Origin of the sequence: Nonomuraea sp. NPDC050680 (assembly GCF_040654555.1) — a bacterium.
Taxonomy (GTDB): domain Bacteria; phylum Actinomycetota; class Actinomycetes; order Streptosporangiales; family Streptosporangiaceae; genus Nonomuraea.
Genome location: NZ_JBFAIF010000002.1, coordinates 979,958 through 1,070,003, shown reverse-complemented (window position 1 = coordinate 1,070,003; position 90,046 = coordinate 979,958). Strand labels below are relative to the sequence as shown.

Below are 90,046 nucleotides of genomic sequence, written 5' to 3'. Positions count from 1 at the left end.
ATTTTTGTTTTTCGCCCGCCCGCCGGCCCGCCCGCGCCCGCCCCGCCCGCCCCCACGGCTCGTCGTCCCACCCGCCCGGTCTGTACGGCACGCAGCCCGTACAGACCGGGGCGGCCACGCAGGCCGCCGATCCCCACGGCTCCAGTATCGGGTATCCCCGCCCGTCACGCCTGTTACCGCGCTGCCCTTTTGTGGCGCTTGCTACCGGATCGGTGACCGATGTGCCCGGTTGCCGCTGAGGGCGGTCAGGTGCGGCCGCGGTGGGCGGCGACGCGTTCGCGGGTGGCGCAGCGGGTGCTGCAGCAGCGCCGCGGGCTGCCGCCCCCCAGGTCCAGGTACGGCCGGCGGCAGGTGATGGAGGCGCACAGCCCGCCCGGCACGCGCTGGTGATCGGCCAGCAGGACGGCCAGCGCCAGGGCCGACGAGGCCAGGAACCACTCCCCCCACGGCGCGTAGTCGTCGCCGTCCACGTGCAGGTGCCACGGAGTCGTGGCCCCGTGGTTCGTCAGGCGGGGCGCCCACGCGGCCGTCGCCAGAAGATCGTTCAGCCGGGCGGCCGCCACGTCGGGGCCGGCCGCGGCGAAGACGGTGACCAGCCGCTCCGCCGCCGCCCGCATCGCCGCCAGGTCGGCCTCGCCCAGGTCCAGGTCGCCGGTTTCGCCGTGGTCGCGCAGCACGCGCGCGACCGACTCCGCCGACGGCTCCTCGTGCAGCAGCGCGACGCACAGGTCCACGGCTCGAGCCGCCATCGCTTTGGTCGAGTGAACCGCCACGCCAGCAGCGTATGCCCGAAGACACGGAAACGGCGGGGCTCCCCCAGCCCCGCCGTACCGCGTCGAACCTGACGAGAGCTCAGCCGCCGCAGGCCGCGAAGACGTAGCTGTCCTTCAGGAGCGAGTAGTGATCCCGGACCTTGACGGCCCCGGAGTCGGTGTCGATCTGGACGATCGTCATCTTGTTCGCCTTGCCGTCGGGGTACTGCACGAGGTGCAGCGTGACCTGCCGCTCGCCGGTCCAGTCGATCATGTGGAGGTCGCCGGCCGGCAGCTTGACCTTCCGCTTGGCGATGACCTGGTCGTTCTGCATGTCGTACAGGACGAGCCGGGACTTGGCGCCGCCCATGACGACGTTCGCGGTCGTCCGGCCGTCGGCCGCCAGGGCCGACGGGGAGTTCGAGGCGACGATCTGCGGCGGCGTGACCCGGTACAGCTGCTCGCCGGACTCGCCGTAGGCGATCAGGTCCGTGACGGACTCGTCGGCGGAGACCTCGGTCAGCAGTTCGCCGCCGTCGGCGCTGAAGCCGAGCAGCGTCTGGTGGCCGGGCGTCGAGCCGAGCAGGGCGCCGGTGGCCGTGTCGAAGATCCGCGTCTTCACCGCCTTGTTGGTGGCGAAGACGGCCGCGAGCCGGCCGCCGTCGTCGGAGAGCTGGAACGTCACGTCGTACTGGGCCACGCGTGGCAGCGCGTCCTTGGCGAAGAGCTTCACCCCGCCCCCCATGGTCCGTACGGCCAGCCGCCCGGACTTGGTGAAGTACGCGACGCGCCGGCCATTACCGCTGACGGCGATGGGCGCGACCTGGGTGTGCGAGGACTTGCCGTTCGCTTCGCGGGCGATGGTCTCGGCGTCGGGCAGGGAGCCCTTCTCCCCGCTGTGCATCATCAGCCGCCACTCGCCGCACGGCCGCTGCTCGCCCTTGACCGTGCAGCCCTTGACCGAGGCGTAGCGGATGCCGTCGTGGTGGTCGTGTGGCATGGCCTGGGCGGCCTGAGGTGCGGTCACCAGGGCGGCCAGCCCTGCCGCGATCGCCACGGCGATCCTGATCTTCATGGTCGTCACTCCCCTGCCACTCTGAAGGCGTACCTGGTCTTGCTGATCGAGTACTTGTCCGTCTGCGTGGCGGCGCCGCTCTTCGTGTCGACGGTGAACTCCCGTACCACCGCCGTCGAGCCTTCGTCACCTGTCTGCACGAGCACCGTGAGCCGCCCGTCCGCGCTCCACCGGGCGAGGTACGGCGTCTGCGCCGGCTTCAGCGCCAGATCCACGCCCGCGGAGAGGTCCCCGGTCTCCAGGTCGTAGATCCGCAGCCGAGGGGCCTTCTTGGCCTCCTCGTCACCGGCGATGATCACCGCGACGGTCTTGCCGTCCGCGGCCAGCGCGGTGATGGCGGAGTTCGCCACGACCTGCGACGGCGTGCGCTTGATCGAGGTGCCGTCGGCCCGGTACGCGATCAGCGCGGAGGTGTTGTCGCTCCTGAAGCGCTGGGCCAGTACCTCGCCCCCGTCGCCGCTGAAGCCGCTCATCGAGTCCTTGGCGGGCAGCTCGACGATCTTGCCGGTAGCGATCGTGACCACCTTGGCGGGGACGCGCTCCTTGTCGTCGGTGGAGTCGACCAGCAGCTTTTCCCCCTGGGGCGACAGGTACAGGCTGAGCGGGCTCGTCCCGTACCGCTTGGGCACCAAGGACGCCGCCAGCACCTTGACCGGTCCGCCCGCCGCCTGCCGTACGACGATGCGGTGGTCGCGGGCCCGCTCGTAGGCGATCACGCGGCCGTCGCCGCTGATGGCGAACAGGCCGGGGTCGTCGAGCTTCCTGCCCTTGCCGTCGATCTCGGTGGCGGCTGCGTCCTTGACGGTGAGTTTCCCGCCGTCACGCGTGATCAGCTGCCAGTGGCCGCAGGGGTAGGTGGTGTCGTTCTTCTTGTCGGTGCAGGTCTTGATCCAGGCCGCCCGGACCTGGGAAGGGCCTGCTTGGGCGTGCGCGGCGGGGGGAGTGATCCCCAGCCCGCCGATGACCGCCGTCGCGAGGAGGGCGGCGGTCGCTGAGGTGTGCCTCATGGTGGTGTTCCCTTCACTCGTCCGGTTAGATACCGGCCGAGCGAAACGGGTTGATCACAGGTGAGACACATTCCTGTGCCCGCCCGGACAGGTGTTCAGCTCAGCGGGCGGCGGCCCGCGAAGCCCAGATCCGTGCGGTGATACCAGGCCAGTTCGCTCTCGCCCTCGATCCAGCACAGGCGTACGGACACCCCGTCGAGCACGGCGGGAAAGTCGACGAGGACCGGCGCGATCCCCTTCACCTCGATGCCCTGCCCGGTCCAGGTGCTCAGGATCTCCTCGATGCGCGCCTCGATCGCCTTCATCTCGGGGAGGCCGCCCAGCGCGGACACGCCGGCGCTCTCGCGGTCGAAGGCGATCTCGGCCAGGTCGGCGCGGGCGGCGATCAGCTCGCCGGCGGTGTCGATGACCGACGGCATGAGCGAGCGCGCCTCGTCGAGGGTGAAAGTCCTGGCCATGCCCGAACGCTATCGGGTGGGCCAGGGATCCGGCGAACGCCACCGGATGGGCGCGTAGGCGCTCGGCGCCCTCACCGGTTGGGCGCGTAGGCGCGCACGAGCAGCTGCTCGGCGTCGTCGAGGTAGGCGTCGAGGAAGGCGGCGGCCTCGTCCGGCCGGTCGGCTTCGAGGAGCTCGAGGAGCTTGCGGTTGCGGGTGACGAACGGCTCGTGGAACGCGCGCGGATTCTTCATGACGTGGAAGACGAGCCGCAGCTCGGCCAGGAGCTGGCGCATGGTCTCGTCGAGCCGGGGGCTCTGGTTGAGCGTCACCAGCGCCTGGTGGAAGCGGATGTTGGCGGTGCCCACGCCGCGCCAGTCGTCGTCGGCCGCGGCCCGCTCGGCGTCGGCCACGGCCTGCCTGATCACGGCCAGTTCCTGGCCGCTCGGGCGGCGCCGGACGGCCGCGCCCTCGATCACCCGGCGTACGCGATAAAGGTCCGCGACGTCCTGGGCCGACAGGATCCGCACGAACACGCCCCTGTTGAGCCGGTGGTCCAGCAGCCCCTCGTGGCCGAGCAGCCGGAACGCCTCGCGCAGCGTGTTGCGCGACACGCCGAGCGCGTCCGCGATGGCCTCCTCGGACAGGCGCTGACCCGGCTCGAAGAAGCCCTCGGTGACCCGGTCGCGCAGGATGTCGGCCACCCGCTCGGCAGTGCTGGTGCGGCCCAGCCTGGACCGGTCATGTTCGAGATCCGCAAGGGGGCTGTCCGCCGCGTCGTCCACAGTCAACAGGAAATCATCCAACAAACCTCTTGTCGAATTGTTCAACGATCCTTATGTTGATAAGAACTCCCTGATCGAAGGAGCGATGATGACGGGCTCCACGCGGCAGACCCGGCGGGTGATCCTCGCCAGCCTGATCGGCACCTCTCTGGAGTGGTACGACTTCTTCCTCTACACGACCGCGGCGACGCTGGTCTTCGGCAAGCTGTTCTTCCCCACCTTCGACCCGCTCAACGCGACCCTGCTGGCCCTGACGACCAACGCCGTCGCGTTCGTGGCCAGGCCGCTCGGCGGAATCGTGTTCGGCCACTTCGGCGACCGTGCCGGCCGTAAGACCGTGCTGGTCGTGACGCTGCTGGTGATGGGCGTCTCGACGTTCCTCATCGGCGTGCTGCCCGGCTACGAGAGCATCGGCGCGCTCGCGCCGGTCCTGCTGGCCGCACTCAGGTTCGTACAGGGGCTGGGCCTGGGCGGCGAGTGGGGCGGCGCGGTCATCATGTCGCTGGAGCACGGCGACGACCGCCGTCGCGGCTTCAACGCCAGCTGGCCGCAGGTGGGCGTACCCGCCGGATACGTGCTGGCCACCGGGACGCTGGCGATCCTGTCGTTCACGCTGTCGGACGCGGCGTTCCTGTCGTGGGGCTGGCGGGTGCCGTTCCTGCTGTCGGGCGTGCTCGTGCTCGTCGGGCTCTGGGTCCGGCTGAAGGTCACGGAGTCGCCGCTGTTCACGGAGCTGGCCCAGCAGGGCGCCAAGGCGAAGATGCCGCTACTGGAGGTGCTGCGTACGCACCCGCGCGCCCTGCTGTCGGCGTTCACCGCGCGCATCGGCGTGGACGTGGCCTTCTACACCTTCACCGCCTACATCCTGGTCTACCTCACCGGCCCGCTGAAGCTGGAGCGCTCGGTGGGGCTCAACGCGGTGTTGATCGGGTCCGCGCTGCAACTGGCGCTGATCCCGCTGTTCGGCGCGCTGTCGGACCGGGTCGGCAGGCGGCCCGTCTACTTCGCGGGCGTGCTCGGCGCCGCGGTCTGGGTGTTCGTCTTCTTCCCGCTGCTCGACACCAAGTCCTTCCCGCTGATCGCCCTGGCCGCGATCGTCGCGCTCGTCACCCACGCGGCGATGTACGGCCCGCAGGCCGCCTTCATCGCCGAGCTGTTCAGCACCAGGCTCCGCTACAGCGGCGCGTCCATGGGATACCAGGTCGCCGGGATCGTCGGGGGCGCGCTGGCCCCGATCATCGCGCTGAAGCTGTTCGCCACGTACGGCACCACGACGGCGGTCTCCCTCTACGTGGTGGCCGCGCTGGCCGTCACGGCCGTCGGCCTGGCCATCGCGCCGGAGACCCGCGACCGGGACATCGCCGCCGACCCCACCGACGTCCCGCAACGAGCCTGAGCGTCCTACCTTCGGCCGGAAGCCCCGGCCGTACCTCCGCAAGTCCTGCCGCGAAAGGCGCGGGCGGCGGCTGCCACCGCCGCCCGCGCGGGAGGTCTCCGTGCGCATCACCCTGTCGATCATCTTTGTACTCGCCGCGCTGCTCGCGATCCCCACCGTCATCGGGGCGATCGGCGGTCTGGAGAGCACCGAAGGCGGCGAGATCGCCGTCGTCCGCGACGGCGGCTGGTTCGACGACAACCAGGTACGCCAGGTCATCGACCCGGGCTCCGGCCTGACCTGGACGGGCATGTGGTCCTCCGTCCACCCCTATCCCGCCCAGCAGCGCTTCTACACGATCACCGCCGACGCCAAGCGGGCCACCACGCTCGGCGTGGACGTGGTGACGGTGCCGAGCAGCGACGGCGTGAACCTGGGCATCGAGGGCACCCTGTACTTCACGCTCAACCTCGACCACGACACGCTGAAGAGATTCGACGACAAGTACGGCACGCGCACGTACCGCGCCCAGAACGACGAATCGCGGGCCGCGTGGGAGGGCGACGACGGCTGGGCGGCGTTCTTCGGCCAGGCCGTCCGGCCCGTGGTGGACAACGCGCTGCGCGGGCAGCTGGGCACCATGCGCTGCGCCGAGCTCGTCCCCTCGTGCTCGCTGCTGGCGAGCACCGCGCTCAAGGACCAGAGCGGCGACGCCAAGACCCCGCCCCAGGACAGCAACACGAACATCACCAGGGTCCAGAACGCCGTCAACGCCACCCTGGCCAGGGACCTGCCCCAGACTCTGGGCGGCGAGTTCTTCACCGGCCTGCGCTTCACCCTGGCCAAGGTGACGCTGCCGGCCGAGGTGCAACAGGCCGTGGACAGGTCGCTGGCCGCCAACGCCGCCGTCTCCGAAGCCCAGGCCCGGGTCGCCCAGGCCAAGGCCGAGTCGGCCGCGAACCAGGCCCGGCAGGAAGGTTACGACAAGTGCCCGGCCTGCGCCGAGATCGACAAGCTCAAGTCGCTCCCCCAGGGCATCACCGTCTACGCCCCGGGGAACCCGCAGTCCATCGTGGTCCCGACCCGCTGAGGCGGCACGTGTCCTGTTCGCGTTGCCGGTGCCGTACCTGTGGCTGGTGGCGTCAGGCCGCGACCTTCGGTGACTCGTCGGCGCGGGGGCGGCGCCAGGAGCCCTTGAAGGCGGCGAGGGAGAGCAGGAAGACCACCTGGCCGGCCAGCGCCACCCACAGCCAGGCCCCCCATCCGCCGGCCGTCACCACCATCGGCGAGATCACCAGCAGCGCCACGATCATGACCCGGACGACCATGCCCCACAGGCCCAGCGCCGCGCCCTGGAGCCGGGGGTCGACGTCCTCGGCGTCTTCGGAGAAGTTCGCCATCCAGGGGACGTAGGCGACGCCCAGGACCAGGAACAGGACCGCGTAGACCAGCGTGACATCGCCGATCGTGGCGCCCGTGCCGATGAGGCCGATGAAGTAGGCGAGCGCCGCGATCGTCAGCACGATGCCCACGGCCGTGAACGGCTTGCGCAGGTGCAACCGGTCGGAGATCCGGCCGACCACGATGACGGCCAGCGCGTTGAGCAGGATGCCCAGGGCGACGACGCGGTTGGCCTCAGCGGTCTCCATCCCGAACGAATGGGACAGGATCGTCTGACCGAAGATCGCGAAGGTCCAGTAGAGCACCTGCCAGCCGGTGTTGCCGAGCACGTGGGCCCAGAGGTGAGGGTGCCGGAACAACTCCCGTACCTTGCCCGGATCGATCTTCTCCTCGGCGGCCACCGCCTCCTCGTGCCGCATGACCTGGGCGCGCAGGGCCGCCGACGGCTCGGCGATCTGCCAGATGACGACCGCGCACAGGATCAGCGAGACGACGCCCATGATGATCGCCTGCGACTGCCAGGCGTTCCCGAACATCGGCAGCGTGAAGCCCGCGATGAACGAGGCCAGGAACGAGGCGCCGACCGGCCCCCAGGTCCAGAACGCGAACGCCTGCGCCCGGCCCAGGCGCGGCGAGAAGTCACGGACGAGCGACGCGGTGATCGTGATCCCGGCACCCTCGATGAACAGCATCAGGCAGCGGACCACGAACAGCCCGCTGACCGAGTCGACGGTGGCGAGCAGGAAGTTGCAGGCGGCGGTGACGGTCAGCGTGGGCACCAGGATCGTGACCCGGCCCCACCGGTCGGACAGGATGCCGCCGAACGCCGCCGACAAGCCGCCCACCAGTACGGACGCGGCCGCGATCAGCCCGTAGACCTCAAGTGACATGTGCAGGTCGCGCTGCAGCAACGGCAAGATGGTGGCGATCGTCGTCTCGAAGTTGGCGATCAGACTCGCCAGCACGGCTATCGCCAGGAGCCAGACACGGCGGCGGCCGACGGGGTACACGCTCAACTCGCGGACATAGAACGGCTTCATACCCAGTCCTTAGGGGGACGGTGCGTGACTGTCGCTCTAGAACGCGTTTCTAGTTGCTGTTGAGTTTGCCGTTTTATCCGTATAAGTCAAGATTTGTGGCTATCACGATGTGATCTCGGTCACACGGCCGGCGTTGTGATTGAATCGCGGCCATTTCGCAGAACACAGGTCCCTTTATAGGCATAAACTGCGCGCCTGTGAGCCTCCCTGTACGTGAACGTTCCCCCCGGCCGGGAGGCGGTCGACACCGCCGTCCCGTGCCCACGTCCCTGCCGCCGGACGCCCCTGTCCTCGTCCTCGCGGTGCCGGGCAGCACCTCGGGCGTGGCAGCGGAGATCGCGGCCGTGGTACGCGTCGACAACCCGCAGATCGAGGTACGCCTCACCAGCGTTACCGATCTCGCCGACTCGCTCCCCTCGGGGCGCGAATCGATCGTGGTGCCGCTGCTGACCTGGGACGATCCGATCGTCTACGCCGAGATCGGCAAGGCCGTCGCGGCGGCCGGGTCGAACGCGGTCGTGACGGAGGCGCTCGGCCCGCACCCGCTGCTGGCCGAGGCGCTGCACATCAGGCTGGCCGAGCGCGGCCTGGCCAGGGCCGACCGGGTCCGGCTGCTGAACGTCTCCAGCCCCGTCGACGCCATCATCCTGGGCACGGTCGGCGGCGAGCGGGCCGTGCACGCCGTCCAGGCGACCGCGGTGCTGCTCGCCTCGCGGCTCACGCTCCCCGTGGTCGCCGCCTCTCTCGACAGCGATCCGGGCGTGCCGGTGGCGGCCGAACGGCTGCGGGCCGCCGGCGCCACGCGCCTGGCCCTCGCGCCCTGCCTGATCGGCCACGAGGCTCCGGCGGAGGTGGTCGAGCAGGCCGCCACGGCGGTCCGCGCGGGACACTCCGAGGCACTCGGCGCGCACAGCGCGATGGCCGAGCTCGTCGCGCGGGCCTACGGCAGCCAGCTCGCGACCTGACAACGCTGTCCGGGCCGCCGCGGACCAACCACGGCGGCCTGGACGTACAGCAGTGGCGCGGCCCGCTGCCGGCACGTGCTGGGGCCGCGCGACCTGAGCCGACCGGCGTGGTCGGCTCTCAAGCCTCGCGCTTGACCAGCGCCGCCGTGCTCTCGCGGACGATGAGATCCGTGGCCAGCTCCACCCGCCGGCTCTCCGGGGCCTCCCCGCGCTTCATCGCCAGGACCGTGCGCGTCGCCAGGGCGGCCATCTCCTGCAGCGGCTGGCGGACCGTGGTGAGCGGGGGCCAGGCCGACTTCGACAGGGGCAGGTCGTCGAAGCCGACGACGCTCAGATCTTCGGGTACGCGCAGGCCGCGCTGGCGGGCCGCCTCGAAGACGCCGAAGGCCATGAGGTCGCTGCCCGCGAAGATCGCCGTCGGCGGGTCGGGCAGGGAGAGCAGGGCATGGCCCTGGTCATGGCCGGACTCGACCAGGAAGGTGCCTCTGCGGATCAGTGTGGGGTCCACCTCGACGCCCGCGGTCTCCAGCGCCGCCCGGTAGCCGTCGATACGCGCCTGGCTGCACAGCATGTCGCCCGGCCCACTGATCACGCCGACTCTGCGGTGGCCAAGCTCCAGGAGGTGACGGGTGGCCGCCAGGCCGCCGTGCCAGTTGGTGGCGCCCACCGAGACCACGCCCGGCGCCGGCTCGCCCTCCGGATCGACCACCACGAACGGCAGTGAACGGGCGCTCAGCTGCGCCTGGACCCCGGTCGAGAGCTTGGAGGCCACGACGACCACGCCGTCCGTCCGCCGCGAGGCCAGCCGGTCCAGCCAGTCTCTCCCTGGACCCGCGTGGGTGTGCAGGACCGACATGACGACGCTCGCTCCCGCGTCGCGGGCCGCGGACTCGGCGCCGCGGACGATCTCCATCGCCCACGGCGACTCGATCTCGGCGAACACCAGGTCCACCAGACCTGAGGGCGTGTCGTCCTGGCTGGTGCGCCGCTGGTAGCCGTGCTCGTGCAGCAGCCGTTCGATGCGGTGGCGAGTCTCCGGGGCCACTTCGGGACGGCCGTTGATGACCTTGGACACCGTGGGGATCGAGACCCCGGCCTCCTCGGCTATCAGGGCGATCGTCACCCGCCTCTTCGCTGGCATGAGCCGGAGTCTAACCGAAACTTTCGGTCCTGAGTCGGGATCGCCTCCACGATGGCTATTGACGCATTACAGACAGGCTACTTATGCTCCGGGCAAAGAAAATATCGGGGGTTTTACGAAACTTTCAGCAGTGGAGAAGGGAACCCTATGAGGCGCAGTCTCGTACTGGTCGCCACGGCCTTACTCCTCGCCGGCTGCGGCGGTGGCGGGACCCCGGAGCCCGCGGGGAGCGGCAAGCCGGCCTCGGCCGCGAAGGTGACGCTCGAGTGGTGGCATTTGTCGACCACCGAGCCGATGAAGACACTCTGGGCGACCAGGGCCAAGGAGTTCGAGGCCGCGCATCCCAACGTCACCATGAAGCTCACCGTCCTGGAGAACGACGCCTACAAGGCCAAGATCACCACACTCACGCAGTCGGGCAAGGCGCCTGACCTGTTCGCCACGTGGGGCGGCGGCGTCCTGAAGCAACAGATCGACGCGGGTCTGGTCAAGGACATCACCGCCGACGTCGCTCCCGTCGTGGGTAACTTCACCAAGGCGTCGCTGGCGGCCTACCAGTTCGACGGCAAGACGTACGCGCTGCCGACCGACATCGGGATGGTCGGTTTCTGGTACAACAAGCAGCTCTTCGCCAAGGCGGGCATCACCGCGCCGCCCGCCACGTGGACGCAGTTCCTGGACGCCGTCAAGAAGCTGAAGGCCTCGGGGACCACCCCGATCGCGCTGGCCGGCAAGGAGAAGTGGCCCGGCCACTACTACTGGGCCTACCTGGCCATGCGCATCGGCGGGCTGCCCGCCCTGCAACAGGCCGGGGTGGACCACGACTTCACCAAGCCCGACTTCGTCGCCGCCGGCCAGCAGCTCAAGGCGCTGGCCGACCTGCAGCCGTTCCAGAAGGGCTTCCTCGGGGCCGGCTACGGCACCCCTGACGGCCAGGCGGCGACCATGTCCAACGGCAAGGCCGCGATGGAGCTGATGGGCCAATGGGCGCCGAGCGTCCAGGCGTCGTCGGGCAAGGGGCTCGGCGACAACCTGGGCTTCTTCCCCTTCCCCATGGTCGAGGGCGGCAAGGGCGCGATCACCGAGGCGTTCGGCGGCGGCGGTGGCATCGCGGTGGGCGCCGACGCGCCCGCGGAGGCGGTGGAGTTCGTGAAGTTCATGACCGAGAAGGGCAATCACACCAAGGCCGTCGAGTCCGGCGGGGTGCTTCCCGTACTGAAGGGTGAGGAGAGCGCGGTCAAGGACGCCAACCTGAAGGTGGTGGCCCAGTCGCTGGCCTCCGCCACCGGCTTCCAGCTCTTCCTCGACCAGGCCTACCCGCCCGCGGTCGGCCAGGAGGTCAACGACAGCGTGGCGCAGCTCATCGGCGGCACCAAGACGCCTCAGCAGGTCGTCGACGCCATCACGGAAGTGGCCAAGAGCGAATGACGACGCTGACCCGGGGGCCGGAGGCGCCCGCGCGCCCGGCCCCCGCCTCCCCCTCCCGGGGGCGGCGGCGCGGCTGGGTGACGATCGCGCTGTTCGTCCTGCCCGCGCTGGTGCTGTTCCTCCTGCTCGTCGTGGCGCCGATCCTCATCGCCTTCTACGCCAGCGCCTTCAAGTGGAACGGCTTCGGCGGGCTGCCGACCACCTTCATCGGGCTGGACAACTTCACCCGGTTGTTCGGCACAGAGGTCTTCCGGGACGACGTCTGGCACCTGGTGGTCCTCGTCGTCCTGACCGTCGCGGTGCAGCTGCCCATCGCGCTGGGCATCGCCATGCTGCTCAACCAGCGCATCCGCGGTCGTGCCCTGTACAGGCTGGTGTTCTTCGCGCCGTACGTGCTCTCCGAAGTGATCACCGGCGTGCTGTTCTCGCTGATCCTGTCGCCGGACGCGGGGGTGGCGAACCGGATCCTGGGGCTGGTCGGGCTGAACTCGGACTGGCTCGCCGACCCTGACACGGTCATGTTGTCGCTCTTCCTGGTCATGACGTGGAAGTACTTCGGCTTCCACATGATGATCTATCTGGCCGGACGGCAGAACATCCCCGAGGAGCTGATCGAGGCCGCCCAGATCGACGGCGGCACTCCGTGGCGGGTCTTCCGGCACGTCACGCTGCCGTTGCTGGGGCCGACGATCAGGATCAGCGTGTTCCTGTCGGTCATCTACACGATCCAGCTGTTCGACCTGGTCTGGATCCTCACCCAGGGCGGGCCCTCGCACTCCTCGGAGACGATGGCCGTCACCATGTTCGAGTTCGGGTTCAAGCGTGCCCAGGTCGGCTACGCCAGCGCGATCAGCGTGGTGATGTTCGCCCTCAGCCTCGTCTTCGCCCTCGCCTACCAGCGCTTCGTGATGCGCCGCGACCTCGAGGGCGCGACCACCAGGATGGGAGACCGCCGATGAGACGGCAGACGCTGCCCCTGCACGTGATCGCGTGGATCGTCGGCGCGTTCATCCTCATCCCGGTCGTCTACGCGCTGCTCGGCGGCTTCAAGAGCACCGCCCAGCTGTCCGTCAACCCGTTCGGCCTGCCCGACCCGTGGGTCCCGTCGAACTACACCGACGTGCTCACCGGGGGCTCGTTCTGGCGGCAGCTGTGGAACAGCACGTTCATCGCCCTGGCCTCGACCGTGCTCGTCGTCGCGCTGTCGGCGCTGGCCGCCTTCGTCTTCGCCAGGTTCGCCTTCCGCGGCAGGGAGGTGCTGTTCACGCTGTTCACGATGGGGCTGATGTTCCCGTTCGCGGTGGCGATCCTGCCGATCTTCGTGCTGCTGCGTACGTTCGGCCTGCTCGACAGCCCGCTCGGCGTGATCCTCACACAGGCCGCCTTCGGGCTGCCGCTGACGATCCTCATCCTGCGCGGCTTCTTCAGGAGCATCCCCGGCGAGATCGAGGAGGCGGCCACCATCGACGGCTGCTCGGCCTTCGGCTTCTTCTGGCGCATCCTGCTGCCGATGGCCCGGCCCGCGCTGGCCACCGTCTCCGTCCTGGCGATCGTCGGGAGCTGGAACAACTTCATGCTGCCGCTGGTCGTCTTCAGCGACGAGTCCGGATGGACGCTGCCGCTCGGCATCCAGCAGTTCCAGGGCCAGTACAGCACCGACACCGCCCGGATCCTCGCCTACCTCGTCCTGGCCATGGTGCCCGCGCTCGGGTTCTACGCCATCGCCGAACGCCACCTGATCGGTGGCCTCACCGCTGGTGCCACGAAAGGGTGAACATGCTGCAGGTGTCCGGAAGCCGGCTCGTCACCGCCGACTCCACTCCGGTACGGCTACGCGGAGTGGGACTCGGGGGCTGGCTGAACATGGAGAACTTCATCACCGGCTATCCCGCCAACGAGACGGCGATGCGCGAGGCCGTACAGGGGGTGCTGGGCGAGGATCGGGCGGAGCTGTTCTTCGAGCGGCTGCTGACCTCGTTCTTCACCGAACAGGACGCGGCGCTGCTGGCCGGCCTGGGGGTGAACTGCGTGCGCATCCCGGTCAACTACCGCCGTCTGGAGTCCGACCAGCGGCCCTTCGAGATCATCGAGCACGGCTTCCGCCACCTCGACCGGGTGGTCGACCTGCTCGGCTCGTACGGCGTGTACAGCGTCATCGGCCTGCACGCCCTGCCCGGCGCGCAGAACCAGCACTGGCACTCCGACAATCCCACCCACGTCGCCGCGTTCTGGAACCATCGCCACTTCCAGGATCGGGCCATCCACCTGTGGGAGGCCATCGCCGACCGCTACCGTGAGCATCCGTGGGTGGCCGGGTACAACCCGGTCAACGAGCCCGGCGATCCGAGCGGCAAGGTGGTCGGCCCGTTCTACGACCGGCTGGTCAAGGCGATGCGCGCCGCCGATCCGCGGCATGTGCTGTTCCTCGACGGCAACACCTACGCCACGGACTTCTCGATCTTCCGGGAGGTGTACGGGAACACGGTCTTCGTCTGCCACGACTACGCCCTGGCCGGGTTCGCGCACGGCGGGCCGTACCCCGGCTACACCCGCGGCGAGTGGTGCGACCGGAGCGAGTTGGAGCGGACCTTCCAGGAGCGGTCCCGGTTCCAGCGCGAGACGGGGACGCCGCTGTGGGTGGGTGAGTTCGGGCCCGTCTACACCGGTCGTCCCGAGATCGACGAGCAGCGCTACCGGATCCTGCGCGACCAGCTCGACATCTACGACGAGCAGGGGGCCGGCTGGTCGCTGTGGACGTACAAGGACGTGGGGCTGCAGGGGCTGGTCCACGCGGCGGGGCCGTACCTCGACAGGTTCGGGGCGTTCATCGGCAAGAAGCGGCGGCTCGGCGCGGACCGGTGGGGCTCCACCATGGAGGAGTCGGCCGACGTCCTGGCGCCGCTGCACACGCTGCTCGACACCGAGGCCCCCGGCTGGGCTCCTTATCCGTGGGGGGCGCGTTACCAGGCCGACGACCTGATCAGGCACATCCTCATCGCGCAGGCGATGCTGCCCGAGTACGCCGAGCTGTTCAGGGGGCTGTCCGACGACGACGTGGTGGAGCTGGCCGACTCCTTCGCGCTGGAGCGGTGCGTACGGCGGCAGCCACTGCTCGACCTGCTGGCCGCGAACCTGGGGGAGTAACTCGCGACGCTGTGTTCCGGCGCGGCCGTCCGGCGTGGCGTTCCGGCGCGGCCGTCCGGCGTGGCGTTCCGGCGCGGTCGTCCGGCGTGGCGTTCCGGCGCGCTGTCTTCTTCTGGCGACACGGCTGTGGCGTCACGCGGGATTGTCGGTGGCGCACCCTACGATGAGGCTCCTCACGGAGGGATACCCACATGCTGGACTCGCTGATCGTGCCCCTGTTCGTCACCACGGACCTGCCGCCGCAGGCGGACCTGGCCGAGTTCGGGGAGTTGCTGGCAGAGACGGCGCGGACGCTCGACCATGACGACGTGAGCTACGCCGCGTTCCTGGCGGGCAAGGTGTTCTGGCTCGACCGCCCGGTGCTGCCCCGGCAGCGGCCCGCGGCCGAGGGCGAGCCCAGGTTCGCGGCGCTGCTCGGCTACCTGGCCGCCTCCGGGACCGGGCACACCTCGCGCGATGTGGTGGCCGACGCGCGCCGGGCGATCGACGCCGCCGTCGCCTCCCGCTACGGCGACGTGGGGGCGGCGCCCGCCGTGTTCGCGATCCGCGACCGCGACGTGCGGGAGCGCACCCCCGATGCGGCCGTCTACGTCGGCACTCGCGACGCCGCCGCCGACCTGGTCTCCGTCACGCGCCCCTACCTCTGACCCCGTCCGACGGCAGCGGCAGCGGCCAGAGGCACGGGCACCACACGTACGGGCGCCAGACGTGCAGGCCAGACGTGCAGGCCTCAGACGTGCAGGCCTCAGACGTACGGGCGTCAGCGCGGGGTCAGTTCGACGAACGACACGCCCGGCATCGGCAGGTTGAAGTCCACCGTCACCCCACCGCCCTCGGCCGTGACCACGGCCGCCGGGGTCAGCTCGTCCAGGGTGTTGTCCGAGCGCAGCTTGTCCCACTGATGCTCCAGGGGCCAGTCGCCACCGCCCATCGCCCGCCAGACCGCCCCGATGTTGGAGTGCCACTCGTCGACGCGGTGGTGGGTGAGCGTGTAGTCCCCGTCGAGGCCCGCGACCGTTAAAGAGACCGCGCGCGACAGCTCGGGGGCCCCGTCGGCCTGCGCCTGGTTGAGGGTGCCGTTCCAGGCCAGCACCCCGACGCGCCCGTCCGCGTGCCGCGCCGCCCAGACCTCGACCCCGCCGGCGTCACCTTCGACCACGGTCGCCAGCTCGGCGTCGCCCAGGCGGGTGGCCAGGGTGAGCGCGTGGAAGCGGGGCTTGCGCAGGTTGCCGACCGTCAGCAGGCCGAAACCGCCGTGGAAGAGCCGTGGCGGCCGCCCCAGCTCCTCGAAGTGGTCCGAGGCCACCCAGTGCGACACGGCGGCCAGCCGGCCCGCCGCCGACTTCATGCCGTGCAGCAGGAACGTGGCCCCGAACGGCCCGTCCCCGATGCCGTGGAAGTGGGTCGGGGTGGGGCCCCACTCGGTCCACCAGACGGGCGTGTCCGGCCTGCCGTACCTGGCCAGGGCCGGGCGCCAGTCGAGCGGGGCGTTGCCGTAGGTGTGGGTGGAGATGAAGTCGAGCTCCGCGCCCGATTCGGCGACGTGCGCCAGCAGCTCCTCCACCCAGCCGTTGGCCGCCGAGGCGGGACCGCCGACCCGCAGCGACGGGTGCACGTTCTTCACGGCGGCGGCGCTGACGTCGTAGAGCAGGAAGTACTCCTCGGGCGTGCCGGTCCAGAAGACGGCGAGGTTGGCCTCGTTCCACACCTCGAAGGCCCAGTTCTCGATCAGCTCCTGGATCCCGTACCTGTCGACCAGGTGCTCGACCAGCGCTCTGACCAGGTCGCTCCACGCCTCGAAGTCCTTGGGCGGGGAGACGATCGCCTCGTAGCCGAACACCGTCCTGGACGGGTCGGCGGCCAGGTCGCGCGGCATGTAGCCGAGCTCGACGATCGGCCGCAGGCCGAGCGCCATGATCGTGTCGTAGACCTCGTCGACCTTGCCGAAGTCGTAGACCGCCTGGCCGTCGACCTCCTTGTAGACCCCGAGGTCGTCGCCGAAAATGGCGTGGGCGCGGACCGTCTCGACCCCGAACTCCGCGCGCACGACGCGCAGCGCCTCGGTGAGCTCCTCGCCGATGGGCCGGCCGCCCGTCTCGTCCTTGCTCAGCAGGTACGACAGGTGCTCGGAGCCGATCATGTACCGCCACGGCCGGGGCAGGTCACGGGTCACGGCGGCGGCGTCGACCCGGACGCTGACCGCCGCCGGTCCGCCCGCCAGCGGAGCCGCCGGGACCGCCTCCGAGACGGGCCCGACGGTCTCCATGGAGGCGATCGCCGCGACCGTGTACGACGCCGGGCCGTGCCCCGTGTCGACATAGCGGCACGCGGGCACGGCGGCCACGTCCACGTCGGGCTGCGACACCGCGACGCCATCCCTGCGCACCAGGTAGCCGATCGCCTCCGGCACGGGTTCCCACGTCAGCGTCACATGGCCCGCGCCGGGGACGGCGCGCAGCCCGGCCGGCGCCTGAAGGCTCAGCTCGGCGGCCGGAACCGCCTGCCCTGAGGCCTGGTGGACGCGTTCCCGCCAGTCACGGCGGGCGGCATCAGCCGTACTCATCTGGGATTCCCCGATCTGTTGGAGGGTTCAGTTGCTGGGAGGGACCTCCTGAACGGCCCACTCCTCGATTTCCATCACCGGCCGGAGTTTCGCCTCGACGCCCGCGCCGCCGAAATAACGGTGCAGGCTGCCGCCGGTGAGCACGTTGCCCAGGGCGGCCATGACCATGCCCTGGTCGAGCGCGAGGTACCACTTCGACACGACGCCCGAGCGGACCGCGACGGAGTCGTAGAAACCGCCGGGCCCGTAGGCGTCGAAGTTCTTGCGGATCTTGGCCAGGTTATCCATCGCCTGGGCCCGTGCGTACGGCAGAGCCAGGAAACTGGCGTGCGGGGTGACGACTCCCTCGCCGTAGGAGGCGGGTTCCGGCTGGGCCGGGCGGCAGCCCTCGTAGCCGGGATCGGTGCTGGTGCGCTCCTCGTCGGAGGTGTAGCCCGGGGTGTCCATGCCGAGCGGGTCCACGCCGTACTCGCGGTAGCCGCCGCGCGGGTCGTTGGACGGCGAGAAGCCCCAGTAGCCGTACTTCGCCTCGCGCAGGCCGTGCTCGATCTGCGCCTTGACGAACACCGGGTGGTTGCGGCCCCAGCTCCGGGGCGCCCACGCCGCCTCGGGCACGACCAGGTCCGGCATCAGCGCCTCGAACATCGAGCCGCCCCAGTTCGGGACGAACCGCATGCCGCGGTAGCCGTACGTGCCCTCCCAGACGTTGACCCCCAGGTACCTCTTCCACGCCCCGACCGGCTTCTGGTCCTGCCAGCCGAAGTCGCAGCCGTTGTCGGGGAAGGTCCGGTAGGGGCCGAAGTAGCTCTGGGCCGGGATCTGGCCGAGCGCGATGCCCACGTACTGGCCGATGCGGGTCTCGGCGGGCGCGCCGTAGTGGTGGCAGGTGGACCAGACCGTGGTGCCGGTGCCGGCGTAGTCGCTCTCGACCGAGCAGCCCTCCGGCTTCTCCGGCCAGAAGCCGCCGCGCAGCAGTCCGGTGCCCGCGTCGGGGCGGGCGGCCGGGTCGTAGTACGACGTGAAGTTCATGGACGTGACCAGCTTCGAGGCCCGCGCCGAGTAGCGGGGCACGGCGTTGCGGACCATCATCAGGGCCGTGGCCAGCCAGCCGTTGTCCACGCTGGAGGCGAACAGCCGCACCGGGTCGCCGTTGTCGGGCCAGGTGTGGACGAGCTGGAGGGTCGCCGGGTCGTACCAGTTGTAGTACTGGCCCGTCGGGGTGTCGCGGTCCATCCGCTCCAGCGCGTCGAGCACCTTGCCGACGCGGGCCGTGGCCTCGCCGGAGCCGATGACGCGCAGGTCGCGGGCGGCGAGCGTGCTCCACAGATAGGTGCCGATGTTGGTGGGCGAGGTGACCTTGGCCCTGGTCTTCAGGTCGCCGGTGACCTTGTCGGACGGGATGCCGGTGGCGGGGTCGACCATGGCGGCCATCGACCGCCACGTGTCCTTCGCGTACTGATATAACGTGCTGTTTCCTGTCGAAGCGCTGGCCGGGCTGGGCACGGCGGCGGCCAGCACCAGCAGGCCGGCGATCACGGCGGTCTTACGCATGGGGGTGCTCCTCAACTCGAGCTACTTGAGTCCGGACGTGGCGATGCCCTGGATGAAGAAGCGCTGCAGGAAGACGAACAGGACGAGGATCGGCGCGACCACGATCATCGCCCCGGCGATGAGCAGGTTGTAGTGAGTGCCCTCGTGGCTGTTGAGGATGTTCAGGGCCACGGGCAGCGTGTAGACGTCCTCCGACTGCGCCACCACGGCCGGCCAGAGGAAGTTGTTCCATGATCCGAGAAAGGTGATCAGGCCCAGGGTGGCCATCGCGGGCTTGCAGAGCGGCAGCACGATCCTGAAGAAGATCCGAAACTCCCCCGCCCCGTCCACCCGCGCCGCGTGGATGAGCTCGTCGGGCAGCTCCGCGATGAACTGCCGCATCATGAACACGCCCAGCGGCGTGATCAGCCCCGGCAGGATGATGCCGAGAAAGGTGTTGACCATGCCGAGCTTCGCGATCAGCACGAACTGCGGGATCATCAGCACGATCGCCGGCACCGCCATCTGCACCAGCACCAGCCCGAAGACGGCGTTCCTGCCACGAAAGCGCATCTTGGCGAACCCGTAGCCGACCATCGAGGAGAAGAGCAGGTTGCCGGCGACGATCACCAGCGCGACGAACACGCTGTTCGCGAAGGCCTGCCCGAGATGCACCCGCTGCAGCAGTTCGGTGTAGTTGTCCAGCGTGAACGTCTCGGGCCAGAACGTCGGCGGGTCGCGCCGGATCTCCGCCTCCGGCTTGAGCGAGCTGAGCCCCGCCCACAAGAACGGCCCGACGACCAGCAGCAGCCCGACGCTCAGCCCGAGGTAGGTGATCAGATTCTGCCTGCGGGTCCGCCTCACCGCGCCCTCCCGATCCTCAGCTGGAGTACGGCCAGCGCGATGATCACCGTGAACAGCACGGTCGCGGCGGCCCCCGCGTAGCCGTAGTTGCCCACGCCGAACTGCTTGAAGATGGCCAACGAGGCCGACAGCGTGGAGTTCAGCGGCCCGCCACCGGTCATGATCAGCGGCTCCTCCAGGAACTGCAGGAACCCGGTCGAGCTGTAGACGGTGCAGAACAGGATCACCGGCCGCAACTGCGGCAGCGTGACCGACCTGAACCGCTTCCACCGCCCGGCCCCGTCCACCTCCGCCGCCTCGTACAGCTCCCGAGGGATCCCCTGCAGCGCCGCGAGGAAGACCACCATGTCGAACCCGAAGCTCCGCCAGGCCGTCATCACGATGATCGACGGCAGCGCGGTGGCCTGATCCTGCAGCCAGGCGGCCCCAGGAAGGCCGGCCAGCCCCAGCAGCCGGTTGACCAGGCCCGCCTCCGGCTCCAGCAGGAACTTCCAGGCGACCGCGACACCGATGATGCTGGTGATGTGCGGCAGGTAGTAGCCGAGCCGGAAGAAGGCGGCGGGCAGCCGGGCGATGCCGGAGTTCAGCGCGACGGCGGCGGCCAGGCCGAGCCCGATGGTCAGCGGCAGCCCGGTGACCACGAAGATCGCGGTGTTCAGCGCCGCCTTGCGCATCGCCTCGTCGCCGGCCAGCCTGAGGTAGTTCTCGACGCCCACCGGGTCTACGGCCAGCGGGTCGGCGACGTCTGTGCTGCGCATGTCGGTGAAGCTCATGCCCAGCCCGGCCAGCAGCGGCCCGAGATAGAACACCACGAACATGAGCACGAACGGCAGCACGAACACCCAGCCGAGCCCGCCCCTGCGAAGCAGCGCCATCACTACAGGCCGGTGCCGACCGTGTCGGCCTGCGCCTGGATGGCCTTGGCCGTCTGCTGCGGCGTCTGCTTACCGAGCGCCAGTTTCTCCAGCTCGGTCTCGAACACCTTCGCCACCTGCTCCCAGGTCGGATACGGCGGCGGTGTCTTGGCGTCCTTGAGCTGCTCGCCGAAGACCGCGAGCTGCTTGTCCGAGGCCAGCTCCGGCTCCTGCCAGGCCGACTGGACGCTGGGCAGGGCCTTCACCGTGGTGTACCACCTGGCCTGCACCTTGGGGTCGGTGAGCCACTGGATGAACTTCCAGGAGGCGTCGCGGTTCTTGGCCTGCTTGAAGACGACCAGATCGGAGCCGCCGACGAAGCTGGTGGCCGAGACCGGGCCCTTCGGATAGGGCGCTACGTCGAACTTGTCCTTGAAGTCCGCGCCGCCGTCGTTGTTCAGCACGCCGACCATCCAGGGGCCCGAGAAGAAGCCGCCGACCTCGCCCTTGATGAAGTTCTGCGGGAAGGCGCCCTTGGCGGTGTCGTTCGGGGCCAGCTTCTCCTGGAAGAGCGAGGCGTACTGCTTGAGCGCGGTCACCGCCTCGGGGGTGTCGAAGGTGTACCTGCCGTCCTTGACGATCTCGCCGCCGGCCTGCCAGATCAGCGGCACCAGCTCCTGCCAGGAGCCCTCGGTGTAGCCCTGGTTGAAGCCCTTCTTGGCGCCGCCCTTCTCCTTCAGCGCCTTGGCGAAGGTCTTGAGCTCGGCCCACGTGGACGGCGGCTTGACGCCCGCCTTCTCGGCCTGGTCCGTGCGGTAGTACAGGACGCGGGTCTCGACGTACCACGGCACCCCGTACGCGGTGCCGTTCACGTCCACGGTCTGCCACGCTCCGGGGAAGAACGCGGCCTTGTCGATGAGGTTGCCGGGCGTGGGGTCCAGCACGCCGGTCTTGGACAGCTCACCCGCCCAGGTGGAGCCGATCATGCTGATGTCGGGGGTGGCGCTGCCCGCGATGGCCGAGGTGATCTTGTCGTGGGCGACGTCCCAGCCCATCGCCGTCACGTTCACCTTGACGCCCGGGTTGGCGGTCTCGAAGTCCTTGGCGAACGCGCCGAGCGCCTTGCCCTCCTCACCGATCCCCCAGACCGTGATCTCGCCGGCGGCCGCGCCGGTCTTGACGTCCTGCGCCTTCTCGGGCGCCTTGTCGGCACCGCGCCCGCAGCCGGTGATCAGTATCGCGAGAGTGAGCAGACCGGCGGCGGAGCGCCGGGTCGAGGGGTTCACTTGGTTTCCTCCTGGGGGTGGTGACCGCAGCTGGCGCGCAGCATCAGCTCGGTGGGCAGGACGAGATGCTTCGGGGTGTCGCGGGCGCCGGTGATCAGCTCGTCGAGCGCCCGCGCGGCGCGCGCGCCCAGCTCGCGCGTCGGCTGGCGGATGGTGGTCAGCGCCGGGCGGGCGTGGCGGGCGGCCATGATGTCGTCCCACCCGGTCACGGCCAGCTCATCGGGTACGGCCAGCCCGAGCTCCTCCGCCGCGAGCAGGGCGCCCAGCGCCACCTCGTCGTCGGAGCAGACGATCGCCTCGGGCCGTGCCGGGGCGCGCAGCAGGGCCTTGGCGGCCTGGTAGCCGCACTCGACGGTGTAGTGCTCTGTGGGCACCGCCTCGATCGCGGCGCCGAGGACGGACCTGACCCCCTGCCAGCGCTCGTCCACGTCGTCACCCGTCGCGATCGGCGCGCCGAGGAAGGCGAACCGCCGGTAGCCGTGCCCCAGCAGGTGCTCGGCCAGCGCGCGGGCGGAGGCGGTGTTTTCGCTGCGCAGCGTGTCGGCCCCGGCGAGCGGCTCGCGGGAGACGAACACGAGCGGCATCCGCATCCGGACCAGCTCGGCGACCAAGTCGTCCGGAACCGTGTGGCCGAACACCATCAGTCCGTCCACCCGCCCCGCCAGATCCTTGACGAGGTCGTGCACGCGGCTACGCCCCTTGGTGGACAGGATCACCACCGACCGGCCCAGCTCGGAGGCCACCTCCTCATAGCCGAGAAGCACCTCGGTGTAGTACGGGCCCGCGAGGTTGGGGAAGACGATGCCGTTGGCGGCGTGGCGGCCCTCGGCCAGGCTGACGCCGAGACGGCTGGGCGTGAAGCGGAGCTCCTCGACCGCCTTCAGCACCTTCTCGCGCGTCTTGGGCGCGACCGGCCCGGTGCCCCGCAGCGTACGCGACACGGTCGCGATCGACACGCCCGCGCGCCGCGCCACCTCGTAGATCGTCACGTCCATCCAGGCTGCTCCTCTTCCTGTAAGCGCTTCCACAATCAGCTGTGTAAGCGCTTACAGAAAGGCAGTCTGTCAGGCGTGTCAACATCTCGTACAGACCCCGTCCGGTAACGGTGCGGTTACGCCGATATGGGGTAGGCGGAAGGCATGCTCTATGGCAAGGAACACGTCCAGCGCTATCAGGAGACCGACGGCGCCGAGGGACACGACTGGAACAACACCACGACCCTCCTTCTCACCACCAAGGGCCGTAAGTCCGGCAAGTCGTACACGACGCCGCTCATTTACCAGAAGCACGGAGGCGTCTGCGTCGTCGTCGCCTCCAAGGGCGGCGACCCGGACCATCCGGAGTGGTACAAGAACCTGGAGGCCAATCCCGAGGTCGGGGTGCAGGTGAAGGCCGAGAAGTTCAAGGCACGTGCCCGCACGGCCACCGACGAGGAACGGCCCGAACTGTGGCGGCTGATGGCCGCCACCTGGCCCGACTACGACAACTACCAGCAGAAGACCGACCGGAAGATCCCGATCGTCGTCCTCGACCCCATCACCGGCTGACCGCTGAGACCGCCCCGGCCGGACGTCGTACGGCGGGGCGGGCGGTCCGCCTGGGACATGAGTGACAGATGATGTACCCATGAGCAGCGAACACCACTACAGCGTCACCGTCACCTGGACCGGCAATCTCGGTGAGGGCACCTCCGGCTACCGGTCCTACAGCCGCGAGCACGAGGTGGCGGCCGAGGGCAAACCCGCCGTGCCCGGCTCGGCCGACCCCGGGTTCCGCGGCGACCCGGCCCGCTGGAACCCGGAGGAGCTGCTGGTGGCGTCGCTGTCGCAGTGCCACATGCTGTGGTACCTCCACCTGTGCTCGGTCAACGGCATCGTCGTGACCTCCTACGTCGACGAGCCGGAGGGCACCATGGTCGTGGACGCCGGCAGCGGCGGCGGCCGCTTCTCCGAGGTCACCCTGCGCCCCACGGTCATGATCACCACGCCGAGCCTGCACGCCAAGGCCCTGGAGTTGCACGCCGAGGCCAACAAGCTCTGCTTCATCGCCAACTCCACGAACTTCCCGATCCACCACAAGCCGACGATCCTCGACTGCCTGAAGGGATAGTCGACCTGATGGCGAGCCGCCTGGGCGACTTACTCCGAGTGGATGCGAGATGTCAGGCCTCCTGTGCGTTCAGGGTGACCCCGAACCCCAGCGGCTAAAAGACCCAATTGGCGCCCGCGGAACGCTGTCGCTTGCCTTTTCGTTGCCCAGACATGGCTGACATCCCCTATGACAGGAAAGAACAGCTCAAGCAGATCGAGAGCGGGCTGATGCCGGGCGAGCAGATCATCGCGGTGTACGACGCCATCGGCGCCGGGACCGGGTTCCTCGGGCTGACCGATCGGCGGGTCATCGTGCAGGACAAGTCGTTCGTCGGCAAGCGCGTCGCGATCACCAGCATCCCCTACAGCAAGATCTCCGCGGTGAGCGTGGTGAGCAACAAGTCGTTCGCCGGCGGGTTCTTCTCCTCGGGCGCGATCGCCATTCACGTCGGGACGCACACCTACGAAGTCGACTTCCGCGGCGACAACAAGGCGCACCACGTACATAACGTGATCTTGCATCACATATCGCGAACCTAACCGATTCCGTAAGGGGCGCGGCGGCCCGGACTGGCCTATCCTGCGGAAATCACGGGGTCACGCGAAGGGGGCGGGCTGGGTGAGCCGAGTCGCACGCGTCTGTACGGCGGGCTGGGCGGGCCGAGTCGCACGCGTCTGTACGGCGGGCCTGACGGTGCTGGTGGTCGCCGCCTGCACCTCGACCCCACCGACGGCGACCCAGGTCCCGGGCACGGGCGCCGCCACCACCACACGTCCCGGCACGGCGACCCCGGGCACCCCTGGCACGGCGACCCCCGGCACGTCGCTCTCGCCGGTGCCGGTGCCGGTGCAAGGGGGTGGGCGGCCCGCGCTCCCCGCCACGCCCGCCGCCTGCGCCCAGCCCCCGGCGGACACCGACGACATCCGCGCCACGAAGGCCACCTCCGGCTGGCGCGTCGTGTCCACCGACGAGGGGTACGGCCAGCTGCGCGACCTCGCCGTGGGCCGCGACGGCGCCGTATGGGCCACCCACCTCACCCAGCGTTTGACGGCCGAGTCCGTGGAGACGGCCTTCGCGGGCCTGCGGCGGTGGGACGGCAAGGGGTGGAAGTCGTACCCGCTGCCGAGCGTTCAGGTGACCGCGCTCAGCGCGACCTCGGCCGCCAGCGCGTGGGTGTTCGGCCTGGCGGACGGCAGAACCGGGCTCGTCGGCGCGTTCCAGAACGACACGTGGGCGGCGCGGCGGCTCACCGGCCGGCTCGGCGACACCTTCGGCGCGGGCGGCACCGCGGCGCGCGGCGCGTGGGCGGTCAGCGGCACGTCGGCGCTGTGGTGGACCGGCTCCACCTGGCAGCACCACGACCTCCCGGCCCCGGCCGGCGCGGTGGGCGGCGGCAGCGGGAGCGGCGGCGGTTCGGGGAACAGCGGCGGCGGCAAGCGCGGCGGCGACGTGTGGACGGTCAGCGGTCCGCTGATCGACCAGGGACCGGCGGCCCGCTGGGACGGCGAGGCGTGGCAACGGGTCGGCGTGCCCGCGCTCGGCCCGCCGGCCAAGGCGGAGTCCCCGCGCGGCCGGCTCAACGACGTCGTGGTGCTCGGCCCGGCCGACGTGTGGGTGGTCGGCGGGGTGTCGTGGCTGGTGCCCGGCGAGTTCACCAAGGACAACGAGCCGCTGGAGCGCTCCCGCCCGGTCGCCCTGCACTGGGACGGCGGCCAGTGGCAGTGCCGGTGGGGCGCGCTCGGGTCGACGTTCACCCAGGCCGAGCCGGACGGCCAGGACGGGATGTGGGTGCTCGACTCGATGGGGTCGCGACTGCTGCACCTCAGCCGCGGACGCTGGACGTCGCAGGCTCTCGACGGCGTGATCGACGCCCTCGCCCAGCGCCCCGGCACGAGCCAGGTCTACGCGGCCGGCTCCTCCAACCCCGAGAAGGGCCTGACCCGCGCCGTACTTTGGCGCACCCGCTGACCTCGCCCGCTCACGGGCACCCACCCAGGCGCCCCGCTGAGCCCACTCGCCTCAAGTCAGGTCAGCGAGGTGTAGAGCTCCATGGTCCGGTGCGCGATGCGTTCCCACGAGAAGTGCTCGACGGCCCTGGCCCGCCCGGCCACCCCCATCGCCGCGGCCCGCGCCGGATCCCCCAGCAGCACGTTGACCCGCTCGGCGAAGTCGGCGGCGAACCGCTCCGGATCGTGCGGCGTCCCGTCGATCCCCTGGTCGATCGGCACCAGTAGCCCGGTCTCCCCACCGGCCACCACCTCGGGAATGCCGCCGGTCGCCGTCGCCACCACGGCCGTCTCGCAGGCCATGGCCTCCAGGTTCACGATCCCCATCGGCTCGTACACCGACGGGCACACGAACACCGACGCGTGCGTCAGCAGCTGGATCACCTCCGGCTTGGGCAGCATCTCGGAGATCCAGATCACCCCGTCGCGTTCCCGGCCGAGCTCCCGCACCAGGCTGGTCACCTCGGCCTCGATCTCCGGCGTGTCGGGCGCGCCCGCGCAGAGCACGATCTGCGCGCCGGCGTCGAAGGACCGCGCCGCGTGCAGGAGGTGGACCAGCCCCTTCTGCCGGGTGATGCGCCCGACGAAGATGACGTACGGCCGGGCCGGGTCCACACCGTGCTTCTTCAGTACGTCGTCGTTACGGTCGGGCGCGTATTGGGCGGTGTCGATGCCGTTGTGGATGACACTCACCCGCTCGTGCGGGATCTCGGGATAGGCGAGGAGTACGTCGCGCCGCATCCCCTCCGAGACCGCGATGACCGCGTCGGCGCCGGCCAGGGCGGTCCGCTCCGCCCAGGAGGAGACGGTGTAGCCGCCGCCCAGTTGCTCGGCCTTCCACGGCCGGAGCGGTTCGAGGCTGTGAGTGGTGACGACGTGCGGGATGCCGTGCAGCATCTTGGCGACGTGCCCGGCGAAGTTCGCGTACCAGGTGTGTGAGTGGACCACCCCGGCGCCTTCGCACGCGGCGGCCATCTCCAGATCCACCCCGAGCACCTGCAGGGCCGCGTTGGCTTCGGCGAGCCCGGCGGGCACCTGGTAGGCGGAGACACCCGGCTCGTCCCGCGCGGCCCCGAAGCACCGCACCCGGACCTCGGCCAGCCGCCGCAGCTGTCTGGCCAGATATTCCATGTGCACCCCGGCACCGCCGTACACATCCGGCGGGTACTCCCGGGTGAGCAGATCAACGCGCATGACACGACCTTACGATCCCCCGGGCCGTCGGGCACAGCCAGACAAGCCGTGGCGGGGGCCGGTCGGACGTCATCTTCCGGGAGTCCCAGGCACGAATCACGTTCGGCGGGCGTTTCGTCGATAGATCGGCATTTTGAGGGTAGCGTCACGGATATGAGGTCCAGGAGGGTTCTTGCGGTCGTACTGGCAGGTGGAGAGGGAAAGCGGCTCATGCCGCTCACGGCGGATCGGGCCAAACCGGCCGTGCCGTTCGGCGGGATGTATCGGCTCATCGACTTCGTGCTGTCCAACCTCGCCAACGGCGGATACCTGCAGATCGTCGTACTGACCCAGTACAAGAATCACAGTCTCGACCGCCACATCTCGCGCACGTGGCGGCTGACGGCGATGCTCGGCAACTACGTGACCCCGGTGCCCGCCCAGCAGCGGCTCGGCCCGCGGTGGTTCTCCGGCTCGGCGGACGCGCTGTTCCAGAACCTGAACCTGATCTACGACGAGATGCCCGAGCACGTGATCGTGTTCGGCGCCGACCACATCTACCGTATGGACCCGCGGCAGATGGTCGAGCAGCACGAGGACTCCGGCGCGGACGTGACGGTGGCGGCGATCCGGCAGCCGATATCGCTGGCCGACCAGTTCGGCGTCATCGAGACCGACCCTCAGGGGCGGCGGATCGTCGCCTTCCGGGAGAAGCCGAAGGACGCGGTGGGGCTCGCCGACTCCCCCGACGAGGTGTACGCCTCGATGGGCAACTACGTGTTCAAGACCCAGGCGATGATCGACGCGCTGCGGGAGGACGCCCTCGACCCCACGAGCAAGCACGACCTGGGCGGGAACATCATCCCGATGCTCGTCAAGTCCGGCGGGGCGGACGTCTACGACTTCGCGAACAACGTGGTGCCCGGTTCGAGCGAGCGCGACCGCGGCTACTGGCGCGACGTGGGCACGCTCGACGCCTACTACGAGGCGCACATGGACCTCATCTCGGCGCACCCGATCTTCAACCTCTACAACGACAAGTGGCCGATCCACACCGGCCACGACCCGCTGCCGCCGGCCAAGTTCGTGCACAACGACGGCGACCGGGTGGGCCGGGCACTCGACTCGCTCGTGTCACCGGGCGTGATCGTGTCCGGCGGCACGGCGAACAGGTCGATCCTGTCGCCCAGGGTCGTGCTGCACTCGCACTCGCTGGTCGAGGACTCGGTGCTGATGGACAACGTCAAGGTCGGCAGGGGCGCGATCGTCCGCAAGGCGATCATCGACAAGAACGTGGTCATCCCCGACGGGGCGCGGATCGGCTTCGACCTGGACTACGACCGCACCCGCTTCGCCCTGACCAGGGGTGGGATCGTGGTCATCGGCAAGAACGAGATCGTCGACCGCTGACCCTCACCTGGGCAGGCTGAGCAACCGGTCGACCAGCGTCCTGGCGTGCTCGGCCCCGCCACGCCCATCACGACGGAATTGATCAACGCTCGGGCACGCATAGTAAACAACTATTAACGTTCCGTGGCATGCCATCCTCGTCGCCGAGTGGGCGGCGAAACCGATCGTCACCAACCTGCCCGGCTACGTCCTGCGGCCCAGCGTCGTCGGCCCGGACCGGATTCCTGTGATCACCGATCCGTCCGAAGCCGTGGACTGCCTTGAACTGGCCGCGATGTCGGTCATGATGCACGGCGAGCAGAGAGCCGTGACGGAGGCCTTCATCACAGCCCTGAACAAGCTCCCCGATAATCACTCTCCGCAGTATTATGAATACGGATACCGACTAGCTTCACTCGCCGCTCGGCGCATCATGGAGGAGATCATGTCGTCTACCGCATGGCCGGTATACAGCCCCTTCGCCAAAGAGCACTTCGGCAAAGGAAAGGCCGAGGGCGAGGCCATCGCTGTGCTCAAGATACTCAAAGCGCGCGGCATCAGCGTCCCCCAAGACACCCACGACCGCATCATCCGATGCACCGACCTCGACCAAATAGAAGAGTGGATCGACCGAGCCGCCACCGCGACGACCCTCGACGAGGTCTTCGCCGCTAATACTGCTTGACGCTGTAGTCATACCGGCAGGGCAGTGGATGCTCCGACCGCACCCGCGCCCGCCCCGTCGGATTGAGCCGTTCGTGATAGTCCCACCAGAGCTCGTCCAGCGTGTCCTCCCCCTCTCGCAGGTCGTCCACCACCAGTCCCGTCTCCAGCACCCGCCCGGCCCGCCCGACATCACCCGCGTCCAGGGCCGCGCGGCACTCCAGCAGGCGGATCCGGCCGTGCCAGCGATCCTTGGGGCCGAGCTTGTCGATCAGTACCAGCGCTCCGTCCGGGCGGTCGGCGGCGAGCAGGGCGACCAGGGTCTCGATGGTGAGGGGGCGCAGCCGCGGCGACAGCGCGTGGGCCCGCTCATACAGGTCCGCGGCGCGCGACGGGGCGAGGACGGCCAGGTTGCGCAGGGCCCACGCGTTCTCGGCGCAGGCCAGCGAGCGTTCCCAGGCGGCCCGGGCGCCGTCGTGGTCGCCGTCGTGGTAGAGGTTCACGCCCAGGTGGAGCAGGGTGAACCAGGTGCCGCCCGACTCCTCGACCGACTTCTCCAGCAGCGCCCGCCACTCGGGACCGACGGTGTAGGAGGACGGCGGCAGGGCCGGGGCGGGCGTGGGGATCGAGCCCTTGCGCACCAGGGCGAGCCACGACTGCTGGTCGCGCCCGATCGTCCAGTCGGCGAACGGTGTGCCCGGCAGGTTGAGCGCCCGGCTGCGCCGCTTGGCCAGGGCCCGGCGCTCCAGCGCGCCCCAGCCGCTGCCGACGTGCAGGACCTCCACGGGCACCGCCGAGGCCAGCCCTGCGGCCCGCTCGTGCGCCGCCTGGAGCCGGTCACGGGAGATCAGCCGGTCCACGGCCGGGCCCACGTGGTCGAGCGCGTCGTGCCACGCACCGTGAGCCCGCGCGGGGTCGGCCTGGAGCAGACCGTACGCCTCGGTCCAGGACAGGGCCGAGCGCGCGGGCAGACGTACGTGCTCCAGCTGGGTGCGGGTGAGGCCCGCCTGGATCTCCAGGTACGGCCGGTCGGGGCCGGACAGCCAGTCCTGCCAGTTGCGGCCCGCCGCGCCGGTGCCCCAGCGGAAGTGCTTGCGGCCGCGCAGCAGGTCGGTGGAGACCTGCGCGAGCCCGTCGCCGTCCGCGTCGAGGGCGGCGATCCAGCGGCGTTCGCCGCGCAGCAGTTCGTAGAAGAAGTCGGCGGCCTGCTCGTTGCGGGCCGGATAGGACTGGTCGGCCTCGCGCCAGCGCGGCACCGGCACCCGGCGCAGCATCCCGTCGTAGGAGAAGTGGTACGCCTGGCGCGCGGGCGCCAGCACCCGGCTGCCCGGCGTCTGCGGCACCGCCGCGTTCGACCACCAGTAGACCGGAGCATCCACCCCCGAAGGGTTATAGATCCGGACGTGTACCAGGAGCACCGGGGACCCGGGCGGCAGGTGGACATCGAGCTGGTAGACCAGCCGCCGCATCCGTTCCCACTCGTACATCCGCAGCACCGGCACCCCGTCGGGCCCCGCCACCCGTACGGCGTGGATGGGCGCGCAGGCAAGAGCGGTGTGCCCGAACGTGCCGAGGTTCCACTCCACGCCCCCCGCGAACCACGCGTTGCGCAGCCCGAGGTTGGCCAGCTGCAGGTGGGGCGGCTTGTGCAGGAGCTCGCGCCCGGTCGGCAGGTGCACCAGCGAGCGCAGCCGCCCGCCGTACTCCAGCAGGAACTCCGCGCGCAGCAGCTCGTTCTCCAGCACCGCCGTCTTCAGCTCCCGCTCCTCCCGCTCGCGGCCGTAACCGTCCTGGAAGGTGTACGGCAGGAGCGAGTCGGCGTGCCCGTAAGCCAGTTGGGCCGCCATCTCGGCGTCGGCGGCGGCCGTCCTCAGCCCGCCACGTGGATCGGGGAGCGTGCGCAGCGGCGGCAGCGGGTTCTCCGGGCCCAGCGGGGACACGGGGAGCACGACTGTAGATGTCCGTAGCATTTGGCGAGTATTTTTCCATAAAACCGTCTGATAAGAGCTTCCGCCGGGTTTCGGGCATGATTGGACGGTGAACCGGTACGAACGCTGGAACATGCTGTTAGAGCTCGTCGCCGAGGCCGGCCGCCTGAACGTGTCGGAGACGGCGCGCAAACTCGGCGTGTCCGCGGCCACGATCAGGCGCGACTTCGACGAACTCGCCGACCAGCAGTTGCTGACCAGGACCAGGGGCGGCGTCATCGCGCACAGCGTCTCCTACGACCTGCCGCAGCGCTACAAGGTCGCCCAGCACGCGCCGGACAACCAGCGCATCGCCGCCGCGGCGGCGGCCCTGGTGCCGGTGGGGGCGACGGTCGGGCTCAACGGCGGCACCACGACGACGGAGGTGGCCAGGGTGCTGGCCAACCGCCCCGACCCGCCCTCCGGGCGCCGCGGCCCGGCGTTCACCGTGGTGACCAATGCCCTGAACATCGCCCACGAGCTGGCCGTGCGGCCGCATCTGCACGTGGTCACCACGGGCGGCTCCGCCCGCGCCGAGTCGTACGAGCTGGTGGGCCCGGTGGCGACGGGCATGCTGGCCGACGTCGCGCTCGACGTGGTGGTGCTGGGCGTCGACGCGCTCGACGTGAAGCACGGCGCCAGCGCGCATGGCGAGGGTGAGGCGGCCGTCAACCGGCTGATGGCCACGAAGGCCCGCCAGGTGATCGCGGTGGCCGACAGCTCGAAGCTGGGCCGCCGGGCGTTCGCCCTGGTCTGCCCGCTGAGCAGGATCAACGTCCTGGTGACGGACTCGGCCGCCGCGCCGGAGCTGACCGCCGGGTTCGCGGAGGCGGGCATCCGGGTCATCCGGGTCTAGGACCTGCATTTGATCGTTTCCGGTGCTCTGGCGGACCCTCACCGCTAGGCTTCCCGCTCTGCGCTTGACGCCAGGAAACGGGAAAAGTCAGGAAATGGGGGATTTGGATGTTAATCGCGCTCGGGGTGCTCGTCGCGCTGATCGTCGGCGTCGCGCTGTGGTGGAAGTTCCGCGACCCGCTCAGAGGTGAGGACTTCTACAAGTTCCACGTCGAGCGTACGTGGGCCTGGGAGCTCGTCCTCACCGAGGAGCAGGAGCGGGCGTTCATGGCGGGGCTGGAGGCCTATGACGAGGAGCGGACCGTCTTCCCGCACCGGGAGGCGGGGGCGCTGCACGTCTACAACCCGCAGATGATGGTCTCACTGTTCCTCCTCACCGAGCAGTTCGCCGCGATGGGCCCGGGGGCGCTCGCGGATCCGGCGGGCGCCGTACGGCACCTGATCGGCCGCGCCGCGGAGGCGGAGATCGACGGTGTGCTCTACCTCGACGACGAGTGGATCCAGGAGCCCGTCGACGGCCTGGACAAGTACGACTTCACCCGCGAGATGAGCATGGCCACGCACGCACAGGGCGTCGACGGGGGTGTCGGCGGCTATGGCGACGAGGACTCCGGCTACGGCATGCTCACGGTCCTCACCGAGGTGCCGGCGCATGTGCGGAGAATGTACGACGAAGCGCACAGCCACACCTCGCCCGGCGAGATCCGCAACCGCCTGGACGTCTACAAGGCGGTCATCGAGGAGCCGGAGCCCGAGTTCGTCGCGGGGCTCGAGCGCGCCGACGGCGAGCAGAGCCGCTTCACCAACACGCTGATGTACGACTACGGCCGAGTGCTCGCCGACTACCGGGAGCTTCGTCCGCGCATGCCGCACGCCCAGCCCGTGGACGTCATGTCCGCCGCCCTGGCCCGGATGCTCACCGAGCGACGCCCCGGCATCACGTGGACCCGTCCGCCGTCACAGCAGCAGCACGACCTCGCCCTGCGGCTGATCTCCACCCGGGGCTGACGCTCGGCGGGTGCGCGGCGGGTCTCAGCGCCGCCGCCGGGGGAAGCGGCCCGCGAAGACGCGTACGTCCGCCGCCTCGCCGGCCAGGTCGCTCGCCCACCTGACCGCCGTCTTCAGTGACGGTTCGCGGGCGTGGTAGGCCCGGTCGACCGACCACCACCAGGTCTTCTCCCGGCGCGGCTCGGCGGCCAGCCCGGCGGCCGCCAGCCCCGCCGGGTGACCGCCCCGCTCCCACAGCTCCGCCCACTGCCCCCGGCGCAGGTTGAGGTAGAGCAGGCTCTTCAGCTCGCGCACCACGCCGATGTCGCCTATGGCGGCGCGGGACAGGTCCAGCGCGTACAACCGCGGGCATGACAGCAGCGGCGTCAGGTCCACGGGCCGCTCTGTGCGCAGGGTCAGCGACCGCAGCGTGGCGTGGCCCGCCAACGGCGCCAGGTCGATCCCGTCCATGGCCAGGTCGAGCAGTTCCACCGGAGTGTCGCGCAGCGGGGTCAGGTCCGCGCCGGGGCAGTTGTCCACCATCACCTGCCACAGCGCCGGCGCTCCGCGCACGGGCCCGAAGTCGACCCAGGGGGCGTTGATCACCGACAGGCGCTGGATGCGCGGCTCCCAGCCCCGGATGGAGGCCGCGTCGGGACCGGCGACCGTCAGCGAGCGGGTCTTCTCGTGGGCGTGCCGGCTCGGCTCCTTCATGTCGCCGAGGTCGATCCACAACTCGCCGTGCTCGACCGCGTAGGCACCGGCCTCCAGAGCGGTGACATGCCGCCGCAGCAGGCTGGTCACGGAGTCGGCGACATAGACAGGGCCTTCGTCGTGGTGGGTGCCCATCCGGATGACCTGACCCGGCCGCCCGTCCGGGCCGGGCGCCAGGTCCACCGCCAGGAAGTCGCCGCCGGTGCTGGTGGCGAACGGGATCCAGCACGGGTGGTCCGACGCCCGTCGCATCGCCAGCGAGGGGCCCACGCCGGTGATGAGCGGCTGGTGGCTCCAGCTACGGCCGGCCGCCCACCAGCGGTTCTCCGGGCGGCTCTGTTCTTCCAGCAGTTCGAGGCCGAACCAGGGGTGCCGGTCCAGGAGGCCCTCGCCGCCGTCGCCGTCGACCAGCGAGTAGAGGGCGCGCAGGTCCTCGGGGAGCGTCACGCCGTACCGGACCCGGAGCTGGGCCTCCAGCCAGGCGCGGCGGGCTTCGGGGAGCGCGGGGGGCGGGGCGTACTTGTCCGTGCCGGGACCGCCCAGGACCCGGTCACGCTCGCGTAAGTACGCGCCGAGCAGCGCGACGGCCTCCTTCGGATCTCCCGCCGGGGCGGCATCCGGCCGGCCCCTCTGGAACTCCGCGGGCTCGGGCGGCAGCACCCCCCGATCCAGGACGTACAGGAAGCCGTGCTCGCTGTGATCCATGCGGTCCAGCGACTCGCTGACCACCGCCTCGAACCGGCCCTTGGCCTCGACCACCAACTCGATGGCGAGGTGGTCGCCACTCGCCCCGGCCAGGGCATAGATCTCGCACATCTCCGCGTGCAGGTCGATGTCATCCGCCTCGCCCGGCTCGATGCTCAGCCCGCGGTAGCCGGACCCGTCCGGACCAGTCGCGAACCCCTGCAGCTCGGCCCGCCGCCACCCCGCGGGCGCTCCGGCCGCGATCTTCTCGGCCATCGTACGGAGCACATCGGCGATCTCGGAATCACGATCATGGGTCACAGGACACACCTAACCATCGCGACGCGCCCGTTTTGTACCACGCACGATGATTACCGAGCGTATCCACTGGACACGTAGCGTCGTACAGGCTGTACAGGCTTCGGTGCTGTGGGAGGAAGGGCTCCATGCAGGGCATTGCCGGATCGCCGGCGAAGGCGTTGCGGACGCCGCGCGCCGCGGGAGCCGCCGGGATCCTCGCCGCCCTGCCGCTGGGCGGCGCCATGATCCTGGTGCGCAGCGCGGTGCCCGACCAGCCGATCGACGCGGCCGCCTATCTCGCCGACACCACCGGCCAGCACGCGCTGCGGGTGGCGCTGGTCCTGCTGCCGTTCGGAGGGATCTTCTTCCTGTGGTTCATGGGCGCCGTACGCGACTCCATCGGGGCGCGGGAGGACCGGTTCTTCGCGACCGTCTTCCTCGGCGCCGGCCTGCTGTTCGTGGCCACGCTCTTCGTCTTCGGCGCGGCGGCGGACGCCTTTCTGACCACGATCGGCACGATGCGGGACCTGTCCCAGCCCATGGCCTTCTGGCACTACGGGCGCAACCTCGCCCTGTCCCTGCTGACCGAGTACGCGCCGCGCATGGCCGCGGTGTTCACCCTGACGGCCACGACCATCATGACGCGCCTCGGCATCTTCCCCCGGTGGCTGTCGTGGCTCGGCTACCTCGTCGGGCTGGTGCTCCTCCTGGTCGTCAGCCACATCGCCTGGTCGGAGATCATCTTCCCGGTCTGGGTCCTGATCGTGGGCTGCTTCCTGATCACCGCCCATTCCCGGATGATCTCCGCAGCCCTGCCCAACAAATGACTCTTGGCGTCATGTCAGCTATGTGGCGTCGGGTAGGTCGTGGAGAGGGCGACTCGGCGGCAGGTGGCCGCCCAGCCCGACGGGGAAGTGTCGGCGAGGGAAGTGTCACTGTGCGAGTTGTCGTTGATCTCACGCGCTGTCAGGGCTACGGGCAGTGTGTCTTCCTGGCGCCGGACGTGTTCTCGATGCCCGGCCAGGAAGCGCTCATGTACGACACCGGCCCGGACGACGACCAGCGCGAGCGGGTGCTCCAGGCGGCGGCGGCCTGCCCGGTGCAGGCCATTCACCTCGACCGGATGACCACCCAGCACAGAACCATGCGGCCGGAGCTGGGCCCCTCCCCCACGGGCGACGGCGAGGCGTTCAAGCGCGACGGCCGCATCGTCATCGTCGGCGCCTCCCTGGCCGGCGGGCGGGCCGCCGGAGTGCTGCGCAGAGACGGCTTCACCGGCTCGCTGACCCTGATCGGGGACGAGCCGCACCAGCCGTACGACCGGCCACCGCTGTCCAAGCAGGTCCTGACCGGCAAGGTACCCGCCGAACGTACCCTGCTCCCCCAGCTTCGCGAGGTCGATGTCACCTGGCTGCCGGAGACCCGGGCGACCGGGCTGGACCTGTCCGCCCAGAAGGTACGGCTCGCCGACGGCGGGGAGATCGGCTTCGACAAGGTCCTGATCGCCACCGGCGCGCGGGCCCGGCCGTGGCCGAAGGAGCCGGAGGCCGCGCTCGACGGCGTGTACGTCCTGCGCACGCTCGACGAGGCCAGGCGCCTGCGGCAGCGACTGGCGGCCGGCGTCAGCAGGGTGCTGGTCATCGGGGGCGGATTCACCGGGTCGGAGGTGGCCTCGGTCTGCCACGATATGGGCCTGCCGGTGACCCTCGTCGAACACGGGCCCGTTCCGCTGCGCGGCGCGCTGGGCAACGTGATCGGCGCGGTCGCGGCGGACCTGCAGCGCGCGGCCGGTGTGGACCTGCGCTGCGAGGTCACGGTGACAGCGCTGGAAGGGGACGCGGAGGGACGGCTGCGCGGCGCCCGGCTGTCCGACGGCAGCACCGTGGAGGCCGACGTGGCGGTGGTCGCGCTCGGCGCGGTCCGCAACATCGAATGGCTGGAGGGCTCCGGGCTGGCGGCCGGGGTGTGGGGGATCGCCACCGACGCGGGCTGCCGGGCCTTCGACGTCAACGGCCTGGTCACCGACAACGTGTTCGTCGCCGGTGACGTGGCCCGCTTCCCGCATCCGGTCTACCACTACCAGTTCCTCGCGCTGGAGCATTGGGGCAACGCCGTCGCCCAAGCCGAGGTCGCGGCCCACAACATGATCAGCGACCAGGCGCATCGCTGGCCGCATCTGTCACTGCCGGTCTTCTGGTCCAACCAGTTCGGCGTCAACATCAAGTCGGTCGGCGTGCCGAGCTTCGCCGACGAGCTCGTGATCGCGCAGGGCTCGCTGGCCGAGCGCCGGTTCGTCGCCGTCTACGGCTACCGGGGCAGGATCACCGCCGCGGTCACCTTCGACCACGCGATGTGGCTGGACTTCTACCGGAACCTGATCGAGCAGGCCGCGCCGTTCCCACCTGACTTCCGCATGGTCGACCGGCGCGACGGATCACGGCCCGTGCCGGCCGAGGTGCCGGAGCGGATCAAGCCCGCCGAAGGAGCGACCGTGGTGGTGACCGGCCACGATCCGGGCGAACGCCGCGTCACGCTCGTACGACCTCAGCGGTAAGACCAACTCGAACCACGCGTCAAGGGAGGCACTTCGTGGAGCCGGCAAGCAGCTACCAGCAGATTCTCCAGTTCTCCAACCGGGCCGACCCGTATCCGCTGTACGCCGAGCTGCGCAAGACGCCTGTCGCGCGGCAGGAGGACGGCAGCTACGTCGTCAGCACCTACGAGGAGATCGTGGCGCTGCTGCACGACCCGCGGGTCAGCTCCGATCGCCGTAACCTCGCTGATCCGTCCCTCGGCGGGGGGCAGCTGCCCTCCTTCATCTCCACCGATCCGCCCGAGCACGACCGGCTCCGGCGGCTGACGATGCGTCATTTCGGGCCGCCGCATTCACCGCGCAAAGTCGACAGCCTGCGCGGCGAGCTGCTCCAGATCGTGACGGAGCTGATCGACGGCCTCGCGGACCGGACACAGGCCGACATCGTCGACGACTTCGCCTACCCGTTCCCGGTCACGGTGATCTGCCGCCTGCTCGGCGTGCCGCTGGAGGACGAACCCCGCTTCCACCAATGGGCGGACGAGCTCGTGGAGAACCTCGGCCCCGGTGAGGGCGACATGGCGGAGCGGATCAAGCGACGCCAGGCCACGCTGCTCACACTGGGCGAGTACCTGTCCGAGCTGACCGAGGCCCACCGCGCGAACCCGGGCGACGACATCCTGTCCGGGTTGATCACCGACGAGGGCCCCGACGGGACGATGTCGCAGCACGAGGTGATCGGGACCGGCGCGCTGCTGCTGATCGCCGGCCACGAGACCACGGTCAACCTCATCAGCAACGGCATGCTCACCATGCTGCGCAACCCGTGGCTGCTCGAACGGCTGCGCAAGGAGCCGGACCTGGCCATCCACACCATCGAGGAGCTGCTGCGCTACGAGCCGCCGGTGCACTTCCTGCCCAACCGGGTCGCCCTCGACGACATCCCCATCGCGGGTGTCACCATCCCCAAGGGCTCCCCCATCATCCTCGCGCTCGCCTCGGGCAGCCGCGACCCCGCGCACCTGCGCGATCCCGACCACTTCGACCCCGACCGTCCCTACATCCAGCACCTGGGCTTCGGCGGTGGCGTCCACCACTGCTTCGGCGCTCCGCTGGCGCGGCTGGAAGCCCAGACCGCGCTGCGCGAGCTCGCGCGGCGGCTGGTGAACCCGCGCCTCGTCACCGACCCGCCGCCCTACCGCCCCAGTTCCACCCTGCGGGGGCCGCGCCACCTGGAGATCCAGTACGACGGCGTCAACCCGTACAGCGAACTGCCGGCCACATAGCCCGGTCAGGAGAGCCAGGTTTCGATGGCGTGCGCCATGGACGGAGCCTGGTCCTCCAGCATCGTGAAGTGATCGCCCTTCACCTCCCGCTCGGTGTGCTCGGTGTGCCACGTGGCGCGCCAGTCCCCCGAGGGGGACGGCGACAGCGGCGTGTCCGGATGGAGGAAGAGGATGGGCGCCGCGACCTCGCCCAGCTCGCATTCGCGGAACAGCTTGTAGTAGCGGCCCATCGCCGACAGGCGCGCGTTGGTGAAGGGCCCGAACGCGTCTTCCCTGTCGAACATGCCCTCGACCATCTGCGTCCCGAGGTCGTCGATCACCTTGTCCTCGGGCATGAAGGTGTCGAGCAGGATCAGCCCGGCCGGGCGGACGCCGATGCCCTCCAGATAGGTGGCCGCGGCGTGCGCGAAGATGCCGCCGGCGCAGTAGCCGAGCAGGGCGAAGGGTCTCCCGTCCGCCGCGTTGAGAACGCTGTGCGCCCACATGCGCACCGCGGCGTCGGCCGTACCGGGGAGACTCTCCTCGGGGGCGAAGCCGAGGACGGGCAGGGCGAGCAGGTCGCGCACCCCCTGGAAGTTCGCCGCGAGGCGGGCGAACTGGGCCGCTCCCCCCAGTGCCATGGGCGTGCTGAAGCAGAACAGCGCGGGCTCGGCGGGGCCGGTCGCCAGCTTGAGCGGCGGCGGGATCTCATCGAGCTCGTCGGGCGAGTCGAAGGAGGGGCGCAGGTCGGCCACGGCCCGCAGCACGGCCAGGCCCTGGTGCGTCTTGCCGGTGCGGGCCGCCTCGCCGAACAGCGCGCTGAGGCTGTCGCCCGCGTGCGGGTCGCCGGTCCCCGTGCCGCCGAACTCCGCCGACAGGTGCCGGGCCAGGGCGGCGGGGCTGGGGTGGTCGAAGACCACGGTGGCGGGCATGCGCAGTCCGGTGGCCGCGGCGAGGCTGTTGCGCAGCTCGACCGAGGTCAGCGAGTCGAAGCCGGCTTCCAGGAAGTTCTGGTCGGGGGCGATCGAGTCGGGCCCGGAGTGACCCAGCGCCCGCGCGGCGTGCGCCCGCACCAGCTCGCGCAGCCGCTCGACCCGCTGTTCGGCCGGCAGCCCGGCCAGCTCCGCCGCCAGTGACGGGTCGTGCGCGTCCTGACCGGCCGCCGCGCCGTCGGCGGCCAGGATCTCCTGTACCTCGGGCAGCGCGCGAAGCAGCGGCCGCGGCCTGGCGAGGGTGAAGACGGAGGCGAACCGGGACCAGTCGATGTCGGCCACCACGCGGTGCGACTCGTCGTGGTCGAGGACCAGCTCCAGGGCGCTCACCGCCGCGTCGGGCTCCATGACGCGGACGCCGAGCCGGCGCAGCCGCGCGCCGACCGCCTCGTCCACCATGCCGCCGCCGCCCCAGGCGCCCCAGGCGACCGAGGTGGCCGGGAGCCCGCGGGCGCGCCGCGCGTGGGCCAGCGCGTCCAGGAAGGCGTTGGCTCCCGCGTACGCGGCCTGTCCCGCCTGGCCCCACACCGCCGAACCTGAGGAGAACAGCACGAACCGCTCCACCGGGTGGCCGAGCGACAGCTCGTCGAGAAGCACCGCGCCCGCGATCTTGCCTTCGACCGTCTCCGCGAACTCCGCGATCGTGCTCTCGGCGAGCGGCACGTCGTCACGCACGACCCCGGCCGCGTGCACGATCGCGGTCAGTGGCTGCCCGCCGGGCAGGGAGTCGAGCACGCGGCGCAGCCCGTCGCGGTCGCCGACGTCGCAGGCGGTCACGGTGACCTTGGCGCCGAGCGCCGTCAGCTCGGCCTCCAGCTCGGCGACGCCTTCTGCGGCCGGGCCGCGGCGGCTGATCAGCGCGAGGTGCTCGGCGCCGCGGGCCGCCAGCCTACGGGCGAGGTTCGCGCCGACGCCGCCGGTGCCGCCGGTGATGAGCACGGTGCCGTGCGGCCGCCAGGGGGTCTCGGGGGCCGCCTCGCCGAGCGGCGCGCGCTCCATCCGCCGGGCGAAGACGCCCGCCGCCCGTACCGCCAATTGGTCTTCGCCGTCGAGTCCGGACAGCGCGCCGCAGAGGCGGGCGACGCCACGCTCGTCCAGCACGGCGGGCACGTCGATCAGCCCGCCCCAGGTGTCGGGATGATCCAGCGCGAGGACGGTGCCGATGCCCCACACCACCGCCTGGGAGGGGGACAGGACTTCGGCCGCGCGCTCCACGGCCACCGCGCCCGAGGTGAGCGCCCACAGCGGCGCGGAGATCTCCGTGTCCGCGAGCGCCTGCACCAGCGTGACGGTCATGACCGCGCCGCGGGACAGGACCGGGTGGGCCGGGTGCGGCCGGTCGTCGAGTGCCAGCAGGGACAGCACGCCGGTGACCTGCTCGTCGGGGAGCGCGTCGCGGAGGGTACGCCCGAGCGTGGCCCGGTCGTGGTCGCGCACCTGGATCGGCACCACCTGGGCGCCCGCCTTGGCCAGCCCGTTGAGGATCGAAGCGGCCGTGGTGTCGACGCCGTCGGTGTCCGGGAGGGCGATGATCCAGGCTCCGGTCAGCGTCGCGTCGGCCGCCTCCCGTACCGGCCGCCAGGCGACCTGGTAGCGCCAGGAGTCCAGGGTCGCCGTCTGCCGCATCTGGCGTCGCCACGCCGACAACGCGGGCAGCACCTCCTCCAGGGCGGCCGGGTCCACCTCGGCGAACCGCGGTACCTCCCCTCGGTCCACCGCCTCCCAGAACCGTCCGTCGAGCGGGTCGGCGGGCGTGGTGACCGCGGGCGCGGATTCCAGCCAGTAGCGCTCCCGCTGGAAGGCGTAGGTGGGCAGGTCCACCCGGCGGGCGCCGGGGTAGAGCGCGGGCCAGTCCACGCCGACGCCGCGTACGTGCAGCTCGGCGAGCGAGGTGAGCATGCGGGCCTGCCCGCCCTGCTCACGGCGGAGCGTGCCGCTGACCACGGCGTCCCGGCCGAGGGCGTGGAGGGTCTCCTGGATGCCCATGGTGAGCACCGGGTGCGGGCTGGACTCGACGAAGACCGCGTGACCCCGCTCGACCAGCGCGTGGACGGCCGCGTCGAACCGTACGGTCTGACGCAGGTTGGCGTGCCAGTACGCGGCGTCGAGCCCGGCGGTGTCGATCCAGTCACCGGTCACCGTCGAGATCATCGGCACCTCGCCCGGCCGGGGCGTGATCGGCGCGAGGTCACGCAGCAGGCGCTCGCGCAGCTCGTCGACCTGGGCCGAGTGTGAGGCGTAGTCGACCGGTATCAGCTTGGCCCGGATCCCCTCGGCGGTGAGTTCCGCGACCAGGTCGCCGAGCGCGCCGGGCGCCCCGGAGACCACGGCCGAGCGTGCTCCGTTGATCGCGGCCAGGGAGTACTCACCCGGTCGCCGGGCAAGGCGCTCGGTCAGTTCTTCGACCGGCAGCCCGACGGAGGCCATGCCGCCGCGGCCGGCGAGCACGGCGCCGATGGCCTGGCTGCGCAGGGCGACCACGCGGGCGCCGTCCTCCAGCGACAGGCCGCCCGCCACCGTGGCGGCGGCGATCTCGCCTTGGGAGTGCCCGATCACCGCGTCGGGGCGCACGCCGTAGGAGCGCCACAGTCCGGCCAGCGCCACCATGACCGCCCAGAGCAGCGGCTGGACCACGTCCACCCGCTCCAGCGGCGGCGTGCCCGGCTCGCCGCGCAGCACCTGGGCCGGCGACCAGTCCACGAACGGCTTGAGCGCCCGCTCGCAGGCGGCGAAGTGCTCGGCGAAGGCCGGCGACTCGTCGAGCAGTTCGGTGGCCATGCCCGTCCACTGCGAGCCCTGGCCGGGGAAGACGAACACCGTCTTGCCCGGCGCTCCGGCCACCCCGCCGACCCCGGCGGGCACCTGTTCGCCCGCGGCGAGAGCGCGGACGGCCGCCAGCAGCTCCGCACGGTCCCGGCCCACTGCCACAGCGCGATGACGGTAGGCGGTACGGGTGGTGGCCAGGGAGAAGCCGATGTCGGCGGCGGACTGGCCGGGGTGGCGCTCCACGTGTGAGCCGAGCCGTTCGAGCTGGGCGCGCAGGGCGGCCGCGCTCTTGGCCGACACCGTCCACGCGACCGCACCCGCAGCCGCAGCCGCCGTCGGAGATGCGAGCTGGGCCCGGGCGGCGTCGGTCGAGGTGGGCTCAGTCGGCGCGGCATCGGTCGGAGTGGTGTCGTCTGTCAGGGCCTGTTCGAGGATCACGTGCGCGTTCGTACCGCTGACGCCGAAGGCGGACACCCCGGCGCGCCGGGGCCCGCCGCTGTCCGGCCAGTCGACGGCTTCGGTCAGCAGTCGGACGTTCCCCGCGGACCAGTCCACGTGCGACGAGGGCTCGGACACGTGCAACGTCTTGGGCAGCAGGCCCGCCCGCATGGCCAGCACCGCCTTGATCACACCGGCGACCCCGGCGGCGGACTGGGTGTGGCCGATGTTGGACTTGATCGACCCCAGCCACAGCGGCCGGTCGGCCGGGCGGTCGGCGCCGTAGGTGGCCAGCAACGCCTGCGCCTCGATCGGATCGCCCAGCGTGGTGCCGGTGCCGTGCGCCTCGACGAGGTCCACGTCGGCGGCCGCGACTCCGGCGTCGGCCAGCGCGCGGCGGATGACCCGCTGCTGGGACACCCCGTTCGGGGCGGACAGGCCGTTGCTGGCGCCGTCCTGGTTGATCGCGGAGCCGCGGACGACCGCGAGCACCGGATGACCGTTGCGGCGCGCGTCGGACAACCGCTCGAGCAGCAGCAGGCCGGCGCCCTCGCCCCATCCGGTGCCGTCGGCGTCGTCGGAGAAGGCCTTGCACCGCCCGTCGGGCGCCAGGCCACGCTGGCGGCTGAACTCCACGAAGATGTCGGGGGTGGGCATGACGGTCACCCCGCCGGCCAGCGCGAGCGTGCTCTCTCCGCTACGCAGCGACTCGCACGCCCAGTGCAGCGCCACCAGCGACGAGGAGCAGGCCGTGTCGATGGTGGCCGCGGGGCCCTTGAGCCCGAACACGTACGAGATCCGGCCCGAGATCACCGCGGTGGAGTTGCCCGTCAGCAGATGGCCCTCCGCGCCTTCCGCGGGTGCGCCGAGGCTGCCTCCGTACCCGTCGGCGAAGGCGCCGACGAAGACGCCCACCTGGCTGCCCTTCAGCGAGCGCGGGTCGATGCCGCCGCGCTCGAACGCCTCCAGCGCCACCTCCAGCATCAGGCGCTGCTGCGGGTCGGCGGCCAGCGCCTCCCGGGGCGAGATGCCGAAGAACCCGGCGTCGAAGTCGGCGGCGTCGTGCAGGAACCCGCCCTCGCGCGTGTACGTGGTGCCCGGACGGGTCAGGTCCGGATCGTACAGGGTGGACAGCTGCCAGCCCCGGTCGTCGGGGAACAGCGACACACCGTCGCGGCCGTCCGCCACGAGCTGCCAGAGCGCCTCGGGGTCGTGCACGTCCCCGGGGAACCGGCAGCTCATGGCGACCACCGCGATCGGCTCGTGTTCGCGGGCCTCGGCCTCGCGGAGCCGTTCCCTGGCCTGCTGGAGATCGGCGGTCACCCGCCGGAGGTAGTCGAGGAGCTTCTGCTCGTCCGCCACGTCACGTCACCTTCCGGAAGTTTCAGAGCCCCTTGTCGATCAACGCGAACAGCTCGTCGGCGCTCGCCGACTCCACGGTCTGGCCGGTGTCCGCCTGTTCGCCGCGCCATTGCGCCAGCAGTCCGCGCAGCCGGGCGGTGACCGTCGACCGTGTCTCCTCGTCGGGCGTGAGCGCGCCGAGCAGGCGGCCCAGCCGGTCGAGTTCCTCCAGCGCCCGCTCGCCCGTGGGCCGGTCGTCGGGCGCTACCTCCGTGAGCAGGTACTCGGCCAGCGCGATCGGCGAGGCGTGGTCGAACGCCAGCGTCGTCGGCAGCCGCCGATCGACGGCGGCGTTCAGCCGGTTGCGCAGCTCCACCGCGGTCAGCGAGTCGAACCCCAGCTCGTCGAATGGCCGGTGCGGATCCACCTCTTCGGCGGAGGCGTGTCCGAGCACGGCGGTGACCTGGTCGAGCACCAGGTCGAGCAGGATCCGCCGCCGCTCCGGTTCTGGAAGCCCGGCCAGTCTGGCCTGCAGACCGGCGCCGGAGCCACGATCCGCGGAGGCGGCGCGGCGCGGGCGGGCTCGTACCAGCTCGCTGAGCATCGGCGGCAGGGCGTCGCCGCGCGCGCCCAGCGCCTTGAGGTCGAGGCGAATCGGCACCAGGGCCGGCTCGGGCCGGAGCAGTGCGGTGTCGAACAGCGCCAGGCCCGTCTCCGGGGTGAACGGGACGATGCCCTCGCGGGCCATCCGGGCGACCTCCGCCTCGGCGAGGGTGTCGAGCATGCCCCCACTGCCCGTCCACGGACCCCAGGCCAGCGAGGTCGCCGGAAGCCCCTGCGCCCGCCGCCAATGGGCCAGCGCGTCCAGGAACGCGTTGGCCGCCGCGTAGTTGCCCTGTCCCGCGCTGCCCATCGTCCCGGCGGCCGAGGAGAACAGGACGAAGGCCGACAGGTCGAGGTCGTGCGTCAGCTCGTGCAGGTTCAGCGCCGCGTCCGCCTTGGGCCGCAGCACACCGTCCATCCGTTCGGGGGACAGCGCGGTGATCGGGCCGTCGTCCAGGACGCCCGCCGCGTGCACCACGGCCGTGAGCGGCCGGCCCGCGAGCAGTTCCGCGAGCGCGTCGCGGTCGGCGACGTCGCAGGCCGCGATCTCGACCCGCGCGCCGAGCTCCGCGAGCTCGGCGCGGAGCTTCTCGGCGCCTTCGACCGCGGCGCCGCGACGGCTGGTCAGCAGCAGATCGCGTACGCCGTGCCGGGCGACGAGATGGCGGGCGACGAGCCTGCCGAGGGCGCCGGTGCCGCCGGTCACCAGCACGGTCCCCTCAGGGTCGAGGGGTGCCGGGATCGTCAGCACGACCTTCCCGACATGCCGGGCCTGCGACATGAACCGGAACGCCTCGGGGGCCCGCCGGAGGTCCCAGGCCCTCATGGGGAGCGGCTGGATCTCGCCCTGCTCGAACAGGCGCAGAATCTCGCGCAGCATGTGACCGATCCGCTCGGGACCGGCCTCGACGAGGTCGAAGGGCGTGTAGCCGACCCCGGGGGCGATCGTCTCCGCGTCTCGGATGTCGGTCTTACCCATCTCCACGAACCGGCCACCCGCGGACAACAACCCCAGAGAGGCGTCCACGAACTCCCCGGCCAGCGAGTTGAGCACCACATCGACCTGGCCGAACTTCTCCGCGAACGCCAGCGTCCGTGACGAGGCCACATGGTCGTCGTCCAGGGGCAGCGCGGCCCATTTGCCGGGGCTCGCCGTACCGAACACCTCCGCGCCCAGCCGGCGTGCGAGCTGCACCGCCGCCATGCCGACCCCACCGGCGGCCGCGTGCACCAGCACCCGGTCCCCTGCTTGAAGGTCGGCCAGATCGACCAGCCCGTAGTAGGCGGTCAGGAACGCCACCGGCACCGACGCCGCCTGCGCGAACGACCAGCCGACGGGTATCGGAGCCACCTGCCGGTGATCCGTGACCATCAGCGGGCCGAACGCGCCGCCGTCGAACAGCCCCATCACGCGATCGCCGGGGGCGAACCCGGTGACGCCGGAGCCGACCTCGACGACCACGCCGGCGCCCTCCAGCCCCATCGCGCCGCTCTCGCCCGGGTACATGCCGAGGGCGTTGAGCACGTCGCGGAAGTTCATGCCGGCCGCGCGTACGGCGATCCTGATCTCTCCCGGCCGCAGGGGCGCGACGGCCTCGGGCGCGTCGACGAAGGTCAGGCCGTCCAGGGTGCCCTTGGCGCGGCTGTCCAGCCGCCAGGTGGCGCCGTCCGCCGGCGGTGTGAGGCCGGTGTCGGGCGCGGGGGTGAGCCGGGCCGCGAGCAGGGTGCCCTCTCTCAGGACGAGCTGCGGCTCACCGCTGAGGGCGGCGGCGGCGATCAGGCCGGTGGCGGCGGCGTGGTCGTCACGGCCGTCGCGGTTGTCACGATCGTTGTGGCTGTCGCGATCGTGGCCGTCGCGATCGTTGTGGCCGTCGCGATCGTTGTGGCCGTCGCGATCATCGAGGTCCAGGAGGACGAACTGGCCGGGGTTCTCGGCCTGCGCGGACCGGAGCAGGCCCCACACCGCGGCGCCCGCGAGGTCGCGCCCGCTGTCGGGGGCGACCGCCTTCCTGGTCACGAAGAGGAGCCGCGATTCGGCGAGGCGCGGGTCGGCGATCCAGGTCCGCACCAGGTCGAGCGCACGGTGAACCGCCGAGCGGACGGCTTCGGCCGTGGCGTCGGCGGTCGCGGCGGCGTCGGCGGTGATGTCAGCGGTGATGTCGGCGGTGGCCTCGGACCGGTTCAGGACGGCTGGGCTCACGATGACGAGCTCGGGCGGGTCCTCTCCCGAGTCGACGGCCCGGAGCAGCGCGGACAGGTCGTCGTACGGCTGCGCGCCGGCGATCTCGCCGCCGATGGCCCAGCACCGGCCCAGGGACACCGGCTCGGCCGGGATCGGCGTCCAGCCCAGTCGGAACAGCGCGCGTTCCGCGCCGGGCCGTGGACCGGAGAGTGTGTCGAGGGTGATCTGGCGCAGGACCAGCGAGCCGATCGACACCACCGGCTGACCGAGTGGGTCGGCCGCCTCCAGCCGGAAGGAGTCCTCTCCCATCGGAGTCACCCGTACGCGCAGGCTGGACGCCCCGGCGGCGTGCAGTTCCACGTCGGCCCACGTGAACGGCAACGCGGTGTGTTCGGCCGAGGCGGGACTGAACCCGAAGGCGTGCAGCGCGGCGTCGAGGAGGGCGGGATGGAGACCGAAGCGGGCCGCGTCCGCCGCCGCCTGCTCGGGCAGCTCGATCTCGGCGAAGACCTCCTCACCACGGGTCCAGGCGGCCCGCAGCCCACGGAAGGCCGGGCCGTAGAGAAGTCCCAGATCGGCGAGCCGCTCGTAGAGTCCGTCCACCTCGACCTGTTGAGCATCGGGCGGCGGCCACGAGGCCGCCTCAAACGCGCTGACCGGGGAGTGCGAAGAGTCCGAGGAGGCCGGGGCGAGGGCGCCGGTGGCGTGTCTGTCCCAGGGGGCGTCATCGGTCTGCGAATACATCGTGATCGTTCGGGTGCCGGAGTCGTCCGGATCACTCACCACGATCTGCAGCCGGACGCCGCCGTGTCCGGGGACAAGCAGCGGCCGCTCCAGGGTCAGCTCCTCGACCTTCCCGCAACCGACCTGGTCGGCCGCCCTGATGGCGAGTTCCACCAGGCCGGTGCCGGGGAAGACCGCCGCCTCGCCCACCACGTGATCGGCGAGCCATGGGTGCGAGGAGAGGGAGAGCCGGGCGGTGAACAGGAATCCGCCCGAGTCGGGCAGCTCGACCCCGGCGCCCAGCAGCGGATGGTCCGGGGCGTCCAGCCCGATGAACGAGGGATCGCCGCTCGACTGCGCGGGGTTCAGCCAGTAGCGCCGATGCTGGAAGGCGTAAGTAGGCAGGTCCACCCGGCGGGCGCCGGTCCCGGCGAAGAACCGCTGCCAGTCCACCACCGCGCCACCTGCGTGCGCCTGCCCGACCGCCGTCACCACCTGCTCGGCCTCGCCCCGGCCACGACGCAGCGCCGGTACGAACACCGGGCCGCGCCCGTCCTGGGGCTCGGGCACGCACTCCTGCCCCATCCCCGACAGCACCCCGTCGGGGCCGAGCTCGACGAAGGTCCGTACGTCCTGGGCATGGAGGAAGGCGACGCCGTCGGCGAACCGCACCGCTTCGCGGACATGGCGCACCCAGTACTCGGCCGTGAACTCCCGCACCGGCGCACCGGTCAGGTTGGACACGACCGGGACCGACGCGCTCCCGTACGACAGGCCCTCGGCCACCTCGCGGAAGGCGGCCAGCATCGGCTCCATCCGGGGCGAGTGGAAGGCGTGACTGACCGGCAACCGGCGGAACTTGGCGAACCGGCCCGCGACCCGCAGCACCGCCTCCTCATCCCCGGACAGGACCACCGAGGCCGGCCCGTTGACCGCCGCGATCACCACTCCACCGGCGCCCGCGAGGTCCCTCTCGGTCTCCTCTTCCGAGACGCCCGCGCGAACCCGCCCGGTGTCCTCTTCCCCAGCGTCCTCTTCTGCGGCGTGCTCTTCTGCGGCCTCCGCGAGGACTCGCCTGGTCTCTTCTTCTCCGGCCTGGACCGCGACCATCGCCCCGCCGGTCGGCAACGCCTGCATCAGCCGGCCCCGGGCCGCCACGAGCGCGCACGCGTCATCCAGCGACAGCACCCCGGCCGCGTGCGCGGCCGCCACCTCCCCGATCGAGTGCCCGAGCACGAAGTCGGGAACCACGCCCCACGACTCCACCAGCCGATAGAGCGCCACCTCCACCGCGAACAAGGCGGCCTGGGTGTACCCCGTCTGGTCCAGCAACTCCGGCCGCTCCCACATCACCTCCGTCAGCGGATGCTCCAGCAGCGGATCCAGCCGCGCGCACACCGCCGCCAGATGCTCGGCGAACACCGGATAGGCCGCCACGAGCTCCCGGCCCATCCCCACGCGCTGGCTGCCCTGCCCGGTGAACAGGAACGCCAGTTTCCCGCCGCTCACCACACCGTCGGCCACCTGCGACAGACCCGCCAGCAGCCCGGCGCGATCCGACGCGGTCACCACGGCACGATGCTCCAGAGCCGCCCGCGCCGTCGCCAGCGAGTAGGCCACGTCCGGTAGGGAAGCGTCTTCCCCCTCCTCCAGGTCCCGCCCCTCCAGGTAGGACCTCAGCCGCTCCGCCTGAGCGCGCAACGCCGCCGCGCTCCTCCCGGAGACCGGCATCGGCAGGGCCGGCGGAGCCGCCAGGGCCGTCGGCTCTTCGTGTTCGGCTTCGACCGCTTCCAGGACGACATGGGCGTTGGTCCCGCTGATGCCGAACGACGACACCCCGGCCCGGCGCGGGCGCTCGCCGCCCGGCCAGGGGATCGGCTCGGTCAGCAGCCGGACGTTCCCGGCCGACCAGTCCACGTGCGAGGACGGGGTGTCGACGTGCAGCGTCCTGGGCAGTACGCCGTGCCGCATCGCCATGACCATCTTGATCACACCGGCGACGCCGGCGGCGGCCTGGGTGTGCCCGATGTTGGACTTGACCGTGCCCAGCCACAACGGCCGATCCGGCGAACGGTCCCTGCCGTACGTGGCCAGCAGCGCCTGCGCCTCGATCGGATCGCCCAGGGTCGTGCCGGTGCCATGGGCTTCCACGACGTCCACGTCGGCGGGGGACAGCTCGGCGTCGACCAGTGCCTGGCGGATCACCCGCTGCTGGGAGGGCCCGTTCGGCGCCGTGAGCCCGTTGCTCGCGCCGTCCTGATTAACCGCGCTCCCCCGCACGACCGCCAGCACCTGGTGGCCGTTACGGCGCGCGTCCGACAACCGCTCCAGCAACAGCAGACCCACACCCTCGGCGAAGGCCGTACCGTCCGCCGCCTCCGCGAACGCCTTACAGCGCCCGTCCCGCGCCAGACCCCGCTGCCGGCTGAACTCCACGAAGATCTCCGGGGTGAAGATGATGGTGGCGCCGCCGCTGATGGCCAGGGCGCACTCGCCCCTGCGCAGCGACTCGCAGGCCAGATGGAGCGCGACCAGGGACGACGAGCACGCCGTGTCCAAGGTCACGGCCGGACCCTCCAGGCCGAGGACGTAGGCGATGCGGCCGGACATCACGGCCGTGGAGCCGCCGGTCAGCAGATGGCCCTCGACCCCGTCGGGGAATCCGGCCGGGCCGACGCCGTAGCCGGTGGAGGCGGCGCCGACGAAGACGCCCGTCTGGCTGCCCCGCAGCGCGGCGGGGTCGAGGCCGGCCTGTTCGAGCAGTTCCCAGGAGGTCTCCAGGAGCAGCCGCTGCTGCGGGTCCGTGGCCAGCGCCTCTCGCGGGCTCATTCCGAAGAAGCCCGCGTCGAAGTCCCCCGCGTCCGTCAGGAAGCCGCCTGTGCGGACGTAACACGTGCCGGCGCGCTCGGGGTCGGGGTCGTAGAGCCGCTCCAGGTCCCAGCTCCGGTCGGCGGGGAACTCCGACATCGCGTCCCGGCCTTCGGCGACCAGGCGCCAGAGCTGTTCGGGATCGTTCACTCCGCCGGGCAGGCGGCAGCTCATGGCCACGATCGCGATGGGCTCGTGCCGCCGGGCCTCCATCTCGTCCATCCGGCGATGGACCGACTGGAGCTCGGCGGTCGCCAGCCTCAGGTATTCGCGGAGCTTGCCGTCATTCGCCATCAGACTCAGACCTCCGTCGCGAGGAGCCAATCGCGTTGTCGAGAATGGTGAAGAGCTCGTCGTCCGTGGCCGACTCGTACTGCTCGGACTCGTCCTGCTCGGTCTCGGGCGCCTCGCCCCGCAGGTCGTTCCATTTGCGGACCAGTGACCGCAACCGGGCGGTGATCGCGGGCCGGTCGTCGGTCGCCGTCACCGTGGCGAGTGCGGCTTCCAGCCGGTCGACCTCGGCGAGTACGGCGGCGGCGGAGTCCTGGGCGGCCGGGCGGAACGCCTCCCCCACGCGGTCCGCGAGGGCGTTCGGTGTGGGGTGGTCGAAGACCAGGGTGCTGGGCAGGCGCAGGCCGGTGGCGGCGCTGAGCCGGTTACGCAGCTCGACGCCGGTCAGCGAGTCGAAGCCCAGCTCCTTGAAGGCCCGGTCGGGTAGCACCGAGTCGGGACTCGGGTGCCCGAGCACGCCGGCCGCCTCGGCGCGGACGAGCCGCACGAGCTCGGCCCTGCGTTCGTCCTCCGGCAGGCCGTCGAGCCGGTGTTTCAGTGTCGAGACGCCGGGCTGGGCGGCCCGCCGTACATGAGTGCGGGTCGGGTCGCGGACCAGGCCGCGCAGCAGCGCCGGCGGCGGGGTGCCGCTCGACCGCAGCGCGGCGAGGTCCAGCCGGATCGGCAGCAGCACGGGCTCGTCCACCGTCCGCGCCGCGTCGAACAACGCCAGTCCGTCGGCGGAGGAGAGCTGGACGAAGCCGGACCGGGCCATGCCGCTCATGGCGGTGTCGTCGAGGTGCGCGGTCATGCCGCTGCGTTGCTCCCAGAAGCCCCAGGCCAGCGACATCGCGGCGAGGCCGTGCGCCCGCCGGTGCGCCGCCAGCGCGTCCAGGAAGGCGTTCGCCGCCGCGTAGTTGCCCTGCCCGGCCTCGCCCAGTACGCCCGCCGCCGAGGAGAACAGCACGAACGCCGACAGATCCAGGCCCTCGGTCAGCTGGTGCAGCTGCCAGGCCGCCTCCGCCTTGGCGCCCACCACCGCGTCGACCTGCTCAGCCGTGAGCGACTCCACCAAGCCGTCGTCCAGCGCCCCGGCCGCGTGCACCACGGCGGACAGCCGGTGTTCCGCGCGCAGGCGGTCCAGGAGCCCGGCCAGCGCCGTACGGTCGGCGACGTCGCACGCCACGATCTCGGCCCGCGCCCCCGAGCCCGCGAGCTCGGCGCGCAGTTCCTCCGCGCCGGGGGTCTCGATGCCCCTGCGTCCCACCAGCACCAGATCGCGTACGCCGTGCTCGGCCACCAGATGCCGGGCCACGAGGCCGCCGAGCGTCCCGGTGCCTCCGGTCACCAGCACGGTGCCGTCCCGGTCGAACGCGACCGGCAGCGTCAGTACGACCTTCCCGACATGCCGGGCCTGCGACATGAACCGGAACGCCTCCCGCGCCCGCCGAATGTCCCACACCTGGATGGGCGACCGCTGGAACACGCCCTCCTCGAACAGGCCCAGGACCTCGGCCAGCATCTCGCCCAGCCGGTCCGGCCCCGTGTCGATCAGGTCGAAGGCGGTGTAGCTCACCCCGGGGGCGATCGTCTCCACTTGCCGGATGTCGGTCTTGCCCATCTCCACGAACCGGCCACCGGCCGGCAACATGTCCAGCGAGGCGTCCACGAACTCCCCGGCCAGCGAGTTGAGCACCACATCGACCTGGCCGAACTTCTCCGCGAACTCCAGCGTCCGCGAGGAGGCCACATGGTCGTCGTCCAGAGGCAGCGACGCCCACTTGCCGGGACTCGCCGTACCGAACACCTCCGCGCCCAGCCAGCGAGCCACCTGTACCGCGGCCATCCCCACTCCACCGGCGGCCGCGTGCACCAGCACCCGATCCCCTGACCGCACACCGGCCACGTCGACCAGGCCGTAGAACGCCGTCAGGAACGCCGCCGGCACCGACGCCGCCTCCGCGAACGACCAACCGGCGGGGATCGGCGCCAGCAACCGCCGGTCCGTCACACCCACCGGACCGAACGCGCCATCGAGCAGCCCCAGCACCCGATCACCGGGCACCAGATCGGCCACGGCCGAGCCGACCTCCAGCACCACGCCGGCGACCTCGCCGCCGATCGGGACGTCGCGCTCCGGGACCATCCCCAGCGCCACGACGACGTCGCGGAAGTTCATCCCGGCCGCCCGTATCGACAGCCGTACCTCGCCCGGTTCCAGCGGGCGGGCCGCCGCGGGGCATGGGACCAGCGCCAGGCCGTCCAGCGTGCCCTCGCCGGTGGCTTCGAGCCGCCACGGCTCGCCGCCCCAGGGCGGCAGCAGCGCTTGGCCGGTCGTGGCCCGCGCCAGCCTGGGCACCCATACCGCTCCGCCGCGTACGGCCAGCTGCGGCTCGGCGAGCGCCGCCAGCACGGCGGGCACCGGCACCGCGGAGTCGTCGAGATCCAGCAGCACGAACCGGCCGGGGTGCTCCGACTGCGCGGACCGCATCAGGCCGAGCACCGCGGCGGCGGCCAGGTCGGTCACGTCCTCGCCGTCCAGAGCGACCGCTCCCCTGGTGACCAGGGCGAACGTGGACTCTTCGAACCGGTCGTCGGCCAGCCAGGACCGTACGACGGCCAGGGCCCGATGGATCGCGCCCCGCACGTCTTCGCCGCCCGAGAAGGTGACGAACACCAGCTCGGGAGCCGACGGCAAGGAGGCCAGATCGGGATAAACGGTGGCGCCCAGTCCGGCGCCGAGCCCGCTCTCCTTCGCTTCCAACCCGGCGGCGAGCCCGGTCTCGTCCGTGCCCACCACGGCCCAGCTGCTCGGCGCCGGCGTCGTCTCGTCGGTGTACGGCGAGGCGATCCAGCCGACGCGGAACAGCGACTCGCGGCGCGGATCCGGCGCCGACGACACGAGCGGCCGGGACAGCAGCGACTCCACCGCGGCCACCGGGGCGCCCGAGGGGTCCGCCAGCCGCAGCGAGATCTCGTCCGGACCCGACGGGGTCAGGCGGACCCGCAACGTGGACGCGCCTTCCGCGTACAGCGACAAGCCGGACCAGGTGAAGGGCAGGCTCACCCCGTGGGCGGCGGTGTCCAGCAGGGACTCCGCGTGCAGCGCGGCGTCGAGCAGGGCGGGATGCAGACCGAAGCCCCCCGCCTCCCGCTGCGGCAGGGTGACCTCGGCGAACACCTCGTCCCCGAGCCGCCACGCGGCCTGGAGCCCGCGGAACGGTCCGTCGTACTCCAGACCCCGTTCGGCGAGGCGGTCGTAGACATCGGTCACGTCGACGGCCTCGGCGCCCGGCGGTGGCCAGGCGGACAGGTCGAAGTCCGCGGCGGGACGCGCGGCCGACACGACGCCGGTCGCGTGCCGGGTCCAGTCCGCGTCGTCCTCGGGGCGCGCGTGCAGCGACAGTGGCCGTCGCCCGCTCTCGTCCGGCGCGTCGATCCGCACCTGCGCCACCACGGAGCCCTGCGCGGGCAGCGCCAGCGGCGCCTCCAGGACCAGTTCCTCCAGCAGGGCGCAGCCGACCTGGCGGCCCGCGCTGAGGGCCAGCTCGGCGAAGGCCGCTCCGGGGAACAGGATCGTGCCGGACACCGTGTGACCGGCCAGCCAGGGGTGCGAGCGCAGCGACAGCCGGCCGGTGAGGACGATCTCGTCGGAGTCGGCCAGGGACAGTACCCCGCTGAGGAAGGGGTGGTCGGCCGCGACCAGGCCCGCGTGCACGACGTCGGCCGAGTCGCCGGCCTCCAGCCAGTAGCGTTCGCGTTGGAAGGCGTACGTGGGCAGGTCCACCTTGCGGGCGTCGGCCGAGGCGAACAGGGACGTCCAGTCGACCGGCGCGCCGTGGGCGCAGGACTCCGCGACCGAGGTGACGAATCTGGCCGCCGCGTCTTCGTCGCGGCGAAGCGAGCCGATGGCCACCACGCTGGTGCCCACGGCCTCGGCCGTCTCCTGAACCGCCGCGCTCAGCGTCGGATGCGGACTGACCTCGACGAACATTCCGTAGCCCTGCTGGACCAGGCTCTGGACCGCCTGCTCGAAGCGCACCGGCCGGCGCAGGTTGGTGTACCAGTAGGCGGCGTCGAGCTCCGCGGTGTCGAGCGGCTCGCCGGTCACCGTGGAGCAGAACGTCACCTCGGCCGTCCAGGGCACGATCCCGGCCAGGTCGGCCAGCAGCCGGTCGTGCAGCGGCTCGGCGTAGGCCGTGTGCGAGGGATAGTCGACCGGGATCATCTTGGCTCTGACGTCCTCGGCCTTCAGGCGATCGAGCAGTTCGTTCAGTGCCGTCGAGTCGCCGGCGACCACGACCGCGGTCGGGCTGTTCACCGCCGCTATCGACAGGCGCTCCGCCCAGGGGGCGAGCCGGTCGAGCGCCTCGCCGGGCGGCAGCGAGACGGCCAGCATGCCGCCACGGCCGGACAGGTTCTCGGTGATGGCCCGGCTGCGGAGGGCCACGACCTTGGCCGCGTCTTCGAGGGACAGCGCGCCGGCCACGCAGGCGGCGGCGATCTCGCCCTGCGAATGTCCCACGACGGCCTCGGGCTCGACGCCGTAGGAGCGCCACAGGTGGGCCAGCGAGACCATGACCGCCCACGCCGCGGGCTGGATCACGTCCATCCGGTCGAGTGGCCACGCGGGCGACTCGCCGCGCAGCACGTCCATCAGCTTCCAGTCGACGAACTTCTCGAGCGCGTCCGCGCACTCCGCCATGCGGGCGGCGAACGGCGGCGCGGCGTCGAGCAGCCCGAGGATCATGTCCTTCGACAGGACGGCCTGGCCGGGGAAGACGAAGGCCACTCGGGGCGAGGCGGTCGCCGTGCCGTACACGACGTTCGGGGCGGGGACCGCCTCCGCGACGGCGCGCAGGCCCGGCAGGAGGGCATCACGGTGGGCGCCGATCACCGCCGCGCGGTACGGGAGGGCGGCGCGCGAACTGACCAGGGAATGGCCGACGTCGACCGGCGACAATTCGGGGTCCTGCTCGACGCGGGCGGCCAGTCGCCCGGCCTGGGCCCGTAGCGCCTGCTCGCTCTTGGCCGTGACCACCCAGGGCACCACCGGGCAGGCCGTCTCGTCGCGGGGGGTCTCGGCGCGCGGGTGTTCCTCGATGATGACGTGCGCGTTGGTGCCGCTGACCCCGAAGGAGGAGACGGCCGCGCGGCGTGGGGTGTCCGCCGGTGTGTCCCAGGAGAGGTTCTCGGTCAGCAGGGCGATGCTGCCGGACGACCAGTCCACGTTCGGGGAGGGTTCGTCGGCGTACAGGGTCTTGGGCAGGGTGCCGTGCCGCATCGCGAGCACCATCTTGATCACCCCGGCCACGCCGGCGGCGGCCTGGGTGTGGCCGATGTTCGACTTGATCGACCCCAGGTAGAGGGGCCTGTCCTCCGGGCGCCCCTGACCGTAGGCGGCGAACAGGGCGCGCGCCTCGATGGGGTCGCCCAGCGTCGTGCCGGTGCCGTGCGCCTCGACCACGTCGACCTCGGCGGGCGTCAGACCGGCGGCGGCCAGCGCCTGGGCGATCACCCGCTGCTGGGACGGACCGTTGGGCACGGTCAGCCCGCTGCTGGCGCCGTCCTGGTTGATCGCGCTGCCGCGGATCACGGCCAGCACCTGGTGGCCGTTGCGGGTGGCGTCCGAGAGCCGCTCCAGCAGGAGCATGCCCGCGCCCTCACCCCAGCCCGTCCCGTCGGCGGCCGCCGAGAACGCCTTGCACCGGCCGTCCGGCGACAGCCCGCGCTGCCTGCTGAACTCGACGAACGTGCTCGGGGTCGACATCACCGTGACCCCGCCCGCCAGCGCCATGGCGCACTCGTCCTGGCGCAGGGCCTGGGCCGCGAGGTGCAGCGCCACCAGGGAGGACGAGCACGCCGTGTCAACCGTGATCGCCGGGCCTTCCAGGCCCATCAGGTAGGAGACCCGGCCGGAGGCGATGCTGCCGTCGCTGCCGTTGCCGATGTAGCCGCCGAGGTCCGCGGGCACGGCGCGGACCCTGGAGCCGTAGTCGTGGTAGATGACTCCGGCGAAGACGCCCGTGGAGCTGCCCCGGGCGGCGGCCGGATCGATGCCCGCGCCTTCGAAGGCCTCCCACGCGGTCTCCAGCAGCAGCCGCTGCTGCGGATCCATCGCCAGGGCCTCCCGCGGGCTGATCCCGAAGAAGTGCGGGTCGAACTGCGCCGCGTCGTGGAGGAATCCGCCGGAATTCGTCAAGCTCTTGCCGGGACTGTCCGGATCCGGGTCATAGAGGTCGACGTCCCAGCCACGGTCCGAGGGGAACGGCGAGATCGCGTCGGTCCCGGCGACCAGCAGCCGCCACAGCTCCTCGGGCGTGCCGGCGTCACCGGGGAACCGGCAGCTCATCCCGATGATCGCGATGGGCTCGGCGTCCTTGTCCTCGGCCTGCCGCAGCCGGCGGCGGGTCTCCCGCAGGTCGGCGGTGGCCCGCCTGAGGTATTCGAGCAGCCTGGTCTCGTTGTCCACGGCTCATCTCCGGGTCGGGGAAGCCGCCTGGTGACGGGCGACCAGCTCTTCTAGATCACGTACGCCGTCGGCCGGCGTCGGCGTCTTCGCCATGTCCTGCTGGATCCGGACCGCGTTCCGCCGGAACGGCTCTTCCTCCAGCAGCCGCAGCAGCCCGTCGCGCAGCGTCCGCGCCGAGAGCTGGTCGGGCTCGATGACCAGGCCCGCTCCCTGATGGGCCACCTGATGGGCCATGCCCGTCTCGTCGTAGAGCTGGGCGGGGACGATGAGCTGGGGCACGCCATGGGTGATGGCCGTGCAGGTGGTCCCCGTGCCGCCGTGGTGGACGATGGCCGAGCAGCCGGGCAGCAGGGAGTTGAGCGGGACGAAGTCCACGATGCGGACGTTCGCCGGCACCTTCGCGCCGTCCAGCTGGTTCTCCTTCAGGGTCGCGACCACCTCGACGTCCAGGTCGGCCACGGCCTCGAACAGCTCGGCGGCCCTGACGCTGCCGCGCCCGCCCCAGACCTCCCTGCCGGACACCCCTAGGGTGAAGCAGATCCGCCGCCGGGACGGCGGCTCCCTGAGCCAGGCCGGGATGGTCGAGGGGCCGTTGTAGGGGATGAAACGGACGCGCAGGTGGTCGTCCTCACCGGGGAAGCGCAGCCAGGCCGGCATGGAGTCGATCGTGGCCTGGCCGAGGATCACCTCCTCGTCGAAGTCGCAGCCGTACGCCGCCAGCTTCGCCGTGATCCACTCGACCACGGGATCCTCACGCGGTTCATCCGGCTGCTCCGCGCGCAGCCGGAGGAACAGCGAGCGCATCCGCGCCCAGTGATCGCGGCCGAAGGTCGACCGGACCTGCGCCGCGCCGCACGCCCGGGCGGCCACGGGGCCCGGGAAGGTGATGGAGTCCCAGACCACCAGGTCGGGCTGCCAGCTCCGGCAGAAGGCGACCAGGTCGGCGTACATGGACTCGTCGGTGATGAAGTCCAGGGCCATCGGGGAGCAGAAGGCGTCCAGGCAGTCGCGGACGTACTCGTAGGTGAGCACCTCGGGGCGCTCTTCCGCGATGTCGTATCCGGAGCCGTAGATCTGCCGGTCGAGCGGGGTTTCCGCCAGCCGCTCGGCCACGTCGGACTTTCCGCCGACCGATAAAGCGGTCAAGCCGGTGCTGGTAATGGCGTCGACGATGTCCGGCTGGCCGGCGACGATTACTTCGTGGCCCGCGGCTTTCATCGCCCAGGCGATGGGGACCATGAGAAAGAGGTGCGCGTTTGCCGCGTGTTGAGTGAACAGAACACGCATGAACAATTCCTCCAGATTATTTATCGCGTCGAATGGGACGCTACCTATGCGCGGATGACGGCCCGACCCCTAGGGGACCCCTCACGCTCCCCTGTGCGCGGCCGGATGATCGCCCACACGGGGGACAGCGTCGCCAGGAGGGCGGAGAGGGTCGCGGAGCAGATCACGGCGAGATAGACCCACGCCGGCCCCGGGGGCATCGGTGAGCCGTTGACCGCCATGGCGAACGGAATCAGGATGGGGGCGACCGCCGCCGTGCCGAGCACGACGCCGACCATGGCGACCACCACGGCCTCGATCCCCACCATCCGCAGGATCTGGCCACGGGTGAACCCGATCAGGCGTTGAAGACGGAATTCTCTGCGCCGCGATCCGGCTCCCATCGCCTGGGCGCTGATCACCGAGATGCCGGCGAAGATGATGATCACTCCGGTGAACAGGTAGTTGATCCAGGCCCGGGTCCGCCCCTGCTCGGCCGCGGTCATGGACGTTCCGGTGCCGTCGCCGACCCGCAGCGTGGGCAGGCGGCCCGTCGCCTCGACGAGGTCGGCGCGTAATTTCCGCGGGTCACCGCCGGGCGCCGCCCGGACCAGGATCTGGGTCGGCGAGCCGGCGGTCGTGTGGGCGGCGAGCAGGGTGGCGGGCAGCAGGATCATCTCGCCGCCGGGCCGGTCCGCGAGCAGCGCGACCACTCTCAGGTCCACCTTGGCGCCGTCGCCCAGCCGCAGGGTGATCGGGTCGCCGATCCCCCTGCCGAGCTCCTGGGCGTGCTGCCGGGTGAGGGCGACGGAATCGCCACGCAGTCCGGTGAGCGTGCCCGCCGTGAGGGAGATGTCCGTGACGCCCGCCGCCCCGTCCGCCGTGAGGCCCAGGAGCGGCCAGCCGTGCTCGCTCTGCCAGGGGTCGTACGGGCCCTCGACGAACCCGCTGCTGGTCGCCAGCTCCGACGCCGCCATGACCCCTGGGACGGACCGGACCCGGCCCAGCAGACCGGGACCGAAGCCGCCGGTGATCACGTGATCGGCCCGCAGGTCCTCCATGCGGACCTGCCGGACCTGGTCGGCCTGCGTCATCTGCAGATAGATGTTCGCCGTGCTGATCCCGGTCGCGAGCATGATGGGCAGGACCGCGGTGGCCATACCGAACGGCCGGGCGCAGCTGTTGAGCAGGGCGAGGCGGCCGATGGTCCTGGGCCGGGCGCGTACGGCCCGGCCGACCAGCCCGCTCATCGCCTTGGTCATCCTGGAGGCCACCACGGCCACGCCGAGGATCACCACGATCGCGGCGAGGCAGGCGACGCTCACCGCGGCCGACCGGATCATCACCATGGCCGAGCAGATCGTCGTGCCCACCACGCCGAGGCAGATCAGGGCGAGCGCCGCACGCGCCCGGTCGAGGCCGTGGTCCTGCGGCACCGAACTGAGCGCCGTGGCGGGGCGAGGCCGCGCGGCCCGCCAGATCGGGAAGAAGGCGGCCGCCAGTCCGGTGCACAGGCACACGGCGGCCGCGAGCGCGGCCGGGAGCCAGCCCGGGTCGAACCGCAGGGCCGCCGGTACGACCCCGTCGCGCACCAGGTGCCCGAACAACTGGCCGCCGAGGTGGCCGCCGAGCACCGTGCCCGCCGCTGTGGCGACGACCGAGATCGTCGCCACCTCGCCGAGCATCATCAGGCGGACGCGGCGGGGCGGCGTGCCCATCGCGTGCAGCAGCGTCAGCTCCGACGCCCGGTGCTCGACCAGGAGTCTCATGGTGCTGACCAGGACGAGCATGCCGACCAGGAGTGTCGTGCCGCCGATCAGGCCGGCGATGGTGACCAGGTTCTCGCGGCCGGCGCGCGCCTGCGCGAACTCGGCGAGCCCGCGGTCGTCCCCGGTGAGCGTCACCGCGGACTGGCCGCGCAGGGCGGCGCGCACCCGGCCCGCGAGCGCCTGCTCGCCCATCCCGGGCACGGGGATCACGGCTATCGCGTCCACCGAGTCCGGATGGCCGGACAGCCACCGCGCGTCGTAGGGCGTCAAGAACATCGCGGCCGCGGTGGCCGTACGTCCCGCCGCCGGGGCGGCCACACCGCTCACCCGGAAGGTCGCGACGGCACCACGGACCACGACCTGTATCCGGTCGCCCACGTGGCTGCCCGATCGCGTGGCGAGCGCCGCGTCCAGCACGACGTCTCCGGCCGTCGCGGGCGCGGTGCCGGCCCGCAGCTCGTACGGCAGCAGCCCCGCCGAGGTCCATTCGTGCCCCGTGGCCCGGGGCGCGTCCCCGCCGAGCATGGTGACGGGGATGGAGACGTCACCGATGGCGTCGGCGACCCCGGGCACCGCCCGCACGGTCTCCAGCAGGGACCGGCTCAGGCGTACGGTCTCGGACAGGCTCGCCCATTCGGCCTCGTCGTCGCCGGGGTCGTCGTCCGGCAACCGGTAGGACGGGTCACCCGCGACCACCACCGCGGCGCCGGCCAGGCGCTCGGGCGGGAACGCGGCCTGGATCCCCGCCGCCATCAGCCCCGCGCACGCCGCCACGATGGCGGCGGCGGCGAAGATCGTGGCGAGCACCGCCGAGAACGCGCCCCTGCGGTGGGACAGCGTACGCAGGGCCAGACGCCACATCAGGACGGCTCTCCCCGGTCCCACATCGCCAGATGGGCCATCCGCTCCGCCGCCGCCTTGGTGGGCGGGAGCGCCAGCTCGTCCACGACCCGGCCGCCGGCCATGAAGTAGACGTGGTCCGCGTAGGCCGCGATCCGCGAGTCGTGCGTGGCCACCACCACCGTCTGTCCCGCCCGCGCCGATTCGCGCAGCAGGCCGAGCACCTGGTCGAGGCCGTCGTTGTCCTGCGCGCAGGTGGGCTCGTCGGCGAAGATCACCGGCGCCCGGCTGACCAGGGCCCGCGCGACCGCCACCCGCTGCTGCTCGGCGAAGGACAGCCGGTGCGGCAGGTCGTGCAGGTGGTCGGTCAGGCCGATCTGCGCGATCACCCGGTCCAGCAGCACGGTGTCGACGCTGCGGCCCGCCAGATAGCCGGGCAGCGCGATGTTCTCCGCCACGTTGAGCGCGGGCAGCAGGTTGGACCCTTGGAAGACGAAGCCGAGCCGGTCACGCCGCAGCCTGGTCAGCGACGCGTCGTCGAGGTCGGTCAGCTCCTCGCCGTCGAGGACCACCGACCCCGACGCCGGTCGCTCCAGTCCCGACGCGCAGCGCAGCAGCGTGCTCTTGCCGGACCGCGACGGCCCGATGACCGCGGTGAGCGCGCGTTTCCGGCAGCCGATCGTGACGCCGCTCAGCGCCACGAAGCTGCCCTTCCCGGTGGTGTAGGTCTGTCGTACGCAATTCAACCGTACGATGTCGCCTTCTTCGCTCCTCGGATTGTCCGCAGCTCTGCTCATAGAACGGATGCTAATCACCGATTCATATTCCGCACATCGGCCTGAAGGGCCATCCGTCTCCTCCTCTTCAGGGATGGTTCGGTGGCATGAACGGTGCTCGGGCCGGAAAATCGGACTCTTTGTCGGAGGCCATGACATGGCATTAGAATTCTCTGTCGAGAATGGTGAAAAGTTCTTCCGCGCTGGCCGATTCGAGCGTCGGCTCCGCCGGGTCCGCCGGCCGGCCGTGCGCCTCGGCCCACTTCGCCGTGAGCGCCTTGAGCCGCGCGGTGATCCGCGCGTGGCCGTCGGGATCCGGTACGAGCCTGTCCAGCGCCTGTTCGAGCTCGGCCAGCTCGGCCTCCAGCGGCTCGGCGGCCGTATCGTCGTCGCCGAGCAGTTCGGTCTTGATGAAGGCGGCCACGGCTTCTGGTGTCGGGTAGTCGAAGACGAGCGTGGCGGGCAGGCGTATGTCCGCCGCCGCGCTCAGCCGGTTGCGCAGCTCGACCGCGGTCAGCGAGTCGAAGCCCAGCTCCTTGAACCCCCGCACCGGATCGACCGGGTCCTCGCCGGCATGGCCGAGCACGGCGGCGACGTGGGTGCGTACCAGGCTCAGCAGCAGGCGGTCGCGGGCCGCCCTGGACAGCGGCGTCAGCCGATCCGTCAACGAGACGGGCGCGGCGGCGGCCGTGACCGAGGGCGTGGCGGGCGCCCGCCCGACGGGGGCGGTGACCAGGCCACGGAGCATCGCCGGCGGCCCTTCCTCCCGCGACCGCACGGCCGCGAGATCCAGCCGGATCGGCACCAGCGCGGGCTCGTCGAGCGCGAGCGACTCGTCGAACAGCGCCAGCCCCGCCTCGGCCGACAGCGGCAGCAGGCCCGAGTGACGCAGCCGGCGCAGATCGGCCTCGCCGAGCTGGGCGGTCATACCGCCCACCTCCGGCGCCCACATGCCCCAGGCCAGCGAGAGCCCCGGCAGACCGGCCGCCCTGCGGTGCGCGGCCAGCGCGTCGAGGAAGGCGTTGGCCGCCGCGTAGTTGCCCTGCCCGGCGGCATCGAGCGTGCCGGCAGAGGAGGAGAAGAGCACGAACGCCGACAGGTCAAGATTTTTCGTGAGTTGGTGAAGATGCCAGGCGGCGTGGGCTTTGGGCTGCCAGACCGTGTCCAGCTGCTCGGCCGTGAGCGAGCCGATGACGCCGTCGGCCACGACGCCCGCCGTGTGCACGACCGCGGTCAGCGGACGGCCCGCGAGCAGTTCCGCGAGCGCGTCGCGGTCGGCGACGTCGCACGCCGCGACCTCGACGCGGGCCCCCTGCTCGGTGAGCTCCGCGCGCAGCCGGTCGGTGCCCGGGGCGTCGAGCCCTCTGCGGCCGACCAGCAGCAGGTCGCGCACGCCGTGCGCGGCCACCAGATGCCGGGCCACCAGGGCGCCGAGCCCGCCCGTGCCGCCGGTGACGAGCACGGTGCCGGCTCCGCCGATCGGGGTGGGCAGGGTCAGCACGATCTTGCCGGTGTGCCGGGCCTGCGCCATGTACCGGAACGCCTCGGGCGCGCGCCGCATGTCCCAGACGCGGGTCGGCAGGGGTGCGAAGGTGCCTTCCTCGAACAGCTTCACCAGCTCGGTCAGGATCTCCTGGGTCCGGTCCGGTCCTGCGTCGGAGAGGTCGAAGGGCGCGTAGCGAACGCCGGGCGCGATCGTCTCCACGTCCCGGATGTCCGTCTTGCCCATCTCCACGAACCGGCCACCCGCGGCCAGCATGCCCAGGGAGGCGTCGGTGAACTCACCCGCCAGCGAGTTGAGCACCACATCCACCTGGCCGAACTTCTCCGCGAACTCCAGCGTCCGCGACGAGGCCACATGCGCATCGTCCAGAGGCAGCGACGCCCACTTGCCGGGACTCGCCGTACCGAACACCTCCGCGCCCAGCCACCGCGCGAGCTGCACCGCCGCCATGCCGACCCCACCGGCGGCCGCGTGCACCAGCACCCGGTCCCCCGCCCGCAGGTCGGCCAGATCGACCAGCCCGTAGTAGGCGGTCGCGAACACGGCCGGCACGGCGGCCGCGTCCACGAAGGACCAGCCGTCCGGCATGTGCGCCACCATCCGGTGATCGGTCACCGTATAGGGCCCGAAACCACCCTCGAACAGCCCGAACACCCTGTCTCCCGGAGCGAACCGGGTGACGCCGGAGCCGACCTCGACGACCACGCCGGCGCCCTCGCCGCCGATGGACGCCTCGCCCGGGTACATGCCGAGGGCCATCAGGACGTCACGGAAGTTGAGTCCGCAGGCCCGCATGGACACGCGTACCTCGAACTCCTCCAAGGGCCGCCGGGCCGCGTCGCAGGCGGTCGCCGCCAGGGCGTCGATCGTCCCTGGCTCGGTGATCTCCAGATGCCAGGACTCGGCATCGGCCGGCGGCTTCAGCAGGCCGTCCTCGCCGGTCCTGGTCAGGCGTGGCGCGAGGGCGTCGCCTTCGCGAAGAGCCAGCTCAGGCTCCTGACCAGTCAGTACGGTGGGCAGCGCCCGATAGGAGGCCGCCGTGCCGTCCACGTCGACGAGGAGGAACCGGCCGGGATTCTCGGCCTGCGCGGCGCGTACCAGACCCCGGACGGGGGCGTGGGCCAGGTCGGGCGTGTCGTCGTCGGCACCGGTCCGCACCGAATCATCGGTCACCAGCACCAGCCGGACGGTGCCGAAGCGCTCATCGGCCAGCCAGCCCTGAAGCAGGCCGAGCGTCCGGCCGGTCAGCTCACGCGCATCCGCCGACGGGTCCGCCGACGCGGCCTCGTGCCCGGCCGAGACCGGCCCCGCCGACGCGGGCTCGTGTCCTGCGGCGACCAGCCCCCCAGGCTCGTACCCGGCGCGCACCAGCACCGCCGACGGCGGCGGGCTCAGCGCGGCCAGTGCGTCCAGGTCCGGGACGGCGCGCACGGAGAGTCCCGCGGCGCGCAGGCCCATGGGCAACTCGCCGTCGTCGGCGCCGAGCACCGCCCAGTCGTCGCGCGCGCCTCCGATGGCCACGCGTGTCCAGCTCACCTGGTACGGCGAGGCGCCCGCCCCGCTCCGGCCGGCGCCGAGCCCGGCCCCGGAGACCGGCCGCATGGCCAGCGAGCCCACGCTGGCCAGCGGCGCGCCCGTCGCGTCCGCCACGCTCAGCAAGGGCGCGCCCGTGCCGTCGGCGGACACCTGGACGCGGGCGGCGGTGGCGCCGGTCGCGTACAGGCTGACGTCGCTCCAGCTGAAGGGCAGCTCGACCCGAGGATCCCCGGGCGCCATCGCCCTGCCGTCCCGGGGATCCCCGGTCGCCAGCCCGATGGCATGCAGCACGGCGTCGAACAGCGCCGGATGCAGGCCGAAGCGGCCGGCGTCGGCCACCACGCCGTCGGGCAGCTCTATGTCGGCGAACACCTGGCCGTCACGCCGCCAGGCCGCGCGCAGTCCCCGGAAGGCGGGTCCGTATTCCGTGCCTTCGACGGCCAGCCGCGCGTAGAGGTCGTCGACGTCGATGGGCGTGGCGCCGGGCGGCGGCCATTCGGCCAGGTCGAAGGTGGGGCGTTGGTCCGCGACGGCTAGCGTCCCGGTCGCGTGCCGGGTCCAGGGCCGCTCGCCCGTGGTGGCCCGCGAGTAGACGGTCACCGTACGGCGGCCCGAGTCGTCCGCCCCGGAGACGATCACCTCGATCGTGACGGCGTCCCGCTCCCCCAGCACGAGGGGCGCCTCCAGGGTCAGCTCTTCGACGAGATCGCATCCGGCCTGGTGACCGGCCGCGACGGCGAGCTCGACGAAGGCCGTGCCAGGAACCAGCACGGTGCCGAGGATCCGGTGATCGGCCAGCCAGGGGTGGCCGGCCAGCGAGAGCCTGCCAGTGTACAGCGACCCACCGGTGTCGGGCAGCTCGACCGCGGCGCCCAGCAGCGGGTGACCCGCGGCCTCGAGCCCTAGCGAGGCGGGATCGCCGGCGTGGTGGGCGGGCCGCAGCCAGTAGTGCCGGCGCTGGAAGGCGTAGGTGGGAAGCTCCACCTGCCGGGCTCCGGCGAAGAAGGTGTCCCAATCCACCTCCGCGCCGCGCGCGTACGCCCGGCCGACGGCCGCGACCAGTTGCCCGGCCTCGTCCCGGTCCCGCCGCAGCACCGGCACCGCCACCGGCGCGGAGTCCCGCTCCGGTACGCCTTCCTGTACCAGCCCCGACAGCACCGCGTCGGGACCCAGCTCCAGGAGGGTCCGCACGCCCCGCTCGCGCAGGAAGGCGACGCCGTCGGCGAACCGTACAGGCTCCCGCACATGCCGCACCCAGTACTCGGCCGAGAACCGCGACACCGGCTCACCGGTCAGGTTCGACACCACCGGGATCGCCGCGTCCTGGTACTCCAGTCCGGCGGCCACCTCACCGAAGGCGCTGAGGATCGGCTCCATGCGATGGGAGTGGAACGCGTCGCTGACCCGCAGCCGCCGGCACCTCAACCCGCGCCGGCCGAACTCCGCCGCCACCCGCTCCACCGCGGGCTCGTCACCCGAGACCACGATCGAGGCCGGTCCGTTCACCGAGGCGACCTCCACCTTGCCCGCCACGTCGGAGAGCTCGGCCAGCAGCTTGGCGACCGTTCCCTCTCCCGCCGCGACCGCGAGCATCGCGCCGCCCGGCGGGAGGCTCTGCATCAGCCGGCCCCGCGCCGCCACGAGCGCGCACGCGTCCTCCAGCGACAGCACGCCCGCCACGTGCGCCGCCGCGAGCTCGCCCACCGAATGGCCCATCAGGTAGTCCGGCACCGTCCCCCACGACTCCAGGAGCCGATAGAGGGCCACTTCCAGGGCGAACAGCCCCGTCTGGGCGTACAGCGTCTGGTCCAGGAGGTCCGGCCTGCCCCACATCACCTCGGTCAGGGGCACATCCAGGTGGCGGTCCAAGCCCGCCGCGACCGCCTCCAGTTGTTCCTTGAACGTGGGGAACGTCCTGGTCAGCTCCAGGCCCATCCCCACCCGCTGGCTCCCCTGGCCGGTGAACATGAAGCCCAGCCCGGCGCTCTCCGTGTCCCCGGGACCGCTCACGACGTCGACCGGCTCGGCCCCTTCGGCGACCCGCGCCAGACCCGCGATCAACTGCGCCCGATCGGCCGCCACCACGACGGCGCGATGGCTCAGCAGCGACCGCGTTCTGACCAGCGAGTAACCCACCTGCGCGGGGCCCACGTCCTCGGCGGCCGCCACGAAGTCCCGCAGCCGCTCCGCCTGCGCCCGCACCGCGTCCGCGCCACGCGCGGAGACCACCACCGGCACCGGCGCGTCACCAACCGGCGTGTCGTCCGGAGCCGGCTCCTCGGCCGGCACGCCCTCGATCACCACGTGCGCGTTGGTCCCGCTGATACCGAACGACGACACTCCCGCCCGGCGTGGCCGCCCGTCGCGGTCCTGCCAGGGGGTCGCCTCGGTCACCAGCGACACCGCGCCCGCCGACCAGTCCACGTGCGAGGAGGGGGCGTCGACGTGCAGTGTCTTCGGCAGTACGCCGTGCCGCATCGCCAGGACCATCTTGATCACACCGGCGACGCCGGCCGCGCACTGGGTGTGCCCGATGTTGGACTTGACCGTGCCCAGCCACAGTGGCCGATCCTCTGGACGGTCCTGTCCGTACGTGGCCAGCAGCGCCTGCGCCTCGATCGGGTCCCCGAGCGTGGTGCCGGTGCCGTGGGCCTCGACCGCGTCGATGTCGGCCAGGCCGAGACCGGCGTTGGCCACCGCCTGGCGGATCACCCGCTGCTGGGACGGCCCGTTCGGCGCCGTGAGCCCGTTGCTCGCGCCGTCCTGATTGACCGCGCTCCCCCGCACGACCGCCAGCACCTGGTGGCCGTTGCGGCACGCGTCCGACAGCCGCTCCAGCAACAGCAGACCCACACCCTCGGCGAAGGCCGTACCGTCCGCCGCCTCCGCGAACGCCTTACAGCGCCCGTCCCGCGCCAGACCCCGCTGTCGGCTGAACTCCACGAAGATCTCCGGGGTGGACAGCACGGTCACACCACCGGCCAGCGCGAGCGTGCTCTCGCCGCGGCGCAGCGACTCGCAGGCCAGGTGGAGCGCGACCAGGGACGACGAGCACGCCGTGTCCAGGGTGACGGCCGGACCCTCCAGGCCGAGCGCGTAGGAGACGCGGCCGGACATCACCGAGCTGGAGTTGCCGGTGATCAGGTATCCCTCCACCTCCTCGGGCAGGGGGGCGGGCCCGGTGCCGTAGCCGGTGGCGGAGGCGCCGACGAACACGCCCGTCGAGCTGCCTCTGAGGTCGCCCGGGTCGATGCCCGCGCGTTCGAGGGTCTCCCAGGCGGCTTCGAGCAGCAGCCGCTGCTGCGGGTCGGTGGCCAGGGCCTCACGCGGCGAGATCCCGAAGAAGGCCGCGTCGAAGTCGCCGGCCTCGTACACGAAGCCGCCCACCCGCACATAGCTGCTGCCGGCGCTCTCGGTGTCGGGGTCGTAGAGCCGCTCCAGGTCCCAGCCGCGGTCGGCGGGGAACTCCGACATCGCGTCCCGGCCTTCGGCGAGCATGCGCCACAACGCCTCCGGCGAGTCGACGCCGCCGGGATAGCGGCAGCCCATCCCGACGATGACGATCGGATCGTCGTCGAGCGGGGCGGCGGGGGTGGCGACCGGCGCGACGGGGGCCGCCGCACCGAGCAACCTGCCCTTGATGTGCTGGGCGAGCGCGGCGGGCGTCGGATAGTCGAAGACCAGCGTGGCGGGCAGTCGCAACCCGGTGGCGGCATTGAGCCGGTTACGCAGCTCGATGGCGGTCAGGGAGTCGAAGCCGAGCTCCTTGAACGCCCGGCCGGCGTCCACCGAGCCGGCGTCGGCATGGCCGAGCACGGTGGCGGCCTGCGCCCGGATCAGGGAGACCAGCACCTGGTCGCGGTCGTTCTCGGGCAGCCCGGCCAGCTGCCGCTCCAGCGCGGAGGCGACACCGCCGGGCACGGCGCCCGCCGCGACGCTCCGCTGCGCGGGCGCGTGGACCAGGCCGCGCAGCAACGGCTGGACCCCGGCGGGGTCGCGGCGCATCGCGGCCAGGTCGAGGCGGATCGGCGCCAGCAGGGCCTCGTCCACCGTCAGAGCGGCGTCGAAGAGCGCCAGCCCGTCCTCGGAGGACAGGCCGCGGGCGCCCGACCGCTCCATGCGCGCTATGTCGGTGTCGCGCAGATGGGCGCTCATGTTGCTGCGTTGTTCCCAGAAGCCCCAGGCCAGCGACACCGCGGCGAGTCCGTGTGCCCGCCGGTGGGCGGCCAGCGCGTCCATGAACACGTTCGCCGCCGCGTAGTTGCCCTGCCCGGCATCGCCCAGGACACCGGCCGCGGAGGAGAACAGCACGAACGCCGACACGTCCAGCTCCCGCGTCAGCTCGTGCAGATTCCACGCCCCGGAGACCTTGGGCCGCAGCACCGCGTCCAGGCGCTCCGGCGTCAGCGCGGCCACCACGCCGTCGTCCAGCGCCCCGGCGACGTGCACCACCCCGCGCAGCGGGGTCTGTACCTCGGCCAGTACCTCGGCCAGAGCCGCCCGGTCCGCGACGTCGCAGGCCACGACCCGCACCCGCGCGCCCGCCCCGGACAGCTCTTCCAGCAGTTCCGGCGCGCCGGCGGCCGAGATCCCGGACCGGCTCACGAGCAGCAGGTCCCGTACGCCGTGCACCGTCACCAGGTGGCGGGCCACCAGCGCGCCCAGACCGCCCGTGCCACCGGTGACGAGCACCGTCCCGCCGCCGCCGAACGTGGGCGGCATCGACAGCACGATCTTCCCGGTGTGCCGGGCGAGCGACATGAACCGCAGCGCCTCGCCGGCCCGCCGCACGTCCCAGACCCGGACCGGCGGCAGCTCCAGCGCGCCCCGCCCGAACAGGGCCATCACCTCGGCCAGCAGCTCGCCCAGGCGCTCGGGACCGGCCTCCATCAGGGAGTAGGGGAGGTAACGCACGCCGGGGTGCGCGTCGGCGACCTGGCCGGGTTCGCGCAGGTCGGTCTTGCCGATCTCCAGGAACCGGCCGCCCCCGGACAGCATGTCCAGCGAGGCGTCGGTGAACTCCCCGGCCAGCGAGTTGAGCACCACATCCATCTGACCGAACTTGGCCGCGAACTCCAGCGTCCGCGAGGAGGCCACATGCTCGTCGTCCAGGGTCGTCGACGCCCACTTGCCGGGGCTCGCCGTACCGAACACCTCCGCGCCGAAGGAGCGGGCGAGCTGTACCGCCGCCATGCCGACTCCACCGGCGGCCGCGTGCACCAGCACCCGATCACCGGCCTGGACACCGGCCAGATCGGCCAGCCCGTAGTAGGCGGTCAGGAACGCCACCGGCACCGACGCCGCCTGCGCGAACGACCAACCGGCGGGCATCGGCGCCAGCAACCGCCGATCCGTCACTCCCACGGGACCGAAGGCCCCGTCCAGCAGCCCCAGCACCCGATCACCGGGCACCAGATCGGCCACGGCCGAGCCCACCTCCAGCACCACACCCGCGACCTCGCCGCCGATGGGCTCGCCGTGTTCGGGCACCATGCCGAGGGTGACGACCAGGTCGCGGAAGTTGAGACCGGCCGCCCGCACCGACACCCGCACCTCGTCCGGCCCCAGCGGCCGGGCCGCCTCCGGGCACGGAACCAGGGACAGGCCGTCCAGGCTGCCCTTGACCGCCGCGTCCAGGCGCCATTCCGCGACACCCACAGGCAGGGCCAGCGTGTCCTTGGTGGCCGCGCGGGCCAGCCTGGGCACCAGCACCTCGCCGGATCGCACGGCCAGCTGCGGCTCGGCGAGCGCCGCCAGCACGGCGGGCACCGGCACCGCGGAGTCGTCGAGATCCAGCAGGACGAACCGGCCGGGGTGCTCCGACTGCGCGGACCGCAGCAGGCCCCACACCGGCGCGCTCGCCAGGTCCCGTACCTCCGCGTCGGAGCCAGCCGCCACCGCGCCGCAGGTCACCACGACGAGCCGCACCGAGGTCAGCCGCTCATCGGCCAGCCAGGCCTGTACGAGCCCCAGCGCCCGATGCGTGGCCGACCGCGCGCCATCCGGAACGCCGCCATCCGCCGCTTCGTCCGGCGCGGAGCTGTCCGGCGAGAGCTTCACGAACGGTTCGGAGCCGTCCGGCCAGAAGCTCGCGAACGGTTCGGAGCCGTCCGACCGGAAGCTCGCGAACACGGTGTCGGGGAGCGGATCCGACGAGGTCAGCGCCGCCAGGTCCGCGTACTCGGCACTCGCGACGCCCGCCCGGCGCAGGCCGTACGGGTCCGGCCCGAGCACCGCGGCGCCCCCGGCCGGCGTCGGCTGAGCGGCGGGCGCCGCCGTCCACTCGACGCGGAACAGCGAATCGCCATGGGCCACCGAGGCGGCGGAGAGCTGCTGCGCCGAGGCCGGCCGCGAGACCAGCGAGCGCACTGTGGCGACGGGCGCGCCCGAGGCGTCGGCCAGCCACAGCGACAGGGTGTCGGGGCCCGATGGCGACAGCCGGACCCGTACGGCCGCCGCGCCCGTGGCGCGCAGGGACACGCCGGTCCAGGCGAAGGGCAGGCTCAAGCGATCGTCGGCGGGGTCCAGCAGCGACCCCGCGTGCAGCGCCGCGTCGAGCAGCGCCGGGTGCAGGCCGTACAGCTCGGCGTCGCGGGTCGCCTGCTCGGGCAGCCTGACCTCGGCGAAGACCTCGTCACCGCGCAGCCACGCCGCCTTCAGCCCTTGGAACAGCGGGCCGTAGCCGTAGCCGGCGTCGGCGAGCCGTTCGTACAGACCGTCGAGGTCCGCGGCGGTCGCTCCCTCCGGCGGCCACTGGGCCAGGTCGAAGACCTCGGGGGTGTCATCAGCGGCGACGTACCCGCTCGCGTGGCGGATCCACGGCGCGTCGGCCGGGGCGTCCTCCGCCCGTGAGTGCACGGTGATGCCGCGTCGTCCCGCGTCCTCGGGCGCTCCGACGGACACCTGCAGCCACACACCGCCGCGCTCGGGTACGACCAGCGGGGCCTCCAGCGTCAGCTCCTCCAGCAGGCCGCAGCCGACCTGATCGCCCGCCCGGATGGCGAGCTCGACGAAGGCGGTGCCGGGCAGCAGCGGCGTGCCCGCGGCGGCGTGGTCGGCCAGCCAGGGGTGCAGCTGGACGGAGAGCCGTCCGGTCAGGAGGGCGCCACCGGATTCGGCGAGCGTCACGGCCGCGCCCAGCAGCGGATGGCCGGCGTCGCTCAGCCCCGCCGAGGCGACGTCACCGGCCGAGCCGCGGGTCTCCAGCCAGTAGTGCTGGTGCTGGAAGGCGTACGTGGGCAGATCGACCAGGCTCGTGCCGGGGAGGAGGGCGTCCCAGTCGACGGCCACGCCGCGCACGTACGCCTCCGCGACCGAGGTCAGCACGCGCCGCAGATCGCCTTCCCCGCGGCGCAGGGTGCCGCCGGCGAACGCGTCGGCCCCGGCCTCCTCGATCGTGTCCTGCACGCTCATCACGAGCACCGGATGGGCGCTCATCTCGAGGAACGCGTCGTGTCCCGCCGCGAGCAGCTCCTCGATCACGGCCTGGAACTCGATCGGCTGGCGGGCGTTGTGGAACCAGTAGTCGGCGGTCAGCTCGCCGGTGTCCAGGGCCTGGCCCGTGACGGTGGAGTGGAACGGCACCTCTCCCGGGATCGGGGACACGGTTTCGAGCAGCCGGGTCAGCTCCTCGCGCAGCGGGTCCACCTGGTCGCAGTGGGAGGCGACGGTGCTGGCCAGGAGGCGGGCGCGGACGCCGTCCGCCTCGTATTCGGCGACGAGTTCGGCGAGCGCCTGCTCGTCGCCCACCGCGGTGCACGACGAGGGGCCGTTCTTCGCCCCGATGGACAGCCGTCCCTCCCAGCGGGCCAGCCGCTCCTCCACCTCACCGGCCGCCGCGGCGATGGCCGCGATCGCCCCCTTGCCCACCAGACGCTCGGCGAACAGGCGGCTGCGCAGCACGATCACGCGTACGGCATCGGCCAGGGACAGTCCACCGGCCACGTACGCGGCGGCGACCTCGCCCTGGGAGTGACCCACGACGGCGGCGGGCCGCACGCCCAGCGACTTCCAGAGGGCGGCCACCGACACCATCACCGCGAACAGCGCCGGCTGGACGACCTCGAGCCGATCGAGCGAGGGCGCGCCCGGCTCGCCGCGCAGCACGTCGAGCAGCCGCCAGTCGACGTGGGTCTCGATCTCGGCCGCGCACTCCGCCATGCTCCGGGCGAAGACCGGGGAGGTGTCCAGGAGGTCCACCGCCATGCCGGCCCACTGCGAGCCCTGGCCGGGGAAGATGAAGACGACGCGGCGCTCCGCGGCGGCCTCGCCCTCGGTCACCTCGGCGGCGGGCTCGCCTTCGGACAGAGCGGTCAGCCCGGCGAGCAGCTCGGTCCGGTCACCGGCGGCGACCACCGCGCGGTGCTGCCAGGTCGAGCGTGAGGTCACCAGCGAGTGGGCGACGTCGGCCGGGCGTAGGTGCTCGTGTTCCGTCAGATGGGCCGCCAGCCGGGCGGCCTGGGCGCGCAGCGCCTCGGGCGCCTTGGCCGACAACACCAGGGGGACGACGGCCGGGGGCGGACCGCCGTCCCCATCCGGGGTGGCTGCTACGGGCGGCTCCTCCAGGATCACGTGCGCGTTGGTGCCGCTCACGCCGAAGGAGGAGACGCCGGCTCGCCGCGGGGCACCGCCCGCGGGCCAGGGCCGGCTCTCGGTGAGCAGTTCGACCGCGCCGAGCGACCAGTTGACGTACGGCGACGGCTCGTCCACGTGCAGGGTGCGGGGCAGCATCCCATGGCGCATGGCCATGGCCATCTTGATCACCCCGGCGACGCCGGCCGCCGCCTGGGTGTGCCCGATGTTCGACTTGAGGGAGCCGATGCGCAGCGGCCCGCGTTCGCCCCGGTCGCGGCCGTACGTGGCCATCAGGGCGTGCGCCTCGATCGGGTCGCCCAGCTTGGTGCCGGTGCCGTGCGCCTCGACCACGTCGACGTCGGCCGGAGACAGGCCCGCGTTGCCCAGCGCCCGCCGGATCACGCGTTCCTGGGAAGGACCGTTCGGCGCGGTCAGGCCGCTGCTCGCGCCGTCCTGGTTGATCGCCGAGCCCCGGATGACCGCGAGCACGGGGTGGCCCCGGCGGCGCGCGTCCGACAGCCGCTCGACCGCGAGGATCCCGACGCCCTCGGAGAAGCCGGTGCCGTCGGCGGAGGCGGCGAACGCCTTGCACCGGCCGTCCGCGGCGAGCACCCGCTGCCGGCTGAAGGCGGTGTAGGTGCCGGGGGTGGACATCACGGTCACGCCACCGGCCAGCGCCAGGTCGGTCTCGCCGTTGCGCAGCGCCTGACAGGCCAGGTGCAGGGCGACCAGGGAGGCGGAGCAGGCGGTGTCGACGGTGAGCGTGGGCCCTTCGAGACCGAGGGCGTAGGCGATCCGGCCGGACACCACGCTCGGCGCGTTGCCCGTCACGAGATAGCCCTCGACCTCTTCCGGCGCCTTGTCCAGCCGGGGGCCGTAGTCCTGCGGCTCGGCGCCGATGAACACGCCGGCCTGGCTGCCGCGCAGCGTGCGCGGGTCGATGCCCGCCCGCTCGAACGCCTCCCAGGAGGCTTCGAGCACCAGCCGCTGCTGGGGGTCCATGGCGACGGCCTCACGCGGGTTGATGCCGAAGAAGTCGGCGTCGAACTCACCGGCGTCGTGCAGGAAGTGGCCCGAGCGCACATAGGTGGAGTTGGGCGCGTCCGGGTCGTCGTCGAACAGCCGGTCGAGGTCCCAGCCCCGGTCGGCGGGGAACCCGGTGAGGGTCTCCCCGCTCTCGGCGACCAGCCGCCACAGCTCTTCGGGAGTGGTGATCCCGCCCGGATAGCGGCACCCTACGCCGATGATGGCGAGGGGCTCGTCCACGCGCGCCCCGGCGGTGACCGGATCGACTTCACCTGTCTCCGTGTCGGTCAGCCTGAGCACCTCGGTGAACAGGTAGTCGACGACCGCCTCGGGGGTGGGGTGGTCGAAGGCGATCGTGACCGGCAGTTCGGCGCCGACCGCCTGGGCCAGGCGGTCGTGCAGTTCGACGGCGGCCAGCGAGTCGAGTCCCAGTTCCCTGAAGCCGCGCTGGGGATCCACCGCGTCAGGGGCGTCTGGGAGTACGGTCCGCAGGACCTCGACCGTCAGGTCGTGCACCAGGTCGGCGAGGAAGCGACGCTGCTCGCTCAAGACACACACTCCGCTCACTCGTGTCATTTCGTACTTGCGGTTGACGTCAATCCAGGGGGTGTCATTCGTATTTGCGGTGGAATTCGATCCGCGAGACGGACACCACCTGGTGACCGTGCGTGACGACCTCGATGGGCGCGGGGTGGCCCAGGAACATCACGAGGCTCGCGGTCATGCCGTAGGCGCCCGCGTTGGGGATGGTCACGACGTCGCCGGGGGCCAGCGGGGGCAGCGAGACGTTCCTGGCGAGGATGTCGCCGGGGGTGCAGAGCGGGCCGACCAGGGTCGCGGGCGACCGTTCGCCGTCGGGGGTGGCGCCGTTGAGCCCCACCGAGACCGGCAGGAGCCTCCCCAAGCCGGACATACCGCCGAGGGTGTTGATGCCGGCGTCCAGGATGACGAATCTGCGGCCGCGGCTCTCCTTGATGTTGACCACGGTGCAGACCAGCGTGCCGCAGTCGCCGGCCAGGTAACGGCCGGACTCGCAGGCGATCTCGGGCGTGCCCGCCCGCCAGCCGGAGAACTCCGCGTCGAGCACCGTCTCCAGCCCGGCGCGCAGGCCGCCGTACACGGGCCGCTCTCCCCCGGTGAGGTACGGCGCGGCGAATCCGCCGCCGATGTCCAGCAGGCGGATCGGCAGGCCCGTCTCCCGCTGCAGGCGCGCGGCCACCGAGATGGTGTGGCCGAACTCGGCGACGAGACTCTCCTCGTCCTTGGAGTTGCTCAGCGAGAACAGGTGCGCCCCGGCCAGCCGGGTGCCGGGCACCGCCCGGAGCTCCGGCATCAGGGCGGGGATCATCTCCTCGTCGAAGCCGAACTGGGAGGGCGCGCCGGTCATCCGGATGCTGGTGGCGGCGCCGGGCTCGGCGCTGTTGACGCGCAGCAGGCAGTCCGCGATCACGCCACGCCGGGCCGCGACCTGCCCGACGTGCCACAGGTCGGTGGGCGACTCGACGGAGAACAGGCGGACGCCGCCGTCGACGGCGACCTCCAGTTCCTCGGTGGTCTTGCCCGGTCCGGTGAGGAGCACCTCGGAGCCGTCGAAGCCCGCGGCGAACGCCGCGTTCAGCTCGCCGGTCGAGCTGATCTCGGCGAGCGCGCCGCCGTCGCGCAGTGCTCGCGCGATCTCCGGGTGCGGGTTGGCCTTGAAGGAGTAGAACAGCGAGAACCCGCCGGGCAGCGCCTGGCGCAGGTCCTTCTGCGCGGCGGCGACGCGCTCCAGGTCGTAGACGTACAGCGGGGAGCCGTAGCGGGCGGCGAGCTCGGCGTACCAGTTCACGCGTGACCTCCGTCGAGCAGCAGGGCCAGCTGTTTGCGCTCGTTCTTGCCGTTGAGCGTCAGCGGGAAGCGGGGCAGGACATGACAGGCCGCCGGCACCTTGGCGGGTTCGAGCCGCAGTTTCAGCGCGTTCAGCACGCTGCTGGGCGTCAGATCGGCCTCGACGAAGACCACGAGGTCACGGCCGTCGGCCGGGGGCAGCACCACGGCCGCGCGGACACCGGGGACGTCCATGGCGGCCGCCTCGATCTCGGTCGTGCTCATCCGGGTGCCCCGGCGTTTGAACATGTCGTCTCTGCGGCCTTCGAAGTACAGGTAGCCGTCCTGGTCGAGCCGGCCGTAGTCGCCGGTGTGCAGGCGGACCTCGCCGGTGACCGGGTCGCGGCGGTAGGCGCGCGCGGTGAGCTCGGGGTCGCGCCAGTAGCCGGCCATCACGTTGGGACCGGCGACCACGATCTCCCCGGTCTCCCCGGCCGGCAGCGGCCGGCCCGCGCTGTCGAGGATCTCCACCCGGGTGCCGGGCAGCGGACGGCCGACCGCGCCGGGCCGGTCCCGGTCGAGCTCCGGCTCCATGATCGTGACGCGCTTGCACTCGGTGATGCCGTACATGCGCACCACCCGAGCGCCGGGAGCGCAGGCGCGCAGGCTTCGGATGGTCGCCTCCGGCAGCGCGGCCCCGGTGTTGGTGAACATCCGCACCTTCGACACCGAACCGGTCGCCCGCCGGGCCAGGGTCGCGATCATGCCGCCCAGAGAGGGGACGACGGGCACGACGGTCGCGCCGGCGTCGCTGATCTGGCCCAGCAGGGTCAGGTCGGATCCCTCCTCGGCCAGGACCAGCTCGGCGCCGCCGAGCGCGGCGAGGAAGATCTGGTAGAGGCCGTAGTCGAAGGACATGGGAAGCCGGCAGAAGACCACGTCGTCCGGCTCGTACCCGAGCACCGCGTTGATCGCCGAGGCGGCGAAGGTGACCTGCGCGTGCGGGCAGATCACCCCCTTGGGCGCGGCGGTGCTGCCCGAGGTGTAGATCAGGATGGCGACGTCCGAGGGCAGAACCTTGACCGGCTCACGCGGGGCCGGCTCATGCGCGGCCGGCTCATGCGCGACCGGCTCATGCGCGACCGGCTCATGCGTCGACTGCCCCACCAGCTCCTCGACCTCGGGCCAGAAGTCGTCGAGGTCGCGCACCAGAACAGTGGCGACGTCGCGCATGGCCTCGCCGCCCCCGATGACCAGCGTGGGCTCCGCGTCCTGCAGGACGGAGCGGAGATGGAAGGCCTTCATCTCGGGGTGCAGCGGCACGAAGACGGCGCCGAGCCGCGAGATGCCGTAGACGATGGGCACCGTTTCCCGCCGGTTGGGCAGCTGAACGATGACCCGATCCCCCGGGCCCACGCCACTGGCCGCCAGCCGGCGGGCGACGGCGTGGCTGAGCTCGCCGACCCGCTGATAACTCCACGCACCGTGCGCGTCGCGGACCGCGTCGCCCTCGGGTCTCGCGTCCATGGCCTCGTCGAGCAGATCGTGGATGAGGCCCGATCGAAGAAACCGCGTCCCGTCCATTATCGTCCTCCCGCCCGTGTGGGAAAAGGAATTTCCAGGAATGTCGATCAATGAAAAAGCAAATCACTGAAAATTTATCCCGAACCCTGATTTCCAATAGACCCCTACCGACCCCCTAAAGCGCCCCTCCCCTCTTCCGCGACCCGCTCACGTTTACCCACCAGACCCGCGGCCAGCTCCCGCAGACCCGCTCTGTCGACTTTTCTGTTGGGATTCAGCGGCAGCTCGTCGAGATAGCGATAGTGCCGCGGAATGAGACCGGCCGGCAGCGTCTCGACAAGCCGGGTGGTGAAATCGGTGGGCGGCAGCCGAATGCCGGTGTAGAACACGACGGGCACGGCGGTGCCATGGTGTTCGGCACTCACGGTGACCGCGTCCGCCACTCCGGCGACGCCGCGTACGGCGTGATCGATCTCGGCCAGCTCGACCCGCCAGCCGTGCACCTGCACCTGGGCGTCGGCTCTGCCGAGGTAGACGAGTTCGCCATTGTCCGCGACCCGGACGCGGTCGCCGGTGTTGTACCAGGTGCGGCCGTCCCTCTCGACGAATCGGCCCTTGTCGTCGGCCGGATCGAGATACCCCGGCGTCAGCTGCGGCCCGGTGATCCACAGCTCCCCCTCGTCGTGGACGGTCCGGCCGTCCTCGTCCACCAGGAGGTGGCCGTGGCCGGGATGCACCGCGCCGATCGGGGACAGGCCGTTGACGCAGCGGCCGGGCGAGGTCTCCCCCGACCAGCGGTGACCGGTGATCGTGATCGTCAGCTCGGTGGGGCCGTAGAGGTTCTCCAGGATGGACGCGCTCGCGGCCCGCTGCCAGTCGGTCGCGTCCGCGCACTTCAGCGCCTCGCCGGCGAAGAAGCTCCAGCGCAGGGTGGGCATCGCCCCCGCGCCGAGCCCGCCCGTCCTGCGCACCAGGGAGATCGCGCTGGGGGTGGAGAACCACACGGTGATCCCCTGCTCGGCCAGGTAGCGGGGCAGGTCGCCGTACGCGTGCGGCGGCACGGCCACCGCGGTCCCGCCGGCGGCCCAGGCGCAGAACAGGTCGAACATCGCGCAGTCGAAGGTCAGGTCGAAGGTCTGCGAGAACACGTCGTCAGGGGTGAAGTCGTAGCGTCCGGCCAGCAGTTGGAAGTAGTGCGCCGTGTTCCCGTGGGTGATGGGCACCCCCTTGGGACGGCCCGTCGACCCCGAGGTGAACAGCACGTACGCGGTGTCGGCGGGGTCGACCGGCCGCGGCGCGGCCAGCGCCCGCCCGCCGCCGAGCGCGTCGGGGGTGAGGACTAGTACGTCCACTCCCTGGGCACGGAGCTCCGCCGCCCGCTTCTGGCCGCGGTCGTCGACGATCAGCGCCGACACCCCGGCGGCCTCGATCATCTGGCGCGTCCTGGCGGCCGGGAAGTCGGGCTGGAGCGGCACCACCGCCGCGCCCGCGTAGAGGCCGGCGAGGAGGCCGGCGTAGGCCGTGCCCCCCTTGTCCGCCAGAACCCCTACGGCGCCGAGCGGGCGGGGCGAGGCCCGCAGCAGCGCGCCGGCCCAGCGCAGAGCCGACCGGTGGAGCTCGGCGTAACTCGCCGTGTCCGGCCCGGCCCGGAAGGCCGGCCGCTCGGGCGCCATGCCCAGACCGCGCAGAAAATGCGCGTAGAGGGGTCGTGAATAATCTGCGCTCATCTGAACCACCCATGATGGACATTCGCCTTGCCGCCGGATAGCGTCGGCGCCGTGGGCTCTTTCGCGATAACCCGAGATTCGCGATAAGGAGAAAGGAAATCAGCTGTCATGTGGGATGCCCGTTTCGAAGAACTGCTGCGGCCGCTTCTGCCATTTCTGCCGCCTGATGACAAGCTCCCCGAAAATGCGGATCTCCCCGGCCTCGGCCTCGATTCGCTCGGCATCGTCGAGCTGCTGGCCGCGCTCGAGGAGACGTACGGCGTGCGATTCAGGGACGAGGCGCTGACGAAGGAGACGTTCGCGACTCCGGGCACACTCTGGAAAGTCCTGTCGGGGATTCCCGCGACCTGACCGACCGCCGCCCGACCGGCCGCCCGCCTGATCGACCGGCGCCTGACGAGGTCCACGGGGCCTCGTCAGGCCGAGGGGACCGAGGGGACCGAGGGTCGCGGCAGCACCGCCATCCTCGGGTTCACCGGGACCACGGTGAAGCTGCGCGTGGTGATCGGCACCCGGCCGAACATGGCGTCCTGACCGCTGACGACGACCTTCGTGACGTTGAGCCGCCGCATCGTGGCCACCACCTCGGGCCAGCGCAGCGGCCGGACGAAGCCGTCGAGCACCATGGCCCGCACGCCCGCCGCGCCGGTCAGCAGGCTCCCGTCGTGATCGTCGACGACCGGCAGCCGCGGGTCGGTGAAGCGCAGAGCGCCGAACACCTCCTCCTCGGCCCTCTTGCGCAGCGGCTGCAGCACGCCCGCGTGCATGGGCGGCCGCATCCTGTACAGCGGCAGCCCGCCGAGCGCCCGGATCCTGCCTTCCAGCCGCGCCGCCTGCCGCTCCCGCACCGTGACCATGTAGAAGTCGTGGTCGATGTAGCAGGAGACGTCGTGCCATTCCCCCAGCTCGCGCAGTTCGGCCAGCAGCTCGCGCAGCTTCTCCTCCGGAACGCGGACGAAGGAGCAGGTGACCAGGTCACGGTGCTCGTGCGTGAAGTAGTCCGCCGTACAGCGGGCCAGCTCCGCGGTCATGCGCACGGCGTCGGGGAACGACAGCGCGCCCGAGTAGGCGGCGGCCGCCTTGCCGCCGAAGCTCGGGCCCGCGCACACGTGCGGGGCGATGTCCAGCGTCCGCTCGGCCCACTCGGCCAGGGCCAGGCTGTTCACCAGGAACGCCACCTGGGCCGCCTCCGAGTAGTCGTCCTCGGAGTCGCGGAAACGATCGGCCAGCGAGTAGCCGAGCACCTCGTCGGCGCGCGCGACCAGCCGCCGCGCGACGGGGTCGCCGAGCATGAACGCCTCGACGTCGGTGAACCGGGTGGGTCCCATCCCGGGGAAGACGATCGCGGTGCGCATGTCCACTTCACTCACCCAGGCCCTTCAGGAAGTCGATCAGCACCTGGGTGAACCGTTCGGGCTCCTCCAGGTGCGGCGTGTGGCTGGACTCCTCGAAGACCTCCCATCGCACGTCGGGGATGAGGTCGAAGTACGGTCGCACGGTGGCGGGCGTGGCCTCGTCGTGCCGCCCGGAGATGAGCAGCGTGGGCACCTGGATGTCCGCGACGCGGTCCTCCACGCCCCAGTCACGCAGCGAGCCGATCACGTGGAACTCGCTGGGGCCGTTCATCGCGTAGTAGACCGTCGGGTCGTTGTAGATCTCCATGAACGTGGCGACGAACTCGCGCGGCCAGGGGTCCAGGGTGCAGACGTGCCGGTTGTAGAAGACCATCATCGCGTCGAAGTACTCCTGGGAGTCGGTCGTGCCCGCGGCCTCGTGCCGGCGCAGCGTCTCGTCGACGCCGTCGGGCAGCCGGTCACGCAGTACCCGCATCTCACTCAGCCAGAGCCGGTAGGAGGCGGGGGCGTCGGCGATCACCAGGCCGCGCAGGCCGTCCGGTCGCGCCGAGGCGTGCAGGGCGGCCAGCATGCCGCCCCACGACTGGCCGACCAGCACGTAGTCGTCACGCAGGTCGAGCCGGCGCAGCAGGTTGTCCAGCTCGTCGAGGAACAGCCGCGGCGTCCAGAACTCGGCCCCCTTGTCGGGCAGATGGGTGGAGCCGCCGTTGCCGAGCTGGTCGTAGTGCACGACGGGCCAGCCGTGCTGGGCGAGGACGGCCAGGCCGACCAGATAGTCGTGCGTGCTGCCGGGGCCGCCGTGCAGGACGACGACGGCCGGACGGCCCGCGCCGCCCGGCTCGCCGGTGATCCGGTACCAGGTCCGGTGCTCGCCGAACGGCACCGTGCCCTTCGTATGGACGGCGGCGGGCGCGCTCACCAGCCCCGCCTGACGGTGTCCGCGATGTGCGCGCGCTGCTCCTCGGTGACCCACCAGCCGACGGGCACGCACACGACGCGCGGGGCCACGTGGTCGAGGCCGGGCAGCAGCGACGCGTACGGGCGCATGACCGTGTGCAGGTCGTTGCGCTCGTGCACGTTGCTGACCATGATCCCGGCCTCGTCCATGCGCTTCATGAAGCCCTCGCGGTCCTCCACCTTCATCGGATAGATCCAGAAGGAGGACTGGCGGTCGGCGGCCCGTTCGGTCAGCTCGACGCCGGGGACGCCGGCCAGCTCCCGGTCGTAGAAGGCGGCGTTGGCACGGTGCCGGGCCACCACCTCCTCCGCCCACGCCAGATTGGCCAGGCCGATCGAGGCGTTGATGTCGTTCATGTGGAACTTGAAGCCCCACTCCGTGACGTCCGGCGGGTTGCGCAGCCGGTCGGCCGTACGGTCGATGCCGAACCAGCGCAGCCGCTCGGCGCGCCGGCGCAACTCCTCGCTCGGCAGGACGAGAGCGCCCCCGTCGCCGCAGGTCAGGTGTTTGATGGCCTGGAAGCTGAACACGCACAGGTTGCCGTGGCTGCCGACGGGCGCGCCGCGGTAGGTCGCGCCCCACGCGTGCGCGCAGTCCTCGATCACCGGCGGGCGGAACCCGAATCTGGCCTCGGCCAGGTCGAGGATCGCGCTGAGACGGTCGAGGTCGAGGGGGTAGCCGCCGAAGTGCACGATCATGATCGCCCGTGTCTTCGGCGAGATCTTGCGGGCCAGGTCGTCCAGATCGACGTTGAGGGTGGCCGGGTCGATGTCCACCCACTTGACGCGCAGCCGGTTGGCCATGATCGCCCAGTTGGTGGCCTCCATGGTCAACGGCGTGGACAGTACCTCGCCGCCGTCGTCGTCATCCTCGCGGGCGACCATGTGCAGGGCGAGGTGCAGGCCCGCCGTGGCGCTGTTGACCGTGACCACCTCGTCCCGGCCGATCCGCCCGGCGAGCGCCCGCTCGAACTCCTGGACCTTGGCTCCCTGGCCGATGCTGCCGCTGCCGATGACCTGGGCGGCCATGGCCGGCGCCTCGGGAGACATCGCCACCCGGAACAGTGGGATCATGAGCCGTCACCTCGTCAGCGTGAGATCGTCGAGTTCGGCGTACAACGCCCGGCACTCGGCGAGGGTGGGCAACAGTCCGAGTTCCTGGGCCTCGCGCAGGGAAGGCGCCGCCGCGTCCTTGTCGGAGCGCACGGGCGCGGGCTCGGTGGGCCAGGGCAGGCCGAGCTCCGGGTCGAGCGAGTTGATGATGACCTCCGAGCCCGGCGACCACGTGCTCGAGCACATGTACACGACAGTGGCCTCGTCGGTCAGCGGCGCGAACCCGTGCGCCAGCCCTTCCGCCAAGTACAGGGCGTGCCGGTTCTCGGCGGTCAGTTCGACCGCGACGTGTTCACCGTAGGTGGGCGAGCCGACGCGGATGTCGAGCACGATGTCGACGATGCCGCCCTGCGCACAGCTGACATAGCGGGCCTGGCCCGGCAGCGCGATGGCATGCATGCCGCGGATGGTCCCGCGCCGGGACAGCGAGCAGTTGAGCTGCGCGACCGACAGCCGATGGCCCACCGCCCGTTCGAACACCGGCTGGCTGAACACTTCGAGGAAAACTCCCCGATGATCGGAGTGGACGTCCGGAGTGATCAGGAAGGCTTTCTCCACGCCAAGCTCGGCTATCTCCATGCGCATGCCTTTCAGACATAGGAAATCTGGCCGTACGTCGAAATGACGGCACCATGATTGGCCGCTGGAGACGCGCGAAACAACCCCTACCGGCCCCCCTAGCGACAACTATGGGCGCAATATGCGATAAAGCCATTATTTTTCGGAACGTTCCCGCTCCGCAGGGCCGGCGTCGTCGGCCGGACGACCCGGATGCGCATGGATACCGGGCCTGACGTGCGGACGTGATCGCGTCGGTGGCGGCTTCGCCCGCGCGGCCGCGCTGCGGAACAGCCCCGAGACGACGCCGTTCACCCTCGCTCAGCAACGCTACAGGGCGCTTAGGGGGACTGGTAAGGGTTGTGTGGAGTTAGCGCGTAGATAAGCCTATTTTCAGCAGTCTGCTGGAATCCATCGGAAAAGTCCTCAGCGTTGGCGCTGGAGGTAGGAAACATGCGGGAAACAATAAATTCAACCCTGCATGAGAACGGGAGACGGCGTTGACCGCCACACCGATCACGCAGGAACACTTCCCGCTCGATCAGCGCGCGCCGGCCGTACGGCTGGCCCGGCTGCTCGACGCCGACTCGGTGGTGCCCCTGCACGACCCGGACGCCAGCGGCGTGTCCGCGGCCAGTGGCCGCATCGCGGGCCACAAGGTGATCACCTTCTGCACCGACCCGGCCAACATGGGCGGCGCGCTCGGCGCCGCGGGCTGCGACAAGATCGTGTCGGCCATCGACGCGGCGCTGCTCGAAGGCTGCCCGGTGATCGGCCTGTGGCACTCCGGCGGCGCCCGGCTGGCGGACGGCGTGGAGTCGATGGACGGTGTCGGGCGGATGTTCGCCGCGATGACCCGCGCCTCCGGGCGCGTGCCGCAGATCTCCGTCATCCTGGGCCCGGCGGCGGGAGCCGCCGCCTACGGTCCCGCGCTCACCGACATGGTGATCATGTCCAGGGCCGGCCGGATGTTCGTGACCGGCCCCGACGTCGTGCGGTCCGTCACCGGTGAGCAGATCGACATGGAGTCACTGGGCGGGGCCGAGACGCACAGCCGCAAGTCGGGCGTGGCGCACATCGTGGTCGACTCCGAGAGCGACGCGTACGAGGCCACGCGCCAGGTGACCCTGCTGCTGGCCCATCGCGCCCGCATCGAACCCCGCCTCGCCACGGCCGGCAAGGACCTGCGCTCACTGCTGCCGGAGCGGGCGCGGCGGGCCTACGACGTGCGCCCGCTGGTACGCGAGATCCTCGACGAGGACACCCCCTTCATGGAGCTCCAGCCGCGCTGGGCCCCTAACGTCGTCGTCGGCCTCGGCCGCCTGACCGGTGGCAGCGTCGGCATGATCGCCAACAATCCGCTGCGCATGGGCGGCTGCCTCGACTCGCTGAGCGCCGAGAAGGCCTCGCGGTTCGTCCGCATGTGCAACGCGTTCGGCATTCCGCTGATCGTGCTCGTCGACGTTCCCGGTTACCTGCCCGGCGTCACCCAGGAATGGGGTGGCGTGATCCGGCGGGGCGCCAAGCTGCTGCACGCCTTCGCCGAGGCGGCGGTCCCCCGCGTCACGCTGGTCACGCGCCAGTCGTACGGCGGGGCCTACATCGCCATGAACTCCCGCTCGCTCGGCGCGTCCGCGGTGTTCGCCTGGCCGGAGGCGAAGATCGCGGTGATGAGCGCGGAGGCCGCGGTGGGCATCCTGCACCGCAAGCGCCTAGCCGCCGCGCACGACGACGACGAGCGCGCGGAGCTGCGGCAGCGGCTCATCGCCGAGCACACCCTCGTCGCGGGAGGTGTCGCCCGCGCCGTGGCGCTGGGCGTCGTCGACGAAGTGATCGACCCCGCGCAGACCCGGCCCAAGCTCGCCATGGCGCTCGCGGCGGCCTCGGCGACACGAGGACGTCACGGCAACATCCCGCTGTGACCGGCTGACCACCACATCAAGAGGAGTGACATGGATCCCATGGCCGAGGCCCTGCTGGGCGGAGCCGCGCCCGGCGACCTGGCGAAGATCGCGTTGCCGAAGGAGTATCCGGCTTCTTACCTCCGGGTCGAGGACACCGAGATGTTCGCCGGCATGGAGGACAAGGACGTGCGCAAATCGCTGCGCGTCGGCCTGGTGCCCATGCCGGAGCTCGCGCCGGACGAGGTCGTGGTGGCAGTGATGGCCAGCTCGATCAACTACAACACCGTCTGGTCGGCCACCTTCGAGCCGCTGCCGACCTTCGGCTTCCTCAAGCGCTTCGGCAGGACGGGCTCGTTCGCGGCGCGGCACGACCAGCCGTACCACGTGCTGGGTTCCGACGGAGCCGGGGTCATCGTCGCGGTCGGCGCGGGCGTGCGACGCTGGCAGGTCGGCGACCACGTCGTGATCAGTCCGATCCAGGCCGATGACCAGGAAGCGGCGACGCACGACGACGGCATGCTCGGCGCCGAGCAGCGGGTCTGGGGATTCGAGACCAACTTCGGCGGGCTGGCGCACTACACCCTGGCGCGGGCCAGTCAGCTGGCGCCCAAGCCGGCGCACCTGACCTGGGAAGAGGCAGCCTGCGTCACGCTGTGCGCGGGCACGGTCTACCGCATGCTGGTCAGCCCCCGGGGCGCCCGGATGAAACAGGGCGACATCGTCCTCATCTGGGGCGCGGCCGGCGGCCTCGGCGCGTACGCCGTGCAGATGGTGAAGAACGGCGGCGGCATCCCAGTGGGAGTCGTCGGCTCGGACTCGAAGGCCGAGATCCTGCGCAGCCTCGGCTGCGACGTCATCATCAACCGCAACGAGATCGGGATGACCGACGACATCGACAGCACGCCCGAACAGGCGATCGCGCTGGGCAAGCGCCTGGGAGCGGCCATCCGCGCGGCGGTCGGCGAGGATCCGCACATCGTCATGGACTACGTGGGCAGGGCGACGTTCGCCACCTCGGTGTTCGTGGTGCGCCGGGGCGGCGCGGTCGTCACCTGCGGCTCCAGCACCGGATTCCAGCACCACTACGACAACCGGTATCTCTGGATGCACCTCAAGCGCATCATCGGCAGCCATGCGGCGAACCTGCAGGAGGTGCGGGAGTGCGTGCGGCTGTTCGACCTCGGGATGGTGATGCCGACCCTGTCGACGGTCTATCCGCTGGACGAGGTCGCGGAGGCCACCCGGCTGGTGCAGACCAACGGCCACATCGGCAAGGTCGGCGTGCTGTGCATGGCGCCCGAGTCCGGACTGGGCGTCACCGACCCCGCGCGGCGCGCCGAGATCGGCGAGCAGCGGCTCAATCCGCTACGCGGCCTGGCGGACGCCGCCCCCGCGGCGCTGGCGTAGGCGTGGCTTCCAGGAGAAAGCGGAGCTGACAGTGGCCGGACACACTACGGGGATCCTGGCGACCGGTTCGTACCTCCCCGGGGAGGAGATCGCCAATGAGGATCTGGCGGAGCGGGCGGGCGTCGACGCGGAGTGGATCCTACGCAAGACGCAGATCGGGTTCCGCCGTCGCGCCGCGGCGCACGAGGCGACCTCGGACCTCGCCGTACAGGCCAGCCTGGACGCGTTGCGGCGCGCCGACATCGACGTGGCCCGCATCGGCTACATCATCGTGGCGACCTCCACCGGCGACTTCCCCCAGCCTCCGACGTCCTACCTCGTGCAGGACGCGCTGGGCGCGCGGTCCGCCGCCTGTTTCGACATCAACATCGTCTGCAGCGGGTTCGTGTACGGGCTCGCCATCGCCGACAGTCTCATCGCGCGCCGCCCGGACACCTACGCCCTGGTCATCGGCGCCGACCTGTACAGCAGGCAGCTCGACTTCACCGACCGCCGCACCTCCGTGCTGTTCGGCGACGGGTCCGGCGTCGCCATCGTCGGCGCGGTGCCCGAGCCCTCGGGGTTCATCGACTTCGAGCTGTCCAGCCACGGTGCCGACCATCGGCTCATCGGCATCAAGGCGGGCGGCAGCCGGCATCCGGCTTCCCCCCAGACCGTCGCGGACGGCGAGCACTACTTCAGGATGGACGGTCGCGGAGTGACGGAGTTCGTGCTGGAGCACGTGCCGCCCGCGATGAAGAGCCTGGTGGACCGCGCCGGGTTCGGGCTGGACGAGATCGACACGTTCGTCCCTCATCAAGCGAACGGCCGCCTGCTGACGGAGCTGGTCGAGCGCTGCGGCCTCACCGGCTCGCACACCCCGCGCACACTCGAGAGGTACGGCAACTTGGGCAGCGCCTCCGTGGCCGTCGCGCTCGATGAGGCGAATCGGTCAGGAATCCTCAAACAGGACGATCTCGTCTTGCTCGCCGGCTTCGGCGGCGGGATGTCGGTGGGGGCCTGCCTGCTCCGCTGGACGACCAGAGCTTGAGGACCAGAGCTTTAAGGACCAGAGCTTTGACGACCAGAGCTTTGACGACCAGAGCTGGACGACCAGAACATGACGGCCAGAGCAGCACGGGAGGCGAGATGACCCAGTTCGACAGGATCGGCATCGTGGGATGCGGGGTGATGGGCTCCGGCCTCGCCGACGTGTGCGCCCGCGCGGGCCTCGACGTGCGGGTGGCGGTCTCCACGGAGGCGTCCGTGGCCCACGGGCGGCGGCGCCTGGTCAGGTCACTCGACCGCGGCCTGCGCAAGGGGACGATCACCGAGGAGGAACGGGACGCGGCGGTCGGCCGCGTCGTCTTCACCGCGGATCTCAACGATCTCGGCGATCGGCAGATCGTCTTCGAGGCCGTCCCCGAGACGGAGTCGACCAAGCTCGACCTGTTCGGCGCGCTGGACAAGATCGTGGAATCTCCGGACGCCATCCTGGCGTCGAACACGTCGTCCATTCCGATCATCAGGCTCGCGCGCGCGACCGGCCGGCCCGGCCAGGTCATCGGCGTGCACTTCTTCAACCCCGTTCCCGTACTGGCGCTGGTGGAGCTGACCGGGTCGCTCCTCACGACGGATCAGACCAAGGCGCGGGCCGAGGCGTTCGTCACCGGAACGCTCGGCAAGCAGGTGATCCACTCAGCGGATCGTGCGGGATTCGTGGTGAACGCCCTGCTGATCCCCTATCTCCTGGCGGCCATGAGGATGGTGGAGTCCGGGTTCGCCACCGCGGAGGTCGTCGACCGGGGCATGGTGCTGGGGTGCTCCCATCCGATGGGCCCGCTGAGCCTGGCCGACCTGATCGGGCTCGACACGGTGGCCTCCATCGCGGACGCGCTGTACACCGAGTTCAAGGAGCCGAGCTACTCACCGCCGCCGGTCCTGTTGCGCATGGTGGAGGGCGGTCTGCTGGGCAGGAAGTCCGGTCGCGGCTTCCACCACTATTCGTAGACTCTTCTCGCACGTAGGGCTTATGGGCCCGCAGCGGCCCGCGCGGGCCTCGTTCAGCATCCCGCCCGGGCCGTGGGCCGCGTTCAGCGCGTCGCTCCGGCCGCGTTCAGGGCGCCGTTCAGCGCGTCGCTCGGGCCGCGTTCAGGGCGCCGTTCATCCGGTCGACGATGAGGGCGATGACCTCCGCCGCGTGCTCCCCGAGATAGAAGTGATCACCGGGGAACGTTCGCAGCTCGAATCCGGCCGTGGTGTGGTCGCCCCATGCCCGGGCCTCATCGTGGTCGACCTTGGGATCGTCCTCGCCTCTGAGAGCGAAGACAGGACAGGACAGCCTCGGCCCGGGCAGGTAGCGATAGGTGTCCACCGCCCGGTAGTCGCCTCTGAGCGCCGGCAAGATCGCCCGCACGAACTCGTCGTCGCCGAGCACCTGCGCGTCGGTGCCGCCGAGACCGCGCAGCTCGGCCAGGAGCCATTCGTCCGAGCGCCGCCCGGCGAAGCCGGGGCGCAGCGCCGACGGTGCCGGCCGCCCTGACGCGAACAGCGCCAGCGGATACGTACCCTCCCGTTCGAGCCTGCGGGCCACCTCGAAGGCGACGGTCGCGCCCATGCTGTGCCCGAACAGCCCCACGGGCATACCGGTCCACGGCCGCAGCATCTCCACGACGCGATCGGCCAGCTCCCCGATGCTCTCGACGCACGGCTCACCGCGCCGGTCCTGCCTGCCGGGGAACTGGACCGCCAGGACCTCCATCGAGGCCGGCGTCATCCGAGAGACCGGGAGATAGAAGCTGGCCGAGCCGCCGGCGTGCGGCAGGCAGACGAGCACGGACGACGCCTCGGGCGATGGGTGGTAACGCCGGATCCAGGCTTCACCGGTGTTTACCGCGTCACTCACAGCAATCCCTTTCTCGGCTTGTTTTTCGGGCCGGCGCAAATCAAGAAAAGCAGGTGACTTTATCTACGGAACTTCACCTCGCACTGCACCGCGCGGTGAAATCTCTCGGTAGCCGCCCACATTCGGCCGACCCTCTTTGCGGTGAACAGGAGAATAACTCATTCAGCCTTGCCGTGCGCACAAGGACACCCCTAGATTCATCCGCCGAGTAAGGGCCATTGAGGGGTTTCGATAGTCCACATCGGGTAGGCGACCTCGGCGTCCCAGCCCGAAACCGCAGGCCACCGTGACGAAATGATGAAATAGCCGAGACGCAATGTGATGAAATCTACCGCCACTCCCCAGGGTTGTCCAAATGTATTGACAAGTGCCGTGGCGGCCGTAGGAGAATGTTTCTCAAGGGTCTGTGCAAGGATCGGGCTGGAGCACGATCCCTCATACCGCGTTAGGGGACGAACGGGAATCACGATGACCCTCATCGAGCGTGACCACGAAATCACGGATCTGGACAACCTGCTCACCGATTGCCTACAAGGCAAGGGACGGGTCATGGTGATCACCGGACCCACCGGAGTCGGCAAGACCGAACTC

At 71.3% G+C, this 90,046-nt stretch carries 56 protein-coding genes (1 of these 56 only partly in view); 25 read left to right on the top strand and 31 right to left on the bottom strand.

All coding sequences use genetic code 11. The annotated features are described in order from the left end of the window. Positions 1-245: 245 nt before the first annotated feature. The 5 genes from AB0H88_RS11155 to AB0H88_RS11135 all read right to left on the bottom strand — a co-directional run bounded on the left by AB0H88_RS11155 (position 246) and on the right by AB0H88_RS11135 (position 4,056). Positions 246-773 (bottom strand): CGNR zinc finger domain-containing protein, encoded by a 528-nt coding sequence (locus AB0H88_RS11155; RefSeq protein ID WP_357643140.1) that lies wholly within the window; start codon positions 771-773, stop codon positions 246-248. A 79-nt stretch (positions 774-852) separates the two neighbouring features. Beyond that, the gene (locus AB0H88_RS11150) at positions 853-1,827 is read right to left on the bottom strand and encodes a hypothetical protein (protein WP_357643139.1); all 975 of its coding nucleotides are present in this window, start codon (positions 1,825-1,827) and stop codon (positions 853-855) included. Between the two features lie 5 nt (positions 1,828-1,832). Continuing rightward, the gene (locus AB0H88_RS11145; RefSeq protein ID WP_357643138.1) at positions 1,833-2,834 is read right to left on the bottom strand and encodes a hypothetical protein; all 1,002 of its coding nucleotides are present in this window, start codon (positions 2,832-2,834) and stop codon (positions 1,833-1,835) included. A 95-nt stretch (positions 2,835-2,929) separates the two neighbouring features. Further along, entirely contained in the window at positions 2,930-3,292 is a 363-nt protein-coding gene (locus AB0H88_RS11140) for a DUF2203 domain-containing protein (RefSeq protein WP_357643137.1), read from the bottom strand. A gap of 71 nt (positions 3,293-3,363) precedes the next feature. Then, a complete protein-coding gene (locus tag AB0H88_RS11135) occupies positions 3,364-4,056 on the bottom strand; it encodes a GntR family transcriptional regulator (protein ID WP_357643159.1) in 693 nt (230 codons plus the stop codon). A gap of 85 nt (positions 4,057-4,141) precedes the next feature. On the opposite strand from AB0H88_RS11135, the gene AB0H88_RS11130 reads away from it, so the two are divergent. Next, a complete protein-coding gene (locus AB0H88_RS11130) occupies positions 4,142-5,452 on the top strand; it encodes an MFS transporter (RefSeq protein WP_357643136.1) in 1,311 nt (436 codons plus the stop codon). Between the two features lie 100 nt (positions 5,453-5,552). Further along, the gene (locus AB0H88_RS11125; RefSeq protein ID WP_357643135.1) at positions 5,553-6,521 is read left to right on the top strand and encodes an SPFH domain-containing protein; all 969 of its coding nucleotides are present in this window, start codon (positions 5,553-5,555) and stop codon (positions 6,519-6,521) included. A gap of 52 nt (positions 6,522-6,573) precedes the next feature. Here AB0H88_RS11125 and AB0H88_RS11120 read toward each other — a convergent pair whose 3' ends face one another. Next, a complete protein-coding gene (locus tag AB0H88_RS11120) occupies positions 6,574-7,872 on the bottom strand; it encodes an MFS transporter (protein WP_357643134.1) in 1,299 nt (432 codons plus the stop codon). 257 nt (positions 7,873-8,129) lie between these two features. Between AB0H88_RS11120 and AB0H88_RS11115 the strand changes: the two genes are divergently transcribed. Next, on the top strand, positions 8,130-8,837 hold the full coding sequence (locus AB0H88_RS11115; RefSeq protein WP_357643133.1) for a hypothetical protein: 708 nt from the start codon (positions 8,130-8,132) through the stop codon (positions 8,835-8,837). 118 nt (positions 8,838-8,955) lie between these two features. Here the strand turns inward: AB0H88_RS11115 and AB0H88_RS11110 are convergent, their stop codons facing one another. Next, positions 8,956-9,978 (bottom strand): LacI family DNA-binding transcriptional regulator, encoded by a 1,023-nt coding sequence (locus AB0H88_RS11110; protein ID WP_357643132.1) that lies wholly within the window; start codon positions 9,976-9,978, stop codon positions 8,956-8,958. Between the two features lie 147 nt (positions 9,979-10,125). On the opposite strand from AB0H88_RS11110, the gene AB0H88_RS11105 reads away from it, so the two are divergent. From AB0H88_RS11105 to AB0H88_RS11085, 5 genes are all read left to right on the top strand, one after another. Beyond that, on the top strand, positions 10,126-11,406 hold the full coding sequence (locus tag AB0H88_RS11105; protein ID WP_357643131.1) for an extracellular solute-binding protein: 1,281 nt from the start codon (positions 10,126-10,128) through the stop codon (positions 11,404-11,406). Further along, positions 11,403-12,365 carry a sugar ABC transporter permease gene (locus AB0H88_RS11100; protein ID WP_357643130.1) on the top strand — a complete coding sequence of 321 codons (963 nt, stop codon included), beginning with the start codon at positions 11,403-11,405 and terminating at the stop codon, positions 12,363-12,365. Before AB0H88_RS11105 ends, AB0H88_RS11100 begins: the two co-directional genes overlap by 4 nt. After that, complete coding sequence (locus AB0H88_RS11095) at positions 12,362-13,180, top strand: carbohydrate ABC transporter permease (RefSeq protein ID WP_357643129.1); 819 nt, start codon at positions 12,362-12,364, stop codon at positions 13,178-13,180. The genes AB0H88_RS11100 and AB0H88_RS11095 overlap by 4 nt, the downstream gene beginning before the upstream one ends. A 2-nt stretch (positions 13,181-13,182) precedes the next feature. Beyond that, the gene (locus AB0H88_RS11090; RefSeq protein ID WP_357643128.1) at positions 13,183-14,550 is read left to right on the top strand and encodes a cellulase family glycosylhydrolase; all 1,368 of its coding nucleotides are present in this window, start codon (positions 13,183-13,185) and stop codon (positions 14,548-14,550) included. 191 nt (positions 14,551-14,741) lie between these two features. Then, positions 14,742-15,197 (top strand): hypothetical protein, encoded by a 456-nt coding sequence (locus AB0H88_RS11085; protein WP_357643127.1) that lies wholly within the window; start codon positions 14,742-14,744, stop codon positions 15,195-15,197. A gap of 113 nt (positions 15,198-15,310) precedes the next feature. On the opposite strand, the gene AB0H88_RS11080 is transcribed toward AB0H88_RS11085, so the two are convergent. The 6 genes from AB0H88_RS11080 to AB0H88_RS11055 are packed head-to-tail and all read right to left on the bottom strand — an operon-like array spanning position 15,311 to position 22,642. Further along, the gene (locus AB0H88_RS11080) at positions 15,311-17,113 is read right to left on the bottom strand and encodes a hypothetical protein (RefSeq protein WP_357643126.1); all 1,803 of its coding nucleotides are present in this window, start codon (positions 17,111-17,113) and stop codon (positions 15,311-15,313) included. Between the two features lie 27 nt (positions 17,114-17,140). After that, a complete protein-coding gene (locus AB0H88_RS11075; RefSeq protein WP_357643125.1) occupies positions 17,141-18,664 on the bottom strand; it encodes a glucoamylase family protein in 1,524 nt (507 codons plus the stop codon). 21 nt (positions 18,665-18,685) lie between these two features. After that, positions 18,686-19,507 carry a carbohydrate ABC transporter permease gene (locus tag AB0H88_RS11070; RefSeq protein WP_357643124.1) on the bottom strand — a complete coding sequence of 274 codons (822 nt, stop codon included), beginning with the start codon at positions 19,505-19,507 and terminating at the stop codon, positions 18,686-18,688. Then, positions 19,504-20,382: a sugar ABC transporter permease gene (locus tag AB0H88_RS11065; RefSeq protein WP_357643123.1), complete on the bottom strand. Its 879-nt coding sequence runs from the start codon at positions 20,380-20,382 to the stop codon at positions 19,504-19,506. Before AB0H88_RS11065 ends, AB0H88_RS11070 begins: the two co-directional genes overlap by 4 nt. 2 nt (positions 20,383-20,384) lie before the next feature. Continuing rightward, on the bottom strand, positions 20,385-21,647 hold the full coding sequence (locus AB0H88_RS11060) for a sugar ABC transporter substrate-binding protein (protein ID WP_357643122.1): 1,263 nt from the start codon (positions 21,645-21,647) through the stop codon (positions 20,385-20,387). After that, positions 21,644-22,642 (bottom strand): LacI family DNA-binding transcriptional regulator, encoded by a 999-nt coding sequence (locus AB0H88_RS11055; protein WP_357643121.1) that lies wholly within the window; start codon positions 22,640-22,642, stop codon positions 21,644-21,646. Before AB0H88_RS11055 ends, AB0H88_RS11060 begins: the two co-directional genes overlap by 4 nt. A gap of 144 nt (positions 22,643-22,786) precedes the next feature. Between AB0H88_RS11055 and AB0H88_RS11050 the strand changes: the two genes are divergently transcribed. The 4 genes from AB0H88_RS11050 to AB0H88_RS11035 all read left to right on the top strand — a co-directional run bounded on the left by AB0H88_RS11050 (position 22,787) and on the right by AB0H88_RS11035 (position 25,706). Beyond that, the gene (locus AB0H88_RS11050; RefSeq protein ID WP_357643120.1) at positions 22,787-23,194 is read left to right on the top strand and encodes a nitroreductase family deazaflavin-dependent oxidoreductase; all 408 of its coding nucleotides are present in this window, start codon (positions 22,787-22,789) and stop codon (positions 23,192-23,194) included. Positions 23,195-23,273: 79 nt separating this feature from the next. Next, entirely contained in the window at positions 23,274-23,756 is a 483-nt protein-coding gene (locus AB0H88_RS11045; RefSeq protein ID WP_357643119.1) for an OsmC family protein, read from the top strand. A gap of 152 nt (positions 23,757-23,908) precedes the next feature. Next, entirely contained in the window at positions 23,909-24,277 is a 369-nt protein-coding gene (locus AB0H88_RS11040; protein ID WP_214638874.1) for a PH domain-containing protein, read from the top strand. A gap of 79 nt (positions 24,278-24,356) precedes the next feature. Continuing rightward, positions 24,357-25,706, top strand: coding sequence for a hypothetical protein (locus tag AB0H88_RS11035; protein ID WP_357643118.1), 1,350 nt, complete (start codon positions 24,357-24,359; stop codon positions 25,704-25,706). Between the two features lie 56 nt (positions 25,707-25,762). Here the strand turns inward: AB0H88_RS11035 and glgA are convergent, their stop codons facing one another. After that, positions 25,763-26,938 carry a glycogen synthase gene (glgA, locus tag AB0H88_RS11030; protein WP_357643117.1) on the bottom strand — a complete coding sequence of 392 codons (1,176 nt, stop codon included), beginning with the start codon at positions 26,936-26,938 and terminating at the stop codon, positions 25,763-25,765. A 153-nt stretch (positions 26,939-27,091) separates the two neighbouring features. On the opposite strand from glgA, the gene glgC reads away from it, so the two are divergent. Both glgC and AB0H88_RS11020 read left to right on the top strand, forming a co-directional pair. Continuing rightward, positions 27,092-28,327 (top strand): glucose-1-phosphate adenylyltransferase, encoded by a 1,236-nt coding sequence (gene glgC / locus AB0H88_RS11025; RefSeq protein WP_357643116.1) that lies wholly within the window; start codon positions 27,092-27,094, stop codon positions 28,325-28,327. 226 nt (positions 28,328-28,553) lie between these two features. Continuing rightward, positions 28,554-28,991, top strand: coding sequence for a hypothetical protein (locus AB0H88_RS11020; protein ID WP_357643115.1), 438 nt, complete (start codon positions 28,554-28,556; stop codon positions 28,989-28,991). Here the strand turns inward: AB0H88_RS11020 and AB0H88_RS11015 are convergent. After that, a complete protein-coding gene (locus AB0H88_RS11015) occupies positions 28,978-30,909 on the bottom strand; it encodes a DUF5107 domain-containing protein (RefSeq protein ID WP_357643114.1) in 1,932 nt (643 codons plus the stop codon). The genes AB0H88_RS11020 and AB0H88_RS11015 overlap by 14 nt on opposite strands. Before the next feature lie 97 nt (positions 30,910-31,006). Here AB0H88_RS11015 and AB0H88_RS11010 point away from each other — a divergent pair, with 97 nt between their 5' ends. Both AB0H88_RS11010 and AB0H88_RS11005 read left to right on the top strand, forming a co-directional pair. After that, the gene (locus AB0H88_RS11010) at positions 31,007-31,792 is read left to right on the top strand and encodes a DeoR/GlpR family DNA-binding transcription regulator (protein WP_357643113.1); all 786 of its coding nucleotides are present in this window, start codon (positions 31,007-31,009) and stop codon (positions 31,790-31,792) included. Positions 31,793-31,899: 107 nt separating this feature from the next. Next, complete coding sequence (locus tag AB0H88_RS11005; RefSeq protein ID WP_357643112.1) at positions 31,900-32,799, top strand: hypothetical protein; 900 nt, start codon at positions 31,900-31,902, stop codon at positions 32,797-32,799. Positions 32,800-32,823: 24 nt separating this feature from the next. Here AB0H88_RS11005 and AB0H88_RS11000 read toward each other — a convergent pair whose 3' ends face one another. Next, on the bottom strand, positions 32,824-34,497 hold the full coding sequence (locus AB0H88_RS11000; RefSeq protein ID WP_357643111.1) for an SMI1/KNR4 family protein: 1,674 nt from the start codon (positions 34,495-34,497) through the stop codon (positions 32,824-32,826). 125 nt (positions 34,498-34,622) lie between these two features. Here AB0H88_RS11000 and AB0H88_RS10995 point away from each other — a divergent pair, with 125 nt between their 5' ends. The 3 genes from AB0H88_RS10995 to AB0H88_RS10985 all read left to right on the top strand — a co-directional run bounded on the left by AB0H88_RS10995 (position 34,623) and on the right by AB0H88_RS10985 (position 38,295). Further along, the gene (locus tag AB0H88_RS10995) at positions 34,623-35,303 is read left to right on the top strand and encodes a hypothetical protein (protein ID WP_357643110.1); all 681 of its coding nucleotides are present in this window, start codon (positions 34,623-34,625) and stop codon (positions 35,301-35,303) included. 110 nt (positions 35,304-35,413) lie between these two features. Continuing rightward, positions 35,414-37,030, top strand: a complete 1,617-nt coding sequence (locus AB0H88_RS10990; protein WP_357643109.1) for an FAD-dependent oxidoreductase — start codon at positions 35,414-35,416, stop codon at positions 37,028-37,030. A gap of 35 nt (positions 37,031-37,065) precedes the next feature. Further along, positions 37,066-38,295 (top strand): cytochrome P450, encoded by a 1,230-nt coding sequence (locus tag AB0H88_RS10985; protein ID WP_357643108.1) that lies wholly within the window; start codon positions 37,066-37,068, stop codon positions 38,293-38,295. Positions 38,296-38,300: 5 nt separating this feature from the next. Here AB0H88_RS10985 and AB0H88_RS10980 read toward each other — a convergent pair whose 3' ends face one another. The 10 genes from AB0H88_RS10980 to AB0H88_RS10935 all read right to left on the bottom strand — a co-directional run bounded on the left by AB0H88_RS10980 (position 38,301) and on the right by AB0H88_RS10935 (position 79,277). Further along, a complete protein-coding gene (locus AB0H88_RS10980; protein ID WP_357643107.1) occupies positions 38,301-43,832 on the bottom strand; it encodes a type I polyketide synthase in 5,532 nt (1,843 codons plus the stop codon). A gap of 22 nt (positions 43,833-43,854) precedes the next feature. After that, positions 43,855-50,481, bottom strand: coding sequence for a type I polyketide synthase (locus AB0H88_RS10975; RefSeq protein ID WP_357643106.1), 6,627 nt, complete (start codon positions 50,479-50,481; stop codon positions 43,855-43,857). Beyond that, positions 50,471-56,929: an SDR family NAD(P)-dependent oxidoreductase gene (locus AB0H88_RS10970; RefSeq protein ID WP_357643105.1), complete on the bottom strand. Its 6,459-nt coding sequence runs from the start codon at positions 56,927-56,929 to the stop codon at positions 50,471-50,473. Before AB0H88_RS10970 ends, AB0H88_RS10975 begins: the two co-directional genes overlap by 11 nt. 3 nt (positions 56,930-56,932) lie before the next feature. After that, a complete protein-coding gene (locus AB0H88_RS10965) occupies positions 56,933-58,216 on the bottom strand; it encodes an activator-dependent family glycosyltransferase (RefSeq protein WP_357643104.1) in 1,284 nt (427 codons plus the stop codon). Between the two features lie 44 nt (positions 58,217-58,260). Next, positions 58,261-60,825 carry an ABC transporter permease gene (locus AB0H88_RS10960; RefSeq protein ID WP_357643103.1) on the bottom strand — a complete coding sequence of 855 codons (2,565 nt, stop codon included), beginning with the start codon at positions 60,823-60,825 and terminating at the stop codon, positions 58,261-58,263. Beyond that, positions 60,825-61,601, bottom strand: coding sequence for an ATP-binding cassette domain-containing protein (locus AB0H88_RS10955; protein ID WP_357643102.1), 777 nt, complete (start codon positions 61,599-61,601; stop codon positions 60,825-60,827). Before AB0H88_RS10955 ends, AB0H88_RS10960 begins: the two co-directional genes overlap by 1 nt. A gap of 142 nt (positions 61,602-61,743) precedes the next feature. Continuing rightward, the gene (locus tag AB0H88_RS10950) at positions 61,744-74,769 is read right to left on the bottom strand and encodes an SDR family NAD(P)-dependent oxidoreductase (protein WP_357643101.1); all 13,026 of its coding nucleotides are present in this window, start codon (positions 74,767-74,769) and stop codon (positions 61,744-61,746) included. Between the two features lie 61 nt (positions 74,770-74,830). Further along, positions 74,831-76,048 (bottom strand): type III PLP-dependent enzyme, encoded by a 1,218-nt coding sequence (locus AB0H88_RS10945; RefSeq protein WP_357643100.1) that lies wholly within the window; start codon positions 76,046-76,048, stop codon positions 74,831-74,833. Beyond that, positions 76,045-77,610, bottom strand: a complete 1,566-nt coding sequence (locus tag AB0H88_RS10940) for an AMP-binding protein (protein ID WP_357643099.1) — start codon at positions 77,608-77,610, stop codon at positions 76,045-76,047. The genes AB0H88_RS10945 and AB0H88_RS10940 overlap by 4 nt, the downstream gene beginning before the upstream one ends. A gap of 104 nt (positions 77,611-77,714) precedes the next feature. Further along, the gene (locus AB0H88_RS10935; RefSeq protein ID WP_357643098.1) at positions 77,715-79,277 is read right to left on the bottom strand and encodes an AMP-binding protein; all 1,563 of its coding nucleotides are present in this window, start codon (positions 79,275-79,277) and stop codon (positions 77,715-77,717) included. Between the two features lie 108 nt (positions 79,278-79,385). Between AB0H88_RS10935 and AB0H88_RS10930 the strand changes: the two genes are divergently transcribed. Next, on the top strand, positions 79,386-79,628 hold the full coding sequence (locus AB0H88_RS10930) for a phosphopantetheine-binding protein (RefSeq protein ID WP_357643097.1): 243 nt from the start codon (positions 79,386-79,388) through the stop codon (positions 79,626-79,628). Between the two features lie 65 nt (positions 79,629-79,693). Here the strand turns inward: AB0H88_RS10930 and AB0H88_RS10925 are convergent, their stop codons facing one another. Genes AB0H88_RS10925 through rfbC form a run of 4 tightly spaced genes read right to left on the bottom strand, consistent with a single transcriptional unit; the run spans position 79,694 to position 83,287 of the window. After that, positions 79,694-80,647, bottom strand: coding sequence for an ACP S-malonyltransferase (locus AB0H88_RS10925; protein ID WP_357643096.1), 954 nt, complete (start codon positions 80,645-80,647; stop codon positions 79,694-79,696). Further along, complete coding sequence (locus AB0H88_RS10920) at positions 80,640-81,551, bottom strand: proline iminopeptidase-family hydrolase (protein WP_357643095.1); 912 nt, start codon at positions 81,549-81,551, stop codon at positions 80,640-80,642. The genes AB0H88_RS10925 and AB0H88_RS10920 overlap by 8 nt, the downstream gene beginning before the upstream one ends. Next, on the bottom strand, positions 81,548-82,663 hold the full coding sequence (locus tag AB0H88_RS10915) for a DegT/DnrJ/EryC1/StrS family aminotransferase (protein ID WP_357643094.1): 1,116 nt from the start codon (positions 82,661-82,663) through the stop codon (positions 81,548-81,550). Before AB0H88_RS10915 ends, AB0H88_RS10920 begins: the two co-directional genes overlap by 4 nt. A gap of 6 nt (positions 82,664-82,669) precedes the next feature. After that, positions 82,670-83,287, bottom strand: a complete 618-nt coding sequence (rfbC, locus tag AB0H88_RS10910) for a dTDP-4-dehydrorhamnose 3,5-epimerase (RefSeq protein ID WP_357643093.1) — start codon at positions 83,285-83,287, stop codon at positions 82,670-82,672. Between the two features lie 473 nt (positions 83,288-83,760). On the opposite strand from rfbC, the gene AB0H88_RS10905 reads away from it, so the two are divergent. From AB0H88_RS10905 to AB0H88_RS10890, 4 genes are all read left to right on the top strand, one after another. Further along, on the top strand, positions 83,761-85,182 hold the full coding sequence (locus AB0H88_RS10905; RefSeq protein ID WP_357643092.1) for a carboxyl transferase domain-containing protein: 1,422 nt from the start codon (positions 83,761-83,763) through the stop codon (positions 85,180-85,182). 30 nt (positions 85,183-85,212) lie between these two features. Beyond that, positions 85,213-86,571, top strand: a complete 1,359-nt coding sequence (ccrA, locus tag AB0H88_RS10900; protein ID WP_357643091.1) for a crotonyl-CoA carboxylase/reductase — start codon at positions 85,213-85,215, stop codon at positions 86,569-86,571. Positions 86,572-86,602: 31 nt separating this feature from the next. Next, positions 86,603-87,601, top strand: a complete 999-nt coding sequence (locus AB0H88_RS10895; protein WP_357643090.1) for a ketoacyl-ACP synthase III — start codon at positions 86,603-86,605, stop codon at positions 87,599-87,601. A gap of 98 nt (positions 87,602-87,699) precedes the next feature. After that, entirely contained in the window at positions 87,700-88,560 is an 861-nt protein-coding gene (locus tag AB0H88_RS10890) for a 3-hydroxybutyryl-CoA dehydrogenase (protein ID WP_357643089.1), read from the top strand. A 118-nt stretch (positions 88,561-88,678) separates the two neighbouring features. Here AB0H88_RS10890 and AB0H88_RS10885 read toward each other — a convergent pair whose 3' ends face one another. Beyond that, positions 88,679-89,455, bottom strand: coding sequence for an alpha/beta fold hydrolase (locus tag AB0H88_RS10885; RefSeq protein WP_357643088.1), 777 nt, complete (start codon positions 89,453-89,455; stop codon positions 88,679-88,681). Positions 89,456-89,923: 468 nt separating this feature from the next. Here AB0H88_RS10885 and AB0H88_RS10880 point away from each other — a divergent pair, with 468 nt between their 5' ends. Continuing rightward, on the top strand, positions 89,924-90,046 hold the beginning of the coding sequence (locus tag AB0H88_RS10880; protein ID WP_357643087.1) for an AAA family ATPase. The gene runs 2,631 nt beyond the window's last position; 123 of the gene's 2,754 nt are visible here — the first part of the coding sequence; its start codon is at positions 89,924-89,926; its stop codon lies off the right edge, out of view.

Coding starts and splice junctions, on each gene's coding strand:
- AB0H88_RS11055 (WP_357643121.1), bottom strand. CDS start 22,642: ATGGACGTGACGATCTACGAGGTGGCGCGGCGCGCGGGCGTGTCGATC.
- AB0H88_RS11140 (WP_357643137.1), bottom strand. CDS start 3,292: ATGGCCAGGACTTTCACCCTCGACGAGGCGCGCTCGCTCATGCCGTCG.
- AB0H88_RS10960 (WP_357643103.1), bottom strand. CDS start 60,825: ATGTGGCGTCTGGCCCTGCGTACGCTGTCCCACCGCAGGGGCGCGTTC.
- AB0H88_RS11145 (WP_357643138.1), bottom strand. CDS start 2,834: ATGAGGCACACCTCAGCGACCGCCGCCCTCCTCGCGACGGCGGTCATC.
- AB0H88_RS11150 (WP_357643139.1), bottom strand. CDS start 1,827: ATGAAGATCAGGATCGCCGTGGCGATCGCGGCAGGGCTGGCCGCCCTG.
- AB0H88_RS11040 (WP_214638874.1), top strand. CDS start 23,909: ATGGCTGACATCCCCTATGACAGGAAAGAACAGCTCAAGCAGATCGAG.
- AB0H88_RS10930 (WP_357643097.1), top strand. CDS start 79,386: ATGTGGGATGCCCGTTTCGAAGAACTGCTGCGGCCGCTTCTGCCATTT.
- AB0H88_RS10935 (WP_357643098.1), bottom strand. CDS start 79,277: ATGAGCGCAGATTATTCACGACCCCTCTACGCGCATTTTCTGCGCGGT.
- AB0H88_RS11085 (WP_357643127.1), top strand. CDS start 14,742: ATGCTGGACTCGCTGATCGTGCCCCTGTTCGTCACCACGGACCTGCCG.
- AB0H88_RS11065 (WP_357643123.1), bottom strand. CDS start 20,382: ATGGCGCTGCTTCGCAGGGGCGGGCTCGGCTGGGTGTTCGTGCTGCCG.
- AB0H88_RS11130 (WP_357643136.1), top strand. CDS start 4,142: ATGATGACGGGCTCCACGCGGCAGACCCGGCGGGTGATCCTCGCCAGC.
- AB0H88_RS11105 (WP_357643131.1), top strand. CDS start 10,126: ATGAGGCGCAGTCTCGTACTGGTCGCCACGGCCTTACTCCTCGCCGGC.
- AB0H88_RS11120 (WP_357643134.1), bottom strand. CDS start 7,872: ATGAAGCCGTTCTATGTCCGCGAGTTGAGCGTGTACCCCGTCGGCCGC.
- AB0H88_RS11075 (WP_357643125.1), bottom strand. CDS start 18,664: ATGCGTAAGACCGCCGTGATCGCCGGCCTGCTGGTGCTGGCCGCCGCC.
- AB0H88_RS10915 (WP_357643094.1), bottom strand. CDS start 82,663: ATGATCCCACTGTTCCGGGTGGCGATGTCTCCCGAGGCGCCGGCCATG.
- AB0H88_RS10890 (WP_357643089.1), top strand. CDS start 87,700: ATGACCCAGTTCGACAGGATCGGCATCGTGGGATGCGGGGTGATGGGC.
- glgA (WP_357643117.1), bottom strand. CDS start 26,938: ATGCGCGTTGATCTGCTCACCCGGGAGTACCCGCCGGATGTGTACGGC.
- rfbC (WP_357643093.1), bottom strand. CDS start 83,287: ATGCGCATGGAGATAGCCGAGCTTGGCGTGGAGAAAGCCTTCCTGATC.
- AB0H88_RS11090 (WP_357643128.1), top strand. CDS start 13,183: ATGCTGCAGGTGTCCGGAAGCCGGCTCGTCACCGCCGACTCCACTCCG.
- AB0H88_RS11050 (WP_357643120.1), top strand. CDS start 22,787: ATGCTCTATGGCAAGGAACACGTCCAGCGCTATCAGGAGACCGACGGC.
- AB0H88_RS10975 (WP_357643106.1), bottom strand. CDS start 50,481: ATGGCGAATGACGGCAAGCTCCGCGAATACCTGAGGCTGGCGACCGCC.
- AB0H88_RS11110 (WP_357643132.1), bottom strand. CDS start 9,978: ATGCCAGCGAAGAGGCGGGTGACGATCGCCCTGATAGCCGAGGAGGCC.
- ccrA (WP_357643091.1), top strand. CDS start 85,213: ATGGATCCCATGGCCGAGGCCCTGCTGGGCGGAGCCGCGCCCGGCGAC.
- AB0H88_RS10955 (WP_357643102.1), bottom strand. CDS start 61,601: ATGAGCAGAGCTGCGGACAATCCGAGGAGCGAAGAAGGCGACATCGTA.
- AB0H88_RS11005 (WP_357643112.1), top strand. CDS start 31,900: ATGTTAATCGCGCTCGGGGTGCTCGTCGCGCTGATCGTCGGCGTCGCG.
- AB0H88_RS11100 (WP_357643130.1), top strand. CDS start 11,403: ATGACGACGCTGACCCGGGGGCCGGAGGCGCCCGCGCGCCCGGCCCCC.
- AB0H88_RS11045 (WP_357643119.1), top strand. CDS start 23,274: ATGAGCAGCGAACACCACTACAGCGTCACCGTCACCTGGACCGGCAAT.
- AB0H88_RS11095 (WP_357643129.1), top strand. CDS start 12,362: ATGAGACGGCAGACGCTGCCCCTGCACGTGATCGCGTGGATCGTCGGC.
- AB0H88_RS10940 (WP_357643099.1), bottom strand. CDS start 77,610: ATGGACGGGACGCGGTTTCTTCGATCGGGCCTCATCCACGATCTGCTC.
- AB0H88_RS10995 (WP_357643110.1), top strand. CDS start 34,623: ATGCAGGGCATTGCCGGATCGCCGGCGAAGGCGTTGCGGACGCCGCGC.
- glgC (WP_357643116.1), top strand. CDS start 27,092: ATGAGGTCCAGGAGGGTTCTTGCGGTCGTACTGGCAGGTGGAGAGGGA.
- AB0H88_RS11080 (WP_357643126.1), bottom strand. CDS start 17,113: ATGAGTACGGCTGATGCCGCCCGCCGTGACTGGCGGGAACGCGTCCAC.
- AB0H88_RS10965 (WP_357643104.1), bottom strand. CDS start 58,216: ATGCGTGTTCTGTTCACTCAACACGCGGCAAACGCGCACCTCTTTCTC.